The sequence below is a fragment of the Nocardiopsis salina YIM 90010 genome, from assembly GCF_000341025.1.
Classification (GTDB): domain Bacteria; phylum Actinomycetota; class Actinomycetes; order Streptosporangiales; family Streptosporangiaceae; genus Nocardiopsis; species Nocardiopsis salina.
On the sequence record NZ_ANBF01000124.1, the window covers coordinates 1 to 115343 of the forward strand.

General features: G+C 68.8%; 113 protein-coding genes, 1 tRNA gene and 2 pseudogenes (1 of these 116 running past the window's edge). 39 read left to right on the plus strand and 77 right to left on the minus strand.

The annotated features are described in order from the left end of the window. The first annotated feature begins 609 nt into the window (after positions 1-609). From D474_RS0113550 to D474_RS28665, 7 genes and pseudogenes are all read left to right on the plus strand, one after another. The gene (locus tag D474_RS0113550; protein ID WP_017614094.1) at positions 610-1269 is read left to right on the plus strand and encodes a DUF6230 family protein; all 660 of its coding nucleotides are present in this window, start codon (positions 610-612) and stop codon (positions 1267-1269) included. Positions 1270-1331: 62 nt separating this feature from the next. Next, entirely contained in the window at positions 1332-1727 is a 396-nt protein-coding gene (locus D474_RS28660) for a DUF6114 domain-containing protein (protein WP_017614095.1), read from the plus strand. A gap of 105 nt (positions 1728-1832) precedes the next feature. Next, the gene (locus D474_RS0113560; RefSeq protein WP_026118467.1) at positions 1833-2498 is read left to right on the plus strand and encodes a hypothetical protein; all 666 of its coding nucleotides are present in this window, start codon (positions 1833-1835) and stop codon (positions 2496-2498) included. 280 nt (positions 2499-2778) lie between these two features. Further along, positions 2779-4416, plus strand: a complete 1638-nt coding sequence (locus tag D474_RS0113565; protein WP_017614097.1) for an AMP-binding protein — start codon at positions 2779-2781, stop codon at positions 4414-4416. Between the two features lie 192 nt (positions 4417-4608). After that, positions 4609-5094 (plus strand): MarR family winged helix-turn-helix transcriptional regulator, encoded by a 486-nt coding sequence (locus D474_RS0113570; protein WP_017614098.1) that lies wholly within the window; start codon positions 4609-4611, stop codon positions 5092-5094. Between the two features lie 95 nt (positions 5095-5189). Further along, positions 5190-6005 (plus strand): 3-hydroxybutyrate dehydrogenase, encoded by an 816-nt coding sequence (locus D474_RS0113575; RefSeq protein WP_017614099.1) that lies wholly within the window; start codon positions 5190-5192, stop codon positions 6003-6005. Further along, positions 5990-7961, plus strand: a pseudogene (locus D474_RS28665) (helix-turn-helix domain-containing protein). Before D474_RS0113575 ends, D474_RS28665 begins: the two are co-directional and overlap by 16 nt. Positions 7962-7976: 15 nt before the next feature. On the opposite strand, the gene D474_RS0113585 reads toward D474_RS28665, so the two are convergent. After that, entirely contained in the window at positions 7977-9722 is a 1746-nt protein-coding gene (locus D474_RS0113585) for a PASTA domain-containing protein (protein WP_026118468.1), read from the minus strand. Positions 9723-9845: 123 nt separating this feature from the next. Between D474_RS0113585 and D474_RS0113590 the strand changes: the two genes are divergently transcribed. Further along, complete coding sequence (locus D474_RS0113590; RefSeq protein WP_017614102.1) at positions 9846-10364, plus strand: YbaK/EbsC family protein; 519 nt, start codon at positions 9846-9848, stop codon at positions 10362-10364. 266 nt (positions 10365-10630) lie between these two features. Here the strand turns inward: D474_RS0113590 and D474_RS0113595 are convergent, their stop codons facing one another. Both D474_RS0113595 and D474_RS0113600 read right to left on the minus strand, forming a co-directional pair. Next, positions 10631-12607, minus strand: coding sequence for a primary-amine oxidase (locus D474_RS0113595; protein WP_017614103.1), 1977 nt, complete (start codon positions 12605-12607; stop codon positions 10631-10633). 106 nt (positions 12608-12713) lie between these two features. Continuing rightward, the gene (locus D474_RS0113600; RefSeq protein ID WP_017614104.1) at positions 12714-14165 is read right to left on the minus strand and encodes an aldehyde dehydrogenase family protein; all 1452 of its coding nucleotides are present in this window, start codon (positions 14163-14165) and stop codon (positions 12714-12716) included. 204 nt (positions 14166-14369) lie between these two features. On the opposite strand from D474_RS0113600, the pseudogene D474_RS34295 reads away from it, so the two are divergent. Together D474_RS34295 and D474_RS0113605 are read left to right on the plus strand one after the other, a co-directional pair. Then, positions 14370-14711: pseudogene (locus D474_RS34295) on the plus strand (AraC-like ligand-binding domain-containing protein); the annotation flags it as partial. 97 nt (positions 14712-14808) lie between these two features. Beyond that, positions 14809-15249, plus strand: a complete 441-nt coding sequence (locus tag D474_RS0113605) for a helix-turn-helix domain-containing protein (RefSeq protein WP_152476823.1) — start codon at positions 14809-14811, stop codon at positions 15247-15249. Between the two features lie 53 nt (positions 15250-15302). Here D474_RS0113605 and D474_RS0113610 read toward each other — a convergent pair whose 3' ends face one another. Beyond that, the gene (locus tag D474_RS0113610; RefSeq protein WP_239647069.1) at positions 15303-15902 is read right to left on the minus strand and encodes a class I SAM-dependent methyltransferase; all 600 of its coding nucleotides are present in this window, start codon (positions 15900-15902) and stop codon (positions 15303-15305) included. A 180-nt stretch (positions 15903-16082) separates the two neighbouring features. On the opposite strand from D474_RS0113610, the gene paaZ reads away from it, so the two are divergent. Both paaZ and D474_RS0113620 read left to right on the plus strand, forming a co-directional pair. Further along, the gene (gene paaZ, locus D474_RS0113615) at positions 16083-18122 is read left to right on the plus strand and encodes a phenylacetic acid degradation bifunctional protein PaaZ (RefSeq protein WP_017614107.1); all 2040 of its coding nucleotides are present in this window, start codon (positions 16083-16085) and stop codon (positions 18120-18122) included. A gap of 144 nt (positions 18123-18266) precedes the next feature. Then, the gene (locus D474_RS0113620) at positions 18267-18743 is read left to right on the plus strand and encodes an SRPBCC family protein (protein ID WP_017614108.1); all 477 of its coding nucleotides are present in this window, start codon (positions 18267-18269) and stop codon (positions 18741-18743) included. 864 nt (positions 18744-19607) lie between these two features. Here the strand turns inward: D474_RS0113620 and D474_RS0113625 are convergent. Genes D474_RS0113625 through pdhA form a run of 3 tightly spaced genes read right to left on the minus strand, consistent with a single transcriptional unit; the run spans position 19608 to position 23042 of the window. Further along, positions 19608-20966: a dihydrolipoamide acetyltransferase family protein gene (locus tag D474_RS0113625; RefSeq protein ID WP_017614109.1), complete on the minus strand. Its 1359-nt coding sequence runs from the start codon at positions 20964-20966 to the stop codon at positions 19608-19610. Then, positions 20963-21955, minus strand: a complete 993-nt coding sequence (locus D474_RS0113630; RefSeq protein WP_017614110.1) for an alpha-ketoacid dehydrogenase subunit beta — start codon at positions 21953-21955, stop codon at positions 20963-20965. The genes D474_RS0113625 and D474_RS0113630 overlap by 4 nt, the downstream gene beginning before the upstream one ends. A 1-nt stretch (position 21956) precedes the next feature. Then, complete coding sequence (pdhA, locus tag D474_RS0113635; protein WP_017614111.1) at positions 21957-23042, minus strand: pyruvate dehydrogenase (acetyl-transferring) E1 component subunit alpha; 1086 nt, start codon at positions 23040-23042, stop codon at positions 21957-21959. 307 nt (positions 23043-23349) lie between these two features. Here pdhA and D474_RS0113640 point away from each other — a divergent pair, with 307 nt between their 5' ends. After that, positions 23350-23847 carry a phosphoribosyltransferase gene (locus tag D474_RS0113640; RefSeq protein ID WP_017614112.1) on the plus strand — a complete coding sequence of 166 codons (498 nt, stop codon included), beginning with the start codon at positions 23350-23352 and terminating at the stop codon, positions 23845-23847. 130 nt (positions 23848-23977) lie between these two features. On the opposite strand, the gene D474_RS0113645 is transcribed toward D474_RS0113640, so the two are convergent. The 4 genes from D474_RS0113645 to fdh form a co-directional block, all read right to left on the minus strand. After that, a complete protein-coding gene (locus D474_RS0113645) occupies positions 23978-25294 on the minus strand; it encodes a hypothetical protein (RefSeq protein WP_017614113.1) in 1317 nt (438 codons plus the stop codon). A gap of 64 nt (positions 25295-25358) precedes the next feature. Further along, positions 25359-26402 carry an NrfD/PsrC family molybdoenzyme membrane anchor subunit gene (gene nrfD, locus D474_RS0113650; protein ID WP_017614114.1) on the minus strand — a complete coding sequence of 348 codons (1044 nt, stop codon included), beginning with the start codon at positions 26400-26402 and terminating at the stop codon, positions 25359-25361. Further along, positions 26399-27286, minus strand: coding sequence for a 4Fe-4S dicluster domain-containing protein (locus tag D474_RS0113655; RefSeq protein WP_017614115.1), 888 nt, complete (start codon positions 27284-27286; stop codon positions 26399-26401). Before D474_RS0113655 ends, nrfD begins: the two co-directional genes overlap by 4 nt. After that, complete coding sequence (gene fdh / locus D474_RS0113660) at positions 27283-30537, minus strand: formate dehydrogenase (protein ID WP_017614116.1); 3255 nt, start codon at positions 30535-30537, stop codon at positions 27283-27285. Before fdh ends, D474_RS0113655 begins: the two co-directional genes overlap by 4 nt. Before the next feature lie 212 nt (positions 30538-30749). Between fdh and D474_RS0113665 the strand changes: the two genes are divergently transcribed. After that, the gene (locus D474_RS0113665; RefSeq protein ID WP_239647076.1) at positions 30750-31205 is read left to right on the plus strand and encodes a hypothetical protein; all 456 of its coding nucleotides are present in this window, start codon (positions 30750-30752) and stop codon (positions 31203-31205) included. 43 nt (positions 31206-31248) lie between these two features. On the opposite strand, the gene D474_RS0113670 is transcribed toward D474_RS0113665, so the two are convergent. Then, the gene (locus D474_RS0113670; protein WP_017614118.1) at positions 31249-32610 is read right to left on the minus strand and encodes an MFS transporter; all 1362 of its coding nucleotides are present in this window, start codon (positions 32608-32610) and stop codon (positions 31249-31251) included. Positions 32611-33057: 447 nt separating this feature from the next. Here D474_RS0113670 and D474_RS0113675 point away from each other — a divergent pair, with 447 nt between their 5' ends. Then, positions 33058-33477, plus strand: a complete 420-nt coding sequence (locus D474_RS0113675) for a CBS domain-containing protein (protein WP_017614119.1) — start codon at positions 33058-33060, stop codon at positions 33475-33477. A gap of 85 nt (positions 33478-33562) precedes the next feature. Here D474_RS0113675 and D474_RS0113680 read toward each other — a convergent pair whose 3' ends face one another. Then, entirely contained in the window at positions 33563-34339 is a 777-nt protein-coding gene (locus D474_RS0113680) for an LLM class flavin-dependent oxidoreductase (protein WP_017614120.1), read from the minus strand. 225 nt (positions 34340-34564) lie between these two features. Further along, positions 34565-34975 (minus strand): DUF2000 domain-containing protein, encoded by a 411-nt coding sequence (locus D474_RS0113685; protein WP_017614121.1) that lies wholly within the window; start codon positions 34973-34975, stop codon positions 34565-34567. A gap of 111 nt (positions 34976-35086) precedes the next feature. Between D474_RS0113685 and D474_RS0113690 the strand changes: the two genes are divergently transcribed. Beyond that, positions 35087-35548 carry an Lrp/AsnC family transcriptional regulator gene (locus tag D474_RS0113690; RefSeq protein ID WP_017614122.1) on the plus strand — a complete coding sequence of 154 codons (462 nt, stop codon included), beginning with the start codon at positions 35087-35089 and terminating at the stop codon, positions 35546-35548. 89 nt (positions 35549-35637) lie between these two features. Here D474_RS0113690 and D474_RS34105 read toward each other — a convergent pair whose 3' ends face one another. Next, the gene (locus D474_RS34105; RefSeq protein WP_338045284.1) at positions 35638-36099 is read right to left on the minus strand and encodes a TauD/TfdA family dioxygenase; all 462 of its coding nucleotides are present in this window, start codon (positions 36097-36099) and stop codon (positions 35638-35640) included. Here D474_RS34105 and D474_RS0113695 point away from each other — a divergent pair. Then, entirely contained in the window at positions 36026-36388 is a 363-nt protein-coding gene (locus D474_RS0113695) for a nuclear transport factor 2 family protein (RefSeq protein WP_017614123.1), read from the plus strand. The two genes, D474_RS34105 and D474_RS0113695, sit on opposite strands and share 74 nt — an antisense overlap. A 459-nt stretch (positions 36389-36847) precedes the next feature. Here the strand turns inward: D474_RS0113695 and D474_RS0113700 are convergent, their stop codons facing one another. Beyond that, on the minus strand, positions 36848-37033 hold the full coding sequence (locus D474_RS0113700) for a DUF397 domain-containing protein (protein ID WP_026118472.1): 186 nt from the start codon (positions 37031-37033) through the stop codon (positions 36848-36850). After that, positions 37030-37905: a helix-turn-helix domain-containing protein gene (locus D474_RS0113705; protein ID WP_017614125.1), complete on the minus strand. Its 876-nt coding sequence runs from the start codon at positions 37903-37905 to the stop codon at positions 37030-37032. Before D474_RS0113705 ends, D474_RS0113700 begins: the two co-directional genes overlap by 4 nt. A gap of 272 nt (positions 37906-38177) precedes the next feature. Here D474_RS0113705 and D474_RS0113710 point away from each other — a divergent pair, with 272 nt between their 5' ends. The 7 genes from D474_RS0113710 to D474_RS0113740 all read left to right on the plus strand — a co-directional run bounded on the left by D474_RS0113710 (position 38178) and on the right by D474_RS0113740 (position 43493). After that, a complete protein-coding gene (locus D474_RS0113710; protein ID WP_239647070.1) occupies positions 38178-38510 on the plus strand; it encodes a hypothetical protein in 333 nt (110 codons plus the stop codon). A 328-nt stretch (positions 38511-38838) separates the two neighbouring features. Continuing rightward, the gene (locus tag D474_RS32710; RefSeq protein WP_193374011.1) at positions 38839-39003 is read left to right on the plus strand and encodes a hypothetical protein; all 165 of its coding nucleotides are present in this window, start codon (positions 38839-38841) and stop codon (positions 39001-39003) included. Between the two features lie 119 nt (positions 39004-39122). Further along, on the plus strand, positions 39123-40154 hold the full coding sequence (locus tag D474_RS0113720) for a thymidylate synthase (protein ID WP_239647071.1): 1032 nt from the start codon (positions 39123-39125) through the stop codon (positions 40152-40154). Continuing rightward, complete coding sequence (locus tag D474_RS0113725; RefSeq protein WP_017614129.1) at positions 40154-40675, plus strand: nucleoside-diphosphate kinase; 522 nt, start codon at positions 40154-40156, stop codon at positions 40673-40675. Before D474_RS0113720 ends, D474_RS0113725 begins: the two co-directional genes overlap by 1 nt. Then, positions 40668-41936 carry a radical SAM family protein gene (locus D474_RS0113730; protein ID WP_017614130.1) on the plus strand — a complete coding sequence of 423 codons (1269 nt, stop codon included), beginning with the start codon at positions 40668-40670 and terminating at the stop codon, positions 41934-41936. Before D474_RS0113725 ends, D474_RS0113730 begins: the two co-directional genes overlap by 8 nt. Positions 41937-41954: 18 nt before the next feature. Then, the gene (locus D474_RS0113735; protein WP_017614131.1) at positions 41955-42578 is read left to right on the plus strand and encodes a 3'-5' exonuclease; all 624 of its coding nucleotides are present in this window, start codon (positions 41955-41957) and stop codon (positions 42576-42578) included. A 27-nt stretch (positions 42579-42605) separates the two neighbouring features. After that, positions 42606-43493, plus strand: coding sequence for an aldo/keto reductase (locus D474_RS0113740; RefSeq protein ID WP_026118475.1), 888 nt, complete (start codon positions 42606-42608; stop codon positions 43491-43493). Positions 43494-43623: 130 nt separating this feature from the next. Here the strand turns inward: D474_RS0113740 and D474_RS0113745 are convergent, their stop codons facing one another. The 21 genes from D474_RS0113745 to D474_RS0113845 form a co-directional block, all read right to left on the minus strand. Further along, the gene (locus D474_RS0113745) at positions 43624-43884 is read right to left on the minus strand and encodes a hypothetical protein (RefSeq protein WP_017614133.1); all 261 of its coding nucleotides are present in this window, start codon (positions 43882-43884) and stop codon (positions 43624-43626) included. A 1-nt stretch (position 43885) separates the two neighbouring features. Then, on the minus strand, positions 43886-44689 hold the full coding sequence (locus tag D474_RS28670) for a peptidoglycan recognition protein family protein (protein ID WP_152476827.1): 804 nt from the start codon (positions 44687-44689) through the stop codon (positions 43886-43888). Positions 44690-44755: 66 nt separating this feature from the next. Continuing rightward, a complete protein-coding gene (locus D474_RS0113755; protein ID WP_017614134.1) occupies positions 44756-44998 on the minus strand; it encodes a hypothetical protein in 243 nt (80 codons plus the stop codon). A 4-nt stretch (positions 44999-45002) separates the two neighbouring features. Further along, positions 45003-45518, minus strand: a complete 516-nt coding sequence (locus D474_RS0113760; RefSeq protein WP_017614135.1) for a hypothetical protein — start codon at positions 45516-45518, stop codon at positions 45003-45005. A gap of 15 nt (positions 45519-45533) precedes the next feature. Then, positions 45534-47588: a peptidoglycan-binding domain-containing protein gene (locus D474_RS30465; protein ID WP_017614136.1), complete on the minus strand. Its 2055-nt coding sequence runs from the start codon at positions 47586-47588 to the stop codon at positions 45534-45536. 16 nt (positions 47589-47604) lie between these two features. Continuing rightward, on the minus strand, positions 47605-47958 hold the full coding sequence (locus tag D474_RS28680; RefSeq protein ID WP_017614137.1) for a phage tail fiber protein: 354 nt from the start codon (positions 47956-47958) through the stop codon (positions 47605-47607). Beyond that, on the minus strand, positions 47955-49349 hold the full coding sequence (locus tag D474_RS0113775; RefSeq protein ID WP_017614138.1) for a cupredoxin domain-containing protein: 1395 nt from the start codon (positions 49347-49349) through the stop codon (positions 47955-47957). The genes D474_RS28680 and D474_RS0113775 overlap by 4 nt, the downstream gene beginning before the upstream one ends. A 3-nt stretch (positions 49350-49352) precedes the next feature. Further along, entirely contained in the window at positions 49353-51590 is a 2238-nt protein-coding gene (locus D474_RS0113780) for a phage tail tape measure protein (protein WP_017614139.1), read from the minus strand. A 21-nt stretch (positions 51591-51611) separates the two neighbouring features. Further along, positions 51612-51908 (minus strand): phage tail assembly protein T, encoded by a 297-nt coding sequence (locus tag D474_RS28685; RefSeq protein WP_017614140.1) that lies wholly within the window; start codon positions 51906-51908, stop codon positions 51612-51614. Positions 51909-51987: 79 nt separating this feature from the next. Then, positions 51988-52323, minus strand: coding sequence for a hypothetical protein (locus tag D474_RS28690; RefSeq protein ID WP_017614141.1), 336 nt, complete (start codon positions 52321-52323; stop codon positions 51988-51990). Continuing rightward, a complete protein-coding gene (locus D474_RS28695) occupies positions 52320-52817 on the minus strand; it encodes a phage tail tube protein (protein ID WP_161628680.1) in 498 nt (165 codons plus the stop codon). The genes D474_RS28690 and D474_RS28695 overlap by 4 nt, the downstream gene beginning before the upstream one ends. 2 nt (positions 52818-52819) lie before the next feature. Beyond that, the gene (locus D474_RS0113800; RefSeq protein ID WP_017614143.1) at positions 52820-53248 is read right to left on the minus strand and encodes a DUF3168 domain-containing protein; all 429 of its coding nucleotides are present in this window, start codon (positions 53246-53248) and stop codon (positions 52820-52822) included. After that, positions 53245-53625, minus strand: coding sequence for an HK97-gp10 family putative phage morphogenesis protein (locus D474_RS0113805; protein WP_026118476.1), 381 nt, complete (start codon positions 53623-53625; stop codon positions 53245-53247). The genes D474_RS0113800 and D474_RS0113805 overlap by 4 nt, the downstream gene beginning before the upstream one ends. Further along, complete coding sequence (locus D474_RS34420; protein ID WP_017614145.1) at positions 53618-53938, minus strand: phage head completion protein; 321 nt, start codon at positions 53936-53938, stop codon at positions 53618-53620. Before D474_RS34420 ends, D474_RS0113805 begins: the two co-directional genes overlap by 8 nt. Next, positions 53935-54495 carry a hypothetical protein gene (locus tag D474_RS30470; protein WP_152476829.1) on the minus strand — a complete coding sequence of 187 codons (561 nt, stop codon included), beginning with the start codon at positions 54493-54495 and terminating at the stop codon, positions 53935-53937. Before D474_RS30470 ends, D474_RS34420 begins: the two co-directional genes overlap by 4 nt. A 211-nt stretch (positions 54496-54706) precedes the next feature. Then, positions 54707-55051, minus strand: a complete 345-nt coding sequence (locus D474_RS0113820; RefSeq protein ID WP_152476831.1) for a hypothetical protein — start codon at positions 55049-55051, stop codon at positions 54707-54709. Next, on the minus strand, positions 55021-56289 hold the full coding sequence (locus D474_RS0113825; protein WP_040703562.1) for a phage major capsid protein: 1269 nt from the start codon (positions 56287-56289) through the stop codon (positions 55021-55023). The genes D474_RS0113820 and D474_RS0113825 overlap by 31 nt, the downstream gene beginning before the upstream one ends. An 81-nt stretch (positions 56290-56370) precedes the next feature. Continuing rightward, the gene (locus D474_RS0113830; RefSeq protein ID WP_017614149.1) at positions 56371-56961 is read right to left on the minus strand and encodes an HK97 family phage prohead protease; all 591 of its coding nucleotides are present in this window, start codon (positions 56959-56961) and stop codon (positions 56371-56373) included. A gap of 14 nt (positions 56962-56975) precedes the next feature. Then, positions 56976-58925: a phage portal protein gene (locus tag D474_RS30475; RefSeq protein WP_017614150.1), complete on the minus strand. Its 1950-nt coding sequence runs from the start codon at positions 58923-58925 to the stop codon at positions 56976-56978. Between the two features lie 236 nt (positions 58926-59161). Next, complete coding sequence (locus D474_RS0113840) at positions 59162-60763, minus strand: terminase large subunit (protein WP_161628681.1); 1602 nt, start codon at positions 60761-60763, stop codon at positions 59162-59164. 136 nt (positions 60764-60899) lie between these two features. After that, entirely contained in the window at positions 60900-61196 is a 297-nt protein-coding gene (locus tag D474_RS0113845) for a phage terminase small subunit P27 family (RefSeq protein ID WP_017614152.1), read from the minus strand. Between the two features lie 226 nt (positions 61197-61422). On the opposite strand from D474_RS0113845, the gene D474_RS31785 reads away from it, so the two are divergent. Beyond that, entirely contained in the window at positions 61423-61872 is a 450-nt protein-coding gene (locus tag D474_RS31785; protein WP_152476835.1) for a hypothetical protein, read from the plus strand. A gap of 47 nt (positions 61873-61919) precedes the next feature. Here the strand turns inward: D474_RS31785 and D474_RS28715 are convergent, their stop codons facing one another. After that, complete coding sequence (locus D474_RS28715; protein ID WP_083931821.1) at positions 61920-62933, minus strand: peptidoglycan recognition protein family protein; 1014 nt, start codon at positions 62931-62933, stop codon at positions 61920-61922. Between the two features lie 196 nt (positions 62934-63129). Continuing rightward, positions 63130-63390, minus strand: a complete 261-nt coding sequence (locus D474_RS30480) for a hypothetical protein (protein WP_017614154.1) — start codon at positions 63388-63390, stop codon at positions 63130-63132. Between the two features lie 784 nt (positions 63391-64174). On the opposite strand from D474_RS30480, the gene D474_RS0113860 reads away from it, so the two are divergent. Then, on the plus strand, positions 64175-64519 hold the full coding sequence (locus D474_RS0113860; RefSeq protein ID WP_017614156.1) for a hypothetical protein: 345 nt from the start codon (positions 64175-64177) through the stop codon (positions 64517-64519). Between the two features lie 61 nt (positions 64520-64580). Here D474_RS0113860 and D474_RS31055 read toward each other — a convergent pair whose 3' ends face one another. After that, positions 64581-65462: a DNA cytosine methyltransferase gene (locus D474_RS31055; protein ID WP_017614157.1), complete on the minus strand. Its 882-nt coding sequence runs from the start codon at positions 65460-65462 to the stop codon at positions 64581-64583. Between the two features lie 233 nt (positions 65463-65695). After that, entirely contained in the window at positions 65696-66847 is a 1152-nt protein-coding gene (locus D474_RS30490) for a peptidoglycan recognition protein family protein (protein WP_083931823.1), read from the minus strand. Positions 66848-66882: 35 nt separating this feature from the next. On the opposite strand from D474_RS30490, the gene D474_RS0113880 reads away from it, so the two are divergent. Then, the gene (locus D474_RS0113880) at positions 66883-67458 is read left to right on the plus strand and encodes a hypothetical protein (RefSeq protein WP_017614159.1); all 576 of its coding nucleotides are present in this window, start codon (positions 66883-66885) and stop codon (positions 67456-67458) included. A 160-nt stretch (positions 67459-67618) separates the two neighbouring features. Here the strand turns inward: D474_RS0113880 and D474_RS0113885 are convergent, their stop codons facing one another. The 16 genes from D474_RS0113885 to D474_RS31800 all read right to left on the minus strand — a co-directional run bounded on the left by D474_RS0113885 (position 67619) and on the right by D474_RS31800 (position 76031). Continuing rightward, positions 67619-68440, minus strand: a complete 822-nt coding sequence (locus D474_RS0113885) for a hypothetical protein (protein ID WP_017614160.1) — start codon at positions 68438-68440, stop codon at positions 67619-67621. A 2-nt stretch (positions 68441-68442) separates the two neighbouring features. Then, positions 68443-68871, minus strand: a complete 429-nt coding sequence (locus tag D474_RS28740; RefSeq protein WP_017614161.1) for a single-stranded DNA-binding protein — start codon at positions 68869-68871, stop codon at positions 68443-68445. A gap of 2 nt (positions 68872-68873) precedes the next feature. Then, on the minus strand, positions 68874-69842 hold the full coding sequence (locus D474_RS0113895; RefSeq protein ID WP_152476837.1) for a hypothetical protein: 969 nt from the start codon (positions 69840-69842) through the stop codon (positions 68874-68876). Positions 69843-69912: 70 nt separating this feature from the next. Further along, positions 69913-70194 carry a hypothetical protein gene (locus tag D474_RS0113900; protein ID WP_017614163.1) on the minus strand — a complete coding sequence of 94 codons (282 nt, stop codon included), beginning with the start codon at positions 70192-70194 and terminating at the stop codon, positions 69913-69915. Next, positions 70191-70379 carry a hypothetical protein gene (locus D474_RS0113905; RefSeq protein ID WP_017614164.1) on the minus strand — a complete coding sequence of 63 codons (189 nt, stop codon included), beginning with the start codon at positions 70377-70379 and terminating at the stop codon, positions 70191-70193. The genes D474_RS0113900 and D474_RS0113905 overlap by 4 nt, the downstream gene beginning before the upstream one ends. Next, entirely contained in the window at positions 70376-70735 is a 360-nt protein-coding gene (locus D474_RS0113910) for a hypothetical protein (RefSeq protein ID WP_017614165.1), read from the minus strand. The genes D474_RS0113905 and D474_RS0113910 overlap by 4 nt, the downstream gene beginning before the upstream one ends. 22 nt (positions 70736-70757) lie before the next feature. Next, positions 70758-71309 (minus strand): RuvC family protein, encoded by a 552-nt coding sequence (locus D474_RS28745; protein ID WP_017614166.1) that lies wholly within the window; start codon positions 71307-71309, stop codon positions 70758-70760. After that, positions 71306-72049 carry an exonuclease domain-containing protein gene (locus D474_RS0113920; protein WP_017614167.1) on the minus strand — a complete coding sequence of 248 codons (744 nt, stop codon included), beginning with the start codon at positions 72047-72049 and terminating at the stop codon, positions 71306-71308. The genes D474_RS28745 and D474_RS0113920 overlap by 4 nt, the downstream gene beginning before the upstream one ends. Continuing rightward, positions 72046-72465: a hypothetical protein gene (locus tag D474_RS0113925; RefSeq protein ID WP_017614168.1), complete on the minus strand. Its 420-nt coding sequence runs from the start codon at positions 72463-72465 to the stop codon at positions 72046-72048. Before D474_RS0113925 ends, D474_RS0113920 begins: the two co-directional genes overlap by 4 nt. Before the next feature lie 52 nt (positions 72466-72517). After that, complete coding sequence (locus D474_RS0113930; protein WP_020480270.1) at positions 72518-73627, minus strand: recombination directionality factor; 1110 nt, start codon at positions 73625-73627, stop codon at positions 72518-72520. A 1-nt stretch (position 73628) separates the two neighbouring features. After that, positions 73629-74597 (minus strand): hypothetical protein, encoded by a 969-nt coding sequence (locus D474_RS0113935; RefSeq protein ID WP_017614171.1) that lies wholly within the window; start codon positions 74595-74597, stop codon positions 73629-73631. Continuing rightward, complete coding sequence (locus D474_RS32715) at positions 74590-74862, minus strand: hypothetical protein (RefSeq protein WP_017614172.1); 273 nt, start codon at positions 74860-74862, stop codon at positions 74590-74592. Before D474_RS32715 ends, D474_RS0113935 begins: the two co-directional genes overlap by 8 nt. Beyond that, positions 74859-75155: a hypothetical protein gene (locus tag D474_RS0113945; protein WP_017614173.1), complete on the minus strand. Its 297-nt coding sequence runs from the start codon at positions 75153-75155 to the stop codon at positions 74859-74861. The genes D474_RS32715 and D474_RS0113945 overlap by 4 nt, the downstream gene beginning before the upstream one ends. Then, positions 75152-75514, minus strand: coding sequence for a hypothetical protein (locus D474_RS0113950; protein ID WP_017614174.1), 363 nt, complete (start codon positions 75512-75514; stop codon positions 75152-75154). The genes D474_RS0113945 and D474_RS0113950 overlap by 4 nt, the downstream gene beginning before the upstream one ends. Positions 75515-75600: 86 nt before the next feature. Continuing rightward, complete coding sequence (locus D474_RS31795) at positions 75601-75801, minus strand: helix-turn-helix domain-containing protein (protein WP_017614175.1); 201 nt, start codon at positions 75799-75801, stop codon at positions 75601-75603. Then, entirely contained in the window at positions 75798-76031 is a 234-nt protein-coding gene (locus D474_RS31800; RefSeq protein ID WP_161628682.1) for a helix-turn-helix domain-containing protein, read from the minus strand. The genes D474_RS31795 and D474_RS31800 overlap by 4 nt, the downstream gene beginning before the upstream one ends. Before the next feature lie 267 nt (positions 76032-76298). On the opposite strand from D474_RS31800, the gene D474_RS0113965 reads away from it, so the two are divergent. The 3 genes from D474_RS0113965 (at position 76299) to D474_RS0113980 (ending at position 78426) form a co-directional block, all read left to right on the plus strand. Next, positions 76299-76676 (plus strand): helix-turn-helix domain-containing protein, encoded by a 378-nt coding sequence (locus tag D474_RS0113965; RefSeq protein WP_161628683.1) that lies wholly within the window; start codon positions 76299-76301, stop codon positions 76674-76676. 409 nt (positions 76677-77085) lie between these two features. Beyond that, a complete protein-coding gene (locus D474_RS32280) occupies positions 77086-77244 on the plus strand; it encodes a hypothetical protein (protein ID WP_161628684.1) in 159 nt (52 codons plus the stop codon). After that, complete coding sequence (locus D474_RS0113980; protein WP_017614180.1) at positions 77245-78426, plus strand: tyrosine-type recombinase/integrase; 1182 nt, start codon at positions 77245-77247, stop codon at positions 78424-78426. Positions 78427-78584: 158 nt separating this feature from the next. Here the strand turns inward: D474_RS0113980 and D474_RS0113985 are convergent. The 9 genes from D474_RS0113985 to dnaA all read right to left on the minus strand — a co-directional run bounded on the left by D474_RS0113985 (position 78585) and on the right by dnaA (position 91617). Next, positions 78585-78661, minus strand: a tRNA-Ile gene (locus tag D474_RS0113985). 160 nt (positions 78662-78821) lie between these two features. Next, a complete protein-coding gene (locus D474_RS0113990) occupies positions 78822-79415 on the minus strand; it encodes a DUF3566 domain-containing protein (protein WP_017614181.1) in 594 nt (197 codons plus the stop codon). A gap of 113 nt (positions 79416-79528) precedes the next feature. Then, positions 79529-82084: a DNA gyrase subunit A gene (gyrA, locus tag D474_RS0113995; RefSeq protein WP_017614182.1), complete on the minus strand. Its 2556-nt coding sequence runs from the start codon at positions 82082-82084 to the stop codon at positions 79529-79531. A 48-nt stretch (positions 82085-82132) separates the two neighbouring features. Beyond that, complete coding sequence (gene gyrB, locus D474_RS0114000) at positions 82133-84067, minus strand: DNA topoisomerase (ATP-hydrolyzing) subunit B (protein ID WP_083931826.1); 1935 nt, start codon at positions 84065-84067, stop codon at positions 82133-82135. Positions 84068-84539: 472 nt separating this feature from the next. Further along, complete coding sequence (locus D474_RS33370) at positions 84540-84998, minus strand: DUF721 domain-containing protein (protein ID WP_239647072.1); 459 nt, start codon at positions 84996-84998, stop codon at positions 84540-84542. A gap of 79 nt (positions 84999-85077) precedes the next feature. Then, complete coding sequence (gene recF / locus D474_RS0114010) at positions 85078-86214, minus strand: DNA replication/repair protein RecF (protein ID WP_017614185.1); 1137 nt, start codon at positions 86212-86214, stop codon at positions 85078-85080. A 72-nt stretch (positions 86215-86286) separates the two neighbouring features. Next, positions 86287-87273, minus strand: coding sequence for a phosphogluconate dehydrogenase (NAD(+)-dependent, decarboxylating) (gene gnd / locus D474_RS0114015; RefSeq protein ID WP_338045286.1), 987 nt, complete (start codon positions 87271-87273; stop codon positions 86287-86289). Continuing rightward, positions 87270-88409: a DNA polymerase III subunit beta gene (gene dnaN / locus D474_RS0114020; RefSeq protein ID WP_017614187.1), complete on the minus strand. Its 1140-nt coding sequence runs from the start codon at positions 88407-88409 to the stop codon at positions 87270-87272. The genes gnd and dnaN overlap by 4 nt, the downstream gene beginning before the upstream one ends. Before the next feature lie 1138 nt (positions 88410-89547). Further along, positions 89548-91617: a chromosomal replication initiator protein DnaA gene (dnaA, locus tag D474_RS0114025; RefSeq protein WP_083931827.1), complete on the minus strand. Its 2070-nt coding sequence runs from the start codon at positions 91615-91617 to the stop codon at positions 89548-89550. A 633-nt stretch (positions 91618-92250) separates the two neighbouring features. On the opposite strand from dnaA, the gene rpmH reads away from it, so the two are divergent. From rpmH to D474_RS0114060, 8 genes are all read left to right on the plus strand, one after another. Then, positions 92251-92394: a 50S ribosomal protein L34 gene (rpmH, locus tag D474_RS31065; RefSeq protein WP_083931828.1), complete on the plus strand. Its 144-nt coding sequence runs from the start codon at positions 92251-92253 to the stop codon at positions 92392-92394. A 94-nt stretch (positions 92395-92488) separates the two neighbouring features. Beyond that, entirely contained in the window at positions 92489-92962 is a 474-nt protein-coding gene (rnpA, locus tag D474_RS0114030) for a ribonuclease P protein component (protein ID WP_017614189.1), read from the plus strand. After that, a complete protein-coding gene (gene yidD, locus D474_RS28750; RefSeq protein ID WP_051050977.1) occupies positions 92959-93315 on the plus strand; it encodes a membrane protein insertion efficiency factor YidD in 357 nt (118 codons plus the stop codon). The genes rnpA and yidD overlap by 4 nt, the downstream gene beginning before the upstream one ends. 27 nt (positions 93316-93342) lie before the next feature. Further along, positions 93343-94269, plus strand: a complete 927-nt coding sequence (gene yidC / locus D474_RS0114040; protein ID WP_017614191.1) for a membrane protein insertase YidC — start codon at positions 93343-93345, stop codon at positions 94267-94269. Between the two features lie 156 nt (positions 94270-94425). Continuing rightward, positions 94426-94911 (plus strand): Jag family protein, encoded by a 486-nt coding sequence (locus D474_RS0114045; RefSeq protein ID WP_017614192.1) that lies wholly within the window; start codon positions 94426-94428, stop codon positions 94909-94911. An 862-nt stretch (positions 94912-95773) separates the two neighbouring features. Then, the gene (gene rsmG / locus D474_RS0114050; RefSeq protein WP_017614193.1) at positions 95774-96493 is read left to right on the plus strand and encodes a 16S rRNA (guanine(527)-N(7))-methyltransferase RsmG; all 720 of its coding nucleotides are present in this window, start codon (positions 95774-95776) and stop codon (positions 96491-96493) included. A 209-nt stretch (positions 96494-96702) separates the two neighbouring features. Then, positions 96703-97476, plus strand: a complete 774-nt coding sequence (locus D474_RS0114055; protein ID WP_017614194.1) for a ParA family protein — start codon at positions 96703-96705, stop codon at positions 97474-97476. A 79-nt stretch (positions 97477-97555) separates the two neighbouring features. Further along, entirely contained in the window at positions 97556-98548 is a 993-nt protein-coding gene (locus D474_RS0114060) for a ParB/RepB/Spo0J family partition protein (RefSeq protein WP_017614195.1), read from the plus strand. 103 nt (positions 98549-98651) lie between these two features. On the opposite strand, the gene trxA is transcribed toward D474_RS0114060, so the two are convergent. From trxA to D474_RS0114100, 8 genes are all read right to left on the minus strand, one after another. Then, positions 98652-98975, minus strand: coding sequence for a thioredoxin (gene trxA / locus D474_RS0114065; RefSeq protein ID WP_017614196.1), 324 nt, complete (start codon positions 98973-98975; stop codon positions 98652-98654). A gap of 95 nt (positions 98976-99070) precedes the next feature. Then, a complete protein-coding gene (gene trxB, locus D474_RS0114070) occupies positions 99071-100003 on the minus strand; it encodes a thioredoxin-disulfide reductase (RefSeq protein ID WP_026118478.1) in 933 nt (310 codons plus the stop codon). A 1242-nt stretch (positions 100004-101245) separates the two neighbouring features. Then, on the minus strand, positions 101246-101752 hold the full coding sequence (locus tag D474_RS33380) for a hypothetical protein (RefSeq protein ID WP_017614198.1): 507 nt from the start codon (positions 101750-101752) through the stop codon (positions 101246-101248). A 354-nt stretch (positions 101753-102106) separates the two neighbouring features. Further along, positions 102107-102733 (minus strand): RNA polymerase sigma factor SigM, encoded by a 627-nt coding sequence (gene sigM, locus D474_RS0114080; protein ID WP_017614199.1) that lies wholly within the window; start codon positions 102731-102733, stop codon positions 102107-102109. Positions 102734-102773: 40 nt separating this feature from the next. Next, positions 102774-104315, minus strand: a complete 1542-nt coding sequence (locus D474_RS0114085; RefSeq protein ID WP_017614200.1) for a protein kinase family protein — start codon at positions 104313-104315, stop codon at positions 102774-102776. Positions 104316-104591: 276 nt separating this feature from the next. Next, a complete protein-coding gene (murJ, locus tag D474_RS0114090; RefSeq protein WP_026118479.1) occupies positions 104592-106478 on the minus strand; it encodes a murein biosynthesis integral membrane protein MurJ in 1887 nt (628 codons plus the stop codon). A 73-nt stretch (positions 106479-106551) separates the two neighbouring features. Continuing rightward, positions 106552-108378 (minus strand): murein biosynthesis integral membrane protein MurJ, encoded by a 1827-nt coding sequence (gene murJ, locus D474_RS0114095; RefSeq protein WP_017614202.1) that lies wholly within the window; start codon positions 108376-108378, stop codon positions 106552-106554. A 176-nt stretch (positions 108379-108554) separates the two neighbouring features. Beyond that, positions 108555-111203: a DUF6049 family protein gene (locus tag D474_RS0114100; RefSeq protein ID WP_017614203.1), complete on the minus strand. Its 2649-nt coding sequence runs from the start codon at positions 111201-111203 to the stop codon at positions 108555-108557. A gap of 313 nt (positions 111204-111516) precedes the next feature. Between D474_RS0114100 and D474_RS0114105 the strand changes: the two genes are divergently transcribed. Then, positions 111517-112995 (plus strand): CCA tRNA nucleotidyltransferase, encoded by a 1479-nt coding sequence (locus D474_RS0114105; protein WP_017614204.1) that lies wholly within the window; start codon positions 111517-111519, stop codon positions 112993-112995. 12 nt (positions 112996-113007) lie between these two features. On the opposite strand, the gene D474_RS0114110 is transcribed toward D474_RS0114105, so the two are convergent. Both D474_RS0114110 and D474_RS0114115 read right to left on the minus strand, forming a co-directional pair. Then, a complete protein-coding gene (locus D474_RS0114110; protein ID WP_017614205.1) occupies positions 113008-114201 on the minus strand; it encodes an FAD-dependent monooxygenase in 1194 nt (397 codons plus the stop codon). Between the two features lie 47 nt (positions 114202-114248). Then, positions 114249-115343: the 3' portion of an MFS transporter gene (locus D474_RS0114115; RefSeq protein ID WP_017614206.1), read on the minus strand. Its footprint extends 210 nt past the window's final position; the window shows 1095 of its 1305 coding nt (coding positions 211-1305); its start codon lies off the right edge, out of view — the gene reads right to left on this strand; its stop codon occupies positions 114249-114251.

Consider the following 115343-nt stretch of genomic DNA (forward strand, 5'->3'; position numbering starts at 1 on the left):
TTTCGGTGAGCAACTCTTCGAGTTTACATGACCCGAGCAGTGCTCGAACCAGGGTTTCGAAGAAGAGGTGGCCACCCTACGGTCGGCAGCGGCCCGGCTTCCCGTTCCGCACGCCCGCTCCGTGGCGGCTCGAAAGACACTACCCCCAGCCCCAGAGCGGAGCAAACCGTCTGCCTGTGCCGCCACTCACACCCGCAAGCCCTGCCCTCTGGGCACTCCCGCCGCACCTCTCGCGCGCGTACGCGGGAGGCAACGTGTTCCCCTACGTGCCCGTCGACCTCCTCCGACCCGACCAGCAGGGGCTACTCATCCGGGTGAGGAATTCCGGACATCCTTTCACTCACCATCATTACAAGAATTACGCAGGAACTTACCGTTGCCCGTTGAGCCCGGCGGCGACTTCGATCGCCGCAGGTCACAACGTCATGCACGATATCCTTCGCACGCATTCACAGTAGATCGGAAAACCCTCGGAAGTACTCTTGAAAATATTCGGGGACCGGCTGATGATGACCAATACCGAAAGCCGGTCCGGTGCTCCCCGCCGCACGGGACATCCCCCAGGCCGCACTGCGCTCGGAGCGGCCGTGCACCCACGGAAGGACACACATGGACAGCACATCCCCCGGCGCGGACGAAGGGACAGGCACCGGGGCGGTGCCGGAGAGCCACACCAGCTGGAAACGGCTCGCGCTCTTCGCCGCCCCTGCCGGCGTCGCCGTCGGGGCCATCCTCCTGGGCATGGCCAACGGCGCTCTCGCCGCGTCCTTCTCCATCTCCAGCCAGCAGTTCAAGATCTCCGCCGACGAGATGTCCGGCGAAGGCTTCGCACAGTTCGGCTGGATCGACGCGACCGTGCGCGACGAGGCGGTCCCCGTCGCAGTGGCCGGGATCCGCGAGGCCGAGATCCACAGCCTCTGCCAGTCCGTGCTCACGACCGAGTTCCCCGCCGTCGGCAACGTTTCGCTCATGCTGACCGCGGGCGACGCCGGGAGCCCGGTCGAGGCCTCCGATCTGGTCATCGACATGGAACAGATGGACGGCAACGCCGAGTTCGAGTCCATGGAGATCGGCCGCGACGCTTCCACCCTCGACAAGGGACCGGACGGCTTCGGTTCCGGCCAGGGGCACACGGACCTGTTCGGCATGCAGTCCGACACCATCCATGTCGAGGACCTCGAACAGACCGCGTGGGGCGCCACGGCCGGCATGTTCCGCCTCAACAACCTCAGCCTGGGCGTCGGTCTCGGAGACGACGAGTGCTTCTGAGACGCATCTGGGCCGTGTGGACACGTTGGCGCAGGAAGCGTCCCTTCGCCGGCGGCCTGCTCATGATCGCCGCCGGCATCGAGATGGTCGTGGTGGCCCGCCTGCCCGTGGAGCTCGCCCTTCAGCTCGGCGTCGGCGCGGTCTCCACGTTCCTGTTCTCCGGAATGCTCGTCGTTCTGGGCTTCATCACCTGGTTCACTCCGGGCCAGCACATGATCACCGGTTCTCTGGCCGGCTTCATCTCCCTCGGCGCGCTCGTCCTGTCCAACCTCGGCGGCCTGGTCATCGGGACCCTGCTCGCGCTCGGCGGCGGGGGCCTGGCCTTCGCCTGGCGTCCCGTGGCCCGTCCCCCGCGCAGACGGCGTGGCCGACGGCGGCGTACCAGTAACGCGGACGCTCCCGACGACAATCCCACCGAGACCCTGCCCGCGGCGCCCCGTCAGCGGGCCGGCGACTGACCCCCGGACCACCACGGCTACCTACCGGCGCGTGTCCCCGCTCGACGCCGGAGCCCTCGCCGCTTCCCCGGCGCGGGTTCCGTCCGCCAACCACGAGGAGGTTCCATGTCGTTCCCGCGATCAGTGACCCGTTCTGCGCTCGCCCTGACCGGTGCCGGGGTGCTCGCCCTGGCCTGGGGTGGCTCGGCCGTTGCGTCCCAACAGGAGTCCACCACCGTCGAACCGGCCGGTGCCGCGTTCTCGGCCACCCTCGACGGAGAGGCCACGTTCGAGACCGGTCCCATGACCGTGACCTGTGCCGTGTCGGTCAGCGAGCCCGGCGACGGCAACAACCTGGTGCCGGACGAGCCCGACAACCACAACCCGGAGGGCGCGGTCGGCGGCCCGATCAACGCCCCGAACTTCGACGACTGCGACACCGACGTGCCGCTGGTCGACGTCGAGGTCGAGGTCGCCGACGCGGTCTGGGACATGTCGATGCAGAACGATGAGAGCGCGGTCGGCACGATGCACGTTCCCGCAGCCGGGATCGTCGTGACCACGAGCGGTGTGGCCTCCTGCACCGCGACGGTCAGCCCCGACGCCGACGTGGACATCGAGGGCGCATGGTCCAACGGGGAGCCGGTCTCCTCGCTGGACTTCGACACCACTGCCCCGATCGAGGTCGAGGGCGGTACCGGCTGCCCCGACGACGAGGAGGCCGGCTTCACCGCGGCGTACGACGTGGAGAACGCCGACGACGCAGACACGCCCATCACCGTCGGCTCATAACGCCCGTCCCCAGGGGCCGGCGCGCGCGTCGGCCCCTTCCGTGTGTGCGCGGCCGCTCGGGACACACCCGTCATACGCGCCACATGCGTCACCGACAAGAACCGGAGCCCGGACCGGTGTGTGCTCGAGTGACAAGTACGAGCCGGTAGTGACTCACCCGAGTCCGAAGAAACGCCACCTGCCTCTCGCCTACGGTCGCAGTACTCCGTGGAGTCAAGAGGCGAAGGCTCCTCGGAGGGCGCGGACCGCTTCGCCCGTCCCCGTCCCCTTCGGAGACACCATGGCTGACGCCGGAAGCACGTCCACCCCCTCGCCCCTGCGCCGGACCCTCGCTACGGTGCGGATCCTGGTCCGCTCCGGGGTTCTCGCACCCGCGCGGCCCGACAAGATCGCGCGCCAGCTCAAGGCCCTGAAGACGTGGGGGCCGACCATCGCGGGCGGGTACGCGGCCGCGAACGAACGCGTGCCGGACTCGATCGCGATCATCGACGAGGACGGCACCTCGACCTTCGCCGAGATGAACGTGCGCGGCCGGCAGCTCGCCCTGGACCTGCGGCGTTCCGGCGTCCGTGAAGGCAGCCGGGTCGGCCTGCTGTGCCGCAACCACAGCGGGTTCGTGCAGGCGATGATCGCGTGCGGGCGGTTGGGCGCCGACGTGGTCCTGCTCAACACCGGCCTGGCCGCGACCCAGGTGGCAGCATCCGCAGCGGACAACGACGTGAGTGTGCTGATCGCCGACGCCGAGTTCGAGGAGTCCTGCTCCGGGCTGCCCCAGGAGGTCCCGCGGTTCACGGCCTGGGGCGAGCCGATCTCGCCCGGGCCGAAGGTGCCGTGGCGTGCCACCGCTGTGAAGGAGGAGGAACCGCCGGTCCCGGGGCGGCCCGGGCGACTCGTCGTGCTGACCTCGGGCACGACCGGAACACCGAAGGGCGCGCGCCGTCCCACGCCCAAGGGGCCGCAGGACGCGGCGTCGGTTCTGTCCCGTATCCCCCTGCGGTCCTCGGACCGGATCCTGGTGTCCGCCCCGGTCTTCCACACCTGGGGGCTGGCAGGGGTGCAGCTGGGCATGTCGATGCGGGCGACGCTGGTGATGCGCCGGCTGTTCGAGCCCGAGGACGTCCTCCGCACGATCCAGGAGCAGCGGTGCTCTGTGCTGTTCGCGGTCCCGGTGATGCTGCGCCGGATCATGGACCTGCCCCGTTCGGTGCGGGAGAAGTACGACACCTCGTCGCTGCGGGTGGTGGCGTGCAGCGGTTCGGCGATGAGTCCGCAGTTGATCACCGACTTCATGGACGCCTTCGGGGACGTGCTGTACAACCTGTACGGCTCGACGGAGGTGTCGTGGGCGACGATCGCGAGCCCCGAGGACATGCGCAAGGCGCCGACGACAGCGGGGCGGCCTCCGCTGGGCACACGCGTGGCGATCCTCGACCCGGACGGAAACGAGCTCCCCGACGGGAGCGAGGGTTCGATCTTCGTCGGCAACGACATGCTGTTCGACGGCTACACCAACGGCAGGAGCAAACGAACGGCGCTGGGGCTGATGGAGACCGGCGACCGCGGCCACGTCGACGTGCACGGTCTGCTGCACGTGGCCGGCCGGGACGACGACATGATCGTCTCCGGCGGCGAGAACGTGTTCCCGCGTCCGGTGGAGGAAGCCGTGGTGTCTATGCCGGCAGTACGGGAGGTCGTGGTGACCGGGGTTGCGGACGAGGAGTTCGGCCAGCGGTTCGCGGCCTTCGTCGTCCCCTACGAGGGCGCGGACGTGGACCCGAACGAGTTGCGCATGAAGGTGCGCTCGGAGCTGGGCCGGTTCTCGGTTCCCCGGGACGTGATCCTGCTCCCCGAGCTGCCGCGCAACGCGACGGGCAAGGTGGTCAAGCGCCGGTTGCCGGACAGCGAACCGAGCGAATGAGGCAAGGTGTGAGGCGGTGCGGCCGTCCGTTCCCGAGAGGTCGGGCGGCCGTCTACACATGTGCGCTTCGCCCATGGTGTCCGGGAACGACATGTGCACGTTTCGAGAGGTGCGACGTCGGGGGCATGCAAGCCGGTGCGCTGCAACATCGAAGGCTTTGACAACGGGTCGGCGGGTCCTACGATGTTGCCGATGTCGGACTGTTCCCCAGACCCCTCGGGTGATTTCGAGCTTCCGGCCGTGGACGAGCAGATGTGCTTCGCTCTGTACACGGCCTCCCGGGCTGTCACCAACCTCTACCGGCCCCTGCTGGAGCCGCTGGGGCTGACGTACCCGCAGTACCTGGTCATGATGTTGCTGTGGGAGCGCGGTTCGTGCGCCGTCAAGGAGATCGGCCACGTGCTGCAGCTGGACTACGGAACCCTCACGCCGCTGCTCAAGCGCCTGGAGACCAACGGGCTCCTGGAACGCGCCCGCGACCCGCGCGACGAGCGTTCGGTGCAGGTGCTGCTCACCGACGCGGGCTCGGAGATGCGCGCCGACGTCGAGGGCATCCCGGAGGCGATCCGCGAGGTCATCGGTGTCCCCGAGGAGGAGTTCGAGGCCGCGCGGGTGACGCTGGTGGAGCTGACGCGCAACGTCCTGGCGGGGGAGGCCCGCCTGCCCGACCGGGGTTGAGCGCAGGTCCATGGCGTTCCCCCACACATGCCCGCCTGGGAGTGTGTGCGCATCGGCCATCCACCCGGCGTCGGGGCCGGCCTAGTTTGTGCGGCATGACGACGCACGAGAGCCCCACGGGCACGCGACGGCACACCTTCGACGCGAGGACGGCGTCCGCGGACCACACCGTCTCCGTCGACCTCTCGGGCAGGACCGCTCTGGTCACCGGCGCGGCGAGCGGCATCGGACGTGCGTGTGCGCTGCGCCTGGCCTCTGCGGGCGCCCATGTGCGCCTGGTCGACGTCGACGGGGAGGCACTGGCCGGGCTCGGTGTGGGCGAACCGCTCGAGGTCGACCTGACCGACCTTGACGCGGCCGAGGCGGCGGGCCGGGACGCGGACGTGGTCGTCAACAACGCCGGTGTGCAGACAGTGGCACCGGTACAGGAGTTCCCCGCCGACCGTTTCTCCCTGATGCTGCGGCTCATGGTGGAGGCGCCGTTCCGCACGGTGCGCGGCGCCCTCCCACACATGTACGCGCGGGGGTGGGGGCGCATCGTCAACATCTCGTCCGTGCACGGCCTGCGGGCTTCGCCGTACAAGTCGGCCTACGTGACGGCCAAGCACGGGCTGGAGGGTTTCTCGAAGACCGTCGCGTTGGAGGGTGCCGAGCACGGGGTGACCTCGAACTGTGTCGACCCGGGGTACGTGCGCACCCCGCTCGTGGAGCACCAGATCGCCGAGCAGGCCCGTGCCCACGGCATTGCCGAGGACCGGGTGGCCGAAGAGGTGCTCCTGGCGCGCAGCCCGGTCAAGCGCCTGGTGGAGCCGGAGGAGGTCGCGGAACTGGTGGCGTTCCTGTGTGCCCGCGAGGCGTCGTTCATCAGCGGCGCCTCCCTGCCCGTGGACGGTGCATGGACGGCGAGCTGATCCCGGAGGAGGAGGAGGAGGAGCTCTCCGGGCAGGAGGTGTTCCTCGAACTGCTGCTGCGCGACGCCCCGACCGTGGAGTACGAGCGGCCGGTGCTGCGCGCGCGGGCGCGGGGTGCACCGGCCGACGAGGTCGCGGTACTGGAGCGGGCCAAGCTGACCGCACTCCGTGTCCGGTCGGTGATGCGGGACCGCCGGCGCCGCGAGTACGAGTTGAGCGCGCTGTTCGAAACCGCCAACGACCTGGCGGGGATGCGTAGCCTCGACCAGGTGTTGCACGCCATCGTCGAGCGTGCACGGAACCTGCTCGGCACCGACACCGCCTATCTCACGCTCAGCGACCCGGAGCAGGGCGACACTGCCATGCGGGTCACGTCGGGGTCGGTGTCGGCTGCGTTCCAGCAGCTGCGCCTGGAACCCGGGAAGGGGCTGGGCGGTCTGGTCGCCTCGACCGCGCTCCCGTACGTGACAGCGAACTACTTCGCCGACCCCCGGTTCGCGCACACCGAGAACATCGACCACGCCGTGCGCGAGGAGGGGCTGAAGGCGATCCTCGGAGTGCCGTTGAAGATGAACGGGCGTGAGGCCGGGGTGCTGTTCGCCGCCAACCGCCGGGAACGCCCGTTCTCGCACTCGGAGGTGGCGCTGCTGTCGTCGCTGGCCACACACGCGGCGATCGCGATCGACAACGCCAACCTCATCGACGACACCCGGCGGGCGCTGGACGAGCTGCACACGGTCAACGCGCGCCTGCAGCGGCACACCGAGGCCGTGGAACGTTCGGCGGAGGCGCACGACCGGCTCGGCGACCTGGTGCTGAGCGGGGGAGGGGTGCGTGAGGTCGCGGCGGCACTGGCGGAGGTGCTGGGTGGTTCCGTACTCATCCACGACCGCAACACCGACGTGTCGGTGACGGCCACGGCGTCGGGGGCTGTCGGGAAACCGGAACCCGGTGGGGACCCTGCGCTGTCGGAGGAGGACGGCCTGGCCGCAGCGGTGCGTGCGTCGCTGTCCGGTGGCCGTGCCGAGCGCGGGGGAGAGGCGTGGGTCGCGGTCGCTGCCGCCGGCGGGGAACCGTTGGGAACCCTGGTGCTGCGCGGTGTGGAACTGGGAAGCACGGACCAGCGGGTGTTGGAACGCGCGGCGATGGTCACGGCGCTGCTGCTGTTGATCCGCCGGTCGGTGAGCGAGGCCGAGCACCGGGTGCGCGGCGATCTGCTCGACGAACTGCTCGACACGACGCCGCGCGACCCGCAGTCGCTGAGGCAGCGGGCCGCGCTGCTCCACACCGACCTGGACGAACCGCACGTGGTGGTGGTCGCCGAGGCGGAGGACGCCGACCCGGGACGCCTGCGGTCGGCGGCCACACACGTCGCCGAGACCACGGGCGGCTTGGCCGGGAGCCGATCGGGGCGGNGACCCGTCGGAGACGGGGCGACGGGTGGCCGCGGAGTTGTCGACCGCGGCCAACGGTCCGGTCACCGCGGGGCTGGCCGGGCCCACCGACGGGCCGGAGGCGTTCCGGACGGCGTTCACGGAGGCATTCCGGTGTCTGCAGACCCTGCGGGCCCTGGGTCGGGAGGGTGATGTGGCCACCACGGCCGACCTCGGTTTCTCCGGGCTTTTGCTGGGACAGGACCGCGATGTCCCGGGGTTCGTACAGCGCTCCCTCGGGCCGTTGCTCGACTACGACCGGCGTCGGGGGACGCTCCTCGTGGAGACCTTGCGCGCCTACTTCGCGTGTGGTGGCAACCTGTCCCGAGCCAAGGACCGCCTGCACATCCACGTCAACACCGTGACCCAGCGACTTGAACGCATCGGACAGCTCATCGGCGCCGACTGGCAGCAGCCCGAACGTGCGCTGGAACTACAGCTCGCCCTCCACCTGCACGGGCTCATCGACCAGGGTGTGGACCTGCTCGGCGAACAGCGCGGGGGGCGGCCGGACAACAGGTGAGGTGCCGACCCGCGGTCAGCAGCTGCCGACCTCCTGCCAGGCGCCCCACTCCTCGCCGATGCTCGGCGGGATCGTCCGGACCCAGTGCTGCGCCTCGTAGACACGGTCGCGGAAATGCACCTGCTCGCCTCCCTCGTAGGTGGTGTCGGGGTTCCACGCCTCGGCACCACCGCACTCGCCGCCGTTGTCGTCGGCGCCCTCCTCGGCGCTGTCGTCGTCCTCGGGTTCCTCTTCCTCCTCCGGGCCGGCGGAGACCGTGAGCGTGACGGTGCCCTCTTCGGGGAGGATCGACCCGGGTTCGGGCGTCTGGCCAATGACCTCGCCCTCGGGTGCGGTGTCGTGGTGGTCCTGGACGGTCTCGGTCGACAGGTCGAGCCCGTCGAGCGCGTCACCGGCCTCCGCCTGGCCCATGCCGACGAGCTCGGGCACGATGACGCCCTCGCTGACGTTGACGGTCACCGGTTCCTCGCGGTCACCCTCCTCGCCGGCCTCCGGTGCGGTGGACAGCACCGTGCCGGGCTCGTGGTCGGCCGAGTGCTCCTGAACCACATCGATCTCACCGAACCCGGCCTCGCGCAGGGCGGTGCGGGCGTCGCCCTCGCTGCCGCCCGCGACGTCGGGCACGTCCACGTGTTGGGGGCCGTCGGAGACGTGCAGGACCACCTCGTCGCCCTCCTCCAGATCGGATCCGGGGTCCGGGGTGGTCTCGGCGACGTCGCCGGGCCCGATGTCGTCGCTGTAGGTCTCGCCGAGGCTCACATCGAGGTCGAGCTCGAGCGCGGCGAGCTCGGAGGAGGCCGCGTCCGGGTCCGACCCGATCAGGTCGGGGAGCTCGGTCCCCCGGTCGGCCACGAAAGCCCATCCGCCCGCGAACAGGGCCAGGACGAGTACGCAAGCTCCGACCAGCACGGGCACGCGTTTCCAGAAGGGGACCGCGCCCGCGCCGTCGTCGCCCTCGCCGGGCGGCGGGACCACGGGGATGGGCCGGGTGTCCTCGGCCTCACGGTTGCCGTAGTCGCTGGGCAGGCCCCGCAGCACCTGGTCGACCATGGCCAGGTAGTGGGCGGCGTCGCGGGGGCGGTGCCGGGGGTCGGGCTCCGTCGCGTTGGCCACGAGCATGTCGAGGTCCGGCGGGATCTCCGGCACGGTCGCGGACGGACGCAGGGGCCGGGTGTCGCTCTCGGGTGCCGCGCCGGTCATGAGCGTGTGCAGCACCACGCCCATGTCGTGCACGTCGACTCGGGTGTCGGGGGCGGCGTCGGAGAGCAGCGTGAACCCGGTGAGCCGCACACGCCCGTCGTCGTCGAGCACGATCATGTCGGTACTGATGGCGCCGTGGGTCAGGCCCGCCCTGTGGGTGGCGTCGAGCCCCTGGAGGACGTCGGCGACCACGGACAGCGCGGTTGCAGGGGAGTAGCGCAGGTACTGGTCGGGCCGGTGCAGGACGTCGGTGAGGGTCTCGCCGGGCGCGAACTCGGTGACGCTGTACACGTAATCGTGGTCGCGGCCGTGGCCGAGCGTCGCGGCGAGCCCGCGTCCGGAGACGTCGGTGAGGGCCTGGGACCGGGCGAGGAAGGCCTCCGTGGCCGGTTCGTCGCCCGCCAGGTGGGGGTGCATGACCGTCACCATGACGGTGCGCTCGGTGGCGAGGTCGTGGGCGGTGTAACCCGTCCCCGACGCATCGCTGCGCACACGCCGGCCGAGCACGTAACGCTCGTGCAGCGTGGTACCTGAGAGGGAATCAGGGGACGGGGTGGACATGGTTCGGATTGTACGGGGACAAACCCCGACGCATCACCTGCGATGAGGACGAATCGGCCGGGCAGTGGCCCCGCACGGAACCTACGCTGGCCCCACGCGAACCACACGACCGAAAGGACCCCGATGACCGGCACACTCACCTGGATGCGCGCCGACGAACACCCCGAGCTCCTGGCCGAGCCCGTACAGGCGGCTGTCCGGGGCGTCGCCGACGCGCGGGTCGCCGAGATCGACCCGGGACTGGCCGACACCGCGGAGTTCTGCGAGCACTACGGGCTACCCCTGGGCACCAGCGCGAACTGCGTGGTCGTCGCGACCAAGCGCGGCGGCGAGACCGGCTACGCCGCCTGCATGGTGCTCGCGACCGACCGCGCCGACGTCAACGGGACGATCCGCCGCCACCTGGGCGCGCGCAAGGCCTCGTTCGCGCCGATGGACCAGGCGACCGGGATGACCGGCATGGAGTACGGCGGCATCACCCCGTTCGGCCTTCCTGAGGGGTGGCCGGTGCTGGTGGACGAGGCGGTGGCGACCGAGCCCGAGGTGGTCGTGGGCAGTGGCCTGCGCCGGTCCAAACTCCTGGTGCCGGGGAAGGTGCTGACGGAGCTCGCGGGCGCGGAGACCCTTGCGCTGACCGGCTGACCGCTCCCGGCGGGGAGCGGGCTCCGGGGAGCGGGCTCAGCGGGCCATCGGTGATGCAGGTGCGCGAAGTCCTGACCTGCGAACACATCGCGTGGTCCTGTCCTCTCTTCCGGGTCGAGGGGGCGAGTTCGTGTTCGGGGAGGCGGTCGTGGCCGGACCGGACGACTGACCCTCCCCTGGGGCGCCCGGGGCACGGGGCCGCCAAATGTCGACATGGTGACCTGTGGATTCGGACCCTTGCGGACCTGCCGGGCTACCGCCCCTGATCACCCGGTTCCGTGCCCGCACGTGCATCCGTCTCCGGCCGGTCCGTTGTCCCCGCAGCACGCTTTGGAGGCCCATGAGGGCGGAACATCGAGCGTGGGGTTGCGGTCGAAGAAGCCGACGGGGCGCAGCCGGAACCCGGTCCGGTCGACCGGCATGACGGGCCAGTCCTCCGGGCGCGGGACATGGGTCATGCCGAAGGTGTGCCACAGGGTGACGTCGCTCCCATCGATGGGGCGGTCGTCCGCGGTGTAGGCGGGCAGACCGGCACCGCCCGGGTGCTGGTTGACGAGGTCGCCCGCGGGGTAGCGCTCGTCGTCGTCCTGGGCGGTGACCCAGAGGTGTCGGGTGGCGAACGCGGCACGATCGGCGATGGAGGACGCCGGGTCGGCCAGCAGGGTGGGCTTGCCCTCGGGCTGGAGGGCATAGGCGACGGGGCGGCCGACGCGGTTGAGGACCTCGGGGTTGGACACGTGCCAGGTGCGGTCGACCGAGGCGTCGGCGTCGCGGCGGGCCCGGTGCTCGGAGGACAGCACGGTGCGCTTCTGGGTGAAGGCGTTGCCCCGGGGGTTGTCCGGGCCGATCGGAACCCTGGCCGCATCGACCTCCTCGACCCGATGAGTGGTGCCGTCCAGGTTCATGTCGAGCCGGGCGCAGAAGAGGTGCTGGTGCAAAGGGGCTCCGAGGCCGGGTGCGACCTCGGCGGTGTGGGGGTGTGCGCCCTCGGGGACGGCGGAGGTGAAGACGATGCCGGTCGCCTTGGCCTCGAACTCGATGGTCCCGTCCAGGTACAGGTACCAGTAGAAGCCGTAGTCGTAGTTGCCGACGGTCGTGAAGAACGAGAGCACCATCCGCCGTTGGCGCCGGGTCTCGGCCGACCCGGCCCAGTCGTCGGTGTGTTTCCACAGCACCCCGTGGTCCTCCTCGTGCAGGCACACGGCGTTGGGCAGGGTGCTGGGGCGCCCGTGTTCGTCGGCGACGACGGCGTCCATGTACGTGATCTCGCCGAGGCAGTCGCAGCCGAGCTCCAGGGCGTTGGCGAAGCGGCCGACCATGTACTCGCCGGTGTCGAAGTAGTTCTGCCAGGACCGCACGGGGGAGGGGTCGCCGTAGGGCACGACCATCTCGGCGATGGAGGCGCGGTGCACGACGGGACGGTCGCGCCCCTGCTCCCGGTCGTGGAAGGCGAGGCGGTGCAGTATCAGCCCCTCACGGACGTCGAATCCCACCCGCAGGGACCAGTTCTCCCAGGTGAGCAGGTTTCCGTCCAGGTTGAACCCGGGGCCTTCGGGCTGGGTGATCTCGATGGGGCGCAGGGTGGTTCGGGGCGGACCGGTGACAGCGGGGTCGTCGTAGTTGCCGTTCTCTGTGGGCACGGGCACGGGGCCGAGGTCGATGACCCGGTCGACCTGCCCGGTGGTGACGTCGACGTGGGCGACGAGTCCGTCGACCGGGTGGGCCCAGGCGTGGTCGCCGTCGTGGCGTTGGACGAAGGCGAGGCCGCGCAGAATGCGGCGTCCGCGTTCATCGGGGAAGTCGTCGGCGTAGACCCCGGCGGACAGTGGCGCTACGCGCACCTGCACCGGATCGAGGCCGCGCTCGTGCAGGGCCCGGAGCCAGCGGGCATCGCCGGCCAGCGCCTTCTCGACCACCTCGAACTCCTCCACCAGTACGGGCGGTTGTCCGTCGACGGCCGGGTCGAGGGTGCGTTCGGTGTCGACACGGCGGTGGGTGAGGCATGCGATCACCTCGCGGGAGCTGCCGTCGGCGGTCTCCAGGAGGAGGACGCGGACCCTGCGCTCGACCGGGTCGCCCGGACGGTGAGCGAGCAGCTCGGCCTTGGGCGGTTCTGCCAAAGAAAGGTGGACGAAGCGTGTGGTGGGCGTGGTGTACCCCGCGGTGTCGAGGAGGGTGCGTGCTGTGTCGATCTCCTCGGCGGTGAGGGCGTCGAGCGGGTGAGGGGGCGTGTGCTCGGCCATAGTGCTCCTTCGGTGTGGTGACCGGGGTCGTCGAGGTCGGTGTGCGGGGGCGCGGGACGCGGGGCTGTCGGCGCGGGCGGGAACGGACCACGGGGGTTCCTGCGGGTCAGCCCAGGTGCGTCCACACGCTCTTGACCTCGGTGAAGGCCTCGATCGCCGACCATCCCATCTCCCGGCCCAGCCCAGAGGCCTTCATCCCGCCCCAGGAGGCGGCCGCGTCCAGGAGCGGGGGCATGTTGATCCACACGGTGCCGGCTCGGACCCGGTTGGCCAGGCGGTTCGCGGTGGCGATGTCGCGCGACCACACGGCCGCGCCGAGCCCGTGGTCGGTGGCGTCCGCGCGGGCGACCAGCTCGTCGGGGTCGTCGTAGGGCAGCACCGACAGCACGGGCCCGAAGATCTCCTCGCGGGCGACGCGCATGTCGTCGGTGACGCCGGACAGGACGGCCGGGCGCACGAAGTACCCCTCACCGTCGACGGGGGAGCGTTCGTGCAGGCGGGCCCCGTCCTCGTCACGTCCGACAGCCACGTAGCGCTCGACCCGGTCCCGGTGTTCAGCGGAGACGAGCGGCCCCAGATCGGTGCCCTCGGTGAGCCCGTGGCCGAGCTTCATGGAGGCGGCCCCGGCGGCGAGCTTCTCGGCGAACTCGTCGTGGCGCGCGGAGTCCACGAAGAAGCGGGTGTAGGCGGCGCAGACCTGGCCCGAGTTGAGCAGACCCCCGGTGAGGTTGCCCTGGACAGCGGCGTCGATGTCGGCGTCGGAGGTGATGATCGAGGGGGCCTTGCCGCCGAGTTCGAGGGAGACGTGTTTGAGGTCGTGCCCGGTGCGGGCGGCGATCTCGCGCCCGACCTCGGTGGATCCGGTGAAGGAGACCTTGGCGACACCGGGATGCTCGACCAGGGCGCGGCCGGTTCCGGGGCCTCCTGTGACGACGTTGACGACACCGTCGGGGAACCCGGCGCGGCGGACGAGCTCGGCCAGGCGCAGAGTCGTGAGCGGGGTCTGCTCGGCCGGTTTGACCACGACGGTGTTCCCGGTGGCCAGGGCCGGGGCGAGCTTCCACACGCAGATCATGAGGGGGAAGTTCCAGGGTGTGATGAGAGCGCACACCCCGAGGGGTTCGCGGCGGGTGCGGTGGTCCACGTCGGGCACGGACAGCGGCGTGGTGACGCCCGTGATCTTGGTCGCCCATCCGGCGTAGTAGCGCAGGTGTTCGACGGCGTTGGGGACGGCGAACCCGGAGCTGACGCCGAGGGGCTGGCCCTGGTCGGCGGTCTCCAGTCGGGCGAACGCGTCGGCGTCGGCCTCCAGGAGGTCGGCCAGTCTCAGCAGGGCCTTCGCCCGGTCGGCCGGCAGCATCCCGCCCCACTCCGGGGACTCGAATGCCCGGGAAGCTGCCTCGACCGCAGCCGCCACGTCCGCTTCCCCTGCCTCAGGGACCTCGGTGATCACGGCGCCGGTGCCGGGGTCGTACGTGGGGATGGTGCCTCCGCAGCTGCCGGAGATCCAGTCGCCGTCGATGAGCATGTCGGTGCGCAGGTCGGTGTGCGGGTGCATAGAGCTCCCTCGCTCGCTGGGGGCGTCGTTCGGCATGTGACCGTAACCACGCATGCGGAGGCACAGGTCGCCTCCGCGCGCACGGACGATCGCCGTTTTGCGCACGGGCCGGGAGGACCTCGGTGGACCCCTGGCCGTGCGGTGGGAGCTGGTCTAGGTTCGGGGGCCCAGGCCGGTACAGGGCATGGGGGAAGGGAGACGGCTGTGGCCAGGGGGCACGGGACCGACCGGATCGAGGGGTTCGAAGCGGCTGCGTCCCGGGCGTTCGTGCCATTGCGGATGCACACGGGCGGCGGCCCCGGGTTCCGCGAGACGTTCACGAGCACGCGGGTGGACGAGTTGGTGCTGACCCGGATCCGCGCCGACCCGGTAGTGGTGCGGCGCGACCGGTCGGTGATGGCCTCCTCCGATCCGGACCTGATCAAGGTGGCCTGGCACGTGGCTGGGAGCGCCGGGGTCGAACAGGGCGGGCGGCAGTGTGTGCTGGCCCCGGGCGACCTGGTGGTCTACGAGACCGGGCACCCCTACGAGCTGCCGTTCTGGGAGTCCTACGAGACGGTGGTGGCGGGGGGGGNGGCGCACGGCGGTTCCGGTGCGGGCCGGGGCGGGTCTCAGCGGGCTGTTGGGGCCGGTGTTCGAGGGGATGGCGGAGGGAACGGGAGAGGGCGCGGCTTCCAGCGCACAGCACCACCTGGCGACGGCATTGGTGTCGTTGGTGTGTGCGGCCTTCACCGATGCGGTGCCCGAGGACGGTTCGGACCCGTGGGAGCGGATCCGCTCTTACTGTCTGTCGCGCTTGGGCGACCCCGACCTGTCGGTGGCGTCGGTGGCGGCCGCGCACCGGGTGTCCCCCAGGTACCTGCAGAAACTGTGCCGGGATCGGGGGTTCACCCTCTCCGGGTGGATCCGGACCGAGCGGCTGTCGCGGATCCGCCGCGACCTGGCCGACCCGTCCCTGACGGACCGGAGCACGTCGGCGGTGGCCGCGCGGTGGGGTGTGCTGGACGCCGGCCACCTGGGCCGGATGCTGCGTGCGGAGTTCGGGGAGAGCGCCCGGGAGATCAGAGCGCGCTCACCGAAATGAACCGACAGGCTTCCGAGGCAGCCGCGGTGGCAGCACGCCGGTGGGACCACGTGTCACCCGGTGGTGCGACGGAATCGGTACCACTTCGGTGACGTGCGGTTCATCGGCCAGCCGAGGCCTTCGGTGGAGGCGTCCTCCACCTCCAGGAGGTCCCACTCCGGGAACGCTGCCTCGACCTCTGCCTGCGAGACGCCCTCGACCATCCGCCGGTAGATCGAGGGACCGAAGGCGAGCATCAGCAGAGTCGCTCCGGTCTCGGCGAGCGCCGTCACCCCTCTGCCCATCGCCTTCTGCTGGGCCCCGTCGAACCCTTGGAAACAACCGATGTCGAGGAAGAGGTCGAAGGTACCCAGGTCGGCGGACTCCAGCTTGGTCGCGTCCCCAACGGCATAGGCGACCTCGGCCGGCCCCCTCTCCCGGGCTGCCTCGATCGCCTCGGGCACCACATCGACACCCACCGCTTCCCACCCGTTCCGGGAGAGCTCGGGGGTGAACTGCCCCCGGCCGCAGCCGATGTCCAATGCGCGGCCGGGCCCGGACCGCCGCTCCTGCGCCTCGCGCTCGAGCAGAGGGCGCAGCTGTGCCCCGGCGGCAGGACCATAGCGCTCCCAAGGCGTGAAACCGAGCCGGTACATCCGCGCATACTTGGTCATGGATCCACGATAAGCGCGGTGCCCTGGACGGGAGGGTCACTCCTGGTGCACGGCACGCTCATCCGATGACCTGCACGGAATGCGCTGTTGGGTGGCGACGGGGACCGCTCGCCTATTTACTGACCGATCGTTCTGTAATACTGTCCTGGCACACCCGCAGCCCGAGGAGAGGACCTTCAGGTGTCCGACGTACTGGCGAGCTACGCACAGGGGTCCTGGTTCACCCCCGCGGACGAGGGAACACCCCTGGCCGACGCGAACACCGGCGCGACCGTCGCCCGCATCTCCGCCCAGGGCCCGGACGCGACCGCGATGATCGCCCACGCCCGGGAGGTCGGCGGCCCCGCCGTACGTGCCCTCACCTTCCACCAGCGCGCCAACATCCTCAAAGAGGTCGCCAAGCACCTCATGGGGCACAAGGAGGAGTTCTACTCCCTCTCCCACCGCACCGGCGCAAACAAGCGCGACACCGCCGTGGATGTCGACGGCGGGTTCGGCACCCTCTTCAGTTTCTCCAACAAGGGCCGCCGCGAACTGCCCAACTCCACGGTGATCCTCGACGGCGGGCTCGAACCGCTCGGCAAGGAGGGCACGTTCGCCGCCCAGCACGTGTACACATCCCGCCCGGGTGTGGCCGTGCAGATCAATGCGTTCAACTTCCCCGTGTGGGGCATGCTCGAGAAGCTCGCCCCCGCCTTCCTCGCGGGGCTGCCCAGCATCGTCAAGCCCGCCGACCAGACCGCGTACCTGACCGTGGCCGTCGTCGAGCGCATCATCGAGTCCGGGCTCATGCCGGAGGGCTCCCTCCAGCTCCTCACCGGGACACACGAGGGCCTCGTCGAGAACCTCGGGCCGCAGGACGTCCTCGGCTTCACCGGGTCGGCCGCGACCGGGCGGATCCTGCGCGGACATCCCAACGTGGTCTACGGCGGTGTGCAGCTCAACGTCGAGGCAGACTCCCTCAACTGCTCGATCCTCGGCCCGGACGTCGCCGCCGACGACCCCGAGTTCGACCTCTTCGTCAAGCAGGTCGTCGCGGAAATGACCGTCAAGGCCGGCCAGAAGTGCACCGCGATCCGCCGGGTTCTGGTGCCCGAGGCCATGGGCGACGCCGTCACCGAAGCGCTGACCGCACGCCTGTCGAAGGTCGTGGTGGGCGCCGCCGACGACCCCGAAGCGAAGATGGGCCCGCTCATCGACCTCCAGCAGCGCGACCGCCTGCGAGAGGCCGTCAAGGCCCTGCGCACATCCAGTGACCTGGTCTTCGGCGACCCGGACCGCGTCGAGGTGCACGGCGACGCGAACGCCGAGGCCGGCGCCTTCGTCTCCCCGATCCTGCTTCGCGCACGCCCGGGCGCGCAGGAGCCGCACGACGTGGAGCCGTTCGGCCCTGTCAGCACCGTGATCACCTACTCCTCGGTGAGCGGGGCGGTCGAGCTCGCCGCCCGCGGGCAGGGCTCGCTCGTGGGTTCGCTCATCACCCGGGACGAGGACGTGGCCCGCGACATCGTACTGGGCACGGCCCCTTGGCACGGCCGGATCCTGGTGCTCAACCGCGACGACGCCGAGGAGTCCACCGGCCACGGTTCACCGATGCCCGTCCTGGTGCACGGCGGCCCCGGACGTGCCGGCGGCGGCGAGGAGATGGGCGGAGTGCGCGGCGTCAAGCACCACCTGCAGCGCACCGCCGTGCAGGGAACCCCCGACATGCTCACCGCGGTCACCGGTCACTGGACCACCGGTTCACGACGCGACGTCGGCGACGTGCACCCGTTCCGCAAGAACCTGTCGGAGCTGCGGATCGGCGACACGATCTCCTCGGCCGAGCGAACGGTCTCGCGCGCCGACATCGACCACTTCGCGGAGTTCACCGGCGACACCTTCTACGCACACACCGACGAGGACGCCGCGGCCGCCAACCCGCTGTTCGGGGGGATCGTCGCCCACGGCTACCTCGTGGTCTCGCTCGCGGCCGGCCTGTTCGTGGACCCGGACCCCGGTCCGGTGCTGGCCAACTTCGGCGTCGACAACCTGCGGTTCCTCACCCCCGTCAAGGAGGGCGAGACCATCAAGGTGACGCTGACCGCCAAGCAGATCACCCCGCGCACCAACGCCGACTACGGCGAGGTGCGCTGGGACGCCGTGGTCACCAACACCGAGGGCGACCCGGTGGCCACCTACGACGTGCTCACCCTCGTCGCCAAGGGTGAGGAAGGGTAGTTCCGGCGATCCGGCGACCGACCTGGCGACAGGTCCGCACATCGCCGAGTCGACATGGGGACACGTCGGCACCCCGGCCCGGTCGGGGCGCCGACATGTATGCGCCCGGGTTTGGCAAGTACAGCGGGGGAGCAGGGGCACCCCATGGGAGACGGAGAACGGGCCGCGGCGCGCAGGCCCAAGCGCACCACCACCCTGCGGGTCGTGGAGCAATTCGCTGCCCCGCCCGAGCTGGTGTTCGCCCTGATCACGAGCCGCGATGGCTTCCTGAACGCCATGCCGCCCGGGGTGGAGGTGCTGGCCTGGCCGGAGCACTTCGGCCCGGGCGAGGTGTTGGACCTGCGCTGGGGCGCCGCGGGTGTGCACCCGGTGCGCTGGCTCGCGGAGATCGACGCCTTCGAGCACGGGCGAACCTTTTCCGACCTGCAGGTGCGCGGCCCGTTCCGGTTCTGGCGGCACACCCACACGGTCGAGCCCCACAACGGCGGCACCCGGCACACCGACACCGTGGAGTTCAGCACCGGGTTCGGGCCGGCCGGGGACCTGGTCGCGGCCATCGCCCTCCGAGGCGCGTTCGGCCCACGGTTGCGGCGGATGCACGCCGACCTGGAGCGTTCCTGACCGCTGTTCCGGCGGGCCGGTAAGGGTTCTGGTCTCCAGCTCCGGTGTGGAGGTTCGTGAGCACGTGAGCGGCCAGGTGGCAGGAGGGCACCGGGTCAGGACGGGACGGCGAGCTCGACCACACGTGGTTCCGAGGCCGGTCGGCCCACGGAGCCGCTCCGGAGAAGGTCGACCACGGAGCTGCCCCGGAGGAGCGCCCGCCTCGATCGCGGCCGCGGTCTCGGGCAGGCTCTGCCGGTGCAGGTTCTGCGCCAGCACCATGAGCCGATCGGCCTCGGTGTGGCCGATGCCCCAGGCATGGGCCAGATAGGCCTTGAGGGTGTTCTGCCCGCCCTCGGCCAGCAATGCGCCCGAGGCCTCCATCTGCGCCAACGGGGCCAGCATCGCAAACGTCAACTGGTCGATCTGCTCGCGCACCGCCCGGAGGCGCTCCAACACCGTTGCGGCCGCACCGAACGGCACTTCCCCGGCCAGGGTCGCGGTGAAGGTCTGCACCGCAGCCACCAGGGCGGACACGGCCGCGTCCGGGGCACTGCCCGGGGCGGCCGTGTCGACCCGACGACGAACACCACCCACCCCAACCACAAGCCGTCAACCACAGCCCCCTCGACTCCCGGCCCCCGGCCCCAGTCCGACACAGAGCTCCACACGTCCCGGCCCGGCCGGTCCTGGGGTCACACCCGCGAGGAACCACCGCCCCTGGGCAACACCACACATCACCCCGAAAACCCTGCCCAGCCGCACCGGTCCCAGGACGACCCCCACCTCTGGACCGGCTACCCGCACCGAAGTCGGGCTGCGAGGTGGGTCTTCTTCCGTAGATGTCCCAGAAATGGCTCCGGGGCTGCGCTCCGTGGGTGGCTACTACAACCCCGCAATGGCCGCCGCGGGATCCTCCATCGCATCGGCAACGACACGCATGAACCCGGCCGCCGTGCCGCCATCGCAGACACGGTGGTCGAAGGCAAAAGAGAGCTGGGTGATCTTGCGGGCGGTCAGCTCCCCGTCGACGATCCACGGCCGGTCCATGATGCGGCCGAGCCCGAGGATCGCGACCTGGGGATGGTTGATGATCGCCGCGCTACCGTCCACCCGCAACGCCCCGTAGTTGTTCAGGGTGAACGTCCCACCGGTCATCTCGGCGGGCGACGTCTTCCCCTCGCGGGCAGCAGCGGTGACGCGGCGGATCTCCGCGTCCAACTCAGCAGTGGTGTACCTGTGCGCGCCGAGCACAGCGGGGGCGACCAGACCACGGTCGGTCTGCACAGCGAGGCCGAGGTTGACCCCGTCATAGCGCACGAGCTCTTCGCGTTCGGTGTCCACACACCCGTTGAGCTCGGGGTACGCGTGCAGCCCCGCCAGCACGAACCGCGCCACGTACGCCATGAGCCCCGGTCCTTCAGGACGCGACGCACGCAGGCGCATCAGTTCCGTTGCGTCGACGTCCACCCACACGGTCGCCTCCGGGATCTCCCGGCGACTGCGGGAGAGCGCGGTGGCGACACTCTTACGGAACCCGGTCATGGGCACCCGCGCGGCCTCGGGCAGCCCGGTGCGCGGGTCGGTCGGTGTAGCGGAGGCCGCTGCGGGGACGGCGTCGCGACCATCGGTGTTCCGGTCGTCGGTCTCGTGACCGGCGACGTCCTGACGCTCGACCCCGGCCTCGATCGCGGCGCGCACGTCCTTGCGCATGATCAGCCCGTTCGGTCCGCTCCCCTCGAGGTCGGCCACACGGATCCCCGCTCCCCGCGCCATGTTCCTGACCAGGGGAGAGGTCACCAGCGGCACCCGGCGCGGCTCCGGGACCCGGCCCTGACCGCCCGTGGCCGACACGGCGGGCGCGGCCGGACGGGTGCGGGGACGGCGCGTGCGTCCCCGCCCACCGGTCTGGGGGGTCCCGTAACCGACGAGTACGTTGCCGGACCCGGCACGCTCCTCCTCCCGGTACCGCTCACCGGCCGGATCGGGGGCGGCCATGGGCTCCCCGGACACCACCGTGATCAGCGGCCGTCCCACCTCGACGACCGCGCCCTCCTCGCCGTGCAGCACTCCGACGGTGCCGGCGAAGGGCGAGGGCACCTCGACGACGGACTTGGCGGTCTCCACCTCGACGACCGGCTGGTCCAGCGCCACGGTGTCGCCGACGGCGACGAGCCAGCGCACGACCTCGGCCTCGGTCAGGCCCTCACCCAGGTCGGGCAGGTCGAAGGTCCGGTCTGTCACTGGTCCTCCCACTGAAGGTCGTCGACGGCGTCGAGGATCCGGTCCACACCCGGCAGCTGGTGGCGTTCCAGCTTCGGCGGCGGGTACGGGACGTCGAACCCGGTCACGCGCCGGACCGGGGCCGCGAGGGAGTGGAAACAGCGTTCGCTCACGCGCGCGGCGATCTCCGAGGCGACACTGGCGAACCCGCTCGCCTCGGCGACGACGACGGCCCGGCCGGTGGAGCGCACCGCCTCGCACACGGTCGCGTCGTCGAAGGGCACGAGGGATCGCACGTCCACGACCTGCAGGCTGCGCCCCTCCTGCGCGGCAGCCTCGGCGGCCTCCAACGCGGTGGGGACGGAGGGCCCGTAGGTGACGAGGGTGGCGTCCGTGCCCTCCCGGCAGACCACGGCGGTACCGATGCCTGGGACGGGGGTGCTCAGGTCGACCTCGTCCTTGCCCCAGTAGAGCTTCTTCGGCTCCATGAACACGACCGGGTCGGGTAGGGCGATCGCGTCCCGCAGCATCCAGTACGCGTCGACGGGGGTGGAGGGCGCCAGCACGGTGAGCCCGGGGGTGTGCGTGTAGTAGGCCTCGGAGGAGTCGCAATGGTGCTCGACCCCGCCGATGCCGCCCGCGTAGGGCACCCGGATCACCATGGGCAGCGTGATTCTGCCGCGGGTGCGGTTGCGGGTCTTGGCGACGTGGCTGACGATCTGCTCGAACGCGGGGTAGGCGAAGGCGTCGAACTGCATCTCCACGACGGGCCGCATGCCGTTCATGGCCATGCCCACCGCCATGCCGACGATCCCGGACTCGGCGAGCGGGGTGTCGAAGCAGCGGTCCTCACCGAAGTCGTCGGTGATGCCGTCGGTGATGCGGAAGACCCCGCCGAGCGGGCCGACGTCCTCACCGAAGACGTACACGGTCGGGTCGTCGGCCATGGCGTCGCGCAGGGCCCGGTTGAGGGCCTGGGCCATGGACATTTTCGTGAACCGTTCGGCCATGTCAGTGGCCCTCTCTGCTGAGTTCGTCGGCCAGGAAGGCGGCCTGCTCGGCCAGTTGGGGGGTGGGCCGCGCGTGCACGTGGGCGAAGAGTTCCGAGGGGTCCGGGTCGGAGTCGGCGTCCACTCCGGCACGCATGGCGGCGGCGACCTCCTCGGCGCGTTCGTTGATGCGGGCCGCGCGGGCCTTGGTGAGCACCCGGCGGCGCTTGAGGTGGGCCTCGGCACGCAGCAGGGGGTCGCGTTCGCGCCAGGGGTCGACCTCGCCTCCGTCGCGGTAGCGGGTGTCGTCGTCGGCGTTGGTGTGGGCCTGCATCCGGTAGGTGTGCGCCTCCACGAGCCGGGGGCCTGCGCCGGAACGTGCCGCGGCGACCTCGCGGTCGAGCACGGCCAGGACCGCAGCGATGTCGTTGCCGTCGACGCGTTCACCCTTGATGCCGTAGCCGACGCCCTTGTGCGCGAGGGAGGGCGCGGCTGTCTGGCGGGCGAGGGGCACGGAGATGGCGTACTGGTTGTTCTGCACGAAGAAGACGACGGGGGTCCGGAACACAGCGGCGAAGTTGAGCGCCTCGTGGAAGTCACCCTCGCTGGTGGCGCCGTCACCGCACAGGGCCATGACGACGGTGTCCTCACCGCGCAGGCGGGCGGCGTGGGCGACACCGACGGCGTGCAGGAGCTGGGTGGCCAGTGGTGTGGCCTGGGGTGCGACGCGGTGTTCGCAGGGGTCGTATCCGGAGTGCCAGTCCCCCTTGAGAAGGGTGAGGACCTGGACGGGATCGACACCGCGGGCCACAGCGGCAGCGGTGTCGCGGTAGGTGGGGAAGAGCCAGTCGCCGTCGGCGAGCGCGAGGGCAGCGCCGGTCTGGCAGGCCTCCTGGCCGTGGGAGGAGGGGTAGACGGCGAGTTTGCCCTGCCGGACGAGGGCTCCGGCCTGGTCGTTGACTCGGCGGCCGACCACCAGGGATTCGTACGCGGCGAGCAACCGGTCCTTGTGTGGGAGCGGCAGGACCGGGTGGTCGACCGCGCGGCCCGACGGTTCGAGCAGCTGTACGGGCTGCTCGGAGGGCAACAGGTCCCGGGCGTCGGCCATGCGACCACCTCCGTGTGTCGTGGATGACTCGTACGGAAACATGGTGCGATTCGGAGCCATCTGTTGGCCACAAACCGGGATCATCTGAGAAAACGTCGCGATCTTCGCCGTTTTTATGGACCAATTGTCCATACCTGTGACCTGAACCACCCGCGTGGCTGGACAGTTGTCCGGACCTCCCGGTGCCCCCGCCCCCACGGGGCACACACGGGACACGCATACGATGGGCCGGTGCCGTACCGGCTCCCACCAGCGAGGAATCGGGCCGACGGCCGCCACCACACCCACCGGTCACAAAGGAAACCCCGTGAGCGACGAGCGCGAGAACCTCAGCTACGAACTCTTCGGAACCGCCATCCGCGATCTGGCCAGCACGGTCGCCGACGACGGGTTCGAGCCCGACATGATCCTCTCGATCGCTCGCGGCGGCCTCTTCGTCGCCGGCGGCCTCGGGTACGCGCTCGACGTCAAGAACCTGCACGTCATGAACGTCGAGTTCTACACGGGGGTCGGCCAGACCCTGGACATGCCGGTCATGCTTCCGCCCGTGCCCAACGTGGTGGACCTCAGCGACAAGAAGGTCCTGGTCGCCGACGACGTGGCCGACACCGGAAAGACCCTCAAACTCGTGCACGACTTCTGCGCCGAGCACGTCGCCGAGGTCCGCAGCGCGGTCATCTACGAGAAGCCGCAGTCCTCCATCAAGTGCGAGTACGTGTGGCGCCACACCGACCGCTGGATCAACTTCCCGTGGTCGGTCGAGCCCCCGGTCGTTCAGCGTCAGGGCCAGGTTCTGGACTCCTGACCCTGGAGCCGTCCTCGCGCGCCCACCGCAGGAACGGCCCGATCGGGGCCGCTGGGTCGTGGCAGCACGCGGTCGCCTCCTTGTGGCTCTGCAGGGATCGTTCCGCGCGGTGCCCCTTCCGGGAACGGGCTCAGGAACCCCCTCCGGCGGCGCGCAACCGTTCAGCCAACCACAGCGGGGTCCGCGCTCCGTCCCGGGGGAAGTACCGGGCGTCGAGCGCGTAACTGAACGCCGGCGGCGGGAACGAGAACGCGGGTTCCTCGGCGCGGTCGTAGGCGATGCGCCACCCGCTTCCGTGCTCGAGGGTCAGGCGGGCGGTGAACCAGGCGCCGTGTCCGGGCGAGAACGTGGCCGAACGCAGCAGCGCCATTTCTTCCCGAAGGCCGTCGGGGAGCGGGACTCGGTGCTCGGCATCGGGGCACACCGCCACGATCTCGCCGCCCGCGTACCCCACGAGCGCACGGTGGACCAGTCGCAGCTTCTGCCACGGGAGTTCCTCCGCGGCCTCGACGACGAGTGCGCGGATGCGGTCGATCAGCACCGTCCGCTCGTGTGCGTCCATCTCCACCGGATCGACACTGGGCAGCCCCGGCGGCCCCGGCCACGGGGGTGACCACCGGGTGCGCGGGTCGAGCAGGCCGGCCCACGAGGGAGCGCTTTCGGCCGGGGGTCCGTGTTCCAGCAGGGCCGGGTCGGCGCGGCCCGAGGGGTCGTGGCCCTCCTCCTCACCAGCGGCACGCAGAGCGTCCCCGACCAGCAGCGCCCACTCGTCGCGGCCGATCAGCGGAACCGAACGCGCCGGTGGCGGCCCCTGCCCGGCGGGCAGTTCCGGGGGGTCGGACCCCTCGGTGAGACCCAGCCCGTGTGCGACGGTCACAGCGATCCGGGGATCGACCCCAGGGGTCCCGGACGCGGCCTCGGCCACCGTCTCCCGGGTGAGGTCGCGCCCCAGACACCGCGCCACGAACTCGTCGATCGCGGCCGTTGATGCGCCACGGCCGAGCAGGCGCGCGACCTCCTCCGCCGTGGCGGCAGGCGTGGCCGACCAGCCCAGCAGCCCGGCGAGCCCGTCGTCGTCCCAGTCGTCCGGGTAGGCGGCGCGCACCCAGGTGTCCTCCCACCAGTAGAGGAAGTGCGGGTCGGCCGGGCAGTGGCGTTCCAGCCACTCGACCGGTAGCCACGGGGGAGCCCCGTCGAACGGGTCGGTGGGGCGGCGGAGCCCGGTCGCCGGAGCACTGTCCGGGTTCTGGCCGATCAGCACGAAACGCTCGCCCCCGACCCTCAGCAGCCGGAACCCGGAGCCCGGGACCCCCACAGTCAGGGACCGGTCGACGAGCGCGGCGTCGACCGCACCCGCTCCGGCCGAGACGACCGCGACAGCACCTGCCCGGCCCCAGAGGTCCTCGGGGCCGGGCAGGTCGCTGGGGAGTCCGGGTCGGTGGAACACGTGCGGCGGTCCTTCCTCGGCTGTCCGTCTGTGCCGGGAACCCTTCCCCGACACCGGCGCCGACTCACGCCTGAGCGCCCTCCCCGTGTTCCCGGGCGTCACGACGCCTGCGCTGCGGCACCACGGTGTACTTCGGGTCCTCCTGGGACTGTCGCCCAGCGTGGAAGACACCCAACCGGGTGCACGCCGACCCCGCCACGAGCGCCGCCCCGCTGAGCGCCGACACCACCCGGCTCCGGCGGCCGAGCACGGCCCCGGCGGCACCCGCCAGCGTGAGGGCCTTGGCTGCGCGCATGTAACGGCCCGCCGTACCCTGCCCGTAGAGCTCGCCGGACAGCCCCATGCGGTGCTCCATCGCCGTGGACACCGCGGTCTCGGCCAAGGCGCCCCCGACCGCTGCCCGACGCGCGGGCCCGCTCTGCTCGGTGGGTGAACCGACGAGGCCCGCGCCCCCCGCGGCCGCGACCGCCGAGGAGGCGAAGACGAAGGGCATGTACCTGTACCCCTCGTGCCAGGCCGGGACGGCGGTGTCGCAGACCAGGGGTGCCGTGTAGGTCGCCACGAGGGCGCCCATGCCCCCGGCGCCGTAGGTGGCCAGGCGTCCGATGCGCGGGAACCACCCGGTCAGCACCGTGACCGCGGAGATCCCGGCGAGGGGCCCGTACCCCATGAGGATCCACGAGCCCACGCTCATCGGCGAGGTCGGTTTGAACACGCGCAGCATGTTGAGGAACCGTTCCGGGCGTCCCAGATCGTAGATGAGTGCTGCCGTCGACCCGGAGATCGCGGTGAGGGCGGTGTACCGCAGCGGCCGGGCCAACCCCGGGCGTCCCGTCAGTTCCGCGCCCGCGGCGAGGGCGGAGGACGCCCCGGCGAGGCCCCCGAGGAACAGGTACCCGCCGATCGCGGGCGCCTCCCACACGATGGCGTTGAGCACGGGCCGCCCGTAGTACGAGGAGAACCCGCCGTCGCCTGCGTGCCGGTCGGAGGGGCGTGCGTCGCGTTCGCGCCGCTGCTGTTCCCCGACGACACCGGCGGCGCCCGTGACAGCGTCCCGACCGGGTTTCTGTCCGCGGATCCCTTCTTCGGTCACGTCCGACGTGTTCACTTCCGGCCTCCCAGGAACGTCGCGGCCACCCCGGCCAGCATCACCGCCGCCGCCACACCCGCGTGGCGCCACATCGACGGCAGGTCGCGTGTGGTCACGACGGGGTCCGGCGGCAACCCGTACACCTCTGGTTCGTCCAGCAGCAGGAAGAACGCCCCGTTGCCGCCCACGCCGTCATCGGGGTCCTCCCCGTACAGGCGCGCGGAGCTCACCCCCGCGCCGTGCAGGTCCTCCAGGCGCTGGGCGGCGCGCTCGCGTAGTTCGTCGAGGTCGCCGAACTGGATGGAATCTGTGGGGCAGGCCTTGGCGCAGGCGGGTTCGAGCCCGTCGCCGACGCGGTCGTAACACAGGGTGCACTTCCAGGCCCGGCCGTCGTCCTCACGCCGGTCGATGACGCCGTAGGGGCACGCAGGGATGCAGTATCCACAGCCGTTGCAGATGTCCTCCTGCACGACGACGGTGTCGAACTCGGTGTGGAAGAGCGCTCCGGTCGGACACACGTCCACGCACGCCGCATGGGTGCAGTGCTTGCACACGTCGGAGGACATGAGCCACCGGAACTCGCCGCGTTCCTCCGGAGACGCAGACGCCCCGGGGAGCTCGAACGAGGGCATGCCGAGGTCGACGGCCTCCCTGCGCCCCAGCCCGGTCTCCTGGTGGGCAAGGGGTTCGCGCTGTTCGACGAAGGCGACGTGCCGCCAGGTGTCGGAGCTCAGGCCCCCGGTGTTGTCGAAGGACATCCCGGTGAAGTCGAGACCGTCCTCGGGGACCATGTTCCATTCCTTGCAGGCCACCTCGCAGGCCTTGCACCCGATGCACACGCTGGTGTCGGTGAAGAAGCCGAGCCGCGGTTGCTCGGATCCGTTCTCGGTACCCACGTTCATTCCCCCGTTCCGGTCGACTCGGTGATGCGGGCGCGGCGCCGGTACGAACGCACGAGTTCGAGCCGCTCGGGCCCCCTGGGGCGGCGGCCGGGCCGGATGTCTGCGGTGATCGCCTTGACCTCCTGGATGTGCACGTTCGGGTCGAGCGCGAGCGACATGAGTTCGTTGGCGGAGTCGCCGGTGCTGTAGCCGTTCGGGCCCCAGTGGTAGGGCATGCCGATCTGGTGAACGACCCGGCCCTGCACCCGTAGCGGGGCCATGCGGTCGGTGACCATGACCCGGGCCTCGACGGCGTTGCGGGCGGTGACGACCGTGGCCCAGTCGCCGTGGCTGAGCCCGCGTTCGGCGGCCAGCTCGGGGCCGACCTCGCAAAAGAACGCCGGCTGGAGCTCGGCGAGGTAGGGCGTCCACCGGCTCATGCCGCCCGAGGTGAAGTGCTCGGTGACCCGGTACGTGGTGACCACGTACGGGTAGACATCGGCCTCCGGACTGCCCGGGTCGGGGTGGTACAGGTTGTACTCGTGCGGGTAGAGCAGCCGCGTCGGGTTGCGCCCCTGTGCGTAGAGCGGGTTCTCGAACGGGGTGTCCTGCGGCTCGTAGTGGGTGGGCATCGGACCGTCATGCAGGCCCGCGGGCGCGTACAGCCACCCCTTGCCGTCGGCCTGCATGACGAAGGCGTCACGCCCACTGAGAGCCTCGACCCCTTGTGCGTTGTCGCCCGGACGGTGGTCGGGCGCCTTGTGCTTCTCGAAGTCGGGTCGGTCGTGCCCGGTCCACTCACCGCGTTCGGTGTCCCACCAGACGAGGCTCTTGCGCGGGCTCCACGGGTGTCCGTCCTCGTCCGCGGAGGCCCGGTTGTAGAGGATGCGACGGTTGTCCGGCCAGCTCCAGGCCCACTCGGCGGCGATCCAGTCCTGCTCGGACCCGGGTTTCTTGCGGGCGGCCTGGTTGACTCCGTCCTTGAAGACCCCACAGTAGATCCAGCAACCGCAGGAGGTCGATCCGTCGGCTCGGAGCTCCGTGTAGGCGCCGAGCGGCCGACCTTCCGCGTCGCTGCCGTTGATCTCGCGCAGGATCGCGGCGGCGTCGGGCTCACCGTCGGGTTCGAGCGGGTAACCCCAGGTCAGTTCCTGGACAGGCCGGTCCTTGGGGTCCTCGGATCCGGCGAGGCGCTCGCGTATCAGCTCGCCCAGCCGGTGCATGAACCACAGGTCGCTGCGCCGGTCACCGGTCGGGCGCACGGCCCGGTCGTGCCACTGCAGTGTCCGGTTGGTGTTGGTGAATGTGCCCGACTTCTCGGTGTGCGCGGCTGCGGGGAAGAAGAACACCTCGGTCCCGATGTCCTCGGGGCGGTACTCCTCCGACTCGACCTCGGGTCCGTCCTTCCACCACGTCGCGCTCTCGATGAGGGAGAAGTCGCGCACCACGAGCCAGTCGAGGTTGGCCATACCCATGCGCTGCGCCCTGCTGTTGGCCGAGCCCACGGCGGGGTTCTCCCCCATGAGGAAGTACCCCTTGCACTCGCCGCGGATCTGCGCCATGACCGTGTCGTAGGTACTGTGCGACCCGGTCAGCCGCGGCAGGTGATCGAAGCAGTAGTCGTTGTCCTCCGTGGCGTTCTCGCCCCACCACGCCTTGAGCAGGCTGACGGTGTAGGCCTCCATGTTCGACCAGAACCCCTTGTGCGGGTGACCGACGGCCCGTACGTAGGAGCCGAGGTCCTGTTCCTCGTGCGCGTGCGGCATCGGAAGGTACCCGGGCAGCAGATCGAACAGGGTCGGAACGTCGCTGGATCCCTGGATGCTGGCGTGCCCGCGCAGCGCCTGGATCCCGCCGCCCGGGCGCCCGATGTTGCCCAACAGCAGCTGCAGGATCGAAGCGGTGCGGATGTACTGCGATCCGACGGTGTGCTGGGTCCAGCCGACCGCGTAACAGAACGCGCTCGTGCGGTCCCGGTTCGAGTTCTCGGTGAGGTGCCGGCACACCCTCAGGAAGATCTCCTCCGGGATCCCGCAGATCTCCTCGACCATCTCCGGTGTGTAGCGCTCGTAGTGGCGCTTGAGGATCTGGAACACACAGCGCGGGTCCTGGAGGGTCTCGTCCTGTCGCGAGGCGTTGCGGATCACGGCGCCGCCCGCGCCCTGCTGTTCTGGGCGGCCAGACCTCGAGACGTCGAGGTCTTCCTCCGAGCGCACCTTGTAGAGCTGGTTGCGGTCGCCCGCCGCGGCCGCGACCTCCACGCCCTCGTAGGTCCACTTCGACACGTCGTAGGCGCGTTCTGACGGGTCGAACCCGGAGAACAGGCCGTCGAGGTCCTCGGTGTCCTGGAATTCCTCGCCGACGATCGTGGAGGCGTTGGTGAAGGCCTTGACGTACTCCTCGAAGTACTTCCCCTCGGTGAGGACGTGATTGATGATCCCGCCGAGGAACGCGATGTCGGTGCCGGCCCGGATTGGCACGTGCAGGTCGGCCAGGGCGCTGGTGCGGCTGAACCTGGGATCGACGTGGATGACGACGGCACCGCGGGCCTTGGCCTCCATGACCCACTGGAACCCGACGGGATGGGCCTCGGCGAAGTTGGAACCCTCGATGACGATGCAGTCGGAGTTCTGGAGGTCCTGCAGGAACATCGTCGCGCCGCCGCGGCCGAAACTGGTGCCGAGCCCGGCGACCGTGGAGCTGTGGCACACACGGGCCTGGTTCTCCACCTGCACGACACCGAGCGCGCTGTGGAGCTTCTTGATGAGGTAGTTCTCCTCGTTGTCGAGCGTCGCCCCACCCAGACTCGCGATGCCCATGGTGCGGGCGACGCGGAGACCGTCGCTCTCCTCCTGCCAGGTCTCCTCGCGCGTGTCGACCACACGGTCGGCGACCATGCGCATGGCCGTGTCGAGGTCGAGCTCTTCCCAGTCGGTGCCGTGCGGGCGGCGGTAGAGGACCCTCTCCTCGCGGGAGGGGCCGGTGGTCAGCTGCAGACTGGCCGATCCTTTGGGACACAGGCGACCGCGGCTGACCGGGGAGTCCGGGTCCCCCTCGATCTGGACGACCTCGTCGTCCTTGACGTAGACGTTCTGGCCGCAGCCGACGGCACAGAAGGGGCAGACCGACTTCACGACACGGTCGGCGTCCTCGGTGCGCGGGCGAAGGTCCTCACTCCACTGCGACTTGGCGGCCGACCCCCGCCCTGTCGGATCCTCCCCGGTCAGTTGCCGGTAGACCGGCCACGACTCGATCCATGTCCGTACCCCCATCGTGTGTGCCTCCCCCTGGCCCGCAACGGTCGACGCGGACTCGTCTCATCGTTCACCGTCGGGCACGGCGCGAGAGCGGCACGTGAGGACACGCCGCTGTTTCACGTGAAACCGGATCGCCCCAATCCCTGGTCAAACAGTGCTTCGTCGGCCCGGGACGCGGGCACCGGACCACCATGGAGCCCGAACATCCAGGGGGAACGATGTACGTGGTGCACCTGTTGTCAACGGCTTCCGCCGCCGTGGGGCGGGGCCTGCTGGCCGGATTGGCAGGGACCGCGGCCATGACCGTCTCCAGCACGTTGGAGGCACGGCTCCGGGGCCGGGGACCGAGTTCGGCACCGGCCGACGCGGCGGCAGTCGTGCTCGGTGTGCGCCCCGAGGGGGAGGACGGGGGCCTTTTCGGCACCCTCGTTCACTGGGGGTACGGCACGGGCTGGGGCGCCGTGCGCGGCCTCCTCGGCGCGGCAGGCCTGCGGGGTATCCCGGCGACCGGAGCACATCTCGCCGTGGTGTTGGGGGGAGAGCAGGTCGTGCTTCCCGCAACAGGCATCAGCGGACCGACCTGGACCTGGAGCTCCGAGGAGATCGCCCTCGACCTGCTCCACCACTCCGTCTACACCGTCGTGACCGGGGTCGTCTACGAGGCCCTGGACCGGACCTCGTGACCCCGGTCGGGTCGGGGCAGGCCGCCCCGCCCCGACCCGGGGGTCAGCGAGCGGGCGCGTCGTCCTCGGCATGCAGGTTCGCACCCTGCGGGTTGTTCACCAGGGAGACGGCCGTGCCCGAGATGAGGCAGAGCACGACGATGTACACACCGATGGTCCACGAGGCGCCGAAGGACGTCAGTAGCAGTTCGGCGATCGTGGCCGCGAACGCGCCACCGAGGATCGCGCCCAACGCGTAGCCGATGGACACACCGGAATAGCGGATCTCGGCGGGGAACATCTCTGCGTACAGCGCCGACTGGGGCCCGTAGCTCAACCCGAGCGTCAGGCAGAACACGAACACCGCGACGAAGTACCAGAGCACGTCGGCGGTGTCGATCATGAACCACATCGGCACGGCCCAGACCGCGAGGATCAGGTAACCGACCTGGAAGGTGCGGACCCGACCGAGCTTGTCGCTGATCCAGCCGCCGTACATGGTCGAGATGAGCCAGCCGAACGAGGCGAGGGTGGTCGCCAGCAGTACCGTCTCGCGATCCATGCCCAGACCGAACTCCTCCGCCGGGCGTGAGGCGTAGGTGGCCAGGAACGCGATCACGAGGTATCCGGCAGCGTTGTTGGCGACGAAGATCAGCGCGGCGAGCACGACCTCCTTGGTGTTCTTGCGGAAGAGGCGGCCCAGGGGAGCCGAGGACTTGGCGCGGCGCTGCTGCATGAGCTCGAAGACCGGGGACTCCTCGACCGTTCTCCGGATGATGTGGCCCACCACGATCAGCACGAACGACAGCAGGAACGGGATGCGCCAGCCCCATTCCATGAACGCGTCCGTGCCGATGGCCGCGGTGATCGCCCAGATCACGAAGGTCGCGAGGATCATTCCGCAGGGCACGCCGATCTGCGGGTAGGCGCCGAAGAGCCCTCGCTTGTGCACGGGGGCGTGCTCGACCGACATCAGCGCAGCACCACCCCACTCGCCCCCGGCCGAGAAGCCCTGGACCACACGCAGGAAGATCAACAGCACCGGCGCTGCCATACCGATCTGTGCGTAAGTGGGGAGCAGACCGATGAGGAAGGTCGCCACGCCCATCATCACCAGGGTGAGCACGAGGATCCTCTTGCGCCCGAAGCGGTCGCCGAGGTGGCCGGCCACGATCGCGCCCAGGGGACGGAAGAGGAACGAGATGCCGATGGTGGCGAAGGCCAGCACCTGCGCCACGACGGGGTTGGCATCGGCGAGGGGTGACAGGAAGAGCGGGGAAAGGACCAGCCCCGCCGCCTGGGCGTAGATGAAGAAGTCGTACCACTCGATGGTCGTGCCGACCATGGTCCCGGCGAGGACCTTGCGCCGTTCCCTGGACTCGAGGGTTCCGTCCGGCCGGGGGACGGGTGGGTCGGAAGGTGCCATGGGTGCTCCGTAGGGGGTCTCGCGCCGGCCCGGGGGAGGGCCGAACAGAACGACGAATCAGTGCGATCCGGTGATCCATCGCACACCATGACATGTGATACACGACACCCCAACCGCTGGGGGCGCCTTTTCCCTGTTCGCCCCACATGACCTGAACGAACGGTCGGTCTTCGGCGTCGCCCGGCCCGGGACGATCTTGCTGGGCCTGGACACGCAGGATCGGCCGCACATGGTGTTGGACCTTCTTCGGGGGAAGAGCAGGGGTGCCTGTTGCACACCGATCGCGACGCCGCGGGCCGGTACATGCCGACCTCGAGCAGCCCGGAGCCCTCCGGCCACTGATTCGTGTCGGTGGGTTCCGGGTAGCGCGCCACCGAGTCCGTTTTCTCCCGTAGCTGGGACAGAAGCGGATCGGGCTGACGAACAGCATCAATGGGGGGATCAGAAATGGCACTGATCACGGTGCGCGAAGTCATGACAGCGGATCCGCGCTGCATCGGTACGGACGACTCGCTCCAGAAGGCGGCCGAGCTCATGGCCGGCGACGGTGTGGGCGCGCTGCCGATCTGCGGCCAGGACGGTCGGCTGAAGGGGGTTCTGACCGACCGGGACATCGTCGTGCGCGGACTCGCCGGAGGCAAGGAGCTCACCGACCCGGCGGGCAGCCTCAACCAGGGGGAAGCGGTCACCGCGGGCGCCGACGATCCGGTCGACGTCGTGCTGAACACCATGATGGAGAAGCGGGTCAAGCGCCTCCCGGTCATCGACGGCACGGACCTGGTCGGGATGGTCACGGTCGCCGACATCGCCAGGGCACTGCCCAATCCCCAGGTCGGCGACCTCGTCGAACTCCTGAGCGTGGACTGAAGACCCCGGCCGTCACGTCGTGCGGTCATGTCACCGTGTCGACATGGCGCCATGACCGCAGGGCGTCACGGCGGCACGGCTCGGGTCAGAGGGCCGCCTCGACGTCGGCGACGGTCGTCACCTCCGGGAACTGGGTGAGCCACCACGTGGCGCCCGCGTCCCGGAACGGGGCCGCGTCCTGCCCGGGCGGGCCGCCGACGGCGACCTCGTACCCGTCCAGACCGCCGCGGTGCTCGGCAACCGCGGCGAGCATCCCCCGCAGCCCTTCGGGATCGGTCTCCGGGCACAACCCCTCGAATCGCGCGGCCCGGCGCAGGGGAGCGGGGCGGGTCGACTGCGCGGCAACCCACACCGGGATGCGGGGGCGCTGCACCGGGCGCGGCAGGAAACGGAGTCCGTCCACCCGGTAGTACCTCCCCTCATGCTGGACCTCCTCCCCGGACCACAGGCGGCAGATCACGTCGAGGGCCTCGTCCAGCATGCCCGCCCGATCCCGCGACCCGGGCTCCTCACCCAGGCGGGAGAGCTCACCGCCGTTGTCACCGCCGAGCCCGACCCCGAGTACGAAGCGTCCGCCGCTGAGGTGGTCCAGGGCCACGGCCTGGCGGGCGACCACGTGCGGCCGGCGCCGGGCGAGCGGGGTGACGCGGGTACCCAGCACGACCCGTTCAGTGCGCGCGGCCATGGCGGCGAGCGCGATCCACGGATCGCACACCGGCAGGCCCGGATTGAGCGGACGTGCCACGTGGTCCCACAGGAACACCCCGTCGTAGCCCGCGTTCTCGGCGCGTGCGGCCATCTCGGCGAGGACGGCGGGTTCGGAGAGCTCCCCGAACGGCGGCAGGTACAGACCGTGATGCATCACAGCAGTCCCTTCGGGTGGGCACCGGTCCGGCTCTCGGGCTCGGCGGCGACGTGGTCGGGCATGTCCCCACCTGGATGCCATTCCGTCGGTGGGATCCATGGCCGGGGTTCTGCCCTCGAGGGACCCTATGCGTCGTCGATGCGGAGTCGTGGTTCCGCAAACCCCTGGAGGTCGACAGGCCGCTTCGGTGACCTGTCGACACGGCGCCCCTCGACATGGTGCTCAGGCCATGAGGGGCAGGCGTTTGGTCAGGCGGGTGACCACGTTGCGGGGCCCGAACACGGCCACGCCCACGTGTGCGACGTCCTCGGCGGGGGTCCGGGCGAGCGCCTCGGTGTAGGCCTCGTAGGTGCGGGACCTGCGCGCCACCTCGTTGAACCCCACCACCACGACGTCCTTCCGGGCAGCGGCCTTGGCGTGCAACTCACCGAGTCGGTCGGCGCTCGCGGTGAGCGTGGGTACCGGGTGAGGGTTGAGCCCGGCGTGCAGACCCCCGGAGGCGTCCTCGGAGTCCTCGGCGACGGAACTCTCCAGGCGCCCGCCGAGGGCGAGCCCGAGGACTGCGGCGGCGTTGGCGGCCAGCGCCGGGGCCAGGTCCTCCTTGAGGGCAATGACCAGCTTGCGATCGGACACAGTGACCTCACAGACACGGATGATCAGCGTTAGGGTCAAGAGACTAGACATACGCCCGATTTCAGAGCCAGAAATCTGAACATCATTCGGAAGATCGAGGTGAGGAGCCTGATGGACGAACTCGATACGGCGATCGTGCGCGAACTCCAAACGAATGCGCGCCGCACCAACCGGGAACTCGCTCGCCAGGTGGGGATCGCCCCTTCGACCTGCCTGGAACGCGTGCGCGCGCTGCACGAGCGCGGGGTCGTGCGCGGGTACCACGCCGAGATCGACCCACGTGCGCTCAACCGGGGTGTGGAGGCCTTCGTCAACACACGGCTGCGCCCGCTCAGCCGTCCGGTCATCGACGGGTTCCGCAAGGCCCTCATCGAACTGCCGGAGGTGCTCGCGGTGTACGTGGTCGCCGGCGACGACGACTTCCTCGTGCACGTGGCCGTGCAGGACCTCGACCACCTCCACGCGTTCCTCATCGACCGCTTGAGCCGCCGCCAGGAGGTCGTGGGGTTCCGGAGCCAGATCATCTACGCGAGCGACCACAAGCACGTGCGGGACCGGCTCTCCGACGCGTGAATCGGCCGGCTCCCTGCTGCTCGGGCCGGAGGAGTGCTGCACGAAGCGGCCGAGGTACAGTCCCCGCTGACCGGTCTCGGGATGAACCCTCACGACGGGGCTCGGTCTTGCACACGGTCGAGACGAACTGCTCGCGGCACACCCTCAGGTCGCCCGTGAGATCGCGCGCCGGGTTCACGGCAGCGTAGTCGTGGTCGTTGCTGTGCACCGCGCGGGCCGTCGGCGAGCGCCTTCACGGGCTGGGGCAGGGCCTGGTGGACGGTCACGGTGTCGACCCACGTGGCGTCGCCGCCGTACGGGGGCAGGTGGACGGCGCACAGCACACTGGCCTGCGGGGGACGGACGGGCCAACCTGGACGGTGACATGTCGACACCTCGACAGATCCGCAGGTCACCAGGGAGACAGGCGGGCACAGGGCCTTGCCGTCCGGTGTCGACGTGTGCTCAGATCCGAGAGGAACCCCACCGGGAGGCACTGTGGACACGACCGACGAACTCCTCACCCTGGAACACGAGGGATGGCGTTCCCTGTGCGAGGGCACGGGTGACACCTTCTACGGCGACCTCATGACCGAGGACGGGGCCATGGTGCTGGCCGACGGATCGGTGTTCGATCGGGAGGCCGTCGTCGCCTCGCTCGACCAGGCACCGACGTGGGACACCTACGAGCTCACCGGTGTCCGCCGCATCGACACCGGGCCGGACTCCGCGGCGCTCGTCTACACGGGCCGCGCACGCAGGGGCGACGAGCCCCCGTTCGAGGCCCGCATGGCCAGTACGTACCGCTACACCGGTGGCCGGTGGCGCCTCGCGCTCTACCAGCAGACGCCCGTGCAGTGACGCACATGGCGCCCGGACATGAAAAAAGGCCCCGTGTGGGAGCCTTTTCGCTGGTGGGCGTACCAGGACTTGAACCTGGGGCCTCATCCTTATCAGGCACTCACCGACCCCAGGTCAGAAGCTTTCGATCGTTTCTGACCTGGGGTTTCTTGTTCGTCGGTGTTCGTGGATGTCCGCAGTCGGACGCACGTTCTGACGCACGTGTGACGCACGGACGCACGGGCCGGTGTGCGGCACTCGGAGATGAGGCCGGTTCACCGCCCCCCGAGAAGCAGCCTGATTCAAGGATGAGGCCAGCCTTCAACAAGGATGAGGCCACGCGAAGTCGGGCTACAGGGCCGTTCCGCCCGACGCCCCCGGCCGGTATGCTCCCCGAGAAGCGTCTGTAGGACGCGACTCAGGTACACGGAACCCCCGCGCCCGATGACGGCACGGGGGTTCTGTGGTGTCCAGGCGCGCCTACCCGTCGAGCCCCTTCAGGTCGGCGAGGAACGCGGTCCACTCGGCCCGCGGGAACTCGAGGTGCCCGGCCTCGCGGTGCTTCGTGTCTCGGATCGCGCCGGCCCCCTCGGGCAGGTACGCGCACTCGACGCAGTTCTGATTGTGATTGCTGTAGGAAGCCTTGCGGAACTCAGGTGTCATCATGATTCGTCGCTTTCTTCGGACAGGATGTCCTCGATGAAACGGGCGCTCTGCACGGTCGACAGCGCCGCGCCCTGTAGCTCGCCGAAGGTCGTCGTGTAGGACTCAACCTCGGCGTCGGTCTCCTCGAAGACGCCGCTGGCCACGCTATCGGTGTAGGCGATCGGAGCATCCAGCGGATCGGGGAAGTCCAGGAGGGTGAACGACATCCCGAGCGCCGCATGTGGGCCGACCGCGAACGGCAGCACCTGGATGTCGATGTTCGGCAACTGCCCGATACGTAGCAGGTACTCGAACTGACCGCGCATCACGTCGCGATCGCCCATCGGGCGGCGTAGCGCAGCTTCGTCGATCACCGCTACCAACCGCGGCGGACGTTCGTACCTCGTCAGAATCTCGCGGCGCTCCATGCGGGCGTCGACCTGACGCTTGATCTTGTCGGGCGAGGTGTAGCGGCCACCGAGGAACACGCCCTCGGCGTACTCGGGGGTCTGCAACAGGCCGGGCACGATCGCGACCTCATAAGTCCGGATCAGGCTTGCCTCGGTCTCGAAGTCGGGCAAGGACTCCGCGCCGAAGACGTCCCGGTACTTCCACCACCAACCTCTCTGCTTGGCGTCGCGCGCGAGCTGATGGAGTGCCTCCCTCTGCTCGTCGTCCTCGACACCGTAGAGCGTGAGCAGAGAGTCGAGATCCGACGGTTTCACCGTCTTCAGCTCGCTCGTTTCGAGTTTTCCGACCTTGGCCTTCGCCCAGCCGAGCCGCTGACTGACGTCGGCCATCGTGTACCCCGCTTTGTCGCGCAGGCTTCGCAGGTGGCGCCCGAGGCGTCGCCGCCGGACGGACGGGGAGTAGGTGGGGTTCGCGCGTGCCATAGACGCATCTTACCGCCGCCTGAAAATCGTAGAGTCTCTCTTTTGGGGTTGTGCTATTCGGTGTTTCTGGCGCATGATGTCGACACCTGAGTATTGGCCCTACAGACGACGGACAGGAGATGATCCCTAATGTCCGATTTCTTGGAAGGAAACCCCGCCCGAACTCCCCATACACGCGGTGTCCCGTCCTGGGGCAGGCCCCGCAAGGCTTCCCGCGTCCGGCCCTTTCTCGGCGCCCGACCGGCGGTGATCCAGTGATGGAGCTGTTCACCTTGGAAGACCAACGAGACGTCATCCTCACGACCGACGCCGTACTGGCTGACGGCAGAGAGCTGACGGGCGACGAGATCGGCGAGCTGATGAAACAGCTCGAACCGCTGCGCCTCGAAACCCTGTGGCGCGAAGTCCATCGCCACTACCCGCTTGGCACGTGGGTGACCGCCGTCAACAGCAAGCGCGAAACCCCCGACCAGGTCGTCGGCTACCAGCGAGGCCGCCCCGGGTCCCCCGGTCACATGCTGAAGGTCCGCACACAACGCGGCGACGAACTGCGCGTACCCGTGGCCGAGGCACACGTAGTGCCCCCTCCTAGGGGGCGAACATGATCCGGCTGTTCCTCTGCCTCCTCGGCGCCGCACTTCGCCCGGTCCGGTCTGACGTCCGTGCTCGACCTGCACCGAGCGCGGCCGTCCCTCCGATCCCTCGCCAGGCGCGGCGCACAGCGCACGCCCAGGTCGACCTCGTTGCCCGCGATCACCCCGACTGGCGCGTGCTCGCTCTGCCGGGGCCGTCCGGTCTCTGCTACGTCGCGGCTCGGGGCGCCCACCTCGTGCGTGCCGATTGCCCCGAAGAGACGCGGCGCCGTATCCGCGAGATCGACGAGGAACCCCCGCCGTGGCCGGTTCGCCCCTACATCCACAGGAGGTGGTGACCGTGCCCGATGGCAGACCCGAGGACGGCGACGAGATCACCGCAGTGACCGCGGTCGGCCTGGCGCTCATACTCCCGCCCGGCGCCGTCGAGGACGCTCACCCCGTGGCGAGGATGCGCGAGCTCCTGGCCGACGAGATTGAGGCCGCGCGCACGTGCGGCCGCTGAACCCCTGAACCCCCGCGTGCCTGGCGCGTGTGTGGCTGTCGCCAGGCACGCGGGTTCCCCGCCCTCGAGTCACGGGGGCTCGAGGGCGGCCCCCACACGGAAGGACGGAAGGACTGCTCTTGCAGCGATTGACCCCCCATGTGACCCCCCATATCGAACAGAACTTCCACGACGCCTACCTGGCGGTGCTCGACGCCGTCACCAACCACACCGAACACACGACCTCGTCGAGGGGCAACGACTCGGCCGAACTGACCAACGTCAGCTTCCGAATCGCCGACCCCCGCGACCGGCTCCCCTTCATCAGACAGCGGCCGGTGAACATCATCTTCAACCTCGCCGAGGCCCTGTGGTACGCCTCCGGCCGGGATGACCTCGACATGATCGGCTACTACGCACCCGGCATGGCGAAGAACTCCGCCGACGGCAAAACGCTGACAGGTACCGCCTACGGAACCAGGATGTTCGCCCCCGACGCCGAGAACGCCACCCAGTGGGACCGCGTCCTCGACCTGTTGCGCTCCGACCCCGACACCAAGCGTGCCGTCCTGGGGATCTACCGGCCCGAGGAACTCGCGGTCACCGACAACCCCGACGTCTCGTGCACGATAAGCGCCCAATTTCTGTTGCGCGAGGGGCGCCTGAACCTGACGTGCTACATGCGCGGGAACGACGCCTACAGGGGCATGGTGAGCGACGTCTTCGCGTTCACCTTCCTCCAGGAGATCGCCGCCTGTCAGCTCGGCGTCGAGCTGGGGCTCTACACCCACCACGTGGCGTCGATGCACATCAACGACCGTGACGCGGAGACCGTTCGGCGTGTGCTTCACGAACCCCGCGAACCCGGATACCTGCGGCCGGCGTTCCGGCCGCCCGAGATGCCCGCTGGCACCTCCTGGTCGGCCCTCGAGGCCGTCTTGGAACACGAGGAAGCGTTGCGCAACAACGAGCGCTCGCACACCCCGAAGACGCTGACGGAAACCGGCCTTGCCGAGTACTGGCAACAGGTCCTGTTGCTGTTCGAGATCTTCCGGCAGATCAAGCACACCGACCAGGCGGTCAACCCCGATCACGTCGTCGCCCTCGACCCCGGGTACCGGTGGTTGGTCACCCGTCGATGGAAGAACCGCATGCCCAAGGGGACCGCGTGATGGCGCCGGCCGGTGGCTGGGGCCGTTGGACCGTGGCCACGTGCAAACCGGACGCGACCCGCCGCGGCTTGGTCGGACCGATCCTGGAATGGATCGGCGCCGAGGTCCGCCTGGTCGAGCGCCGATCGGTTGTCGTGACCGAGCGGCACATCTTCACCCACTACGCCGACATGATTGCCCTCGACGACCGGTTCCCGTTCGACGTGCGCGCCGAGCTGCGCCGCAACTGGGTCGGCCAGACCGTCACAGTCGCCTTGTTCCACGGCCAGGCCGAAGGCACTCCCGAGCACGTGCGCGGTCTTCTCGGCCACTACGACCCGGCACGCGCCGCGCCGGACTCGATCCGGGGCCACTTCGGCGCGGACTCTATCGCGCAAGCCCGCGCCGAGGGCCGGTTCATCGACAACCTGATTCACACCTCAGACGACGCCGAAGGTTCCGAGCGCGAGTTCAACGTGTGGTTCGGCCCCGCGTTCGCGCACCTTCTCACCCCCCAACACGAGGAGCTGTCCCGTGACTGAGTCCGTCCTGATCAACGGCGCCACGATCCCCGTAGGGCCGAACAACCTCCGGGTGATGCCCGACGAGCAACAGTCCGGCCTCGACCCGTACATGGCGCAGATCATCACCAACCGCAAGTCCGGGCTGTCGCTGAACCACGTCATCGGATGCCCGCTCGACTGCGGGTACTGCGTGCGCCACTTCTGGGGCAACTTCGAGCAGAAGACGCCCCAGCTCCTCATCACCACCGAGGAGGCCGTGGAAATGCTGACCGGGCACGAGGCGTTCCGGCCGCACTCGACGCCGATCCAGTTGTTCAACAAGGCCACCGACCCGATGTTGCCCGGCGTGAAGCCGCATACTTTCGCCGTCCTCGAGGAGCTGGACAGGCGCGGCATGACGAACCTGGTCCTGATCATCACCCGGTTCCACGTCAGCAAGGCCGACATGGCGCGCTTCGAGTCCCTCGAGCATGTGCGGGTGACGCTGTTGTTCACCTACTCGGGGATCGCGGATGCGCGTGTGGAGCCGATCGCGAAGTCTCGGACCACCGTGAAGTCGATCGAGACGGCGGCGGCTCTGTCGGAGCGGACGGGCGTGATCCTCTACTGGCGTCCGATCACGCCGGGGTGGAACGACGACCCGGCGACGTTGCGGCACGTGCTCGACGTCGCCGACCGGGCCGGCGTAGATGCGCTGGTGTTCACTGGCTACTACCACAAGGAGGAGAACGCCGACTACCTGCGCGGACAGGGCGTCGAGGTGCCCTATGAGGACGACTATCAGCGCCGGAAGGTGATGCCGGAAGAACTGGATGCGAAGGTGGTCGCCGCGTGGCGCGAGCACGGCACGTCGGTTCCGCTGTTCCGCAAGACCTCATGCGGTGTCACCTACGCCCACGACGTCCCGGACTACAACGGGCACTGGGGCGTTCCCGAGCTGTGCGACATCTGCCCGGCCAAGCAGCGCCAGTTGTGCGCCGACAACCATCACGCGCCGACCGAGGACGAGTTCCGGAACGTCCTCGCCGAGCTGGAGTACGACCCCGATACGCCGTTCCTGGTCGAGGACGGCCACATCCTCACCCACGCGCTGGGGGAGCAGCGCCGGTACGCCATCCAGCACACCCTCGGCTACCAGGTGTGGGAAGTCGACCACCCGCACGTTCACCGCGCGCACGGGCGCACCCTGAAGGGGTACGAGCTGAGCGAGGATGAACGGCGACAGCTCGACGAGGCACGCGAGCGGCTGCACGCTGCCGCGCGCCACGAGGACGACTAGAACACCGGGGGGACCGTCATGCTCGATCGACCGTGGACCGAGGCACCGCTGTGCGCCCTTGACCTCGAGGGCACGGGTGCCCAGGACAAGGACAACGAGGCGATCCTGGAAGTCGCCGCGGTCCCGATCGTGGACGGTTCCCCCGACCTGTCATCGGCCTACGAGAGCCTCGTCAATCCCGGCCGAACCGTTCCGCGCCGTCCCTGGATCAGCCCAGGGCTGACCGACGAAGCGTTGCGCGAAGCGCCGAGCCCCGCACAGGTCGGCGCCGAGCTGGAAGCCCGTGTCAACGGTCGGTACATGGTGGGACACAACGTGAGCGTGGACTGGAAGCTTGTCCACCTGCGCCACCCGAGCGTTCGGCCGGCCGGGCTGATCGACACTCTGCGCCTGGCCCGTCACCTCCAGATCCCCGCCCCGCGCGGGCTCGGGGCGCTCCTTGACCGGTTCGAGCTACGCGAGCAAGTCGACAAGTCGGTTCCCAGCGGACGCCCGCACCGGGCGTTGTGGGACACCGTCGCCGCTGCTGTCCTACTCGCCCGCCTGGTCGAGGACGACCCGAGCGTGCGCACGCTCGGCGATCTCGTGTCGGCCGCGTCGGTACCGCTGGGTCCGCCCGAAGAGGACCCGACCCTGTTCTAACCCCCTGAGAAACAAGAGGAACCCGCAGTGACCACTACCGACGACCACTCTGACCTAAGCCCTGCCAACGCGTTGGGCACGTTCCCCCTCGGCAGCTCACTGCCCGTCAACCGGCTCGGCTACGGCACGATGCGGCTTACCGGCGAAGGCGTCTGGGACGAGCCCGCCGACCGCGCCGAGGCGGTGCGCGTTCTGCGCCGCGCCGTCGAACTGGGCGTGAACCTCATCGACACCGCGGACTCCTACGGTCCGCAGATCAGCGAGCAGCTCATCAAGGAGGCCCTTCATCCCTACCCGGAGAGCCTCGTCATCGCCACCAAGGCCGGCCTGACGCGGCGCGGCCCGAACGACTGGCGTCCCCTCGGCAGACCTGAGTACCTGCGTCAACAACTCGAGCTGAGTCTGCGCCACCTCGGCCTCGAACGCATCGACCTCTACCAACTACACCGCGTCGACCCGCAGGTGCCGCTAGCTGAACAGGTGGGCGAACTCGCCGCCATGCGCGACGAAGGCAAGATCGGCCACATCGGCCTTTCAAAGGTGACCGTCGAGCAGGTGACCGAGGCCCGCACGATCGCCCCCATCGCGTCCGTGCAGAACCGGTACAGCCTCCTCGACCGGGCCAGCGAGGACGTTCTCGACTACTGCGCCGCCGAAGGCATCGGATTCATCCCGTATGCCCCGGTGGCGACCGGCGACCTTGCGCGCCCCGGCGGCCCGCTCGACGAAGCCGCCAAACAGCACGGCGCCACCCCGTCGCAACTCGCGCTCGCATGGCTGCTGCACCGCTCGCCGGTGATGATGCCGATCCCCGGAACGTCGAAGAGGGCGCACGTCGAGGAGAACACCGAGGCGGCTCGTATTCGGCTGAACGATGCGGATTTCGACGCGCTGTCCGCGCTGGCGGCGCTCTAGCCGACCGGTACGCCTGAGCCCTGAACATGAGAAAGGCGCCCCACCCTCCCAGCGGGAGAGTGGGGCGCCGTCGCGTCCGTCGGGGCCTTCCCCAGCCACGACTAGAACACGTGTACGAAGATATCACGCATCAGGGCTGGTCAGTGCTGCCTTCGAGGCGACGCTGAACCCACGCGGCCAACGCGGTACCGGCCGCAGTCGCGGCGGCCAGACCGAGCGTCGGCCAGTCGATGATCTCGCCGGGCACGACCTGGTCGGTCACGACGGTGGCGACGGCGACGAGCGCGGTCGATACGGCGCCCTGAAGGGCGGTTCGCCACCCTCGTGTTCGGGCGTCCTGTCGGGTCTCGGCCTTGCTGCCCGGGGTCGGTGCGGGTGCCTCGTGTGCCATGTCAGCAATCCCCCTCGTCGAGGTCGAGGCCGGCCACTGCCCGCTCGGCCTCGCGCCGCGCGACGGCGCGCCGGATCTGCGCGGCGGCGATCGCGCTCACGCGGGCGCCGCTGGTCGCGCCCGAGCCGACGTACTGTCGAGCGGCCAGAACCGCCTCGGTGGTGCCGCTGCCGTAATCGCCGTCGACGCCGTCGCCGCGTGGCCCGTAGTCGCCGAGCATGTCGCCGAATCCGGCGTGCCTGAGCGTGGTCTGGAGCCCTTCGACGCGCTCGCCGCTGTCACCTTCTGAGAGTCCGTACAACTCCTCGTCTCCTTCTGCTGCTTCGTCAAGGTCCATGCCTCCGGTCGCCCAGGCGTACAGGGCGTCACCGGGGCATCCGGTCGATACGAGGTCGCGGTGACCGGTCACGGGAAGAGTGCGGCCTGCCCAGCTCTCGGCCTCGGCGTGGCACTGGCGCACGGCGGCCAGGGCGTGAACGCTGGGAAGCCCGTTGTCGTAGGTGCCGATCACGGCGACGCCGAGGTGGCTCCTGTTGTGGCCCAGGGCGTGTGCCAGTTCGGCGCCGTAGCCGCGGCCTTCGACGATCACGGCGTAGGAACCGTGGTCGACGACCAGGCGCGCGTACCCGACGTCGCTCCACCCGATCGAGAAGTGGTAGCTCTGAATCTGCGCCGGGGTCTGGGTGGCGGGGCCGGCGGTGTGGTGCACGGTGAAGCCGCGCACCTCGCCCTTTTCGACCGGGGAACGGCTACGAGCCGGTGCAAGAACGGCCTGTGATCGCGACTGTTTGCGGACATCGGTCACGTGGGGCGCCTCCTTCAGGACATAGAAATGCCCCGACCGGTCGGTCGGGGCTGGTGTTCGGCTTGGTCAGCCGAGGATGGTCGAGGCGACGGCGGCGATCGCCGCGATGATCGCCGAGATCGTCGACAGCGGCAGCGCGTAGCGCCATGCCTCGAGGCTGCGTAGGCGGGTCTCGTGATCCTCGAGCCGCTCGGTTGTGTGCTGCTGGCGTGCCAGGGCTGACTCGACCTTTCCGGCGAGTTCGCGCTGTTGTCCGTACACGTCGGCCACGGTTATGACGGCATACGGGCGGGGCTGATCGTCGGCCACCGGATCACCCGATCCTCTGGTACACGAGGCGGGTCTGGTTGCCTCCTCGGAGGATCGTCGGGGAGGAGTCGGCGGAGTCCTGCCAGAACTGCAACGCAAGGGTCGGGGTGCCTCCCGAGGTGGTGATGGTCCCCCGGTCGGCAGCACTGTTGAAGTTCGACGAGCCCGAGCCGCCGGCGACACGCGGGGTCGTGTTGGCGGGGCGTCGCAAGATCACCGGGCCGCCGTTGTTGATTCCCGACGCGGTGTCTCTGTTGTAGGCGATCGTGAAGGACGCAAGGGTCACCCCAGTGGATGACCAGGACCAGGCGAACCCGCCGTCTCCGGCCGAGTAGGACACTCCCAGCCAGTAGAAGTAGACGGCGTTCGGTTCCAGTTCCAGCTCGATCTCGGACAGCTCCCACGACGAGTCGTTATCGGTGACCTCCTGATCGTTGAGCTGCTCGACGAGGCCCATGTTGCGGGCGTTGAGCCGCTCGGCGGTGATGACCTGCCCGGCGTACCACTGCGGGAAGGGCACGGGGTCACCTCCTCTCTAGAGCCCGACGACGGCGGGTTGCGCGAGCGCGACCTGTTCGCCTGCCGGGTGCGATTGGCGGATGGTGTTCATGGCTCGGATGACGGTGAAGGTCTGGGTCCGGTTGCTGCCGCTGATGTCGGTCACCCGCATGACCTCGCCACCGCACCGGATGTCGAAGGGGAGTTCGTCGGGGAATTCGGCGCTGGTGATCCAGCGCGGCCCCCGGTAGGTGGTGACCTCGAAGACGGCGGTGTCCTCCTCGACGGCGACGGCCAGGCGCGCGTCGGCGGTATCGCACCTGTTGGGCTGGTTCTCGCCGGGGTCGGCCTCTTCGCCTTCCTCCTCAACCAGGGCCTGGCCGACGATCCACGGGGCACCGGGGCTCGCGTTGAATTCCACATCCCAACGGTAGGCATTCAGGGTCTCGGTGTATCCCTCGACCAACAGGTCGATGGGTTCAGGCGGGAGCCACGGCGGGGGGTTGAGCACAGTCAGGCCGTCGCCTGTGTCGCGATCGGACACGATGTCGACCAGGTGCGGGTTCCCGACCAGGTTCACGCGCACGTGCGGGTACCGGTAGCCCTCGGTGGTGCCGAGGTGCACGCGCCACGACGCTTGTGCGCCGAGCTGTTCGTCTCGCTGCACGTCGAGCGTCACGGATTCCTCGTAGGGACCGACGCCCTCGGGAGGGTGTGCGGCGCCCAGCGGGCCGTCGAGAAGTTGATATGTCTCCTCGCCGCCGTCTCGGCGTGTGGCCTGCACGGTGTTGACCAGGCCGTCATCGTCGTCTGTCGGCTCGAAGGGCGGTGCCAGGTGCCCGGCGGCGTAGTCGAGCGCCAGGACCTCGTCGGCGCGCACGACCATTCGTGCTCGTACCTGAACTCGCGTGTGCACGCCGACCGTGACATGCCGCGTCGCCGGGGCCGTGGCCACCGCGCGCACGGGTGCCGTCAGCGGTATCGAGGTCGAGCGCGTCACACCCAGCTCGGCCCGAGCAGCCAGGCGCGCGTGCGCCGAGACGGCGCCCTCCTCGGTCTCTCCCTCGGCTACGACCGAGACACGCAGACGTGCGTGTGCCGATCGGACCGGCCCTGGTGCGGGACCCAGTGGCGCCGAGTCCGAGACGGCTACGTGGGAGAGGAAAACCTGGGGCGGGTAGTCGTCGGGATCTGAATCCACTCGCAAGGCGAGGTCGACGGCGGCGAGCGTCTCGGGTCCGGCGTACCCGTCAGCGAGAAGGGCGTGGTCGTCCTGAAAGGCGATCACGGCGGTGATCGTCTCGCCGCCGTAATCGCCGTCGTCGCCGAACTGCGGCAACTCGTAGCCGAGCGCCATCAGGTCGCGTTGTAGGTCTCCGACCGCGCCGTCAGTGGTCCCGTCGTTGTCGCCGGGGGCGAGCAGCACGTTTCGCCGGTAGCGGTAGCCGGTCAGTTCGAGCGTGCCGCCCAGCTCGACGTCGTCCCACCGGTGCACGCGCGCACCCGAGGCCGCGTGACCGGGGAACACACGTGAGGTCAACCCGTGGCCGTCATAGTGGAGTTCGACGCGCCACCACTGGCCGACCGCTACGGCCGACCCTGATTCGCTGGTCCATCCGATCGACGGCGAGGCGAGCCCGGACGGCTGCAACCTGGTTCCGACGTTGCCGCCGGCGGTCTCGTGCACGACCAAGCCCAGACCTACATCGGGCCACCCGACCAACCACCGAACCTCGTGAATGCCGTGTCCGGCGGTCTGCATGGGAGGAATCCAGGCGTAGAACCGCACCCACCATTCGGTCTCGGCATGATCCTCCTCGTCGTCCTCCTCGTCTTGGGTCTCGTCGTCGGGAGTTTGGGGAAGCTCAAGCACGTACCGCGGCTGTTGGGTGAAGGAGTACCCGGGGTCAATGCGTGTCGTCGCGAGGCCGTGCACGGTGTGCTCGGCTGAGAATCGGGCACGTCCGACACCGATCGGACCGGTCGTGTCGGCGGCCTCGAGGGTGCCGACGATCGCCGACCGTTCCAGGGTGTCCTCATCGGGCGCCTCGCCCAGCGGGCCGTCGAGCCGGTTCGCGACCGTCGTCGCCACAGCGCACCCCCTATTCCTATTCGGCATTCTCGAGGCTGATCGTCAGCGGGTCGATCGTGAGAGTCCCCGAGGAGGGGAAGGGCTGGGGCTCATTCAGTCGTGCCGAGCCCTTCCACGTGCCGCCCGAGCCCCAGAATCCAATGTGCGAGACGGTCGTGTCCGAGGGCACCGAGAACGTGACCCCCGACGAGGCAGTCAAAGTCCCGCCCGAAGCGTCAGACCAAGTGACCGACTGGCGCGAGTAGGCGCCGCCGTCGACCTCGGCCGAGCCCCTCGAGTCGGGTAGTGAAGTGTGCAGGCTGGCCGACACTGCGGTCTCTGCGCCGGTGTCCAGCATCGGGTCGAAGAAGTCGGCGACGAAGTTCGTCACGACGACATCCCTCCTTGGTTCGTGAGTGTGGCGCCGCGGTTGTACTTGCTGCGAAGGGTGCGGTAAGCCAGGCCGGCGCGTGCGCGGCTCTCGTAGAGCACGCCGCCGTCGACGGCCTGCGCGGAGTAGAGAAGATCGAGCACGCTGTCGGGGTACTGCGGTCCCATACGAAGCGAATCCTCGGGTTCGCCGACCAGGTCCAACGGAATGTCGGCCTCCTCGCACAGGCGGATGATCCGCTCGGCCGCGCGTTCGCCGGCGAAACCTCGGAAGGCGGCGAAGGAGTCGGCCGCAGTGGGGTAGGCGGCGGAGTTGGTGTTCCAGAGCGACACATGCCCCAGCTCGGCCGGGCTCGACGTGTCGTCGTCGGGAACCCACCAGTGATAAGTCAGGGTGCGCGCGGGTAGTGCCGGAGCCGACCAGGTGCCGCTCGTGAGGGTGGCGCCGTCCATGTAGAGGCGGTACGTCGACGAGCTGTTGTTGGACGACAGCTCGAACCGGTACAGGTGCGCCTCGTCATCGAAGGCACTCGGGACCGAGAAGTCTGGTTCGACCATCGCGATCGAGGAACTGTCCTCGGTGGTGGTCTGGATACTGATGAACATCGACCTCGTCGAGATCTCCCAGCCGACCGACCACGTCCGGTACGGGTCTGAGTTGGTTCCTGACCCCTGCATGGCGATCGCGAGGCTGTCGAAGCCCCCGCCTTGGCGCGCGATCTCGACGGCCCAAGACCTCGAAGAGGGGGCCGGCCGCACGCTCGCGGCCAAGCGTCCCCGTTCCTGTTCGGGAAGGCGCATGACCGGGTCGAGCCACGGACCCAGCTCGCCCTCGGCCCAGTCGGCGCCATAGGTGATGGCGGTCGCCCCGGTGCCAGCGGCATAGGTGCGCATCGGTTGCTGACCGACGACCGGCGACCCCTGTCGAGCGGTCTCGCCGTCCGTCAGCGGCCAATAGGCGTCCGGCCGATGCGCTAGGAGGAACCGCCGGTACACGTCAGGCAGGTTGGCCGCGGACTGCCCGAGGCGTCGCAGGATGCCGTGCGCCTCGATCTCCACCCACACGTCGTTTCCGGACAGGTCCCAGCGCACCGGCCAGGACGACACTTCACCGCCGAACCGCCACCGTGTACCGGCCGAGGTCTCGACGCCGAGCCGGATCGGGGTATTCTTCCCGACCCGGCGGAACAGCGGCGACCTCGGGTTGCCCGGCGAGTATTCGCCGTGCCTGTTGTTGAGCTGGAACGACAGGGTAGACGGGTCGACCTGGGCGCCCTCGTCGGCGCGGCCGCGCACAATCTGCGCGTCTTCGCGCGTGCGGACGTCACCGGTGATGTTCAGCCACTCGCCCGATCGTGTTTGGATCTCCACGCGCAGGCGGACCCTGGCCACGGTTCACCCCCTACCGAATGCGGTCTGAACCGAACCGCGGCCGTCGACCTTGACCATCTTGCGGATCATGCGCTTCAACTCGCCATCGCCGCCGGTGACGTCGACGACCACCCGTGCGGGGTTGCCGCCTTCGCGAACGGCCCGGTTGACGTTGGTCGGGATCGAGCGGGCGACGTCGCCCAGGGCGTCGCCGGTGCGTCCCAGCCGGTCGTCGAGCGGGCGCATGAGTTCGTCGGCCGCGCGGTCGATCGCGGTCAGCTCCGACATCACGCCTTCGCCGAGGGTCTCGGCGATCCGGGCGCCGGACACCTCGGGTGCGCCGTCGCCGCTCATGGGGCCGACCTCGGCCGGTGAGAACGGCAGGTAGCCCCTGATCGTCGAGGCGACGTTCGACATCGTGCTTCCGATGTTCGAGATCATCGACTTGATCCCGTTGATCAGGCCCTGGATCACTGATCGGCCCGCGTTGCGAAGCAGCGAGCCGAGGTTGCCCAGGGCTGACGTGATGCGGCTCGGGATCGACTGCACGAAGCTGATCAGGTTCTGGCCCTGCTGCTGTGCCCGCTGGTACAGGCCCCGGAAGTAGTCGCCCACCATGCCCGGAAGCTGGGCGAGGCGACCAATGAAGGCGATCACGTTGGTCACCAGCCCGACCACGAAGGCCACGGCGGCGTCGACCCCGGCTTGGAAGCCGGCGGCGATCTGGTCCCAGTACTGGATTACGAGGCCGATCAGCGTCCAGTTCAGGAACAGGTCAATGATCCAGTCGAGGGCGGACGACAGGATGTCCATCAGCCAGTCCCAGGCGGCCCGCGTGGCTGCAACGATCTCGTCCCAGTAGACGATCACGAGCGCGATCACGGCGATCAGGGCGAGGATGCCCAGAACGATCCACGTGATCGGGTTCGCGAGGAACGCCGCGTTCAACAGCCACTGCACACCGACCCAGGCCAGGGTCAGCCCGCGGACGACCGCCATGATGCCCTGGTAGACCTTCAGTCCGATCACGACGGCGGCGACAGCCGCGCCGATGGCGACGATCGCGATCGCGAGGCGGGTCATGGTCGCCTCGTTCTCACCGACCCAAGTCGCGAGCGACTGGAACGCCGACAAGGCCGTGGTGGTCAGCCAGTTGATCACGGGCTCGGCCGCTGACGACAGCGAGCCCCAAAGCCCGGTCACGGTCTCGCGGAAGGTGGCGCTGTTCTGCCAGGCGTACCAGAACGCCCCGGCGAGCAGGGCGAGCCCGGCGACCAACCAGAACACCGGCGATCGCAGGAACGCCAGGGACAGGGCATTCTTCGCCCTCGTCGCACCCTGGATGACGGTCGTCGCGCCCTTCAGGATCGGCCCGAGTGCCATCAGCGGAAGCGCGAGCGACCCGGCGGCGTCGGCGAGGCCGCCGTACCGGAACATCAGGTCCTGAACCCGATCCTGTAGGTCCTGAAGCGGGGTCGAGGTGTCGTTGGCGGCATCGGCCAATTCCTGTGTGAGACCCGGGGTTGGCTCGACGGCCGTCTGGTAGTTCTCCCACTCCTCGGCGGTCAGCCCGAGGACGTCGAGGAACTCGCCCATGTCGCCCTCGCTGTCGGCGACGGCTCGACGGAACTCGCGAACGGACTCCTGGCCGCTGTACCCCTGGTCTCGGAAGTACTCGACACCGGCGGCGGCGTCATCCAGCCCGAACTCGAGCGCTTGCAGCTCGTCGGGCACGCGCCCAAGGTTGCGTTCGAGCGTGCCCAGCGGGATATCGGTCTGTTGGATCAGGCGCGACATCTGGTCCGCGTTGTCGCCGACGTCTGAAAGGTCATCACCGAAGGGCACCAACAGCCGGTCGGCGGAGCTGATCGCGCTCGGCAAGTCCTTGCCGACCGCGTCGCCGAACTGGCCGACCGCCGGAAGGATGGCCTCGAACTCCTGTTTGGTGTCGAAACCCTTCTGTGCCAGCAGCTCCATACCGTCGGCGGCGGCTTCGGCGCCGCCGGTGTGATCGGCCATCGCGTAGGCCGATGCGCGTAGGGCTTCCTCATTCTCGCCCGAGGCGATCGCCGTCCGCGCGAGGCTCGCGTTGACGTCGGCCTGGCCGCGGGCGAAGGCTTCCATCGAACCGCCGGCGGCCACACCGGCGGCGGTGATCTTGCCGATGTTGTCCTCGACGGCTTGGGCCGCTTTGCCCAGTCCGGACTCGAGGTCGTCGGCATCAGCGCCGATCCGAACGGTGAGTTCGTCGAGGGTGACCACGCGGCATCACCCCCTCGACGCTCATCTGGGTGTGTACTTGCCAGAGGTCCCGCCGTGTTTGGCGTTGAGCTGGCGCAGCATGGCCAGTTGCTGGTCGGCGGTCTGGGGCGCCTGGTCCCAGGTCGGAAGGAAGTCCTTCGGCGTCGCCTTGCGCGTCTTGCGGTCCCTGTTCGCGTTGGTGATCGTGGCGCACAGGAGCGCGTTCAAGATGTCGTCGCGTTCGGGGCCGAGGGTGCCGGCGATCTCCTCGTATGCGATCCAGTCGGTCAGCTCGGCCGAGGAGACTCGGGCGAGTAGCTCGGCGACAGGGATGCGCATGTGCGCTGCTAGTCGGTGGTAGAACCGTCGCTCGGGACGGCCTCGGATTTTCCCTTGGCCTCCTCCTTGGCCTCCTTGGTCATGCCGGAAAGGCGCTGTGCGATCCGTACAGCCGCTCGATCACGGCGCCGGACTTTCGGCCGAGCTTCGCCACGTCCTTGTCGGAGAACAGGCGCTCGTCGCTCTCGGGGTCGAACAGGCACTTGACGACGAGCTTGGTCCTGAAGTCCTGCAAGCGAAGTTCGACGTCCTGACCCTGATTCTTCAGGGCGACCGCCTTCGCCTCGTAGGCGTCTCGGTCGGTGCCGGACAGGCCGCGCACGCGCACGACGAGGCCGCCCCACTCGGGCACCGCCTCGTCGACCTCGGGAAGGTCGTCAGCTTCCAGAATCTGGTCGCGCAGGGAGGTTGTCACTGGTCGTCTCCGTTCTCGCCGTCGTCGCCGCCACCGTTGCCGTTGTCGTCCTCACCGTTGCCGGGACCTTCGCCCGGCCCCAGCTCGGACAGGTCAGGTTTACCGGAAACCTTGAAGGTGATCGAGGTTTCCAGCTTGTCGTCGTGCGGTGCGCTGGGTTCATAGCCGGTCACGAAGGCGTCGAAGGTCCATGCGTGCCGCTCGGCGGTAGGTAGGACGATGCGGTACCGGTGAACCTCGTCGTCCTCGAAGTCCTCCATCACCCAGTCGTCGTGACGACTCGGCCGGTAGTTGCAATCCACGGACACCTCGCCGCCATCGCGCAGGCCCGGGACGAACTCCATGTAGCCGTCCGGGCTGTCGTGATCGGTGACGTCGATGTCTTCACGGGACAGGCTGGGAAGGTCGATGCTGGTCGCGTTCGACAACTGGTCCCATTCGCCGTTGCCGTCGCTCCGGTAGAGCTTGGTACCGAAAGCGTTCTTGCCCGCCACGGTCACCCCTCCTCGTCTTCTGGTTGTTCGGTGTTGATGCGGAACCGCACCGGGATATGCCGCGCGTGCGGCGGTTGCGGGTCCCGAAGTGTCTGGGCGAACTCGAACCGAACCGCGGTCACGACCCACTCGGCCGCGTGCAGCGGCATGGGCTGGTGGTCGAGGAGCTGCACGACACGGTCGGCGACGGCATTCGCCTCGTCGAAGGTCTGTTGCTGGGACCACACGTGCAGCGTGTGCGTGCTGTTGCGGCCGATCCCGCCGTGCCAGTTATCCGGGGTCTCGGTCGCCTCGCCCAGGACCACATAGGGCATGGGCGCGTCCTCGGGCACCTGGTCGTACACAGCCGCGCCCAGGCCCTCATCGGTGTTCAGGCGTTGGTAGATCGCCCGCTGGATCGCGGCCAGGGGCGACCGTGCGGTGATGCTCATGAGCCCGGTAGCTGGTCGCCGACGTGCTGACGCAGTCGGGTCGGAAAGTAGTCGCGTTCCAGCTCGGCCGCCGGCTGCGCGAACGGCTGGGCGGGCATCTTCGAGGTGCCGAACTCGACGAACGCCCCGTAGTGCACACCCGATCCTTGGGTGCCGATGTCAGCGGTCAGCGCTTCACGATCGACGTCCGACCCGATCGACTCCTCGAGCGTTCCGGAGTCGACGGGCACGAAGTTCTTCATCATCCCCTCGACCGACTTCGCCGACTCTTGGACGGCGTCGGCCGCGCCCTGGCGTACCTGGTCGGGGAGCTGTCCGAGCTGGGCGCGAAGCCCGTCGAGGCCCTCGAGTTGGACGTTCATGCGGGCCTTACCCATCGGGGCGCCCTCCTTCGGTCTGGATGTGTTCGCAGTCCGCGCGCCGGTACACGCCCGGCTCGGACGGCACCACCACGGCGGCCACCCGGTAGACNTCGCCGCGGTGAACGTCGGTGCCGTCCGCGAAGTAGATACGGGCGTCGAGCGAAGCCCCCGCCTGTTCGGCCACGATCCGCTCGGACGCCGAGGGCTGGGACAGGCGCGCTTTGCGCGCGCCCTTGGGGACCCAGTCGACGATCCATCCGCCGGACCCGGTCTCGGTGCGCTCCTCGCGCCACAGGTGAACGGTCCGGTTCAACAGGTGCCCGATCACGGCCCGACCCCCTTGGGCTTGGCGCGGTAGCGGCCGAGTAGGCCCCGTTCGTACTCGGTGAGCTGGATACGCCCGGCGGGCGCCGAGGTCGTGCCGAACGAGCGGGAATAGTCGCCGATCGACTCCTGACTGAGTTGTCTCGGGTTCACCCACACGCGCGCGGCGGCCTGCACGGTCACCGCACGCACGATCTCGGGCACCTTGGCGCGGCCGTGGCTGTAGACCACGGCCACCGACCGGGGCAGGGGCGACCACGTTCGCCGGAGCCTGGTCATCACCCCCGACGCCGACCACACGTAGTCGGCCCCCTCGGTCAGCTCCTGGTCGTTCTCCACGACCGAGGACACGCCGGTCACGGGCGTCTCGGGCAGCAACAGGACCGGCGTCCCGCCACCGTCCAGGGTCACCTCGGTGTCGTCGTTGGCGAGGATCTCCTGGCGGACCTCGGCGCGCACGGTGGCCTCGGCCAGGCCCAGGAGGAACTCGGCCGCGTCCTCGTCGACCTCGTCGAGGCGTAGGAGCTTGCGCAGCTCCTTGGGAGTGGCGAACGCGGCCACGGCCACCACCCCCTATGTCTCGTCGTCGGCGGCCTTGGTCTTCGACCTCGGGCGGGTCCGGGCCGGCGGTGCGGTGGCTGTGCGGCGGGTCCTCGCCGGCGGCGCGAAGGGCTCGGCCGATTCGGCGTGGCCGGCGGCGATCCAGGCGCGCCCGAGCTGNGGTTGCCGCGGCCGTCAGCGAGGCCGGTCACGGCGGTAACGCGAATGCGCATCAGTCACCACCCCCGGCGAGGTATCCGGCGCCGCGAAGAGACGCCAGGAGCGCGTTCAGGGTCGAGGCCACGGCGGCGTCGGTGTCCTCCTCCTCGACGTCGGCGACCGCTTCGGCTGTGGGCAGGTCGCCGGCCGAGTGGGTGTGGTTCCCGGCCGCGGCCGTGTTGGCGCCGGTGCCGAGCTGCACGCCGATCGTCTGGGTCTCGGCGTCGTAGGTCGCCGGGGCCTCGGCGTTCAGGTCCACGGTCCCGCCCCCTCCGAGGTCGGAGACCGACACGGGCACCGGGTCGCCGGATGCGTCGAGGGCGTGCATCAACTGGCGGCCGACTGTCTGGTTGCCCATCCGTCGTCACCCCCGCCGCCGTTGCCGTTGTCGGCGGTCTCGAGGATGCGCAGCGCCTGCGGGCGAACCACGTCGCCACCGACGCGGTAGCGGACCTTGAAGCCCAGCATCCCGTCTTCGGCGTACAGCTCCTCGAGGCGCTTCAGGGTCATGCCCTGCCGGTCGTAGATGCGGTATCCGGCCTGGAAGTCACCGAAGGCCGCGATCCGGGCGCCGGCCGCGATGCTCGCGATGTCCTCCTGGTTGTGGATCGCATAGCCCAGGAAGGTGTTCGGGCGCCCGGCCTGAACGCTGGGCTGCCAGTAGTAGGCGCCGCTCGCGGTCTTCAGGGTCGAGATGAACAGCTCGGTGCCCGAGGGCAGCACGAACGCACCATTGCGCCGGTACTGCGCCGGGGTCGCGTAGATGAGCGCCTTCATGTCGTCGAGCAGGGCGACGCCCTCGCTGGCGCCGGAGTAGTCCGGGCTCGATCCGGTGACTGTGGGAACCCCGCCGTCCGAGGTCATGAACCCGACCGGCTCGTGGTCCTCGCGGCCCCCGCCGACCGTGAAACCGGTGTCCTCGGCCTCGGCGATCGCCCGCGCGAAGCTGTCGCTGATGAACGCCTCGAGGTTCACATCGGTGTCGTCGAACTCGTCTTCACCGACCTTCGCGAGCCCGTACAGGTCCTCGACGTAGGTGTACTCCTCGCGCGGGGTGTCCGGCATGGAGTCGGTCAGGGACTGGTCGCCGGTCTCGAGCTTGCCCCAGCCCACGGACACCTCGTCGAGGGACCGGCGCCGGACGCGGTTGGTGCCGATCGGCCGGGTGTTGGCCAGGGGGCGGATGACGGTCAGACCGGGCAGGGAGCGCAGGATCTCGCTTTCCAGCTCCTCGGGGACGATGATCATCCCGGCCTCGTCCTGCACGAGGGCGCGCTGTTCGGGCGCCATCCGTGCCGGCCCCATCCGAAGGGCCTGAACGAAGGCGCGCCGCACCTGCGAACGCCGGTCGGGCTCGGAGTTGCCGGGGTTGGAGGTGTCGCCCAGCGAACGGGCCTGGTCGGCCTCGCGGGCCTCCTGGGCTTCCTGGCGCTCGATCCGCTCGGACAGCTCGCGGAACTCCGACTCGTGCCGGTCGTAGCTCTCGCGCTCCTGGGCTTCCAGGTTGCGGTTCGCCTTCTCGGCGGTCTCGGTGATCTCCCGGAGCGACTCGACGACCCGGGCGCGCTGCTGACGCAGCTCCACACTCGTAGGCATGGCGGATTCCTTCCTTGTGGTTCCCGGGGCGTGCCGGGCATGAAAAAGGCACCCTCGACGGGGTGCCGGTCGGTGCGTTGATCAGAGTCGGGACAGCAGCTCGGCCTCGCGGAGCCGGTGCCGCGCGCGCTCGACCGAATAGCCGGGGTCGGGCGGCGTGATGCGGTTCGCGGCGGCGGCGCGCAGCTCGGCCGAGGTCTGCGAGAACGCCGGGTAGGTCACAACGGACACGTCGCCGCCGTCGAGGTCGATCCCGTACACCTCGTGCGTGGTGCCGTCCCAGCCGTCCGCGGTGATCCAGAACCCGAACGACATCTGTGTGATGTCGCGCCGTTCCAGCAGCTCGGCCAAGTCCCGCGCATAGCTGACGTTCGCCATGTCGGCCTCGACGGTGACCCCGCCGTTGTCCTCGGACAGCCGGAGCGTGCCCGAGGAGGTGCGGCCGAGCAGGTAATTCGGATCGTGGTTGAGCAGGAACCGCACATCAGGCGCGTCGGTCAGAGTGCGCGTGGCCGCGCCGGGCATGATCCGCTCGCGCCAACCGCCCATGTCCTCGGACAACTGGTCGTACACGATCGCCCGGCCGGCGAAGGACAGCCGCTCGGCGTCGTCGCTCGCGGCCCGTACCTGGATGTCGGTCAGCCCGAACGCGCGCCGCTCCATCGTCGGCATCGGTGGTCTCTCCTCTACATGTTGATCTGTAGGACGCACGAACAGCCGGCGATCTCGTCGACGCCCAGACGGTGATCGTGCGGCCACCGGCCGCGCCGTCCGCCAACGTCGAAGTCGTCACCGATCGGCACGGTTTGACCGTCAGCCGAAGCGTGCGAAGGGCGCGGGTCGGCCGAGGTGACGACCCATGTCTTGGTGCGTGCGCCGGTCTGGGACGCGGCCTCGTTCGTAGCGAAGGCGTTCGCCCACGCGACCCGAGCTGCGGCCAGATCGTCGGCGCGGTTGGCCATCGACGCCACGACGTTGCGGATGATGTTCCGAGCGGATGTGCCCTCGGCGATCCCGGCGTTGAGCACGTTCGCGATGACCGAGGCCGTCGAGCGGTTGATGTTGAGCGCGCTCGCGTCAGCGTTCTCTCGGATCAGCGCGAGCGTGCGGGCGACGTCGTAGTACCCGCCCAGCTCCTCGGCGCGCTGTCGGCCGATCTCCTCGGTCGTGGCCTCGGACAACCGGGCCAACTCATCCCGCATGCGCCGGTTCGAGGTGTCGCTGGTCAGTTCGGCCTCGAGGTCCTCCTGCGTCAGGTCACGACGGGCGGACCGCTCGGCCTGGGCGTTGATCAGGTCGGCGATCTCGTCGACCTGTTCGAGTAGGACGGCGCTGATCGCGTCGGCGTGCCGTCGTACCCAGGGGGCGTGTTCCTCCTCGGGCGGCCGGGCGCGCCTCTGGCGCGAGCGCATGCCGATCTCTCCCGAGGGGCGCGGCGCCGGTTCACCGGCGGGAACCATGTTGAGCGGCTGAAGGTAGACGTCGCCCTCGGGGCCGAGCGGCTCCTGGTCTTCGAGGCGGCGCACGTCGTTCGTCGACAGCCATCCCCACTGGCGGCCTTGGGCGTAAGCCTGGTACCGGGCGGTGATATCACCCCTGACCAAGGCGTTGGGATTGAACTTCAGGTACTGCCGATCGCCCAGGAGTTTGACCGCGGTCGCCTTCTCGAGCCTGGTCAGATACGACATCAGCGAGTAGATCACGTACCCGAGGGACTGCTGCTCGATCCCCGAACCCCACGATGTCGACCTGTCGACGTCGCCGATCATGTGCGGCGGCACCCCGTAGATGCCCGCGATATCGGTCCGCGTCAGCCGGTAGGTATCCAGGAACGCAGCATCAACCGGGCTGAGTGTGGTCGTCTCCCACTTCGCGCCGCCCTCGAGCAACGCGAGCCGGTGTGCCTTGTCGAACCCCTCGTGCAGGCTGCGCCACTGGGCGGTCAGCCGGTCGTACTGGGTATCGGTCAGCTCGCCCTCGACCGAGACGACGCCGCCCGGCGAGGCGTCCCGGGCGAAGAACCCGCCCACGTAGCGCATGGCGGCATAGGACGTACCGACCTGTTCGCGCGCCATGCCCACAGGGGACAGGCCCTCGGGACCCATGCCGAAGGCACGGAAGTGCAGCATGTTCTCGGCGCGCACCAGGCCCCGCCCGTTCGGCAGGGGCACGTAGTCAACGAGCTGGTCGGACTGCACGTCGTACACCAGCCGACCCGAGTCGGCGCGGCGCACGTCGACGGCTATCGGGGACACCGGCCAGAGCCCCACAGGGGCGCCGGCGGCGTTGCGTTCGATGAAGGCGTAGGCGTTGCCCCGGATGCCCATCCAGGCGACCATCGTGCGCCAGAACTCCGAGGCGTCCATGTCCGGGTTCGGGACCTGCGTCAGCAGCCGTTCGACCGGGTGTCCGTCGAGCCGTCGACGGCCGTTCGTGGTGCGTTCGTACAGGGCCACGGGCAGCATGGCGGCCGACTCCGAGAGCAGGCGCACGCACGAGTACACCGCGGCGATCTGTAGCGCCCGCTCGGGCGTGACGGACACCTCCGAGGCCGTCGAGCGTCCGCCGAGGAACGGCAACGCCTTACGGTGGCGCTCCTGACGGTCACCACCGAACATCCGGCGAAAGATCGGCATCAGCTCGACACCTCCACTCGGACATTCCCAGCAACGAGCAGAGTCGCGCCCAAGGCGAGGAGGCCAGCGGTCACACCGAGCGTGAACGCCGCGGCGACCAGGCATCCGGCCCCGCCGATCTCACACCAGGTCTGGACAACGTCGACACGGCGTGCGCGACCACGAGGCCACAGGCCGGACACGGCCACGGCGGCGCGGCGCCACCACGGGGACGCTGTCGAGGGGTCGGACATGGGTCAGGCTCCAATCACACGGATTCGCGGCTCGGGCCGCTGCTCGGTCTGGCCGGAGCGCAACAGGTGCTGTGACAAGGCGTTGAGCGTGGCGGGAAACCCGTCGATCCGCTTCGCCGAGGTCGCACGGTTGGGCTTGACGGGCTTGATGTTCTCCGAGTCGTCTTGGCGGATCTCGACACAGTCAGCCATCCAGCGCATGAGCGGGTGCCCGCCATGGTTCACCCGACCAGCGAGCAACAGCCGCTCGAGTTCCTTCGCCGGCGGGCTCATCCCGGCGTAGCCCTGGCCGACCGGCTCGACGTGCACACCGGCGTCCCGCAGTTCCAGAACGGTCTCGGTGGCGTTCCACCGGTCGTAGCCCAGGGCCTTGACGTCGAACCGCTCGCCGAGCATGCCCAGGGCGAACTCGCGCACGGCGCGGTAGTCGACCACGTTCCCCTCGGTCAGCCGCAACAAGGGGCCGATCGGTCCCGCCGTCTTCGCCCACTGGTCGAGGGGCACCTTCGTTCGCCGCTGCACATCTTGAAGGTTGTCCTCGGGCAACCAGAAGAACGGCAACAACACGTGCTCGCCGGTGTCGGGGTCCTCCTCGGGCGGGAACCACAACACGAGCGACGTTAGGTCCGAGGTCGACGACAGGTCGAGCCCGGCGTAACACGTGCGTCCGGCGAGCGCGTCGACGTCGACCAGGCCCCCGCCCTGGTCCCAGACTTCGAGCGGAATCCAGCGCACCGTCTGCTTGGTGCGCACGTTCAGGTGAAGGCGTAGGTACCGGTTCAACTGGGCGGGCGAGCGTTCGGCCTCGGCCGCCTTGGCCGTGAGGTAGTCCGACATCACGGTCACCCCATAGCCGGGGTTCGCCCGCTTCAGGGTCTCCTCGGTGAAGGCGTCGAAGTTCTCGGCGGTGTCGTCGACACCGAACACCACACCCCACGTCGTCGGGTCGGCGGAGTGGCCGGCGGCGAGGTTCTCGACGTCCTCGCGCTTGGTGTTATAGACCGTGTCCCCGGCGCCGTCGTCGGCCGTGGTGATGAACACGATCAGCGGCTGTTCCCGCGCGCCGGTGCCGGTCTCCAACGCGTCGATGACGTCCGGGTTCCGGTGGACGTGAACCTCGTCGATCACGCCACCGTGCACGTTCAGACCGTGCGAGCGCAGACCCTCCGACGACAGCGCGCGAAAGATCGCGTGCGTCTGCGGGTGCTCGAGTAGCTTCTTCTGAATGCCGCGCTTACCGAGCTTGCGGGCGAGGGGCTTGCACTCGCGCGCCATGTTCGCCGCAGCCCGAAAGACGATGTTCGCCTGATCCCGGTCGCCGGCGGCGGCGTAGACCTCGGCGCCCGGCTCGCGATCGGCCGCGAACAGGTACAGCGCCAGCCCCGAACACAAGGTGCTCTTGCCGTTCTTGCGCGGGATCTCGAACCACACCGTGCGGATCACCCGGCGCCCGTCCGGGTGCTTCAACCCGAACACCGGCGCGATCAAGTACTTGACCTGCCAGTCCTGCAACACGAACGCATGACCGGCGTGACGGCCGATCAACTGACGCAACATGGCGAAGAACTTCAGGACCCGCTCGACGGCCTGCCGGTCGAACCACACACCGGGCGCCCGGTAGGGGAGCGGCGTCGTGATGTGCGGCCGGTGACCCCACTCGGACAACCACGGCGAGGGCTCCACAAGCCCCTCGTCGACCCATCCGGCGATCGCCTCGACGATCTCGCCCCAGAGGGCCGACTCAGTCGAGTACGTCCTGGTCGTCGTCATCCTCGCCCCCGTCCGGCTTCACCGATCGAAGACGCGAGTTCGGGCTGGTGAACAGCTCCTTGGACAGGGTCGCAACCACGGTCGCCGTCTCCCTCCACTGCTGCCACGCCGGGTGTTTGCGCTCGGCACCCCGGTGACCAACCACGGTCAACCCGTCAGCCTGAATCGCCCGCTCGGCGTCGACGAACTTCGACCAGGCCGAGCAGTACGTAGCCAGAACCGCCCGGTCAACGCGCGACAGCACGCCGAGCCGATCCAGCTCGGGCACGACCCGCTTCCATTCAGCCTTAGCCTCGCGGTCGAGCCACGACGGGGGAGACGGCGCGGACGGCGGCGCCTTCACCCGAGGAACCGCCGGAGCCATCCCGCGCAGCGCGCGAACGTTGTCCGGCGCAGCAACAGGGCCCCTCTCTCCCATGTCTTACCCCCTGAGAATATAAAGGTTGACTTCAATGGTAAAATAATCAACCCAAGACCAACAGGGCAAGGAATTAATGTCCAGGCGAACCAAAAAGATAGCTATCATAGCTGCACTTATTTGTGTTGCACTTATGGCCATGATTGCAGGCCGCAACTATGCAACTGGGGCGCGGATCAACTTCGGGCAAGTCGTTCATGTGATGGAGCCTGGAGAGTATGCCAGCTACCACGTGGCACCCAATTCTTACATGCCATCAAACTATGTCCGAATCGATTCCATGACCTGGTTTTCTTGGAGTGAAGAGTCAGCATGGGGAATCGGAAAAATATCTGCAGCCTGGCCAGATGGGACAGCAGGCGACCAAGGGTGGGCGCGGATTGATGTTTCTTGCCCCTTAAAGGGGGGAGGCGAATTGTATTTTAGTGAATACAATATCGACTGGATCGACGGCGACGATAGTCTAAACATTGACGGGTGGGAAGGCGGTAACGTCAAGGTCGTAGACGGTGAATGCGTGGAGTGACCTCCGGCTCCACCGGACTATGGCAGATGGAGCCGGAGGCCAGATGGCTAAGTAATGGGCTCTTCCCAGGCTGCTGCCCAGGTCTGTTCGCCCACGATGCCGTCCGCCGTCAGCCCCTTCTCTTCCTGGAAGTCGGTGCAGACCGTCTCCGACTGGGGCCCATAGACCCCGTCGACACCGATGTTCCATCCACGGGCCAGCATCCTGTTCTGCCACGTGGTCACGCTTGAGTGGACTGTTTCCGGCGGATAGCTGAACTCGATCCCCGGCCAAGCCGGTGCAGGGCTCCCATCCGGAGGGCCGGGCGTGATGGGCTCTTCCCACGCCGCGACCCAGGTCTGTTCACCAACGATTCCATCGACCGTCAGGCCTTTTTCCTCTTGGAACTGGGAACAGACGAGCTCTGAGTAGTCGCCGTACACCCCATCGACTTCGATGTTCCACCCGCGCTCCTGCATACGCGCCTGCCAAGTCAGGACAGACTGGTGCTCGGTGGGGTTCGTGAACAGCACGCCAGGCCATGTGGGGGCCTCGTCGCCGTCACCGCCTCCGGGCGGCGTTGGCCCGGGCGGCGGCCGGTCGTCAGGAGGGCTTCCCGGTTCGAGGTGCCCGCCCTGGACATATTCGTACAGACGCCCTGGGCATTCGGTGCTGAACAGGTCCCGGTGCCCAACGATTTCAGGTCCCGCGTTGTCCCACTCCCGCATGTACTCGATCAGACGCTGGATCTCGTCCACCATCTCGTTCGACACCGGGTCGGGAAGGCCCATCATCCCTAGAATCGCGTAATAGTTCTGATTTCCCTCGTCAGTTCCGTTCGCCCCGGACCGAACAAGGCCGCCGCGCCCGAAGAACGTGTAGCCGTGGACGCAGACGATGTGGTTATACGCGATATCATCGTATGGCGGCAGCGTGAAGAACATGTGCTGACGCTGGATCCCTCGAACGCGCGCAGCACAACTTGAATGATTCGCATCAATGCTGGAACTCGCGCCAACGTGATGGATCGCGATTCCGCCGTTCTCGGGCGTGATATCGTGACTCCGCTCGCGATGCTCCATCGCCCCCAGTCATCGCGGTTAATCCAATTTACCATTCAGTTCCTCTCTGCCGAGAATTTGGCTATTTGACTGTATTGGTCGCAGGCTCTCACGAGAGCGTCCGTGATGAAACCCCCCGAAACCCTCCGTCACGTGCGCTCGCCCACCCCGCGCGTTCTGAGCGCCCTCATGGGCTGGACTTTTGGCCCGCCCCCGGTCACCGAGAGTCGCCGCGCGCCGCGCGGGTTCGGTCGACGATGAACCATTCCTCGATCAGCTCTTGCCACTTCGCCGGACGATCGGCCGCGCTCGCGCGTCGCTTGCACTCGTCGGCGTCGACGTCGAGTCGCATCACGCGAGCGCCAGGAACAGCGTCGGCGTCGGCGTGCCTCGTCGTCACGATCCACACGTGCCGGGCGGGATGGGAGCGGGCGAGCCGTCGTATGAGCGCGTCGCGTGCTTCGTTGGCGAAGGCCACGACGTGTCGGCTGTGCCCGTGTGTGGCCGGCGGTGTGGCCTCGGTCGAGGGTGGCCGGACCCGGGGTCCTCGGTGTGAGGGGGGGTCTGTTCAGGGTGGGGGGCCTGGCAGGGGTAGGGGGGTCGCTGGTATGGGGGGACTTGGCGGGGTGTGGGGTGAGGGCCTGGGCGAGGGCGTCGAGGTCAATCACGATGTCCCGGGCGGGGTTGGCGAGGGTGTGCGCGGTGCTGGTCTTGCCCGAGCAGGGCGGGCCGAGGATGACGGTCACGGTGTCGCGCCCGGGTGCGTTCAGGGTCTCGGTGGCAGTCTTGGCGTCGTGGCACCGGCGGGTCATTGCCTGGCAGTTGGTGCGGTCGAAGGCCAGGCGTTCGTTGCCGCGGTGCGGAGTGATGTGGTCGACGACGGTCGGAGGGGCGCCGCATCCGCACGCGCAGACGGGTTCCTCGGACAGCACGCGGTCGCGTAGGGCGTGCCACCGGGGGTCGTTGTAGATCCACTTCCACTCGGTGCGGTGCGCGTCGTTGGTGCCTTGTCGGCAGGTGCGGCACCGGCCGGGCCGGTCGACCAGGGTTCGGCAAGTGGGGTTCGTACAGCGGGACGGCGGGCGCTTGGGCATGGTTCCCTTCTGGCCGGAATGGGCCACTTGGCCGGATGTGGTCGTGATGTGCGCCTACCGTGGCGAGTCCATCCCCTGATCTTTTGGAGTGCGCACCATGCGTATGTCGTTGGCTGTTGCTGCCGTGTCCGCTGCGGCTGGGCTCNCGAGGATGCCGAGGCGTCCGACGTGCCCGAGGGGTACGGGGCCGTCGTTGAGTTCGTCGAGGAGCAGTCCGAGGCGACCGGGGCGGTCGTCGACTACGACGCCGAGGCGGGCACCGATGCCGAGCTTCAGGGGCTCCTCGAGGAGGTCGAGGAGATCAACGACGGTTGGGGCAGCGACGATTGGCCGGACGTGAGCGCGGATGCCTCGGACGGGGTCGAGGTCGCCCAGGTCGCGAGCGACCTCGAAGACCATTCCGGCTGGTTGGCGCACGTGATGCTCGACCCGGCCGAGACTCTGGAGTCTGACGACCTCGAGGCGGCGCGCGAGTCGGTCGAGGCGGCCGAGGACCTGTTGGACCGGCTGTAAGTGGAAGGGGTGCCCGCCCTCGACGCCGAGGACCCCCCAGCCTGGCGGAGGGCGGGCACGTTCAGGGGCCGACCCGTTCGGGGGTCGGCCAGTTCATCAGGTCTTCGATCGCCGCGGCCGCCTGTTGTGGGACGACGCCGTTTCCGAGGATCTCCCGACGTTTCGTGTGCGGAAGGTCGGGGACGTCGGCGATCCAGCCGGCGGGAAGCCCCATAAGCCATTCCACGAATGGAATGCTGATGCGGGGGCCTCGCGGACCGATGTCAGCGGGGAACGGGGCTGGTCGCCCTAGGGTTTGCTCCCAGCATCTGATGTGCGGTGAGAACCGCCCCCAAAGGGCGGAATCAGGCCGTCCTCGGCCGCTTGGTCGAGGATCGCCCGTACCTGGTGGCAGGTCTTCACCTGAAGGTTGCGGGAACGACGGTCGGTCTCGGTCGGTCCCCAACCCTCGTCGGACGCGCAGGGCGTCGCGAGCAACGATGAAGGTTCGGGCGCGTTGGTGGGGCGCGCCAACGTCGGAGGCGCGCAGAACCCGCCATCGTGCCAAAAACCCATGCTCGGCCAGACCTTGAACGACGGCTCGCATGGCGTTGCCTTGGTTGGCGGTGAGCAGGCCGCGCACATTCTCGAGGATGAGCAAGGCGGGTCGCTGGGGCATCTGTCGGACGCCGTCGAGGATGTCATGGATCAGCCACCGTTCGTCGTTGGTGCCGCGGTGGCGACCGGAGAACGATACGGGCTGACACGGGAACCCGGCGGCGACGATGTCCACGGGCGGCAGGTTTGGCCAGTCGATCGACTTCAGGTCGCCGATGTTGGGGACCGTGGGCAGGTTGTGCGCGAGGACTTTCGAGGGTCCCGGGGCGGGGTCGGCGACCCATTCGAGGCGGGCGCCGAAGACGTCTTCAACCGCGAGGTCGAGTCCGCCGTATCCGGTGCACAAACTGCCGAGACGTGGTGGCGGGTGGCGTGGCTGTTGGTGTGGCTGTGTAGGCACTGGGGCCTTTCACTCGACACGGGGAACGTGAGAGTGAGGGGTGCCTGGTCGCCGTCCCCGAACGTGCGGCGCCAAGAGATCGAAGACGGAGGGTTCGGGGAAGCGTGCATCGAGGGCGAGTGGTATGCGAGTGGGGGCGTCCTCGCCTCACGCGAGAACACCCCTTCTACTGGGATGGTTCAGTCGATTGGAGCATCCCAGGACGCTGCCCAGGTTTCAGGGCCAACGATCCCATCGACCATGAGCCCCTTCTCTTCCTGGAACGCCAGGCACACGGCTTGGGACTGAGCCCCGTACACACCGTCGACCGCGCCGATGTTCCACCCGCGGTGAGCCATCTGGCTTTGCCAGACGGACACACTGGTGCGCGTGGTCACGATCGGGTAGGAGCGGGAGATGTCAGGGTGCAGGCTCGCCGGCTCGTAACGGAAGTAGAGTCCGGGCCAGGTCCAGTCCACGGGCTCGGTGACGGGTTCGGTCCAGGCAGCGTTCCACGTCTGCTCGCCGACAATCCCATCCACATCCAACGCCTTCTCAGCCTGAAACAGGCGACACGCGAGCTGGCTCCGGTTGCCGTACACACCGTCGACGTCGAGCCGCCAACCACGCGTGACCATCTGTTCCTGCCACACCTGCACGGAGGCGTGTTCGGTCGGAGGCGGGTTCGTGAACTCCACACCGGGCCACTCGGGAGGCTCGGCTGTCTGTGCGACTCTGATGTGTGCATCTGATTCGGCGGCGGTCTCGGCGGTGGTGCTCTCCGGCTGGAAGGACCCGTCTTCGACGTAGGGGCGCAGGTTTCCCGGGCACAAGGTGTCGTTCTCAGGGATGTCACCGTGCCCGATGATGTCGCTAGCGTTTGCGCCCAGCCCTTCAAGGTGGGCGATGACGCGGCGAACCGCAGACACCAGCGGCGGTGTGGTGCCAGGGATGAGGACGGGTCCGTCCAGGACACCAGTCAGACCGCAGATCGCGTAGTAGGTGGCATTGCCGAAGTCGGTGCCATTCGCGCCGGATTGGTACTGGTATCCGCGTCCGATGTAGATGTAACCGTGTCGACAGACGAGGTAGTTGTACGCGATGTCGTCGTAGTCGCCGTTCAGGTGCTCTTCCTGGATGCCACGCACGTAGGCGTCACAGTTGCGGTGCAGGATGGGAACGGGCCAAATCGAGCCCGTGTAGTGGATCGCGATGCCCGGCGACCCCTCGATGGGACCGTTGCCGGCCGGGTCTCCGTCTGGGTCAGCGCCCCAGCCCTGGCGCGTGACGACGTCCTCCCCGGTGATCTCATCAGCCTGGGTGGATAGGTTCAAAGCAATCCTCCAAATCATCGAACACGCTGGTCTGTTATCTGAGATTCGATCAGTTGAAAGGGTGGTCCCTCATCAAGGGCTTTATCTCTGGCTTCGCCACTGGCGCTCTGACGCTGCTGCTCGCAGGCGGCATCGCGATCTACGCCTCCCCCTCTGAGACTGAGGATGCACAAAGAGCCACAGGGGCTGACGCGTTGCACTTCGGTGATTTCTTCGACTACCGGACGGACTCGATGGGGCGGGGGGAAGCGGTGTCGTACACGGTGACGTCAGTACGGTTGAGGGACGCGCAAGAGGGGCAGGCCCACGCCTTCGACTTCACTCTAGGAATCGTCAACAACTCTGAGGGGCACATAGAGGGTCAGTACCCGCACGTCTATTGCGAACACGAGGACGAAAGTCACTTGGTCTTGAATCGAGAGATGGCCCGAGGAGGCGACTACCCCGCAGGTCTGGAACCACAGGTAGGAACTCTCGGACTGACCATGGATCTCACCTGCGAATTCTCCGAATCTATCCACCCGGAAGAACTCGCCATCACTTTGGCACGCGAAGACGGAGAAGCGACGTTCGTCGACCCCATGAGCGTGGTGGATCGAATGAAGTGGCGCCACACCTTCGGCGAGTGATCAGCTGCCTGCCACTTGGCGCGGAACACAGCAAAACCCGGGGCCTCATGGCTCCGGGTTTTGGGTACAGGTGCTCTACGGCATCTCCAGTGTGACACGCGGGGAGTGCGGTGTGCAAGCGCAGGTGGGGCGTCTCGTCGGGAGAGACGCCCCACCTGCGTCAAGACGCGGTCTGTCGCGTGTCGACGTCGAGCAGGCGGCACACCTCGGCGACCCGGTAGAGCGGGCGGCTGGCGTCAGGGTCGACGGGGGCGAGTCGGCCACGTCGGCGCCACTGGCGCACACGTGCGGCCGAGATGTCCACGCCCAGGAACACCGACGCCGCACGCGCGGCGTCGACGGCGGGCAATACCTCCTCTGCGAGTTGCTGAAGCGCGTCGTAACGCCACTCGGCCGCGTCCACCACGCCGTCGCACCCATCACGCCTGCAACGCGCCTGTCGGACGCGCTCCCGCCCGTACAGTGCTTGCCCGCACTCTGGACACACGCCCAACAGGAGCGAGTTCGGACCACGGGCTGGGCCGTGAACCTGGTCGCGCGCCGCCTCGATGGCCGCACACACCTCGTCGACGCACACGCCGCCGTCCGGCCGGTGCCGGATCCGTTCGACCCGCGCGCCGAGCCAGGACGCCAACCCGGCCGCACCCGTGGCCGGCGGTGTGCCCAACAGGTCACCGGCCACGATCAACGCCCACGACGTCAACGTGGACAGCAGCGCATCGGCCACGATCGACGCGCCCACGTCGAACGGCAACGGTGCCTCGGCGTCTCGGCCGCCGTCCCGGCCGCCGCGTCGTCCCTGTCGAGTGAGGTCGGTCTGTAGCTCCTCGGCCAGGTCGGCGACGTCGCCCAGGGCCACGCTGAGCCGGTGCGTACACGTCGAGCAGACGAACGCCTCGGCGACGATCTCGCCGCACTCGGGCACAGTGCAGATTCCCCCGGTGCTCATCTGCGGGTACTCCTCGGTCGGTTGGTCGGGCACGGTCAGAACGGCGGCTCGTTGGCGAACGAAGACGGGGCGGCGCCCCACGGGTCGGGCTGCTGCGGGGGCGACGGGCGCGGCGGGTTGTCGCGGCGCGGCGGTCGGACCGGTCGGGCGATCTCGTACACGCGCAGTTCGGGGCCGGACCGCTTCTCGCCCTCGGGCGTCTCCCACTCCGAGGTTTTGATCTGTCCGCGCACGGTCACCTCGTCGCCCTGGCGAAGGTTGGCCTCGGCGACAGCCTCGGCCGTGCGGTCGAACGCCGACGCGCGGATGAAGAACCGGTCACCGTCGACCCACTGGCCGTTGTCGTCCTTGCGGGAGGTGTTCGCGGCCAAGCGGAAGTTCACGACCGGGGTTCCGCTCGGTAGGGCTCGCATATCGGGGTCGGCGACGAGCCGGAACGTGTGGTGAAGGGTGGGCAGGGCCATCGTCACTCCTTGGAATTGATCAGGTGGGCGAACGCGGTCGGCTGACGGCGGTCCTCGGTCTGGCGGTCGCGGGTCTCCTGCTCCCATCGGGCGCGCAGGGCGGCGAGCTGGCCGACGACCTCGGCCGGTCGCTCCTCGGTGCTGCTCGGGGCCGCGTCGGTGCTGTCGGGGCGTGCGAGGGCTTCGGCGACGGTGCGCGCGGGCGCGGCCGGGATGTGCCGGTCGGGGTCGCGGTCGACGGCGCTACGGACGTAGGCAGCCGGGTCCTTGACGGTGCGGCCGGACAGGATCACGCGGGAGACGGCTCGGGCGTGGTCGGCGGTGATGGTCCGGTGCGTGTGCGCTCGGAGCGCGACCATCGCGGCCGTGGCCGCGGGGTCGTCTTCGAGTGATCTCAGTTCCTCGTCGTCATCCGTCGCGGCATCAGCCACAGGCGGAGCCGGACGGTCCTCGCGCACGCGGGGATGATGAGGGATGTATGAGGGATGAAGGGATGGGTCATCATCCTGGGTGATCACCTTTTGGGGGTCAGATGATGACCTTTCCGCGTTCGGTGATGACCTTTCGGGCTCAGATGATGACCTTTCCACCCCCTCCTCCGTCGAAAGGTGATCATCTTGAGTGATGACCTTTTCGGCGCCGTCCTCGCCTGAAAGGTCATCATCCTGGGTGATCACCTTTTCGGGCTCGTCGGGCTCCTCTACCGACACGAGCGTCGGCATGAAGTAGACCGTCGCCTTGCCCCGCCCGGCCTTGCTGACGACCTCGAGCAACCCGCGCTCGGTCAGCGCCCGAAGCGTGCGCGTGGCTGTCGGCCGTGACCGACTGATGCGGTGCGCGAGTTCGTCGAGCGGGTGAAACCCGGTGCGAGTCCGGTCGTTGAGACGCTCGGCAACGGCGATGAGCGCGCGGTGCTGCACATCCGGCAACTCGCGGGGCGCGTGGTCGAGAACCTCGACCATCAGGCGCACGCTCATAGGTTCCTCGTTCTCTCTCGGGGCGGGGCGACCCCTGCGCGGGGTCGCCCCTGGTGAAGGCGGGTTACTGCTGTCGGGCGATCGCGGCGCGGTGCGCGGCGGCCTTCTCCTCGGTGACCGGCTCGGGCCAATGCGTGGCCCACTCGAGGAGGTCACCCAGCGGCACGTCGTCGGGCACAGCGGCGGCGAGCACGATCACCAGGGCGTACAACCTGCGTTGGTCGTGTTCGCCGACGGTGCGCCGGTGCAGGATGCGCCGGATCTCCCAGTAGTCCCGGCGCCGGACAGCGCCAGCCAGAGCGAGCGCATCAGGCACCGCGCGGTCGACCAGGTCGGCGTCGGTCATGACTCCTCGCACAGCGGCCAGACCTCGAGCACCCGCGCAGCCGTGAACCCCTCGCCGAGGGCCTTGTGCGCATTGTCGGCGAGCATGGCGGCGGCGCGGCGCGCGTCCTCCTCGGACGGGCGGTCGGCCGTCAGCGCGAGCCACTTCATGAGCTGGTTGAAAGAGATCGCCTCGGACTCGGTCACTGGTCATCACCACCGATCAGCCCGGCGGCGTAACGGATGTCGCCCTCGGCCTGGGCACGGTCGGCGTCGCCGGTGATGGTGCCCTCGGCGGTCCGCTTGCTCCACAGCGCACGCTGTGCACGCCGCAAATGGTGCTCGTCGTCGCCCGTGGCGATCTCCATCAGCACCGGCCGGATCTTGACCACGTGCGCAACCTCGTCGTCGGAGTCGCCACGTTCGGCGTGCTCGACCACGGACAGCTCGACCAGCGCGATCACGCGGGTTCCGAGAGAGGCGGCCAGCAGCTCGTCGGCGTGCGGTTCGAGCGCCTTTGTGATGGGCGCGTTCAGCTTGGGGTCGATCTTGATTTCCGTCATGGCGGTGTTCCTCCTCGGGGGTTCAGTGGGCGAGAACGTGGGCGTGCGGCCAGTCGACGCCGGACAGGGCGCGGCGCTGGGCGTCGGTGGCGCCGGTCTCCTCGGCGAGCCAGACGGCGCCCAGGTGGGCGAGCGCCAGGGCGTCGGCCTCGTCGCTGCTGCGGATCACGGTGGTCGGGTACCGGTCGCACATGGCATCGATGACCTGTTGCTTGTTGGCGTGGCCGTGGCCGGCGGCCCAGAGCTTGACCGACGAGGGCGGGGCGACGGCGACGGGGATGCGGGCCGCTTCGATGGCGTCCCGGACCATCCACCACAGGCCGCCGCGCTCGTGCGCTTTCCCGTGTTTGGAGCCATGGGACGGTCCTTCGATCACGGCCAGGTCGTACTCGCCGAGCAGCGAGCCGACCTTGGCGACGATGTAGCGCAGACGGTCGAGACCGCGCATGTTCCGGTCGGGCGAGCCGGGGGCGTCGGGGCGGATGCGTGTGCACCATCCGAGCGAGGAGGCGACGCCGGTCGAGGTCAGCGACAGGTCGAGTCCGAGGGCGCGCGGGCGAAGGCTGGTCGTCATCGGATTTCCTCCTGGATCACGGCCGGAACGGGCTTGATCGGCCAATGGGGGTCGACGACGGTCGTCGGGTCCTTGCGGCGTAGGTAGCGCTGGAGACTTGCGGACTGCTCGGCCCTCCATTGGCGTTGCATGTCGTGCAATTCATCGGGCATGCGTCGCGCCAGGGCCGGATACTTGACCGCGATCCGGTAGGCCACGCGCGCGGCGGCGAGACTGTCAGCGGCCGACCCGTGCGCGTCCTCGTCGGTCAGTTCGGCCCCGTAGTGCGCGGCGATCGCGGTCAGCTTGCGCGAGCCCTTCCGGAACGGGTCGGCGTTCTTGTCGAGCACGAGCGGATCGACGAACGGCCGAAGCCTCGCGAGCTGGTCGGCGAGGCCGTCATGGCCGTGACGCACACATTCGCGATGCAACAGCGTCAGGTCATAAGCCGCGTTGAACGCCACGAACACCGGGGCCGTCGCCTCACTCGCCCAGGACACGAGGTCACCGGCGATCTCGCGCACGGCCGAGCGCGCGTCTTGGCCTCGCTCGCTTGCGTGCTCGGTCGTGATCCCGTGGATCTCGGACGCGCCTTCAGGGATCGGGATACCGGGATTCACCAGCCACCCACAGTGGCGTTTGAAGCCTTCGGCCGGCCGGATGATCCAGCGCGAGGCGGTCACGATCCGGTCAGTCTCGACGTCGACCCCGGTCGTCTCGAGGTCCCAACTGATCAGAGTCCCGTCGTGGTGCCATGTCACAGGCTTGCCTCCTGTGCGAGGGCTTCGAGCCGGGACACCCGGGCGGACAACTGGGTCAGCGCGGATTCCCCGTCTTCGCCCAGGTCTCGGGCAGGCGCAGGGGGCGTGTTCTGGGCGAGATCAAGCACTTCGTCGCGCTCTTGAATCGCCTGGTCGAGTTGACGCTTCATCCGATTGCGCGCGATCACGCGCAGCTCGGCGCGCGACTGCCAACGGCGAGCGCGCTCGCGCGCGGACTGCCAGGCGCTCCGGTGCCGATCACGGTCGACGGCCAGGGCCTCGAACCGGTCGACGATGTCGGAGAAGAACGCCCGGTGTTCGTCGTTCAGGTCGTCACGCTGGGAGAGCGCGGCCCGGATGTCGTCGATGACGTCGCCGCTGCGGTCGGGCAACTGGTTGTCGTCGGTGTGGGTCATACGTTCCTCTCGGGGAGTAGGCCGGGGCGCTCGTCGCTCCCCGGCCGAGGGATCAGAACGGGACGGTGTCGCCGTTGGCGTCGTCCTGGGTGGCGGCCTTGTCCTTCAGGGCGTCAAGGGTCGGCGTCGTCGAGGCCGGGGCGGCGGTGCCCTCCTTCAGAGCGCCGAGGAACTCGCGCAGGCGTGCAGCGCTCGCGTCATCGACCAGTTCGCCGCCGTTGCGCGCCGCGTAGGCGTCCATCAGGTCCGAGGTCGACCACCCATCAGGGGCGGCTGCGACGCACTGCATCCACAAGGCGTCGGCGTCGCCGTCGTCCTCCTGGGCTTCCGGCGCCGGCGGCGCGGTGACGGCTGGGGTCTGCGCGGTGGTGATCTGCTCGGCCCGCTGTTTCATGGCATCGGCCAACCCGGACGGCGCCCCAGCCTCGCGGGCTTGGGTGTACAGCTCGCGCAGTTCGTCGAGCGATCCGGCCTGTCGGACCTCGGCGATCCAGTCACGAGAGGGCGCCTCGACACCGGGCGCGGTGTTGCCGGACATCAGCTCGGACGGGGTGATGTCAACCTCGAGAGTCGGCACCATCCAGCGGCGCGTCTGGCCGTCACGCTTGGCGGTGCGTTCCTCGAGGGCGAGCCAGGCCCGGATGTAGCCCGAGGTCTGGGAAAGCATGTCGGCGACTGCGGGAAGCTCGACGGCCGCGTAATAGCCGTGGCTTTCGAGGCGCCACACGCCCACGCCGGGCACGTCGCGAAGAACGACGTTGAGCCTGGTTGTGGGCTTGCACTCGCGCTGTGCGGGGTCGGGACCGCACGGGCACGCGGAGTCGGTCAGAACCTCGCGCTGACCGTCACACCTCCTCTGGCACCCACCGCCGGACCACAGTTCGTACCACTGACTGACCGACTGGGGCGGGACCATCACGGGAAGACGAGCGGTGTCGGTGACGACCTCCCACTGTTGAGCGCCACCGTTGGCGGGAGTCCACTCGCGAACGGTGCCGCCGTAAAGTTCGGCGACCTGGTCGAGGAGCGGTTTCGAGGCGCTCGTGAGCCGGAAGCGGTCGAGCTTGGCCGGTCGGGTCCGGCCGTTGCTGGTGGGCTGAACCTGCCCGATCCGGATACGGCCGAGTTCGCGGGTTCGTTGCTGAAGATCGAGGATCGGCACGTCAAGCCGCCTTCCTGGTCTTGGTGGGTGGTGTGAGTGCGTCGCCGACGACATGCGGGGCAAGGTCGGTGTGAAAGTCGGCCACGTGCCGCACATGCCGGAAGGCGTCGAAGACGTCCCGGCCACACCGGACAGGGATCAGCCGGTATCCCTCGGGTCGCAGGTGAAGGACCACGCCGACGTCGTGCACATCGTTCGGGAACGGAACCCGGGAGCCATCCCGAAGCCATCCGAACTCGGCGTTGGCGTAGGCGGCCATCTGCACACCGGCCTCGGGGTAGACGCCCTTGACGTCGAGTTCTCCGCCGGTCTTGGTGTCACCCATCAGCAGGGCACCCCCGGCGACATACGGGCTGCGAAGCAGGTAGTCGAGGGTCCCGGCGTAGCTCTCGGAGTAGTTCGCCACGACCATTTCCGATGCCTCGAAGGTCACGGCGAACTCGTCGACGAACCGGTGAAAGTGCGTCAGGAAGGGCCGCAACTCGGGGTTGTTCTCGATCTCCTCGGGCACCGGGGCGCCGAGCACGTGCGCCTCGATCAGCGAGTGCACGGCCGACCCGAGGTCGGCGCGTTCGTCCTTCTTGCGGGTGTGGGCGCGACGCAGCCAGTCGTAAGCCTCCTCGCGCTCCTGAACGCGTCGCGATGAACGAACCAAGTACGGCAACGAGTCCAGCGCGGTCTCGGCGACAAGGTTCCCCGCCCAGTGAACGAGCGCCTCCTTCGGCGATCCTTTACCGAGGATCGTCGTCACACTGCGCAGGTATTCGCCGGTGACGTGGCACCGGTAGTAACCGGCCTTGCTGCGCCGAGGGATGCGAGCGACGCCGACGAGCGTCCCGCCACCGGTGCACGGCATGGACACGCCGTCGACCTTGGTCTTGTGTTTGCGGATCGCACCCGTCTTGGTGACAGCCTGGTCGGTGCCGCACTCCTCGCACGTGGTGCGGTCGGGAAGGTCGAGGTCAGCCACGGCCCTTTCCCTTCGTTCGTAGGTCAGCGAAGCGGTTGCAGGCTCGGCACCGCCCCGCGCTGATCAGGTCTGGTTCGCACTCTTGGCGGCACTCACTGCACACCAGGGGGTCGAGGAGGCCGAGCACAGCCAGAACCTCGCGCAGGTGGTCGGCGTCGGCTGCGCGTCCGGCGGTCACCAGCCGCGCGGCGGTCACCTGTTCCGGGCTCGGTTTCAGGACTCCGGCGGTGACCAGGCCGACCTCGCGTTGGGTCTTGTTGGTCATGGCGCTTCACCGCCGTCCGACCGGTGATGGATGCCGCGCGGGGTCCGTTGCTGGGCGCGCCCGGCGGCGTCGGTGACGGCGCGCATGATGTCCTCGGTCCCGCCCGTAGCGCGTTCCAGCGCCTCCTCGGCGAGGTCAGCGCGCTCGTGTTCGTCGGCGCACTCGACCAGAGCGGCGCGCAGTCGACGACGCAGCCGACCGACGTGCGCGGCACCTGCGACCCAGCCGAGGAAGAACGCGGCCAGGATTCCGGTGACGGCGACGATGCTCGTGATGATCTCGATCGAGGTCATGCGGCCTCACCAGCCCCGGCGCCGTGGCCCTGCTGGCAGTGAGCGCAGCAGGAGGGGCGCGCATCCACGATCGTGACGATGTGGACCAGGGACCCCTCATACAACCCGCGGATGTGCAGGTGTTCCCGTCCGGTGACGGGCTGCACGTCCACCGGACCGGCCTCAATAATGCGCTGCCACGTCTCCAAGCCGCGCCGACGCTCGGCATCAGTACCGTCGAGCAAGTGTCCGTCGAGAAGGCGAGAGTGTTCGCCGGTCTGGATCGTCCACTGAACCTCGGGCGCGTCCTCTTGGAACAGGGACACCAGCGTCATAGCGGCGCGGGCCTGGTTGAACTCGGAGGCGGTAGGCTCAGACATGGAAGGTTGACCTTTCTTCTCGGCCCTCGCGGTGTCTTGGCGGATGCGCGGGGGCTGATTCATTTCCGGGGGTTGATGGGTGCCGGTCATGCGGCATCAGCGCGGCGGATACGGCGCCGCGCGTACTCATCCAGCGAGGTCTCGGGCACGCGGGTCTTCGACCGCTTGGCACCGGGGCGCGAGATGTCGATGACGGCGAGGTCGCCACGTGCGATCAGGTCGTAGACGTGAGTCCGGCCGCACCCGAGTCGTTCGGCAGTCTGCGGGATCGTCAGGAATGAGGTCATGCAGCCGTCACCTCTTGGCGGCGCGCGTGTTCGGTGACGACCTCGAACAGGTCCTCGAACGGGCGGCCCGTGATCAGGAGGGCGGCGCTGATGATCCCGGGGGACGGGGTGGTCTTGCCGGTCACCACGCGGCCGACGGTGGTCGGGCTGACGCCCATGCGGTCGGCCTGCTCGGCGTAGGTCGGAAGGCCCACGCCCGCCATGTGGCGAGTCCATTGCGTGTTACGCACGGCAAGTGTTGCGTGGCGTGTGTGGCGACTGTCCGTTTGCATGACATGCACCGTAGCGGTGTATTGCATGTCGTGCAAACGCATAACGCCATATGAACAGGGCTTTTTTGAGGGAACCAGTCCCTTGCAGTGCACGCCACGCACGCGCATTCGTGTTAGGATCGACCAGCGCACAAGGGAATGCGTGCCATGCAACTACGTGGTAGCGTGCACGCCATGCACGCTCAATACTGGGATCGCGGGGCGGTCAGTCGACTCACTAACGAGTTGATCGACGAGACCGGCCTTCCCCGTACCGATCTCGCGTCCCTGGCGGGCGTAGCACCAAGCCAGATCTCCCGATGGTCATCCGGACGCACTCGCCCCGGCCAGGCCAGGCTCGAACAACTTCGCGCGAGCTTGGCCGACCGCCTCGGCGGAGAACCCGCCGATCGGGTCGATCGGACCATGGTCGCCCTCACCCGGGCGGCCGGCTACCCGGTCGATGACCAGAGGGTGACTGAAGACCCCGACGAGCAGAACATCCGGGCGCTCGGGCTCCCCCCCGCCGAGACCGAGATTCTTCTGTCCCTGCGCAGGTCACAGCGTCAACAACTCGCGGACCTCGCCGAAGACCTACGCAGGAGGAACGAGAAACGAGACTGAGACGAAGACTCTGGGTAAACCTCCGAAATCCCCCAAGCATCCGAACTGGTGTACGAGAATTCTTGATTTGGAGGATTAACCAATGATGCGATGACCCGACCAATCGCATCCCCCGGGAGGATCATGTTTCGCCCCTCGCGCGCCCAGATCGCTACAGCAGCCGCCGCGCTCCTGTCAGGCGGCGCGTTCCTCGCCTATCGACATGTCACCCTCAAACGCCACCGTCGCGCCCTGGTCGGCGCATCGGCCGAGGCATACGTGGCCGGCGTCCGAGATACACATGCCGAGTTGGGTGATCGTCTCGGGGAGTTGATCGACGAACAGACTTAACCCCATATCGACAAGTCGGGGGCGCCACCCTGCACGGCGGCGCCCCCTGGTGATTCACAGTGGAATCGGAGAACAGCATATGAGCTGGATCGAAGTTATGCCCAACGGCGACTCACGCGCCCACTGGCGCACCGACGACGGCAAGCGCCACACCAAGCGGTTCCACTACGCCGACGACGCCGAGGCGTTGCTGGCCGACCTGAAGAACACCGTCGACCAGGACGAGGAGGGCCGCTAAATGGCGTACATCCGCAAGCTCCCCTCGGGCAAGTGGCAGGCCACCGTTCGCGGAACTGACGGCAAGAAGCACACCCGCACGGACAAGCTGAAGAAGACCGTCGAGAAGTGGGCGAACGACCAGGAAGCAGCCGTCAACGCCAACCGGTGGCAGGACCCGCGCGCCGGTCAGATAAGCGTCGAGGAGTGGCACCAGAAGTTCCTCGGCATGAGGTCTGTCGAGGCGCTGACCACCGCACAGGACGCTTCGACGTGGCGCGTACACGTGGCACCGAAGTGGTCGATGTGGCTTCTGAACGCGGTCGACGTCGAGGCCGTCAAGGCTTGGCGGGTCGAGATGGACGCTGCCGGAGTTGGCCCGCATGCCCAGACCAAGGCCCTGAACTACTTGAGTGCGATGTTGTCGGCCGCGGTGCCGAAGCGGATCGCTCACAACCCGGTCCACGAGGTCGACCGACCCCAGGCCCCACTCAAGACGCCGTTCTACTGGAACCTCGAAGAGCGCGCGGCGATCCTGCGCGTGATCGACGAGCGGTACCGCGTCGGATTCGACTTGGCCTTGCACGTCGGGTTGCGGCCGGGAGAGCTGTACGGGATGCCAGCCTCGGCGGTGAACTGGGCGCGGGGCCTGATCCACATCACGCAGGTATGGACCCGGAAGGGCATCAAGAAGTACCCGAAGACCAAGAAGTCCTACCGCACGGTGCCGATCCCCGACCACCTCATGGACCCGATGCGCGAGATCCTGTCACAGTTCGAGGAGCCCGACGAGGACACGCCGTTGTTCCCGGCGCCGGGCGGTGGCTGGCTGGACGACCGGCATTTCCAGCGCCGCATCCTCGATCCCGCCCTGGCCGAGGCCAGGCTGTGCGGGAGTCCGGCCGCCGGCCCCGAAGAGAAGCACCGGCGGTGCTGGGACGGCGGGTGCGACAGCAGGCGTCACCGCGTGCGCAAGGGCTCGCCCAACGATGCGAGGCACACGGCCGCAAGCCAGCTCGTCATTGACGGGGCGTCCTTGTACAAAGTGCAGAAGCTTCTCGGGCACGAGTCACCGCTGACGACCCAGCGGTACGCACACCTACAGCCCGACGAGTACGACGACTTCCGGGATGTCTGGCGCGACTCGACGAAGGACGAGACGCACGGGGACGTGTCCGAGAGCGCGGGGCACAGCTCGTCGTGACGCGCGGTCGATTCGGACGATGTTCGAGTTCGGCGTGGCGCACGACTTGGCGCACGTCCTGGCGCACGGGCGACGATCTGGCCGACGCTCGGGTTTGGCCCTGGCGCACGTGTGGCGCATGAGCATGAAAAAAGACCCCCCGCAGGGAGTCTTTTCGCTGGTGGGCGTACCAGGACTTGAACCTGGGGCCTCATCCTTATCAGGGATGCGCTCTAACCGACTGAGCTATACGCCCGCGTTCCGAGTGGAACTCTACCGCATCCGGACGACCGGAGCGAACCGGAAACCGGAGTGGGAGGTGGAGGGACACGGGGGCCGCGCCCTTCTCCACCTCCCACTTTATCGCCCTTCGGGAGTGCTCGGACCATGCCGTGGCCGAACCCCTCCGGCGTCGGCTACTCGGCCTCGGAGAGGGTGATGTCGACGCCACCGACCAGGTCAGCGACCAGGTTGTACAGCATGGCGCCCACCGTGGACAGGGCGGTGAGCAGCACGATGTTGAGCGCGCCGACGACACCCGTGTAACCGAGGACCCGGCCGGGGGAGAACCACGCGGCAGGGTTCAGCCCGAGCTCGTCCTCGCCCCCGTCGCCCTCCAGCAGCGCCGTGATCATCGCAGTGAGCTCGTCGAAGACGCCGAGCACCGACAGCGTCGCGTAGATGACGGCGACGGCGACGAACAGGATGATGAAGCAGACCAGCGAGACGACGAAGCTGAACTTCATCACCGACCACGGCTCCACCCGGGAGACCGTCAGGTGCGCCTTGCGACTGGACATCGTCGCCTTCACCGCGGTGGGGCCCTCCGGGACCGAGGAGGCGTCGGCCGCAGCAGTGTCACCGCTCTCCCCGATACCGGCCGAGGACCCGGCATCGGAGGTGGTGGCCCCGGTCTCCGCGGTGGACGCGCCCGCGTCCTTCTCAACAGCCGTGTCGACACCGTCCGCGTCGGAGTCGTTCGAGGTGGAGTTCCGCTCGTTGTCAGACATAGAAACGTTACCGCTGGACTTTCGTTGAGAACGGTGGTGGCGCCGTGGTTACCCGTGGGCCCAAGGGTTCAGGGCCCACGGGAACCGAAATACATCGGGACGTACCGCGCAGTCTAGGCCTCGGGGTCCGGCGTGTCGCCGACCTCGGCCCCCTCCGTGTCGGCTTCCTCGGCCTCGGCCTCGCCCGCGGCCTCGGCGTTTCGCGCCACGGCGATGATCTTGTTGCCGTTGTCGAGGTTCATCAGGCGCACACCCATGGTGGTGCGGCCCGACTGCTTGATCTCGTCCACTCCGGTGCGGATGACCCCGCCGATGGAGGTGATCGCGAAGATCTCGTCCTCCTCGGGGTCGACCGTCATGGCCCCGACGATCTCACCGCGGGCCTCCACGACCTTGGCGGTCAGCACACCCTTGCCACCCCGGTTCTGCACCGGGTACTGGTCGGAGGGCGTGCGCTTGGCGTAACCGTTCTCTGTGGTGACCAGGATGTCGGTTGCACCGTCCCCGGGGCGGATCACATCCATGGACAGCAGGTGGCCGCCCTCGAGGAACCGCATACCGATCACACCGCTGGTCGCCCGCCCCATGGGACGCAGCGACTCGTCCGAGGCCGGGAACCTGATCGCCTGCGCGTCGCTGGAGATCAACAGCAGGTCGTCCTCCGAGAAGACCAGGCGGGCGGCGATGAGTTCGTCGCCCTCACGCAGGTTGATCGCGATGATGCCGGCCGAACGGGCGGAGTCGAAGTCGCCCAGGCGGGACTTCTTCACCAGGCCGGCGCGGGTCGCCAGCACCAGGTACGGGGCTGCCTCGTAGTCACGCAGCGCCATGATCTGCGCGATCTCCTCGTCCGGTTGGAACGGGAGCAGGTTCGCCACGTGTTGGCCGCGGGCGTCCCGTGCGGCCTCGGGCAGCTCGTAGGCCTTCATCCGGTAGACCCGCCCCTGGTTCGTGAAGCACAGGATCCAGTGGTGGGTCGTGGTGACGAAGAAGTGCTGGACGATGTCGTCCTGCTTGAGCTGGGCGCCGCGCACGCCCTTGCCGCCGCGCTTCTGGGCGCGGTAGCTGTCGACACGGGTGCGCTTGGCGTACCCACCGCGGGAGATCGTGACGACCACGTCCTCCTCGGCGATGAAGTCCTCCATGCGCATGTCTCCCTCGAAGGGGATGATGTGCGTGCGCCGCTCGTTGCCGTACTTCTCGACGATCTCGCCGAGCTCCTGCCGGATGATGGAGCGCTGACGCACATCCGACCCGAGGATGTCGTTGTAGTCGGCGATCTGGGCCATGAGGTCGTCGTACTCGGAAGTGAGCTGGTTGCGCTCCAGGGCGGCGAGCTTGCGCAGCTGCATGTCGAGGATCGCGCGCGCCTGCACGTCGTCGATGTCGAGCAGCTCCATGAGGCCCGTGCGCGCGTCGTCGGCGGACGCGCTGCCGCGGATGAGGCTGATGACCTCGTCGATGCGGTCCATGGCCCGCAGGAGCGCACGCAGGATGTGGGCGCGCTCCTCGGCCTTGCGCAACAGGTACTGCGTTCGGCGGACGATGACCTCGACCTGGTGCTTGACCCAGTGGCGGATCATCTGGTCCAGGCGCAGGGTGCGCGGGACACCGTCGACCAGCGCGAGCATGTTCGCGCCGAAGGTCTCCTGCAGCTGCGTGTGCTTGTACAGGTTGTTGAGCACGACCTTGGCGACCGCGTCGCGCTTGAGCACCACGACCAGGCGCTGTCCGGTGCGGCCGCTGCTCTCGTCCCGCACGTCGGCGATGCCGCTGATCTTGCCTTCCTTGACGAGGTCGGCGATCTTCAGCGCCAGGTTGTCCGGGTTGACCTGGTAGGGCAGCTCGGTGACGACCAGGATCTGGCGCCCGCGACTGTCCTCCTCGACCTCGACGACCGCCCGCATGGTGATGGAGCCACGCCCGGTGCGGTAGGCCTCCTCGATCCCGCGGCGGCCCACGATGAGGCCGCGGGTGGGGAAGTCGGGGCCCTTGACGCGTGCGATGAGGGCCTCGAGGAGCTCCTCGTCGTCGGTCTCCGGGTTGTCGAGGTACCAGTTGACGCCCTCGGCGACCTCGCGCAGGTTGTGCGGCGGAATGTTGGTCGCCATCCCGACGGCGATGCCCGAGGAGCCGTTGACCAACAGGTTCGGGAAGCGGGACGGGAGCACGACGGGCTCCTGGGAGCGGCCGTCGTAGTTGGGCCGGAAATCGACGGTCTCCTTGTCGATGTCCCGGAGCATCTCCATCGCCAGCGGCGCGAGCTTGGACTCGGTGTAACGCATCGCGGCGGCCGGGTCGTTGCCGGGCGACCCGAAGTTGCCGTTGGGGTCGACCAGGGGCATGCGCATCGACCACCACTGGGCCAGGCGGACCAGGGTGTCGTAGATGGCGCTGTCGCCGTGCGGGTGGTAGTTGCCCATGACGTCGCCGACGACGCGGGCGCACTTGAAGTACCCGCGGTCGGGTCGGTACCCGCCGTCGTACATGGCGTAGAGCACGCGCTGATGGACCGGCTTGAGGCCGTCACGCACATCGGGCAGGGCACGGCCGACGATGACCGACATCGCATAGTCGAGGTAGCTGCGCTGCATCTCGACCTGGATGTCGACGGGTTCGATCCGGTCGTGCTCGCCCGTGGGGGCGTCCGGGTTGTTCGCATCCGCCACGGATGTCGATCCCTTCTTCGAGGAGTCGTGGAGCTGGGTTCCGCCGGGTCAGATGTCCAGGAAGCGGACGTCCTTGGCGTTGCGCTGGATGAAAGAGCGCCGGGACTCGACGTCCTCGCCCATGAGCACGCTGAACATCTCGTCGGCCTGAGCGGCATCGTCCAGGCTGACCTGGGCCAGAACCCGCCGTGCCGGGTCCATCGTGGTGTCCCACAGCTCGTTGGCGTTCATCTCGCCGAGGCCCTTGAACCGCTGGACCAGGTCGCGTGGGCGCGGGTCCCGCTTGCCCTGCGCGACACCGGCCTCGACGAGGCGGTCGCGCCCGGCGTCGGAGAACGCGTAGTCGGAGTCGGAGCCGCGCTGGTCCCACTTGATCTTGTAGAGGGGCGGCATGGCCAGGTAGACGTTGCCGGCCTCGACCAAGGGCTTCATGAAGCGGAACAGAAGGGTGAGCAGCAGGGTACGGATGTGCTGGCCGTCGACGTCGGCGTCGGCCATGAGGATGATCTTGTGGTAACGCAGCTTGCTCGCGTCGAAGTCCTCGTGAATCCCGGTCCCCAGGGCGGTGATGATCGCCTGGACCTCGTTGTTCTTGAGGATGCGGTCGATGCGCGACTTCTCGACGTTGAGGATCTTGCCGCGGATCGGCAGGATCGCCTGGTGGTGCGGGTCGCGTCCGCCCTTGGCGGAGCCGCCCGCCGAGTCACCCTCGACGATGTAGACCTCGCACTCCTCCGGGTTGGTGGACTGGCAGTCCGACAGCTTGCCCGGAAGGGACGTGGTCTCGAGGAGGGTCTTGCGGCGGGTGAGGTCGCGCGCCTGGCGAGCGGCCACGCGGGCACGGGCGGCCTGGCTGGCCTTGGACACGATGTCCTTGGCCTCGCCGGGGTTGCGCTCGAGCCAGTCGCGCAGGTGCTCGTTGGTGACCTTCTGGACGAAGGACTTGGCCTCCGTGTTGCCGAGCTTGGTCTTGGTCTGCCCCTCGAACTGCGGGTCGGCCAACTTGACCGAGATGATCGCGGTCAGACCCTCGCGGATGTCGTCGCCCGTGAGGTTGTCGTCCTTCTCGCGCAGCAGCTTCTGGTCGCGCGCGTACCGGTTGATCAGCGCGGTGAGCGCTGTGCGGAACCCTTCCTCGTGTGTGCCGCCCTCCGCCGTGTTGATGGTGTTGGCGAAGGTGTGCACCGACGAGGTGTAGGACTGGTTCCACTGCATGGCGATCTCGACCGAGATGCCGTCGCCTTCTTCCTCGAAGGAGATGATCGACGCGTGCGCCGGCTCCTTCTTGGAGTTGATGTAGTCGACATAGTCCGAGAGGCCGTTCTCGTAGTGGTACGTGTTGACCACTGGACCGTCGTCCACGAACTCGGGGCGCTCGTCGCGGATCGAGATGGACAGCCCCTTGTTGAGGAAGGCCATCTCCTGCATCCGGCGGGAGAGCGTCTCGTAGGAGAACGTGGTCGTTTCGAAGATGCCCTCGTCGGGCCAGAAGGTGATCTGCGTCCCGGTGCGTGTGGCTTCCTCACCGCGGACGAGGTCTCCGGGGCGCGTCAGCTCGTAGTGCTGGCGCCAGATGTAGCCGTCACGGTGGATCTCCACCTCGAGAGACGAGGAGAGCGCATTGACGACGGAGACACCCACACCGTGCAGACCGCCGGAGACGGCGTAGGACTTGTCGTCGAACTTGCCGCCTGCGTGCAGCGTCGTGAGGACGAGTTCGACCGCGGGTCGTTTCTCCACGGGGTGGAGGTCGGTGGGGATGCCTCGGCCGTTGTCGGCGACGCGTACGCCGCCGTCGGCGAGCAGCGTCACCTCGATGGCGTCGGCGTGGCCCGCCATCGCCTCGTCGACGGAGTTGTCGACCACCTCGTAGACCAGGTGGTGCAGGCCCCGCTCTCCGGTGGAACCGATGTACATCCCGGGGCGCTTGCGTACTGCCTCAAGCCCCTCGAGGACAGTGATTGATCGAGCGTCGTAGGCCAAGTGGGAACACCCTCCTGCTGGGGACACCCGTCCACCGGTACGGAGGGGGCGACGGGTGGGTCCGAGGCAGGGCTGCCCGCAGGAACCGACTCACCTCGGAACCCGGGGATCAGCGCTCACCGTGCGGGCCGTCCGCCCACCCTCTGCTTGGGGCGTGGTACCGGCTTGGGGGCGTCTGAAGAACCGACTCCATGATACCTCGCGTGGTGCGACAAAGTGGCATTGGCGGCCCTGTGCCGCCTCACAACGAATTTTCAGCGAGGGACGCGAGTCCCCTCACGCGGAACGGGCTCTCCGAGAGCCGGTGACGCCTTCAGCGGCCTTACGGGCACATGTGACCGGAGCCACTCTTTCGGATCCGGCCCCCGAATGCTCCCCGAAGGCCCGCGCACCCTGGAAGAACCGCCAGAACACCGCTGTGACCTGCTGAAACGGCGGAACGCGACAGAAGGTGCGTCCTGCGCCACAGGGGTCAACGTCGGCGGGAGCCGGGTCCCCGGACCTTGATGGCCAGGACCGTACCGTCGCCCAGCTCCTCGTTCAGCTTCTTCATCAAGGGCCGAACCATCGTTCGTGCCTGGGCCGCCATGGTCGGCGAATCGGCAACGACGACCAGTTCACCGTCCGAAAAACTCTCAGGCTGGAGCCGGCTGGCGTTGAACTCACCCACGATGTCGGACCACCGCCCGAAGACACCTCCGATGGCCACCTGCTCCTGCCATCCGTGTTCGATCAGCCACGTACGGACCGCATCACCGAACATCTGTGGCTCGTCCCGTGACCGCAATCGGCCACGGCGGCGATGGCGCCGGGGCGCACGGGTGTCACCACCGCGCTCGCGCGCCTGGGCGCGGGCCCGCGCAAGGGCCTGCCGGGCCAGGTCGGCACCGGAGGCCTGAGACGCCTCGCCCGCGGGTGAGGAGGCGTCCACAGACTGTGGACGTTCCTGCCCCGCCCCCGATCCGGACCCCTGGAGACCGCCAGGGCCGTCCACAGGCTGTGGAAGGAACTCATTCATTGCCGACGCCCCCGTAGCGGACCACGAAACGGGCTCCGTCGAGCTCCTTGGGGATGTCGTCCTCGACCGCGGCTGTCACCAGCACCTGCTCGGCGTCGCGCACACGCTCGGCCAGCCTGCGGCGGCGTTCGGCGTCCAGCTCGGCGAAGACATCGTCCAGGATCAGCACCGGATCATCGCTCTCTGCGCGCAGCAACCCGAAGGCCGACAGCTTCAGCGACAGAGCGAACGACCAGGACTCACCCTGGCTGGCATATCCCTTCGCCGGCAGGTCGCCCAGGCTGAGAACCAGGTCGTCGCGGTGCGGTCCCACCAGGCTGACCCCGCGCTGCAGTTCGCGGTCGCGTGCTTCGGCCATCGCCGACCGCAGCGCCGCCGTGAGTGCCTCACGGTCGGGAACGGGTTCCGGCGCGTCCGGGTCGACGGAGGAACGGTAGGCGAGTTGCGCGGGGCCCCCGGAGTCGGTGAGCCCGGCGTAGGCCTCCTCGACCAGGGGGCGCAGGTCCTCCACCAGGGACAGGCGGGCCGCGAGAAGCTCGGCCCCGGTCTCAGCGAGGTGGGAGTCCCACACCTCGAGGGTGCTCAGATCCGGGGGTGCGCTCGTGCGGGAGAGCATGCGACCCGAAGCGGATTTCAGCAGGGCGTTGCGCTGCTTCAAGACCCGCTCGTAGTCGGATCGCACCCCCGCCAAGCGCGGGGCGCGCGAGACCAGGAGGTCGTCGAGGAAGCGTCTGCGTTCACCGGGGTCCCCCTTGACCAACGAGAGGTCCTCGGGGGCGAACAGGACGGTGCGCAGCGCTCCGAGCACCTCACGCGGGCGCTGGGCGGGGGACTGGTTGATGCGGGCCCTGTTGGCCTTGCCCGGGTTGAGCTCCAGGTCCACGACCATCGATCGCTCGTCCCGCACGATCTTGGTGCGGATGATCGCCCGGGGCGCGCCGTGGCGAACGAGCGGGGTGTCGGACGAGACCCGGTGACTGCTGAGGGTCGCCACGTAACCGAGTGCCTCGACCAGGTTGGTCTTTCCCTGGCCGTTGGCGCCGACGAACACGGTGATCCCCGGCGAGAGTTCCAGGAGGGCCTCGCCGTAGGACCGGAAGTCGGCCAGTTGCAGGTGGGAGACGTACATCCGGCCTTCCTCCTCGGGGGCGGCATGAGAACGGGGGCGGGGCGGTCACGGACGTCGCCCCGACCGGACGGCTCAGGCGGAGGGGGTGTCCTCGGCGGAACTGGTGACGGCGTGGCCGCCGAACTGGTTGCGCAGGGCGGCGACGACCTTCATGGCCGGGCTGTCGTCCTGGCGGGAGGCGAAGCGGGCGAAGAGTGCGGCGGTGATGGCCGGCGCCGGAACCGCGTGGTCGACCGCGGCCTGGACGGTCCAGCGGCCCTCGCCGGAATCCTGGGCGTACCCGCGCAGCTCGGCCAGCTCGGGGTCCTCCTCCAGCGCACGCGAGAGCAGGTCCAGCAACCAGGAGCGCACGACAGTGCCCTCACGCCAGCTCTCGAACGTGCCGGGGATGTCGTCCACGATGCCGGAGGCGGCCATGAGCTCGAACCCCTCGGCGAAGGACTGCATCATGCCGTACTCGATGCCGTTGTGGACCATCTTGACGAAATGGCCGGCACCGACGGCGCCCGCGTGCACGAAACCGCCGCCGTCGTCGGGGGTGAGGGACTCGAAGACCGGACGGGCCGTCTCCACGTGCTCGGCATCGCCACCGACCATGATCCCGTAGCCGTTCTGGCGTCCCCAGACACCACCGCTGACGCCGGCGTCGAGGTACCCGATGCCCTTGGCTGCGAGCGCATCGGCGCGGGTGCGGTCGTCGACGTAGTGGGTGTTGCCGCCCTCGATGACGAGGTCGCCCTCACCGAGCAGCTCACCGAGTTCAGAGACGGTCCCCGACGTGGCGTCCCCGGCAGGGACCATCACCCACACCACACGCGGGGCCTCCAGGCGGGCGACCAGGGCCGCCAGGCTGTCGACGTCGCGCTGGTCGGAGGTGACGTCGTAGCCGACGACCTCGTGGCCCTTCTCACGAAGGCGCGCGGCCATGTTGCCGCCCATCTTGCCCAGGCCGATCATTCCGAGTCGCATGGGTCCTCCCCTTGATCCCCAGCTGTGGACACGTGCGGACCAGCCGACCGCCGCGACAGGCGGGCGGGGGGGTGNACGGCCGCGGATCAGTTGGACAGGCGCACCGGCATGATCAGGTACCGGTACTCGGGGGCGGCGCCCTCCTCCACGGGCTTGCCGGTGAGGATCGCGGGCTTGGTCGAGGTGGTGAAGTTGAGCCGCGCCACGTCGCCGCCGATCGCCCCGAGGCCGTCCAGCAGGAAGCCGGAATTGAATGCGATCTGGATGTCGTCGCCCTCGAGCTCGGCCTCCAGTGTCTCCACGGCCTGGGCGTCCTCGCCGGTGCCGGCCTCGAGGGTCAGCGTGCCCTCCGAGAAGGCCAGGCGGAGCGGGGTGTTGCGCTCGGCGACCAGTGAGACGCGTTTGACGGCCTCGACGAATTCGGCGCGATTGATCTCGGCGACCGAGTTGAAGCTGTCAGGAAGAAGAGCCCGGTACTTCGGGAATTCGCCGTCGAGGAGCCGGGTCGTGGTGCGTCGGCCGCCGCCTTCGAAGCCGATCATGCCGTCACCGGTGTCTCCGCTGGCGAGCGCGACCGAGATCTCGGCGCCCGAGGTGAGCGACTTGGCGGTGTCGGCGAGGGTCTTGGCCGGGACCAGCGCGACAGCGGACAGCTCCGGGTTCTCCGGCTTCCAGGTCAGCTCACGCACCGCCAGGCGGTAGCGGTCGGTGGAGGCCAGCGTGATGGTCTCGCCCTCGATCTCGACGCGCACACCGGTGAGCATCGGCAGGGTGTCGTCGCGGCCGGCCGCGACGGCGACCTGGCCGACGGCGGCGGCGAACGCGTCACTGCCGACGGTCCCGCTCGGACCGGGCATCTCCGGGAGCGTGGGGTACTCATCGACCGACATCGTGTTGATGGTGAACTTCGCGCTGCCGCAGGTGACCAGTGCTTTGGCGCCGTCGGTGGAGATCTCCACAGTCTGTGGAGGAAGGTTCCGGGTGATCTCGGAGAGGAGCTTGCCGGGAACCAGGACACGGCCGGGCTCCTCGACATCGACATCGATCACCGACTGCGTGGAGACCTCGTAGTCGAAACCGGACAGCCGCACGCGCTGGGCACCCCCGGTGTCATCGGTCTCGAGCAGGATGCCGACGAGCACCGGGACCGAGGGGCGCGTCGGGAGAGTGCGCGCGGTCCAGGCAACTGCGTCGGCCAGTACGTCGCGTTCGACCCGGAACTTCACTTGTCCGACTCACTTTCCGCACGACCGACGGCGTCGGTCGAAGCCTTCACGTTGGCAGCTCGTGGTGTCTGTGGGGGTGGCCGGGTCCTGCGCGTCGCCGGTGGGTGTCCACAGCGTGTGGACCACCGGGGGAGTCACCCGGTCCCCGTCGGGGTCGCCGCACCTGAGGGCGGGACGGGACAGGGGCGAGACCACACGTTACCCGGATTCACCCGCTGCCGCTGACGACACCACACCTCGCCGCGCTCACTGCCGTGGCAGCAGGTTGTCCACAGATTCGCAGCGAAGCTGTTTTGACGCCACATCTGGGTTACTCAAGGTGCGCAGTAGTAGTAGGGCCTGTGGACAGTGTGGATAACCATTGTCTTTGCAGGTCAGAGACGGAATTTTTGTCCACAGGGCTTGTGGGTGAAGCTGTGGGAAACTCCGGGTCACTGTGGATGAACGAGTGGGCCCACAGCTTGTCCACACGGCATCCACAGCTCCGTCCACAGGTTTTCCCCAGGTTGTCCACACCAGGCGGAGATCCTGTGATCGGATGATGGGCGAAGCTTGTCCACAGCTGAACCCCGGTTACCCACAGACTCCGAGCGCTTGTCCACAGCTTTTCCACAGTGTTGTCCACAGAAATCGCCCCTCGCCTGTGGATAACTGAGCCCAGATCGCTGAAAATTTTTTTTCGAGCACCCTGACGTACCACCCGAACCGGTACAAAGATGCTGTGCACAGCGTTTTCCACAGGCGCCCTGCAGAACGTGGACATCCGCCGTTGACACGGTCGTCCGGCATCTGCCCCCCGGGGTGTGGATCAACCGCCGGAACCCCGTGAAGGACAGGGTGTTCGGTGCCTGACGGGCAGGAAGGGGCAGGTCGGTGGCGGTATCTCGCACAACGGTCACGGAGGCGCCGATCCGCACACAAGCCTGTGGATAACTTGCTCGGTGTGGTGGACGGACCGCTCCGGGCCGATGCCGAACGCACAGTCTGTGGACCTGTGGGCGCAGGCCGTGTCGACACAGGGACAGGTCGACCCGTGGACACGTCGCCGAGTGGACAGGTCGTTGCGTCGATGTCCTGGCACAGAGCGGGAGGGCCGACCGCGCGTCGGCCCTCCCGCTCTGTGCCAGGGACGGGCGGGTCAGTGCAGCGAGGGCTGGTCCTTGATGCGGCTGGTGAGCTCGTGCACCTGGTTGTAGATGGACCGACGCTCGGCCATGAGGGCGCGCACCTTGCGGTCGGCGTGCATCACCGTGGTGTGGTCGCGGCCTCCGAACTGCTGCCCGATCTTGGGCAGTGACAGCTCGGTGAGCTCCCGGCAGAGGTACATGGCGATCTGGCGGGCCGTCACGAGCACACGCGAACGGGAGGTCCCGCACAGGTCGTCGACGGTCAGCCCGAAGTAGGCAGCCGTCTGCGACATGATCGTGCCGGTCGTGATCTCGGGAACCTCGTCGCTGGGGACCAGGTCGCGCAGCACTTGTCCCGTCAGTTCCAGGTCCACCGACTGCCGGTTGAGGCTGGCGAAGGCGGTGACGCGGATCAGCGCGCCCTCCAGCTCACGGATGTTCGTGGAGATCTTGCTCGCGATGAACTCCAGGACCTCCGGCGGCGCGGCCAGACCCTCCTGCGCCGCCTTCTTGCGCAGGATTGCGATACGGGTCTCCAGCTCCGGCGGCTGCACGTCCGTGAGCAGGCCCCACTCGAACCGGCTGCGCATCCGGTCCTCCAACGTGGTCAGCTGCTTGGGCGGCCGGTCACTGGAGATGACGATCTGCTTGTCGGAGTTGTGGAGCGTGTTGAAGGTGTGGAAGAACTCCTCCTGCGTCTGCTCCTTGTTCTCGAGGAACTGGATGTCGTCCACCAGGAGCACATCGATGTCCCGGTACCGGCGGCGGAACCCGTCCGCCTTCCCGTCCCGGATCGAGTTGATGAACTCGTTGGTGAACTCCTCGGAGCTGACGTAACGCACCCGGGAGCCCTCGTAGAGGCGGTGCGTGTAGTGCCCGATGGCGTGCAGGAGGTGGGTCTTGCCCAGGCCGGAACCGCCGTGGATGAACAGCGGGTTGTAGGCCTTGGCCGGCGCCTCCGCGGCCGCGACCGAAGCAGCGTGCGCAAAGCGGTTGCTCGATCCGATGACGAACGTGTCGAAGGTGTACTTCGGGTTCAGGCGCGCGTGCTCGCTGGGTGGAGCCTCTTGCGACCGGCCGGGCGGGGCACCGGGGGACTCGGGCGCCTTGCCCCGGTCGGACGGGCCCTGTCCCTCGGGCGCAGCGGACACGGGTGCGTCCTCGGCCGGGGGAGCCGGCGGTGTCTCCCAGCGGTTGGGCGCGTCCCACTCGGGTGCGGGCACCTGCTCCTCCGACTGCGGTGCCCACCCGCCCGGCTCCGGCCGGGACGCAGGTGCGGGCGAAGGCCGGGGTTCGGGCTGCGGGGCCGGGGAAGGACCGTGCGTCGGCCAGGCGGTGTCCTCTCCCTGGGGGCCGGCGCCCGGCAGTTCCTCCTGGGAGTACTGCTGCGGGGCGGAGTGCGGGGCGGCGTGCGTCCCATGCGGCTCCCACCCCTGGGGCTCGGGTTGCAGCAGGTCGGCCTGCCCGTGCTGGTGTGCCGCGGGCCGGGCGTGCTTGCTCTCCCAGTGCTGTTCGGGGGCGCTGTGGTAACGGTCCTCCGGCGCCTGGGACGGCGCCTGCGGCTGCGGCTCGCCCGTCGGGGCGTGCTGCGACCCCTGCACCTCGGGTCCGTGGGCGGCCGGGGCCTCCGAGTACGGCGACGGGGCCGGATCCTGCGGGGCAGGGGAGGGCGGCGGCTGCACGGACTGGGGGGCCTGCGGGGTCGGCGGTGGTGTGGGGACCGCGGTGGGGTCGACCGTCACCGCCACACGAATGTCCCTGCCCAGATGTCCGGACAGAGCCTTGCTGATGGCCGGGTAGAGCCGGGTCTCGAGCACCTTCTTGGTGAACTCGTTCGGTGCGGCGATGAGCGCCGTGTCCTCGATCAGGCCGAGCGGACGGGTCTGCGGCAGCCAGGCGCGCTGGTGTGCGGGCAGGGCGTCGTTGTCGATCCCGTCCAGCACGCTGGACCAGACCATTGCGAGGTTGACCTGTGCATCAGCCAAGGTGACCTGCCATGGGTGCTGTCCCCCTTCGGTGCGGATCTGTTCGGGCGTTCGTGCGCTCGTGTGCGCTGCTCCGGTGCGGGCGCGACTCTCCATTGTCCTCCCACGGAGGGGGTCGACGGGACGCTTCGGGCGCCCCTGAACGGGATCCCTGCCTGTGGACAACTTCACGGAGCCGGTGGGGCACCCCTGTGGGTTACTGGTGAGTATCCACAGTCGAACCCCCCTGTCCACAAGTTGTGCACAGGTTTGTCCACAGGGTCTCAGGCGGGTGGGTATGGCGCAGGGTTTTCCACAATTGCCAGGTCAGCGCATGTGTGCAACGGCCTTGAGGAGGTTGTGCACAAGCGGGGCCCCACGGGAGGGAAGTTATCCACAGGCTGAGGTTATCCACAGGACGCCGGGGGTGTGGAAGTCTCACACGCTGTGGACAACTGGGTGTCCACAGGTTTCCAGGGATGCCGCCCGGCTGCCCCGGGCGGGCGCCCCGCGCGGGAGAGACCAGGCCGCCTCGAGGCCTGGAGGTCGACCCCGGGCTGCGCCCTTGAACAGGACCGATTTGACCCCGCGCGGGCCAGCCCGTATGTTCTTTATGCTTATGCCGATGATTCTGTCTGCGCCCGTGTGCTCAGCACCCGGTGACGCGTACTCGGCGCATGAGCACAGCACGACCCCGCATATCCTGGGGGTCTGTCGTATGTATTTCCTGACACGCCCCTGGAGCCTTAAGTGAGCAAGCGTACGTTTCAGCCGAACAACCGGCGTCGCGCTAAGGTCCACGGCTTCCGGCTGCGCATGCGTACGCGCGCCGGTCGCGCCGTCATCGCCTCGCGCCGTCGCAAGGGGCGCAAGGCTCTGAGCGTGAGCCACTAGGTCACGCGCGAGACCCACACTCTCGGGGACCGGTCCGGCCACTCGCCGGCCGGTCCCTTTGTCATGGGAAGACGCGGAGAGCCGGGAGGAATCCATGCTGTCGCCGAAGAACCGGATGCGCCACAGCTCCGAGTTCGGCTCCGTGATGCGAACCGGACGGCGTTCCTCCCGCGAGACCCTGGCGGTGGTCTATCTCTCACCCTCTACCGGACCTGGGGCCGGCCTCGAACCACCCCGCGTCGGCTTCGTCGTGAGCAAGGCGGTCGGGGGAGCGGTCGTCCGCAAGCGGGTCCAGCGCCGCCTCCGTCACCTGATGCGGTCTCGGCTGGGCGATCTGCCAGACGGTAGCCTTCTGGTTGTGCGTGCCAAACCCTCCTCCGCCACTGCACGGAACGAGGATCTGGCCGCGCAACTGGACAGTGCGATCGCCGCCGCGAAGCGCCCGAAGAGTGCCTCGCGGCGCCCCCGCGGCCGTGGACGGCCCCGCCCGCCCGAAGGCCCGGCGCACGGTGAAGCAGACGGGAACCGCCGCCCCGAGGCGGCCGGAGAACGGTGGGCCGGCCGATGACCGAGCACAGACCGACCGCGGTCGCGCGGGTGCTGATGCTGCCCATCCGGGGATACCAACGCTTCATCAGCCCGCTCTTCCCGCCGGTCTGTCGCTTCTACCCCTCGTGCAGCGCGTACGCCATGGAGGCTCTGCGCGTGCACGGCGCTCTCCGCGGGCTGTGGCTCGCCGTCGCACGGATCGCGCGCTGCCATCCCTTCCACCCCGGAGGCCTGGACCCCGTCCCGCCTCCCCGGGGTATTCGTACCGACCGGGCCGCCTCCGACGGCGGACCCGGGTCCGAACGGGAGCCCGCTCCCGATGACTCGGCGGACGGACCCGGTGACCCGGGAATCCGCCCCGGAGACCGCTAGCCGAACGAATCACCTAGGAGTTGGCCGGTGCTGGACTGGCTTTACAACATCGTCGGCCACGTATTGGTCTGGATCCATGCGGGTCTGACCGCCGTGGGCCTGAACCCCGAGAGCGGGTGGGCGTGGGGCCTGTCCATCGTGCTGCTCACCGTCGTCATGCGCCTGCTTCTGGTGCCGCTGTTCGTCAAACAGATGAACACGCAGCGCAAGATGCAGGAGGTCCAACCGAAGATCGCCAAGCTTCGGGAGCGCTACAAGCACGACAAGGAACGCCTGCAGCGCGAGTCCATGAAGATCTATCAGGAGAGCGGTACCAACCCGATCATGGGTTGTCTCCCGCTCCTCCTGCAGATGCCGGTCTTCTTCGCGCTGTTCAATGTGCTGCGCAACGTCGCTGAGGGCAACGCCCGGTTCGGATTCGACGAGCAGTTGGTCGAGCAGGCCCGTGAGGCCCAGATCTTCGCGGCTCCCATCGCCGCCCAGTTCAACTCCTCCGAGCAGGAGCTGGCCGCCCTTGGCGCCTCCGACCCCATCATCGCCAAGGTCGTCATCGCGATCGCGTGTGTGACCATGGGTCTGACGACCTTCCTCACCATGCGGCAGAGCATCAAGCGGAGCATGGCTCAGCAGCCTGACAACCCGATGATGCAGACGCAGAAGATCATGATGTACATGGCGCCCCTCTTCGGGCTCTTCGGCCTCATGATGCCTGTCGGTGTGCTGGTCTACTGGGTCACCTCCAACGTCTGGACCATGGGTCAGCAGCACATCCTCTACCGGAACCAGCCGGCCCCGGGTGAGGAGGAAAAGGCCAAGGACAACGGTTCGGCCAAGGGCATGCTCGGCCGCAAGAAGGGGACCGAACCCGAGCTCGAGCCGAAGGAACAGCCTAAGATCGAACGCAAGCAGCCGAAGAAGCAGCCGCGTTCCAAGCGCACGGGTGGCGGTTCCTGACGGGACCCCGACGGCCCGGCCGGAGACCGTTGTCGTGCTTCGTGTCGGCCGCGCACACAGTCGCGTACGCGGGCGACAATGCCCTGAAGGTCACGACGTGAACGAGGAGACGGGATCGCTGTGGGACGTAGCGAGGAAGAGAGCGGTGGAGTAGCGGTGGCAGAGGCGCCTGGGTCCGGTATCGACGTCGAAGCTCTGGAGAACGAGGGCGACATCGCCGCGGACTACATCGAGGGCCTCCTCGACATCGGTGACTTCGACGGGGACATCGACATGGACGTCGAGGGCGACCGAGCTCTCGTCTCCGTGGTCGGTGCGACTCTCGACGAGCTCATCGGTGACGACGGTGAGGTCCTGGAATCGCTCCAGGAGCTGACCCGCTTGGCCGTGCACCGGGCCACGGGTGAGCGCAGCCGCCTGATGCTCGACATCGGGGGGTACCGCGAGGGGCGGCGCAAGGTGCTCTTCCAGGTCGGCACGGACGCTGCGGACAAGGTCAAGGAGAGCGGGGAGTCCCACTCCCTGGAGCCCATGACCCCGTTCGAACGCAAGGTCGTGCACGACGCCGTCGCCGCTGCGGGGCTGACGAGCGAGTCGGAGGGCGAGGAGCCCAATCGGTACGTGGTGGTCAACCCCGCTTGAAGGCCGCACGCAGAATTCGGGGCGTCGGTGCGAGAGCACCGGCGCCCCTTGTCGTGTCCGGACCTGTTTCACGTGAAACACATGCGCTGGCCGCTGTCGACGCGGAGTCGCCGCCCCCCTGTTTCACGTGAAACAGGGGGGCGGCGTGTCGTCAGGTCGACATGGTGACGGGTCGCTTCGGGGTGGATCTCTGCCCCCGTTCAGCAACTGGTGTCCCGCGCCGTCCTTCCCGCCTCATCGCGCATGCGCCAGAGCCCTGGTCTCGTGTCGACATGGACATCTATCGGCCTGTCGTTTCACGTGCAACCGCGTAGGGGTGTCGGGCGCCGGAGGGGCGCCCGGCTTCGGAGGGTGGCGAGTGTCCTCGGGCCGGCTGTCCGGGGCTCGGTATCGGGTGTTTGTGCCGGCGCCATGCTTCACTCATGTGCCTCTGCTGCTGTGGCTCAGCGGCGAGACGACCTCCTGCAGTTTCACGTGAAACCGTTCGCCGACTCATGGTCATGTCGACATGGCGGCCGCGGGAGGGTGAAAAACGGGTGACGAGTGGTGGGGCGCAGGCCTCTTCGGCGGGGCGACACCGTATCGCCTTGTCGCCATGGCGACTTGCGGGTCCATGCCCAACTCGACCCGCTTCCGAGCTCCCTGTTTCACGTGAAACAGGGCCGATGAAACACCCGATCCCCGAGTCGGCGGTGATGGCGGCGCGGTGTCCCGCATAAGATCGACGGGGGCGACCCGACGGTGGTCGGCCTCAAGAACCCCTGCCCCACGCACCCCGTTCGGCCGCGCCGGGAGAGTCCGCGCCCGGGTGGCCGCGTAAGCATGGAAATGACTATGGACGAGTACCGACAGGTGGTGTCCGATGACCTCGGGGCCTGACGTCCCGCCCGCTGCCGAAGCCCCGCCGCAGGAGGCGGAGGCTGTCTTCGGTGACTCCTTGACCAAGGCCCGCCGTTACGCGGATCTGCTTGCGGACGACGGCGTCCGCAGGGGGCTCATCGGCCCGCGTGAGGTCCCGCGCCTTTGGGGGCGGCACCTGATCAACTGCGCTGTCGTGGAGGAGGTCCTCCCGGAGGGGGCCGACGTGATCGACGTGGGGTCGGGTGCCGGACTACCCGGGGTGGTTCTCGGGCTGATGCGCCCCGATCTCAACGTGACGCTCCTGGAACCGCTCTTGCGTCGTACGGTCTTTCTCGAGGAAGCGGTGGAGACGCTCGAGCTGTCCAACGTGCAGGTGCGTCGCGGTCGTGCCGAAGAGGTGCGTGGCGATCTTTCGGCAGACTTCGTGACCGCCCGTGCGGTCGCTCCGTTGGGTCGGCTCGCGGGGTGGTCACTGCCGCTCCTGCGTAAGAACGGGAGTCTTCTCGCGCTCAAGGGAGAGCAGGCCGAGGCCGAACTGGAAGCCGCAGAGAAAGACGTTTCAAAATTGCGGCCAAGTGTTAGCGATGTGATCCGGGTGGGCCGGGGTAAAGTCGATCCCGCTACCACGGTCGTTCGCGTCACGGTGACATCCGACGGTGGTCCGCCCCCCGGGTCTCAGAAGCCGAGGGGCGGCAAGAAGAAGCGCGGACGGAAGAGGTGAACTCATTCGTGCCCCAGTACCCAGCCGACCAGGCCGCTGTTTCACGTGAAACAGCGGCGGGCGCCTACGGTGATCTGCTCGACGGCGACGGTGTTTCACGTGAAACACGTACGCCCGCGGCACCGAAGACACCCCTGGCTCACGCCGCCCATACTGCCACGTCCACACGCGGGCAGAAGGAAGTGTGGCCGCGCCCCGAGCGTTGCCGCGTGATCAGTGTGGCCAACCAGAAGGGCGGCGTCGGCAAGACCACTACGACGGTCAACATCGCCGCCGCTCTCGCGATGCACGGGCAGCGTGTGCTCGTGGTCGACCTCGACCCCCAGGGGAACGCCTCAACAGCGCTCGGTGTCGAGCGCGACAACCAGACCCGGTCCATCTACCACTGCCTGGTGGAGGACGAAGAGATCCGTAAACTGGCGCAGCCGGTCCCCGACATCCCCAACCTGTGGTGTGCGCCGGCCACGATCGACCTGGCGGGCGCCGAGATCGAGCTCGTCTCCCTCGTCGCACGCGAGGCACGACTCAAGCGTGCTTTCAGCGCTTATGACACCTCCGAGCTGGACTACATCCTCGTGGACTGCCCTCCCTCGCTGGGCCTGCTCACTGTCAACGCGATGGTCGCCTGCGACGAGGTCATGATTCCGATCCAGTGTGAGTACTACGCGCTGGAAGGCCTGGGTCAGCTTCTGCGGAACGTGGAACTCGTGCAGTCCCACCTGAACCCCGGCCTGTCCATCAGTACGATCCTGCTGACGATGTACGACGGCCGCACCCGCCTTTCCCAGCAGGTCGCCGACGAGGTCCGGTCCCACTTCGGTGAGGTCGTCCTCAACACGGTGGTTCCGCGCAGTGTGCGGGTCTCCGAGGCACCGAGTTACGGCCAGTCGGTCATGACCTACGACCCGTCATCGACGGGTGCGTCCGCATACTCGGACTCCGCGCGGGAGATGGCCCATCGCGCGCCGAACGCCGGTCGTTGACGGGTCGGTCGTTTCCGTGTTCTCGGGGTGGCCCCGGGGTGCACGACGTTCGCACGAAGGAATCTGGAGGGAATTGCCGGTGAGTCAGCAGCGGCGCGGGCTGGGCAAGGGACTGGGGGCGCTCATCCCGCAGGGGCCGGCGGCCCCCGCGCCGTCCGAGGGCGGTGAGGCCCCCGAGCCGGCCCCCGTTCCGGAGGTCCCCGAGGTCGTCGACGTGACCCCGGAGGATCCGGCGGGGTTGGCCGACGGGACGTATCTGGAAGAGGTGGAGCTCGGCGCGATCACACCGAACCCCCGGCAGCCACGGGTCAACTTCGACGACGAGGCGCTCGAGGAGCTGCGTGACTCGATCGTCGAGGTCGGCCTCCTGCAGCCGGTGGTGGTGCGCAAGATCGCCGTCGAGGACGGCGTGCAGCGCTACGAGCTCATCATGGGTGAGCGCCGTTGGCGGGCCAGCAAGGAGGCCGGTCTCGAGCGCATCCCCGCGATCGTGCGCAGCACGGGCGACGACGAGTTGCTCAGGGACGCGCTCCTGGAGAACCTCCAGCGCCAGGAGCTCGACCCGCTGGAGGAGGCCGCTGCATACCAGCAACTGTTGGACGACTTCGGAGCCACCCACGGCGAACTCGCCCAGCGGTTGGGCCGGTCGAGGTCGCACATCACGAACACTCTCCGGTTGCTCAACCTGCCGCCCAAGGTGCAGACACGGGTGAGTGCCCGTGTGCTGAGCGCAGGCCACGCGCGGGCGCTGCTGGCTGTGGAAGACCCGGACCTGCAGGAGCGGCTCGCCGAGCGGATCAACCTCGAAGGCATGTCGGTGCGCTCCCTTGAGGAGACCATTGCTCTGCAGAAGAGCGGTCACGGTGTCGAGGACCACGACCGCACACGGCGTAACACCGGGCGTCCGGCCCCGCCACCGCAAGCGGAGGAGTGGGCCACGCGTCTGTCCGACCGTTTCGACACCACGGTGAAGGTCGACTTCGGAAAGAAGAAGGGGAAGATCGTCGTCGAGTTCGCGACGATGGAGGACCTCGAGCGCATCATGGAGCAGATGGACGGTCGCGCCTCCTGACCGTCCGCCCGCGGTGTTTCACGTGAAACACCGCGCATGGAAGAGGCCCCGGAGCGGTTCGCATCCACTCCGGGGCCCTCGTGTTTCCGGGGACCTCTGCGGGTCACAGGAACTCGGCGAGCTCCTTCTCCAGGACGCGCTTGGGCTTGGCGCCGATGAGCTGCTTGACGACCTCGCCGTCCTTGTAGACGTTCATGGTCGGCAGAGACATGACGTTGTAGGTGCGGGGGGTGTCGGGGTTCTGGTCGGTGTTGATCTTGACGACCTCGATCTTGTCGCCGTACTCCTCCGCCAGCTTGTCCAGAACCGGGGCCATCTGTTTGCACGGCCCGCACCAGTCCGCCCAGAAGTCCACGAGGACGGGCTTGCTGTTGGAGAGGACGTCGTCCTTGAAGGACGCGTCTGTGGTGGTCTTGACGTTGGACATGGTTCTCCTCGGTTGGCGGAACGTGAGGGGTCTGGTCTCGGCGCCGCGGTCACCCCTGGGAGACGGGGACCGCGGCCGCGTGGTCGAGCGGGGTGTCAGTTACCCATCGCGGCGAGGTGGCGCTCGGCGTCCAGCGCGGCCGAGCAGCCGGTCCCGGCGGCGGTGACCGCCTGGCGGTACTCGTGGTCGACGACGTCGCCGGAAGCGAAGACGCCGGGGAGGGTGGTGCGGGTGGAGGGGAACTCCACCTTCACGTAGCCTTCCTCGTCGAGCTCGAGCTGCTTGTCGAACAGCTCGACGCGGGGGTCGTGGCCAATGGCGACGAAGAGGCCGGTCACCTCCAGGGTGCCGGACTCGCCGGTCTTGTTGTTGTAGGTCTTCAGGCCCGTGACACGCTCCTCACCGAGCACCTCGGTGACCTCGGTGTCCCACACGAAGCTGATCTTCTCGTTGGCGTGGGCGCGCTCGGCCATGATGGCGCTGGCGCGCAGCTCGTCGCGGCGGTGGACGACCGTGACGGACTTGGCGAAACGCGTGAGGAAGAGGGCCTCCTCCATCGCGGTGTCGCCGCCGCCGACCACGGCGATGTCCTGGTCCCGGAAGAAGAATCCGTCGCAGGTGGCGCACCAGGAGGTGCCCCGACCGGAGAGCTCCTTCTCACCGGGCACCCCCAGCTCGCGGTAGCCCGACCCCGTGGAGAGGATGACGGTGTGGGCGTAGAAGGTCTCGCCGCCGGCGACGACCTCCTTGACCGGCTTGGTGAGGTCTGCCTCGGTCACGTCCTCGGGGACGAGCTCGGCGCCGAAGCGCTCGGCCTGCTTGCGCATGTTGTCCATGAGGTCGGGCCCCATGATCCCGTCGGGGAATCCGGGGAAGTTCTCCACGTCGGTCGTGTTCATGAGCGCGCCACCGGCGGTGATGGAACCCTCGAAGACCAGCGGGCGCAGCTCGGCGCGTGCTGCGTAGACGGCCGCGGTGTACCCCGCGGGCCCGGAACCGATGATGATCACATTGCGGACGTCACTCACGCTCGTTGGCCCTTCGCACAATCGCTGCCCCGGCCACCCGGCGTGACCTCGGGGAGAATGGTTAGCACAACCGATGGTAAGCGTCCGGCTATTCCCGATCGGACAGGGCCTCCGTGTACGGGGGAGGGGTATACCAGTACAAGCGCAGGACAGGACCCGTGGAGGCCCCCTCGCTGTCCCCCAGGCGGCGCTCAGGTGTCCCTGCGGCGGGCGCGGGAGGCCGATCCGGACCCGAGCGCGATCAGACCCGCCCCGAGCCCCACAGGGCGTTCGTGGCCGCGATCGGGTCGAGCGCAATCGGGTCGGCCGGAGGTCCCGGGAAATCCGCAGCACCGCGCTCGTACGACCGACGCGACCGCCTCCCTCGTGCACCTCCTCGGCGATCCGACCACCGCGGTGCACGCCGCTGGTCTCACCGCCGAGGTGAGCGGTCGCCCGGAGCACGGGGAGCTGTCCGCCATGGCCGACACGACTGCCCGCAGGGTCGTGCAGGAGGCCCTCACGAACGCGCTCGCTCACACCCTGCCCACACTGGGACCGTGTGGAGTTCCCCCTCGACGCGGACGGCCTCACTGTGATGTGGCCGGGACGGAGCGGCCCCGAACTGGAGGGACGGCAGCGGGCTCGTGGGGATGCGCGAGGCACAGGTCGGCAGGGCGACAGGACGCCACGTCCGCACAGAGGCATGTCGACACAGGCGTGGCGGTGCTGACCACCTTCGGCGAGGCCCCGAACGTCTTCGCCGCACACGCCTCGGGGCGGCCTGGTTCTTGCTCGAGGACGCCGCCCCCGACGAACTGCGCGGGGCCGTCCGAACGGTTGCAGCGGGGGAGGCGTTGCTCTCGCCGGCATCACCCGCAGGGTCGTCGAGCGGGTGGTGTCCTCGGTCCCGTCCCCCGGAGCGGAGGAACGGCTCTCAGTACTGACCGGGCGGGAACGTGATGTGCCGGCCTCTGGCCGGCCGCGGCATGTCCGACAGGGAGACCGGACAGCATCGGCACCTGAGTCCGGAGACCGCCCGCACCCACGTGGGGTGTCTGATCGCCGAGTTGCACGCACGCGACCGGGCCGCCCTCGTCGTCATCGCCCACGAGAAGGGGCTGGTGTCCCGGGAAGACCGGGTAGGGGCGCGGAACGGCAGTACGGGTCGACGTGTCGACACACGGACATCCCGACAGGGACGGCGGAGCTCGGAGGAGACGGATCGCCAGGACGCTCTGTCGACAGAACGATCTGGCGGCATCAGGCCGACTCGATGGTCTCCTGGTCCAGGATGCTCTCCCCGACCTCGTCGGCCCGGTCGCAGCCGGCCTCGATCACGAGCACCTCGACGTCGTCGCCGTCGGGCGCGAACATGACCCAGGCCGAGTCCGGGGAAGCGCCGTACAGTGCGTCGTCGACCAGCACCACCCGCAGGTCCAGCTCCTCGGCAGCACCGGTCGCGCAGGCCTCGGTACCCGGCGGAACGGTCGACTCGGCCGGCAGCGGCTCTTCCTCCGACGCTCCGCCCACGGGGGAGCGGTCCAGGGTCTCGGAGGCCTGCTCGGCGAGGGCCTCACCGGTGTAGGAGGTCCCGCTCCGCACGAGCTCGGGTGTGTATGCCTGCGCGGTGTCGGGAGCCGACTCGTGCCCGGCCTCGGGGTCGTCCGCGAGCGGGGCGGCGGCGCTCTGGTCGTCCTCCTGGGTGAGGACCCCGTTGACCACGGCGGCACCTCCACCAGCGACGAACACCGCGGCAGCGGCAGCCATCCTNGCGCTTGCGGTGTTCGGACAGGCTCGCGACCGGAGCGCCCTCGGGCGGCAGCGGTTCGGCTACAGGTACCTCCGACGGTCCTGGTTCGGAAGAGGCGCCGGTGGTCTCCGCGGGGTCGACCGCGCGGTCGCGGACGGCCTCGGCGATCTGCTGTTCGAGGCGGTCGGCCACGTCCTGGGGAAGTTCGGGGGCCGGCGCTGCGGCCAGGACCTGGGAGACGTTGGACAACTCGTCCAGGGTCTTCGAGCACTCTTCACAGGACTCGACGTGCAGGGCGACGTTGCGTTCCTCGTCCGGCTCCAGGAGCCCTTCGGCGAAGAAGGCGAGTGCCTCCACCTCGGGATGGGACGTCACGATGGATTGGCACCTCCTCTCTCAGATGTGACGTCTCGAGAGGACCGAGGGTTCCTCAGATGCGCGAGCGAGGGGAGGAGTTTCGCGCGCCCTCGCGCACAACGGCTCTTGACCGTGCCCGAAGCCACCTCGAGGATCTCGGCGGCCTCCTCCACCCGGTATCCGAGCATGTCGACGAGGGTCAGGGCCATGCGCTGGTCGATCGGGAGGTCCTTCAGTGCGGCACGCACGACCAGGCGGGTCTCGGTACGGGCGGCGTGGTCGTGCGTGCGGCCCCCGCGCAGGTCCTGGTCGTTGGCGAGCACGTCGAGCGTCTCGCCCTCCGTCGGGGTCGCGGGGCGGACCTTGCGGCGCCGCAGGCGGTCGTGGCAGGCGTTGACGACGATGCGGTGCATCCAGGTGCTGACCTGCGCTTCACCCCGGAACCGGCCCGCCGCGCGGAAGGCGGACAGGAACGCGTCCTGCAGAGCGTCGGAAGCTTCCTCCGGGTCGGACATGATGCGCACGGCGACAGCCCAGAGGCGCTCGCGGTGACGCCGCACCAGGACCGCGAAGGCCTGGCCGTCGCCGTCTGCGTGCCTCGTCAGAAGCTCACGGTCGGAGAGCTCGTGGACCGACTCCATCAGCGCTGATCACATACCCCACGTTCGGACGCCGCGTTCCTCACTCTTGGATGCCGCGTACCTCGACCTCGTTCACTGTTCCGCGGAAGGTCCCGCCGTCGGACGGCATCTCGACGAACCAGACCACGACGTACTGCCCGGAAACGGGGTCGTCGAGCTCGATGGTCTCCTCGCCGGAGACCTGGCCCTGCCAATGGACCGGGAGGTCGGAGTCCAGGACCTCCTCGCCCTGGTTGGTTTCGGTGCGGGTGTCGCCGACCCGGATCTGCACGCCGTAGGTGTTCTCCGGAACGGTGAGATCGAGCTCGTGCACCTCTTGGCTCTGGCCCATGTCGAGCAGGAGCCCGACACCGGACTTGGTCTGTCCCATGGGGTCCTGATAACCCTCGGTGTTCCAGACCTCGCCGTTGCTCTCCAGGACGTTCGGGGCGTTGTCTCCGTGCTCCCTGCCGTCACCGAGCGGATCGAAACCGTCGGCCTGGGAGATCTGGAGCGCTTCGAGGTCGGCCGATTCCACCTCGTCGTCACTGGTGGAGTCCCCGCTGGGGGAGGCCTCCTCGGACGGGCGCATCATCGACCCGAGGGTCCACGCGCCGGCGACCACACCGACGAACAGGAGCCCGGCCGCCCCCCACACGAGGGCCTTGCGTGCCGTGCTCTGCTGCTGTGGGGAGCGCCGCCGCCCCTTGGGCGAGCCGGCGGGTGCGGCAGCAGNGGGACCGGTCCCGGTGCTGCCGAACTCACCGGTGCGGCGCGAGGTGCCCTGCTCGGGCTCGGGCACCGGTTCGGCCGGGGACACCGGCAGTGGGATGAGCCGGGGCACGTCGGCCATGGCGCGGCAGAAGTCGGCCGGGGTCGTCAGGGCAGGACCGGGCACGACCTGCCCCACCAGCTGCGGCAGGGCTGCGCGGGTGGAGATCGTGGCCAGGGGCTCGGAGATGCCCGGGCGCACCTGGTCGGCGGGCGCGGGGCCGCCGGGGCCCTGGGGTGCCGGCGGCAGCGAGCTCTGCTGGGTTCCGGGCCAGGTACCGGTCAGCGCTGCGTAGAGCAGGTTGCCCAGGCCCTGGGCGTCGGCCCCGGCCGGGTCCTGGACGCCGACACCCAGAAGGGCGGCGTCGACACCGATGCCGGTGACCTTGACCGCGCCGCCGCTGCTCCACATGAGCTTGTCGGGGGTCAGGCAGAGGTGGTGCAGACCGCCCTCGTGGGCGGCCGCGATGGCTTCGGCGGCCTCCGTGACCAGGCCGGCCGCGCGCTCGGGCTCCATGGGGCCCTGGGCGAGCAGGTCGGCGAGGGAGGAACCTATGACCCACTCTTCGACGACGTAGGGCACGGGGGCCGTGTCGTCGGCATCGAAGACCTGTGTGACACGGGAGTCGGGGATCCGGCTCGTGGCGCGTGCGGCGCGCACGGCCTCGGAGGTACGGGGGAAGCCCTCGGTGAAGGTCCACACGGCCACGGGCCGTGCGAGTGTCTCGTCGGTGGCCTTCCATCTGGTGGCACCACCGGTCTCGTTCACGACGTCGTCGAGGCGGTACCGGTTGGCCAGCTTGGCCCCGGGTTCGATCAGGAAGGTGCTCATGATGGGAGTGACGGGCGCCAGTGCCGTGTCTCGCTGTGCATCCCGCTGGGCTCCGGCGTCCTGGGGGACGGGGCGCGGTTCTCGAACGAGGGGGTCATCGGCTCTGAGTGCTGTCCCCAGCCTCCCTTCGGGCAGCTCGGATAAACAATGCGGTAGCGGTTAAGCGGTGCCTGTCCATGCTAGGACGCGTGAACAGCACCTTTGGTGGACAACGGATACTGACCCGCCTTCCGGCTCATTCCGGAGGCCGATCTCCAGGGGGTGTGTTCCCGGTGATCAGCCCCGTCGCAACTTCGCCTTGATCAGATCGAGGAAAGCTGTGACTTCTGTCACCTTCAGGAACTTGGCTGTGATGACGAACAGTACGGCACCCACGACACCTCCGGCCAGCATCGATCCGAGAGCCGGCCACAGGGTTCCGGGCAGGCTCTGGAAGGCGAAGATCATCAACAGTCCGAAAAGCGCCGGCGGGATCGTGGCGAGGTGCAGTCTGAACAGGGTCGATGCCGTGCGGTGGCCGTCCAGACCGTTGAGGCGCTTGTTGAGCAGCCGCCACATGATGATCGACCCCAGGACGTAGTACAGGCCGTACGGCAGCGGCAGCCAGACGACGATGTACTGCGGTTCCATCCACAGAAGCAGGCTGAAGGCGGTCACCGCGTGAGCCGCCTCCGACGGCAGGGCCACCAGGGCGGGCGTGCGGGTGTCGCCGAGCGCGTAGAACACACGCATCTGCAGCTGGAAGAGCGTGAACGGGATCAGCGCCAGGCAGAAGACCATCAGGATCCGGCCGATGGTGGACGCGTCCTCGACCGAAGTACTGCCCTGTGCGTAGATCATCACGCAGAACGGGATCGCGAACACGATCATCGCCACCGAGATCGGCACGATGAGCACCGACGAGAGCCGGAACCCCCGCGAGAAGTCGGCGCGCACCTGGTCCTTGCGCCCGGCGGCCACGTGCTCGCTCATCCGGGGCAGAAGTGCCGTGATCACCGACACTGCGATGATCGCGTACGGCAGCTGGAAGATCATCGATGCGAACTTGTACGCGGCGATCCCGGCGCCCGAGGACCCGGCCTCGGCCGCCATCGCGCCCGCGCGCGTGGCCACGTTGGTGGAGACGAGTGCGCCCACCTGGGCGACCGCGATGTAGAGCATCATCCACGAGGCGGCACCGGCGGCCTCCCCGAGACCGGACCCGCGCAGGTCCAGGCGCGGACGCCACCGGAACCCGGCCGCGGCCAGCGACCAGATCAGCACCGAGGCCTGGACGACCTGGCCGAGCACGGTGCCGAGCCCGAGAAGGGCGATCTGGCTCTGGTTGGCCATGAGGTCCTCGGGGGTCGACCCCGGGCCGGCGATGGCCAGGAACCACAGGCAGATCCCGATGATGACCAGGTTGTTCAGCACCGGCGCCCACATCGGGGCTCCGAACTTGTTCCGCGCGTTGAGCATCGCGCTGGCCAGGCCGCTGGCGCCGATGAAGAAGATCTGCAGCACCAGGAACCGCGCCATGATCACCGCGACGTCGTACTGCGCCCCGGTGAACCCGCCCGCGTAGATGCGGATGAACCACTCCGCGAGGAACACCGACAGAACGGTGATGCCCAGCAGGCCGAGCAGCATCAGGGTGACCAGGCGCTGCTCGGTCCGGTTGCCGCCGTCCTCGTCGAGCTTGCGGCGCTTGACCAGGAAGGGGACGAACACGCTCGCCAACAACCCGCCGATGAGCAGGTCGTAGATCATGAACGGGACCATGTTCGCGGTCTGGTAGGCGTCGCCCAGGAGCTGGGTGCCGATCGCCGCCGCCAGCACGATCGTGCGGACGAACCCCGTGCCGCGGGAGAAGACCGTACCGAGCGCCATGATCGCGCTCGACCTCGCGATGTTTCCCGACCCGGTGTGGGTCGATCCACCGACCTCGTCGCCGTCCTCGAGGCCCGCACGGTCTGCGGTGCCCAGGTCGCCGATCTCGGTCGGGTCCCGGTCGGTGCGCAGGCCGGTCTCCGCCTCGCTCTGCGGTTCGCTGCGCTCGTAGGCGTCGAGCACGTCCTCCGGCATCACGAGTGTGTGCCGTTCTCCGTGCCCGTGCGCCGCTGTCTCGGTCGCCTCGGGATCCCGGGGCTCCGGCGGCTCCTGTCGGGGGTGGTCGCTGGACACCGTCGCGCGGTCCTTCACTAGGTCGAAACTGTCGTGACCCCGGGTGGGGCCCGGTCGGGGGAGGGGGATGGCGTTATCGACGCAGGCGGCCGCGGATGAGTTCCACGGCCGAGGTGAGCTCCTGGACACGCAGCAGTCGGGCCGCCCCGAGGAAGAGCAGCGCCCCGAGGACACAGCCCACGACGGGGGCACCGATGTAGTGGAGCAGGCCGGGGCCAGCGTAGGTGTCGAAGAGGTGGAGCACACCGAAGCCGGCGGCCACGCTCGGGATCGCGGCCAGGTGCAGGCGCAACAATGTGCCAAGGATGTGCTTTCCGTCAAGCCCGCCCAGCCGGTGGCTGAGGATGTTCCCTGCGATGACCAGGCCGGACAGGAACGAGACCATGAAGCCCGCTGCCACACCGGTGACCACGTGCGCAGGCGGGAGCAGCCAGTAGGAGGCGAAGGCCAGGGCGGCGTGTACCGCGAGGTTGGCGATCGCGATCATCGCGGGCGTACGGGTGTCGCCCATCGCGAAGAAGACGCGCAGCATGAGCTGGAAGATGGTGAAGGGAACCAGGCCCAGCGCCATGACCGCGAGGATGTTGCCGATGCTGGCCGCGTCGGCCGCCGAGATCGACCCGCGNAGCGGCTGCGCGAACAGGGCGATCGCGAACGCCATCGGCACCAGCACGAACGCCGAGATCCGGAGGGTGCGCGAGAAGTCCGAGCGCACCATGGTCCAGTTCCGGTCGTCGGCGTGGGCGCTCATCCGGGGCAACAGCACGGTGATGAGGGAGACCGCGATGATCGCGTACGGCAGCTGGAAGAGCTGGTAGGCGAGATTGTAGGCGGTGATGCCCGCACCGACCGCGGCGTCGGGGTCCTGCTCGACAGCGGCGACGTTCGCGGCGTTGGCGATGTTGGTGGTGATCCACAGGCCCGCCTGGGTGAGGAGGGTGTAGAGCATCATCCACCCTGCGGTGCGCAGGGCCTCGCCCAGACCGGAGCCGCGGAGGTCGAGGCGCGGCCGCCAACGGTAGCCGGTACGGGTCAGGGCGACGAACAGCACCAGGGCCTGGAGCGCCATGCCCGCCGCGGTACCTGCACCGAGCAGGGTGAGCTGGCCGTCGGAGACCTCGTCCGGCGTCAGGTCGGGGCCGGCGACCAGCAGGAACATCCCGGCCACGAGCATGATGACGACGTTGTTCAGCACCGGGGCCCACACGGCGGCGCCGAACTTTCCGCGGGTGTTGAGCATGGCGCTGAGCAGACCGCTCATACCCACGAAGAAGATCTGCGTGAGGAGGTAGCGCGCGAGGTACACCGACGCGTCGAACTGTGCCGGGGTGAAACGCGACCCGTACAGGTAGATGAGGAATTCGGCCGCGAGCACAGCCACTGCCGTCAGCGTGAACAGCGCCAGCATCGTGGTGGTGAACAGACGGTCCTCGGTGGCCTTGCCGCCGTCGGCGTCACGTTTACGGCGCTTGACCAGGAACGGCACGATGACGCTCGCCATCAGGCCGCCGATGAGCAGGTCGTTCAGGATGAACGGGATCGTGTGGGCCGTGTGGTAGGCGTCCCCGAGCAGGTGGGTGCCGATGGCCGCGCCCAGCACGATGGTGCGCGCGAACCCGGTGATGCGGGAGGCCATGGTGCCCACTGCCATGACGGCGCTGGACCGCATCATCCCGCCGTCGTCGGAGTTGGCGGCGGCGCTGTGGCCCCCGTCCCCGGGGCCGTCGTCGCCGGACTGCGCGGGCGTCGGCTCGGGGAGCTCACCCTCTTCGTACGAGGGAACGGGGCCGCCGGTGGGCCGGACCGTGCTCTCGCCCGGGAGCGGTCCCTCGACCGTGTCCTGCTGCTGGGGGGAACGTCGGCGGTGTTTGCCGCCGCCGTTCGGGGAGTCGGTGGCCACGGTGGATCAGGCTTCCTTTCGTCCGGCTGGGCAGGCCCCGGTCGGGGCGGGGGAACGGCGCTCGGCCGCTTGTGTCGACATGCGGACACCGGGGCCTGTCGGCACGTGGACGTGTCGACAGGTCGGGAGGTCGGCGAGTCGACTTCTCGACCCGCCGGGGGCGCGGGCCCGGGCACTCATGTGCGGGGGCCGTCCGCCCCGGGAGCGCTGTTTCCCCCATCCTCGTCGGGTGAGGGCGTGCTCGTGTCGTCGTCCGGTGTGCTGTCGGCCTCGGAGGTCTCCCGGTCGGGTGCAGCTTCGTCGGGCTCTTCTGGCTGGTCGGCGTCGGCCCGATCGGTGCCCCCGTCGGTGTCCGCGTCCTCGGAAGGCCCGCCGGTCTCCTCGGCCTCGGAGCTTTCGCCGCTCTGGTCGGAACCCTCGGACCCTGCCTCGTCGCTGTCGTCGCCGGCCGGCGCCCCGGTGCCGTCGGAGCTCTCCGTCTCCTCGGCCCCCTCGCCGTCCCCGGGCGGGCCGCCGGCCGCGGCGGCGGAGGACTTCGACGACGAACGCGCCCACTTGCGCACCGCACGCGGCGCGAGCGCGGCCACCAGGATCAGCACGCCGATCCCGCTGATCAGCAACGCCTGGGTGCCCAGGCCCGTCGCGTTCACCGGAATCTCCGTGTCCTGGGCGTTGATGGGCTCTCCCGCGGAGTTGTGCAGGCTCGTGTGAAGCACCGTCCGGCCGTTGACCCGCGCCGACAGCGGTACATACACGGTCGTCTTCGCGCCCGGAGCGATCTCGAAGGAGTCGGTGTAGCTCTCCACCGTCAGCCGCTCGGAGTTCTCCGAGAACACCGAGAGGGTCACGTAGACCGACTCGTCCTCGAGGTCGTTGGCGACCAGGATTCCGGTGATGCCGGTCCGGCTCGCCAAGGTCACCGGCTCACCGGGGATGATGCGCACCGAGTCGAGGCCGTCCTGGACGTCCTGCGCCACCAGCGTGCGCATCGCACCGGCCAGGGCCTCCTCGTCGCGCCAGTACACGGACGAAAGGCGCAGCAGGGCTGGGCGGAAGGGGTCGTTGTCCTCGACCAGGATGCTGTTGAACATCCGCACGTCGCGGTTGACGTCCTGGATCTGGCCCAGGTAGGTGGAGCTGAGCTCGGTGTCGTAGGCGGACTCGGGGTAGGTCAGGTCGCCGCGGGTGTCCTCCCGCTCGTCCTCCGGCCGGAGTTCGACGTCGTCGAGGTTCTCTGGGTTGAGCCACGGGAGGGACTCGGTCGCCTCCAGCACCCCGGATGCGAACTCCTCACCCGGGTCCCACTGGGCCTCCGGGGAGGCGACGACCACCCGGTCGCCGCCCGTGTTCTCACCGGCGATCATCGCGGTCTCGGCTGCGAACCGCTGCAGCGCCAGAGCCGATTCGCCTTGTGTCTCCGAAGGCATCGACAGTACTTCGGTCAGGCCGGGGTCGCTCATCAGTGCGACGTCCTCGCCGTCCCCGGTGGGGGAGGAGAGCGCGTCCTGGGCGGAAGGTGTCGTCGACAGCCACGACGCGGGCGGCATCGCGCTTCCGTCCAACAGGAAACGGTCCGCACCGGCCTCGGAGAACAGCTCGTGCATGGAGTCGTCCATGAGGCCGCCGGGCGGGAGCGCGTACGACTCGTCCGGCACCAGCTCCAGGGCCTCCATGGTGGCCTCCCGGCCGATGCGGATGGAGGCCTCGGCGTCCGTGTCGATGTCGTTGCGCAGCATCGCGGCCAGGTCGGGGTTGGCGTACGGGGATGCCACGACGGTGTCGGCCGGAAGGACCCGGCGGGCCTCGCGCAGCCACACCTGGGCCGCCTCGTCTGCCTCGTGGCCGTGCCGGACCGGCTCGGACTCGGCCGGGACCGCAAGCACGTCGTCGAGCACCTCGAAGTCGTCGGAGGCAGCGCGGGTCACGTCGTCGAGCGTGCCCGGGTCGACCGCCCAGGTCACCGGAACGCCCTCTGAGCGTGTCGGCTCGGGTTCCTCCTCGTCCTCGTCCTCGGTCTCCTCGGCTTCCTCCTCGGTCGGGGAAGCGTCGTCGGCGGGCGAGGGGTCCGGGGTCTCCTCGGCGGTGGCCGCGTCTTCCTCGGGAGGACCCTCTTCGGGGTCCTGCTCGGGCTCCTCCTCGGGGGAGGTCTCCAGGTCCAGCACCTCCGGCAGGTCGTCGTCGCCGGGGTCGAAGTCGACCGGCACCTGCGCGCCCGCGGCCAGCAACCGGCCCAGGCGACCCTGCTGTTCCAACGACTCGGGCATGGAGTCGGTGAGGAAGGTGTCGTCGTCGGCGCGCTGCGGGGTGTCCATGAGCGGCCACACCCAGGCCAGGTCGATCTCGGGTGCGTCGTCGTCCGAGTCGAGGTGGGGGAGGAACGTGTACTGGGACCCGATCACCGTCCCGTCGCCGTCGACCGCCTCGATCATCATCGGGAACACGCCGTACCCCGACAGCCCGAGGTCGTCCACGTCGGTGCTGAGTGCGTACCCCTGACCGGCGTCGGGGACCATCTCCTCGGAGACCTCCTCCTCGGGTCCGGTGGCGTCGGGCTGCCAGCCGTTCCCGGAGGCGAACTCGTCCAGCTCGTCGCGGTCGCTGAAGGGGTGCCGCGAGTAGCGCATGCGTACGGACACCTCCGACACCTCTTCGTCGGTGGTGTTGGTCACCTGGCCACTGACGCGCAGGGTGGCGTCCTCCTCGACCACGTCGGGTGTGATGCTGTCCACGACGAGTGGATCGACGGTGTCCTCGTCGGGCGCGGCCGCCGCGGGCGGGAGTGTGCCCGGTATCGGGAGCAGCGCGGTGGTCAGGGCCATGACCACCGATGCGGAGGCAAATCGACGCAACGCTTGACCGGTTTCCTGCTCGGGTCCGTAAGGGCCGTACCGCCGGAGGATATGGGTGCGGCAGGGGCGGTGACGGCGGATACCCGCACGGCGCACTCGGCGGACGCGGGCCGGGCGGGCGCGAAGGACGGCGTCCCACCACTGCACCGAAGATACCCCCTCCCGGGAACACCGGATGGTGCCGAGGGGCAGTGCGGCGCGTCCGCTGCCGGTCATCTGTGCCTCATGGACCTCACGCGCGTGCGGGACGATTCGCGGTCACCCGTCGGGGCCGCCTAACCTGCGTGGTGTGCCGAACACAGAGCTTCCGGGCGACGACACCGCCCGCCACGAGACCGGTCGGTTGACCGATGCCCAGAGGTCGTCCCTGGGTTCCCTGATCGACTCGATCCAGCCCGTGCCCGACGAGCTCGGTGAACGCTTCGCCGCACAGGGCCAAGAGCTCGCGCTCGTGGGCGGGCCCGTGCGCGACGCCCTCCTCGGCAGGGACTCGTACGACGTGGACCTCACCACGGACGCGGTGCCCCAGCGCATCCTCGAGCTCGTGGACGGCTGGGCCGACTCGGTGTGGACCGTCGGCATCGACTTCGGCACCGTGGGGCTGCGCAAGAAGGGCTTCCAGCTGGAGATCACCACCTACCGCAGCGAGTCGTACTCGCCGAAGTCCCGCAAGCCCGAGGTCGCCTACGGCACCGACATCGAGGACGATCTGCTGCGCCGTGACTTCACCGTCAACGCGATGGCGGTGCACGTGCCCGACGGCACCTTCGTCGATCCCTTCGGCGGCCTGCGCGACCTGCATTCCCAGGTGCTGCGAACGCCCGGCAGGCCCGAGGACTCCTTCAGCGACGACCCGCTGCGCATCATGAGAGCGGTCCGGTTCGCCGCGCAGCTCGGCTTCACCCTGGCCCCCGAGGTCGCCGAGGCGGCCAGGAACATGGCCGATCGGCTCACCATCGTCTCGGCCGAACGGGTGCGCGACGAGCTCGTCAAGCTCATGCTCAGCCCGAACCCGCGCACCGGCGTCGAGCTCATGGTCGACCTCGGGATCGCCCACCACGTGTTCCCCGAGATCCCCAGGATGAGCCTGGAGATCGACGAGCACCACCGGCACAAGGACGTCTACCAGCACTCCTTGACCGTGCTCGACCAAGCCATCGACCTGGAGCGCTCACGCGGACACGAACCCGACCTCGTGTTGCGTCTGGCCGCACTGCTGCACGACATCGGCAAGCCCAAGACCCGCTCGTTCGAGGGAAACAACCGCGTCACCTTCCACCACCACGAGGTGGTGGGAGCGTCGATGAGCCGCAAGCGCCTCAACAAGCTGCGCTTCCCCAAGGACGTCGTCAACGCGGTCAGCAAGCTCGTCTCGCTGCACCTGCGCTTCCACGGGTACGGCAAGGGCGAGTGGACCGACTCGGCTGTGCGCAGGTACGCCCGCGACGCAGGTGACCAGATCGAGCGTCTGCACATCCTCACCCGGGCCGACTGCACGACGCGCAACAAGCGCAAGGCGGCGGCGCTCGCGCGCTCCTACGACGACATCGAACGTCGCATCGACGAGCTCGCAGAGCAGGAGGAGCTGGACCGGATCCGGCCCGATCTCGATGGCAACGAGATCCAGGAGATCCTCGGTATCAAACCCGGGCCGGCCGTGGGCAAGGCCTACCGGTACATGCTGGAACTGCGCTTGGAGAACGGCCCCATGTCCAAGGAGGAGGCCAAGGCCGAGCTCCTGGAGTGGGCCGAGCAGCACGCCGAGTGAGGCAGGGGCGCGTCACGGGGTGTACCGGTCGAAGGGGAACTCGGGCGGGGCGCCGAAGGGGTCCCCTGCCCCTGAACCCTCCTTCCCGGAGATCCTGAGCGCGGCCAACGACGCACGCATGACCGCCGACCGCACGCGGATCCCCGCACGGCCTGTACGCGGCGCCGCGAAACCGGTGGAGAGCGGCCCCACTTTCTGAGCGGCGTCCACGTGCGGGCGCATCGCTTCACGGTAGGCGGCGAACGCACGCAGGTGATCACCGTCGTGGCGTGCGAGCTCCCCGGCCAGCGCCATCGCCCCGAGCAGGGCCAGCACACTCCCCATCCCGGTCATCGGGTCCGGGCAGTGCGCCGCGTCGCCGAGCAGTACCACGCGTCCCCGGTGCCAGTCCTGCATCTTGATCTGTTGGGACGGGGCCAGATGCACCCGGGTGCCGTGCATGTTCCGCAGGAGGTCGGGAACGTGTCCGCCGAGGTCGGAGTGCACCCGTTCCACGAAGTCCTTGATGTCGTCCTGGTCCATGCCCTGGGCATCGACCGGGCGCATGCTCCGGAACAGGAACATGCCCTCGAGGTCGGTGTTGCCGGGGAACGTGGTCACCGCCGACCCGCGGTAGGGCCACACGTGGAACCTGGTCGAGTTCTCCCGGCCGGTGTGGTTGTCCACGGTGAAGATGGCCAGGTTGGTGCCGAGGAAGTGGGCGTGGTCCTCGGTCGTGGTGCCGAACAGCAGGCCGCGCACGTTGGAGTGCAGCCCGTCGGCACCCACCACGAGGTCGAAGCGGCGCGGCTCCCGGTTCTCGAAGTGCACGAGCACACCCTCGTCGTCCTCGTGCACCGCGGTGACGGAGTCGTCGAACAGATACTCGGCCGCCCGCGCGCCCTCCTCGTGGAGGAGCGAGCACAGGCGGTCGCGGGCGATGGCCCTGCCGCCCTCGGCCCAACTGGGGATGTTGACCTCCGGACCGTCTGCGTAGGCGATCGTCGCGTCGGGCGGAGCGCCGCTCACGGCCTGTACCCGCTCGTGCAGTCCCATCCGGTCCAGGACGGTCAGGCCCTGGGCGGAGAGTTCGATGCGGAACCCCTGGAACCGGGGAGCGGGGGCACGCTCCACGACCGTGGGGACGAAGCCGTGGCGGGACAGGAAGTGGGCCAGCGCCGGGCCGGCCACACCGCCGCCCGAGATGAGGACGGTCTTGGCGGACATGCGCACGGGGACTCCTCTCGGTCGTGGGCGGCGACCGTGTCGCCGCTCTACGCCCAGAGTGCCCCACGGCCCTTACATGTGGCTGACAACCTGCGTGCACGCACCGTCCAGCCCGTGGCGAGCGCCGCGTACACCAGCACCATCGCCACCACCACGGCCGCGCTCACCCCCGAGGGCGGGACGAAGACCGCGGCGAGAGCCGCGCCCAGCACGAACGTGGCGTTGAACAGCACGTCGTAGACCGAGAACACCCGGCCGCGGAACGCGTCGTCGACATGTCGCTGAACCAACGTGTCGACGGTGACCTTGACGGCCTGCGAGACGAAGCCCAGAACGAATCCGGCCACCGGGAACAGCGTCGGTGAGAACGGAAGTCCGAAGACCACCAGGGCGACGGCGGCTGTGGCCAGGAGCGACGCGATCCATGCGCTCGCGCTCATCCGGGCGGTCGCCCACGGGGTGGCCACGGCGCCGGCGAAGAACCCGATCGCGAGCAGAGCGGCCGAAACCGAGAAACCGGCGAGGCCGGCGACGCCGCCACCGGTGAAGGTGTTGTTGTACAGCAGCAGTGTCATGAGCGTCGAGACACCGAACAGGATGCGGTGCACGCCCATCGTCAACAGGCCGTCGCGGGCCGGGACGCGGTCGCCGATGTGCCCCAGTCCGCTCAGCATCCCGCGCAGCACGTTGCGGACGGCCGCGCGCACCTCCTCGGGCTCCTCCTCCAAGTGGGGGCCCAGTTCCCGGTATCTCAGGGTGAGCGAGACGAGTGCGGCGGCGGCGAACCCGAGCGCGGCCACGAACAGGATGATCCCGGTCCCCAGCGCGTCCTCCCCGCCGATCATGCCGATCGCCAGGCCGACGCCGGTGCCCAGGGAGCTGGCCGCAGTGCCGCACGTGGGGGTGACGGCGTTGGCCATCATGAGCTGGTCGCGCGGTACCACGTACGGCAGGCCGGCCGAGAGCCCGGACAGGAAGAAACGGTTGACGCTCAGCACCAGCAGCGCGGCCACGAAGAACGCCGGGCCCGCGCCCTGGGCGACCAGCACCGCGGTGACGAGCCCGAGAACTGCTTTGACCAGGGAGGAGATCAGCAGGACCTGGCGGCGTGGCCACCGGTCGATGAGCACACCCGCGAACGG

Excerpts from the sequence above, each read along its gene's own strand:
- D474_RS0113550 (WP_017614094.1), top strand. The coding sequence starts at position 610 with ATGGACAGCACATCCCCCGGCGCGGACGAAGGGACAGGCACCGGGGCG.
- D474_RS28660 (WP_017614095.1), top strand. The coding sequence starts at position 1,332 with ATGATCGCCGCCGGCATCGAGATGGTCGTGGTGGCCCGCCTGCCCGTG.
- D474_RS0113560 (WP_026118467.1), top strand. The coding sequence starts at position 1,833 with ATGTCGTTCCCGCGATCAGTGACCCGTTCTGCGCTCGCCCTGACCGGT.
- D474_RS0113565 (WP_017614097.1), top strand. The coding sequence starts at position 2,779 with ATGGCTGACGCCGGAAGCACGTCCACCCCCTCGCCCCTGCGCCGGACC.
- D474_RS0113570 (WP_017614098.1), top strand. The coding sequence starts at position 4,609 with ATGTCGGACTGTTCCCCAGACCCCTCGGGTGATTTCGAGCTTCCGGCC.
- D474_RS0113575 (WP_017614099.1), top strand. The coding sequence starts at position 5,190 with ATGACGACGCACGAGAGCCCCACGGGCACGCGACGGCACACCTTCGAC.
- D474_RS0113585 (WP_026118468.1), bottom strand. The coding sequence starts at position 9,722 with ATGTCCACCCCGTCCCCTGATTCCCTCTCAGGTACCACGCTGCACGAG.
- D474_RS0113590 (WP_017614102.1), top strand. The coding sequence starts at position 9,846 with ATGACCGGCACACTCACCTGGATGCGCGCCGACGAACACCCCGAGCTC.
- D474_RS0113595 (WP_017614103.1), bottom strand. The coding sequence starts at position 12,607 with ATGGCCGAGCACACGCCCCCTCACCCGCTCGACGCCCTCACCGCCGAG.
- D474_RS0113600 (WP_017614104.1), bottom strand. The coding sequence starts at position 14,165 with ATGCACCCGCACACCGACCTGCGCACCGACATGCTCATCGACGGCGAC.
- D474_RS0113605 (WP_152476823.1), top strand. The coding sequence starts at position 14,809 with ATGGCGGAGGGAACGGGAGAGGGCGCGGCTTCCAGCGCACAGCACCAC.
- D474_RS0113610 (WP_239647069.1), bottom strand. The coding sequence starts at position 15,902 with ATGACCAAGTATGCGCGGATGTACCGGCTCGGTTTCACGCCTTGGGAG.
- D474_RS0113620 (WP_017614108.1), top strand. The coding sequence starts at position 18,267 with ATGGGAGACGGAGAACGGGCCGCGGCGCGCAGGCCCAAGCGCACCACC.
- D474_RS0113630 (WP_017614110.1), bottom strand. The coding sequence starts at position 21,955 with ATGGCCGAACGGTTCACGAAAATGTCCATGGCCCAGGCCCTCAACCGG.
- pdhA (WP_017614111.1), bottom strand. The coding sequence starts at position 23,042 with ATGGCCGACGCCCGGGACCTGTTGCCCTCCGAGCAGCCCGTACAGCTG.
- D474_RS0113655 (WP_017614115.1), bottom strand. The coding sequence starts at position 27,286 with ATGAACGTGGGTACCGAGAACGGATCCGAGCAACCGCGGCTCGGCTTC.
- fdh (WP_017614116.1), bottom strand. The coding sequence starts at position 30,537 with ATGGGGGTACGGACATGGATCGAGTCGTGGCCGGTCTACCGGCAACTG.
- D474_RS0113670 (WP_017614118.1), bottom strand. The coding sequence starts at position 32,610 with ATGGCACCTTCCGACCCACCCGTCCCCCGGCCGGACGGAACCCTCGAG.
- D474_RS0113675 (WP_017614119.1), top strand. The coding sequence starts at position 33,058 with ATGGCACTGATCACGGTGCGCGAAGTCATGACAGCGGATCCGCGCTGC.
- D474_RS0113680 (WP_017614120.1), bottom strand. The coding sequence starts at position 34,339 with ATGCATCACGGTCTGTACCTGCCGCCGTTCGGGGAGCTCTCCGAACCC.
- D474_RS0113690 (WP_017614122.1), top strand. The coding sequence starts at position 35,087 with ATGGACGAACTCGATACGGCGATCGTGCGCGAACTCCAAACGAATGCG.
- D474_RS0113700 (WP_026118472.1), bottom strand. The coding sequence starts at position 37,033 with ATGATGACACCTGAGTTCCGCAAGGCTTCCTACAGCAATCACAATCAG.
- D474_RS0113705 (WP_017614125.1), bottom strand. The coding sequence starts at position 37,905 with ATGGCACGCGCGAACCCCACCTACTCCCCGTCCGTCCGGCGGCGACGC.
- D474_RS0113725 (WP_017614129.1), top strand. The coding sequence starts at position 40,154 with ATGGCGCCGGCCGGTGGCTGGGGCCGTTGGACCGTGGCCACGTGCAAA.
- D474_RS0113735 (WP_017614131.1), top strand. The coding sequence starts at position 41,955 with ATGCTCGATCGACCGTGGACCGAGGCACCGCTGTGCGCCCTTGACCTC.
- D474_RS0113745 (WP_017614133.1), bottom strand. The coding sequence starts at position 43,884 with ATGGCACACGAGGCACCCGCACCGACCCCGGGCAGCAAGGCCGAGACC.
- D474_RS28685 (WP_017614140.1), bottom strand. The coding sequence starts at position 51,908 with ATGCGCATCCCTGTCGCCGAGCTACTCGCCCGAGTCTCCTCGGCCGAG.
- D474_RS0113800 (WP_017614143.1), bottom strand. The coding sequence starts at position 53,248 with ATGAGCATCACCGCACGGTCGCCCCTGGCCGCGATCCAGCGGGCGATC.
- D474_RS0113805 (WP_026118476.1), bottom strand. The coding sequence starts at position 53,625 with ATGGGTAAGGCCCGCATGAACGTCCAACTCGAGGGCCTCGACGGGCTT.
- D474_RS0113820 (WP_152476831.1), bottom strand. The coding sequence starts at position 55,051 with ATGGGCAACCAGACAGTCGGCCGCCAGTTGATGCACGCCCTCGACGCA.
- D474_RS0113825 (WP_040703562.1), bottom strand. The coding sequence starts at position 56,289 with ATGCCTACGAGTGTGGAGCTGCGTCAGCAGCGCGCCCGGGTCGTCGAG.
- D474_RS0113830 (WP_017614149.1), bottom strand. The coding sequence starts at position 56,961 with ATGCCGACGATGGAGCGGCGCGCGTTCGGGCTGACCGACATCCAGGTA.
- D474_RS30475 (WP_017614150.1), bottom strand. The coding sequence starts at position 58,925 with ATGCCGATCTTTCGCCGGATGTTCGGTGGTGACCGTCAGGAGCGCCAC.
- D474_RS31785 (WP_152476835.1), top strand. The coding sequence starts at position 61,423 with ATGTCCAGGCGAACCAAAAAGATAGCTATCATAGCTGCACTTATTTGT.
- D474_RS28715 (WP_083931821.1), bottom strand. The coding sequence starts at position 62,933 with ATGGAGCATCGCGAGCGGAGTCACGATATCACGCCCGAGAACGGCGGA.
- D474_RS30490 (WP_083931823.1), bottom strand. The coding sequence starts at position 66,847 with ATGATTTGGAGGATTGCTTTGAACCTATCCACCCAGGCTGATGAGATC.
- D474_RS28740 (WP_017614161.1), bottom strand. The coding sequence starts at position 68,871 with ATGGCCCTGCCCACCCTTCACCACACGTTCCGGCTCGTCGCCGACCCC.
- D474_RS0113900 (WP_017614163.1), bottom strand. The coding sequence starts at position 70,194 with ATGACCGACGCCGACCTGGTCGACCGCGCGGTGCCTGATGCGCTCGCT.
- D474_RS0113910 (WP_017614165.1), bottom strand. The coding sequence starts at position 70,735 with ATGACGGAAATCAAGATCGACCCCAAGCTGAACGCGCCCATCACAAAG.
- D474_RS28745 (WP_017614166.1), bottom strand. The coding sequence starts at position 71,309 with ATGACGACCAGCCTTCGCCCGCGCGCCCTCGGACTCGACCTGTCGCTG.
- D474_RS0113925 (WP_017614168.1), bottom strand. The coding sequence starts at position 72,465 with ATGACCCACACCGACGACAACCAGTTGCCCGACCGCAGCGGCGACGTC.
- D474_RS32715 (WP_017614172.1), bottom strand. The coding sequence starts at position 74,862 with ATGACCAACAAGACCCAACGCGAGGTCGGCCTGGTCACCGCCGGAGTC.
- D474_RS0113945 (WP_017614173.1), bottom strand. The coding sequence starts at position 75,155 with ATGACCTCGATCGAGATCATCACGAGCATCGTCGCCGTCACCGGAATC.
- D474_RS0113950 (WP_017614174.1), bottom strand. The coding sequence starts at position 75,514 with ATGTCTGAGCCTACCGCCTCCGAGTTCAACCAGGCCCGCGCCGCTATG.
- D474_RS31795 (WP_017614175.1), bottom strand. The coding sequence starts at position 75,801 with ATGACCTCATTCCTGACGATCCCGCAGACTGCCGAACGACTCGGGTGC.
- D474_RS32280 (WP_161628684.1), top strand. The coding sequence starts at position 77,086 with ATGAGCTGGATCGAAGTTATGCCCAACGGCGACTCACGCGCCCACTGG.
- D474_RS0113980 (WP_017614180.1), top strand. The coding sequence starts at position 77,245 with ATGGCGTACATCCGCAAGCTCCCCTCGGGCAAGTGGCAGGCCACCGTT.
- D474_RS0113990 (WP_017614181.1), bottom strand. The coding sequence starts at position 79,415 with ATGTCTGACAACGAGCGGAACTCCACCTCGAACGACTCCGACGCGGAC.
- recF (WP_017614185.1), bottom strand. The coding sequence starts at position 86,214 with ATGTACGTCTCCCACCTGCAACTGGCCGACTTCCGGTCCTACGGCGAG.
- dnaA (WP_083931827.1), bottom strand. The coding sequence starts at position 91,617 with ATGGAGAGTCGCGCCCGCACCGGAGCAGCGCACACGAGCGCACGAACG.
- rnpA (WP_017614189.1), top strand. The coding sequence starts at position 92,489 with ATGCTGTCGCCGAAGAACCGGATGCGCCACAGCTCCGAGTTCGGCTCC.
- yidD (WP_051050977.1), top strand. The coding sequence starts at position 92,959 with ATGACCGAGCACAGACCGACCGCGGTCGCGCGGGTGCTGATGCTGCCC.
- rsmG (WP_017614193.1), top strand. The coding sequence starts at position 95,774 with ATGACCTCGGGGCCTGACGTCCCGCCCGCTGCCGAAGCCCCGCCGCAG.
- trxA (WP_017614196.1), bottom strand. The coding sequence starts at position 98,975 with ATGTCCAACGTCAAGACCACCACAGACGCGTCCTTCAAGGACGACGTC.
- D474_RS33380 (WP_017614198.1), bottom strand. The coding sequence starts at position 101,752 with ATGGCTGCCGCTGCCGCGGTGTTCGTCGCTGGTGGAGGTGCCGCCGTG.
- sigM (WP_017614199.1), bottom strand. The coding sequence starts at position 102,733 with ATGGAGTCGGTCCACGAGCTCTCCGACCGTGAGCTTCTGACGAGGCAC.
- D474_RS0114110 (WP_017614205.1), bottom strand. The coding sequence starts at position 114,201 with ATGTCCGCCAAGACCGTCCTCATCTCGGGCGGCGGTGTGGCCGGCCCG.